General features: G+C 66.2%; 109 protein-coding genes and 1 tRNA gene (1 of these 110 only partly in view). 79 read left to right on the top strand and 31 right to left on the bottom strand.

What is annotated here, in order from left to right; translation table 11 throughout:
* From nuoG to VH88_RS10510, 18 genes are all read left to right on the top strand, one after another.
* Positions 1–1,048, top strand: partial view of an NADH-quinone oxidoreductase subunit NuoG gene (gene nuoG, locus VH88_RS10595; protein ID WP_045811224.1) — the 3' portion only. Its footprint begins 998 nt before the window's first position; only the last 1,048 of its 2,046 coding nucleotides appear in the window; the start codon falls outside the window, past its left edge; the stop codon is at positions 1,046–1,048.
* Positions 1,049–1,051: 3 nt separating this feature from the next.
* Complete coding sequence (gene nuoH, locus VH88_RS10590) at positions 1,052–2,125, top strand: NADH-quinone oxidoreductase subunit NuoH (protein ID WP_039247406.1); 1,074 nt, start codon at positions 1,052–1,054, stop codon at positions 2,123–2,125.
* On the top strand, positions 2,125–2,304 hold the full coding sequence (locus tag VH88_RS10585; protein WP_045811223.1) for a hypothetical protein: 180 nt from the start codon (positions 2,125–2,127) through the stop codon (positions 2,302–2,304). Before nuoH ends, VH88_RS10585 begins: the two co-directional genes overlap by 1 nt.
* Positions 2,304–2,795 carry an NADH-quinone oxidoreductase subunit NuoI gene (gene nuoI, locus VH88_RS10580; RefSeq protein WP_017503987.1) on the top strand — a complete coding sequence of 164 codons (492 nt, stop codon included), beginning with the start codon at positions 2,304–2,306 and terminating at the stop codon, positions 2,793–2,795. The genes VH88_RS10585 and nuoI overlap by 1 nt, the downstream gene beginning before the upstream one ends.
* A gap of 74 nt (positions 2,796–2,869) precedes the next feature.
* Positions 2,870–3,496 carry an NADH-quinone oxidoreductase subunit J gene (locus VH88_RS10575; protein ID WP_017503986.1) on the top strand — a complete coding sequence of 209 codons (627 nt, stop codon included), beginning with the start codon at positions 2,870–2,872 and terminating at the stop codon, positions 3,494–3,496.
* Positions 3,496–3,801 (top strand): NADH-quinone oxidoreductase subunit NuoK, encoded by a 306-nt coding sequence (nuoK, locus tag VH88_RS10570; protein ID WP_045811222.1) that lies wholly within the window; start codon positions 3,496–3,498, stop codon positions 3,799–3,801. Before VH88_RS10575 ends, nuoK begins: the two co-directional genes overlap by 1 nt.
* Positions 3,802–3,803: 2 nt before the next feature.
* Positions 3,804–5,915: an NADH-quinone oxidoreductase subunit L gene (nuoL, locus tag VH88_RS10565; protein WP_045811221.1), complete on the top strand. Its 2,112-nt coding sequence runs from the start codon at positions 3,804–3,806 to the stop codon at positions 5,913–5,915.
* Between the two features lie 4 nt (positions 5,916–5,919).
* Entirely contained in the window at positions 5,920–7,404 is a 1,485-nt protein-coding gene (locus VH88_RS10560) for an NADH-quinone oxidoreductase subunit M (RefSeq protein WP_045811220.1), read from the top strand.
* Positions 7,405–7,411: 7 nt separating this feature from the next.
* The gene (gene nuoN / locus VH88_RS10555; RefSeq protein ID WP_045811219.1) at positions 7,412–8,854 is read left to right on the top strand and encodes an NADH-quinone oxidoreductase subunit NuoN; all 1,443 of its coding nucleotides are present in this window, start codon (positions 7,412–7,414) and stop codon (positions 8,852–8,854) included.
* A gap of 4 nt (positions 8,855–8,858) precedes the next feature.
* Entirely contained in the window at positions 8,859–9,623 is a 765-nt protein-coding gene (locus VH88_RS10550; protein ID WP_045811218.1) for a biotin--[acetyl-CoA-carboxylase] ligase, read from the top strand.
* Positions 9,620–10,399: a type III pantothenate kinase gene (locus tag VH88_RS10545; protein ID WP_045811217.1), complete on the top strand. Its 780-nt coding sequence runs from the start codon at positions 9,620–9,622 to the stop codon at positions 10,397–10,399. The genes VH88_RS10550 and VH88_RS10545 overlap by 4 nt, the downstream gene beginning before the upstream one ends.
* On the top strand, positions 10,400–12,073 hold the full coding sequence (locus tag VH88_RS10540) for a ribonuclease J (protein ID WP_045811216.1): 1,674 nt from the start codon (positions 10,400–10,402) through the stop codon (positions 12,071–12,073). It begins immediately after the preceding gene.
* Positions 12,074–12,129: 56 nt separating this feature from the next.
* A complete protein-coding gene (locus VH88_RS10535; RefSeq protein WP_045811215.1) occupies positions 12,130–13,038 on the top strand; it encodes a hypothetical protein in 909 nt (302 codons plus the stop codon).
* Positions 13,039–13,078: 40 nt separating this feature from the next.
* A complete protein-coding gene (locus VH88_RS10530; protein WP_045811214.1) occupies positions 13,079–13,417 on the top strand; it encodes a DUF3088 family protein in 339 nt (112 codons plus the stop codon).
* A gap of 9 nt (positions 13,418–13,426) precedes the next feature.
* Positions 13,427–13,693: a DUF1467 family protein gene (locus tag VH88_RS10525; protein WP_017503976.1), complete on the top strand. Its 267-nt coding sequence runs from the start codon at positions 13,427–13,429 to the stop codon at positions 13,691–13,693.
* A gap of 77 nt (positions 13,694–13,770) precedes the next feature.
* The gene (gene proS / locus VH88_RS10520) at positions 13,771–15,087 is read left to right on the top strand and encodes a proline--tRNA ligase (protein WP_045811213.1); all 1,317 of its coding nucleotides are present in this window, start codon (positions 13,771–13,773) and stop codon (positions 15,085–15,087) included.
* Entirely contained in the window at positions 15,084–16,370 is a 1,287-nt protein-coding gene (locus tag VH88_RS10515) for a lipoprotein-releasing ABC transporter permease subunit (RefSeq protein WP_156146801.1), read from the top strand. The genes proS and VH88_RS10515 overlap by 4 nt, the downstream gene beginning before the upstream one ends.
* Positions 16,363–17,067 carry an ABC transporter ATP-binding protein gene (locus VH88_RS10510; protein ID WP_045811212.1) on the top strand — a complete coding sequence of 235 codons (705 nt, stop codon included), beginning with the start codon at positions 16,363–16,365 and terminating at the stop codon, positions 17,065–17,067. The genes VH88_RS10515 and VH88_RS10510 overlap by 8 nt, the downstream gene beginning before the upstream one ends.
* A gap of 14 nt (positions 17,068–17,081) precedes the next feature.
* On the opposite strand, the gene msrA is transcribed toward VH88_RS10510, so the two are convergent.
* Positions 17,082–17,705 carry a peptide-methionine (S)-S-oxide reductase MsrA gene (gene msrA / locus VH88_RS10505; protein WP_052689554.1) on the bottom strand — a complete coding sequence of 208 codons (624 nt, stop codon included), beginning with the start codon at positions 17,703–17,705 and terminating at the stop codon, positions 17,082–17,084.
* A 384-nt stretch (positions 17,706–18,089) separates the two neighbouring features.
* Between msrA and dnaE the strand changes: the two genes are divergently transcribed.
* The 18 genes from dnaE to VH88_RS15390 all read left to right on the top strand — a co-directional run bounded on the left by dnaE (position 18,090) and on the right by VH88_RS15390 (position 38,330).
* The gene (gene dnaE / locus VH88_RS10500) at positions 18,090–21,554 is read left to right on the top strand and encodes a DNA polymerase III subunit alpha (protein WP_082064459.1); all 3,465 of its coding nucleotides are present in this window, start codon (positions 18,090–18,092) and stop codon (positions 21,552–21,554) included.
* A gap of 87 nt (positions 21,555–21,641) precedes the next feature.
* A complete protein-coding gene (locus VH88_RS10495) occupies positions 21,642–22,238 on the top strand; it encodes a DUF4142 domain-containing protein (protein WP_045811211.1) in 597 nt (198 codons plus the stop codon).
* 226 nt (positions 22,239–22,464) lie between these two features.
* Complete coding sequence (rpsB, locus tag VH88_RS10490; protein WP_045811210.1) at positions 22,465–23,328, top strand: 30S ribosomal protein S2; 864 nt, start codon at positions 22,465–22,467, stop codon at positions 23,326–23,328.
* 111 nt (positions 23,329–23,439) lie between these two features.
* Positions 23,440–24,381: a translation elongation factor Ts gene (tsf, locus tag VH88_RS10485; RefSeq protein ID WP_039247421.1), complete on the top strand. Its 942-nt coding sequence runs from the start codon at positions 23,440–23,442 to the stop codon at positions 24,379–24,381.
* 127 nt (positions 24,382–24,508) lie between these two features.
* On the top strand, positions 24,509–25,243 hold the full coding sequence (gene pyrH, locus VH88_RS10480; RefSeq protein WP_045811327.1) for a UMP kinase: 735 nt from the start codon (positions 24,509–24,511) through the stop codon (positions 25,241–25,243).
* A 38-nt stretch (positions 25,244–25,281) separates the two neighbouring features.
* Complete coding sequence (gene frr, locus VH88_RS10475; protein ID WP_017503964.1) at positions 25,282–25,839, top strand: ribosome recycling factor; 558 nt, start codon at positions 25,282–25,284, stop codon at positions 25,837–25,839.
* Between the two features lie 37 nt (positions 25,840–25,876).
* Positions 25,877–26,650, top strand: a complete 774-nt coding sequence (uppS, locus tag VH88_RS10470; protein ID WP_045811209.1) for a polyprenyl diphosphate synthase — start codon at positions 25,877–25,879, stop codon at positions 26,648–26,650.
* Entirely contained in the window at positions 26,650–27,468 is an 819-nt protein-coding gene (locus VH88_RS10465; protein WP_045811208.1) for a CDP-archaeol synthase, read from the top strand. Before uppS ends, VH88_RS10465 begins: the two co-directional genes overlap by 1 nt.
* A complete protein-coding gene (dxr, locus tag VH88_RS10460; RefSeq protein ID WP_045811207.1) occupies positions 27,465–28,661 on the top strand; it encodes a 1-deoxy-D-xylulose-5-phosphate reductoisomerase in 1,197 nt (398 codons plus the stop codon). Before VH88_RS10465 ends, dxr begins: the two co-directional genes overlap by 4 nt.
* 27 nt (positions 28,662–28,688) lie before the next feature.
* Positions 28,689–29,906 carry an RIP metalloprotease gene (locus tag VH88_RS10455; protein WP_045811206.1) on the top strand — a complete coding sequence of 406 codons (1,218 nt, stop codon included), beginning with the start codon at positions 28,689–28,691 and terminating at the stop codon, positions 29,904–29,906.
* 29 nt (positions 29,907–29,935) lie between these two features.
* The gene (bamA, locus tag VH88_RS10450; RefSeq protein WP_082064458.1) at positions 29,936–32,395 is read left to right on the top strand and encodes an outer membrane protein assembly factor BamA; all 2,460 of its coding nucleotides are present in this window, start codon (positions 29,936–29,938) and stop codon (positions 32,393–32,395) included.
* Positions 32,396–32,427: 32 nt separating this feature from the next.
* Entirely contained in the window at positions 32,428–33,033 is a 606-nt protein-coding gene (locus VH88_RS10445; RefSeq protein WP_045811205.1) for an OmpH family outer membrane protein, read from the top strand.
* Positions 33,034–33,040: 7 nt separating this feature from the next.
* Positions 33,041–34,054 (top strand): UDP-3-O-(3-hydroxymyristoyl)glucosamine N-acyltransferase, encoded by a 1,014-nt coding sequence (gene lpxD, locus VH88_RS10440; RefSeq protein ID WP_045811204.1) that lies wholly within the window; start codon positions 33,041–33,043, stop codon positions 34,052–34,054.
* The gene (fabZ, locus tag VH88_RS10435) at positions 34,051–34,545 is read left to right on the top strand and encodes a 3-hydroxyacyl-ACP dehydratase FabZ (RefSeq protein ID WP_045811203.1); all 495 of its coding nucleotides are present in this window, start codon (positions 34,051–34,053) and stop codon (positions 34,543–34,545) included. The genes lpxD and fabZ overlap by 4 nt, the downstream gene beginning before the upstream one ends.
* Entirely contained in the window at positions 34,545–35,333 is a 789-nt protein-coding gene (lpxA, locus tag VH88_RS10430; RefSeq protein ID WP_045811202.1) for an acyl-ACP--UDP-N-acetylglucosamine O-acyltransferase, read from the top strand. The genes fabZ and lpxA overlap by 1 nt, the downstream gene beginning before the upstream one ends.
* Positions 35,330–36,169 carry an LpxI family protein gene (locus tag VH88_RS10425; RefSeq protein ID WP_045811201.1) on the top strand — a complete coding sequence of 280 codons (840 nt, stop codon included), beginning with the start codon at positions 35,330–35,332 and terminating at the stop codon, positions 36,167–36,169. The genes lpxA and VH88_RS10425 overlap by 4 nt, the downstream gene beginning before the upstream one ends.
* Positions 36,166–37,335, top strand: a complete 1,170-nt coding sequence (gene lpxB / locus VH88_RS10420) for a lipid-A-disaccharide synthase (protein ID WP_045811200.1) — start codon at positions 36,166–36,168, stop codon at positions 37,333–37,335. Before VH88_RS10425 ends, lpxB begins: the two co-directional genes overlap by 4 nt.
* Before the next feature lie 2 nt (positions 37,336–37,337).
* Positions 37,338–38,330, top strand: coding sequence for an FUSC family protein (locus VH88_RS15390; protein WP_052689552.1), 993 nt, complete (start codon positions 37,338–37,340; stop codon positions 38,328–38,330).
* 56 nt (positions 38,331–38,386) lie between these two features.
* Here the strand turns inward: VH88_RS15390 and gltA are convergent, their stop codons facing one another.
* Positions 38,387–39,688: a citrate synthase gene (gene gltA, locus VH88_RS10410; protein ID WP_045811199.1), complete on the bottom strand. Its 1,302-nt coding sequence runs from the start codon at positions 39,686–39,688 to the stop codon at positions 38,387–38,389.
* 66 nt (positions 39,689–39,754) lie between these two features.
* Complete coding sequence (gene gltX, locus VH88_RS10405; protein WP_045811198.1) at positions 39,755–41,170, bottom strand: glutamate--tRNA ligase; 1,416 nt, start codon at positions 41,168–41,170, stop codon at positions 39,755–39,757.
* Here gltX and VH88_RS10400 point away from each other — a divergent pair.
* Complete coding sequence (locus VH88_RS10400; RefSeq protein ID WP_045811197.1) at positions 41,169–43,355, top strand: ComEC/Rec2 family competence protein; 2,187 nt, start codon at positions 41,169–41,171, stop codon at positions 43,353–43,355. The genes gltX and VH88_RS10400 overlap by 2 nt on opposite strands.
* On the opposite strand, the gene lexA is transcribed toward VH88_RS10400, so the two are convergent.
* The 4 genes from lexA to VH88_RS10380 form a co-directional block, all read right to left on the bottom strand.
* Positions 43,336–44,034 (bottom strand): transcriptional repressor LexA, encoded by a 699-nt coding sequence (gene lexA, locus VH88_RS10395; RefSeq protein ID WP_039247444.1) that lies wholly within the window; start codon positions 44,032–44,034, stop codon positions 43,336–43,338. The genes VH88_RS10400 and lexA overlap by 20 nt on opposite strands.
* Before the next feature lie 118 nt (positions 44,035–44,152).
* Entirely contained in the window at positions 44,153–44,947 is a 795-nt protein-coding gene (trpC, locus tag VH88_RS10390; RefSeq protein ID WP_045811196.1) for an indole-3-glycerol phosphate synthase TrpC, read from the bottom strand.
* The gene (trpD, locus tag VH88_RS10385; RefSeq protein ID WP_045811195.1) at positions 44,944–45,981 is read right to left on the bottom strand and encodes an anthranilate phosphoribosyltransferase; all 1,038 of its coding nucleotides are present in this window, start codon (positions 45,979–45,981) and stop codon (positions 44,944–44,946) included. Before trpD ends, trpC begins: the two co-directional genes overlap by 4 nt.
* 2 nt (positions 45,982–45,983) lie before the next feature.
* Positions 45,984–46,574, bottom strand: a complete 591-nt coding sequence (locus tag VH88_RS10380) for an aminodeoxychorismate/anthranilate synthase component II (protein WP_045811194.1) — start codon at positions 46,572–46,574, stop codon at positions 45,984–45,986.
* A gap of 88 nt (positions 46,575–46,662) precedes the next feature.
* On the opposite strand from VH88_RS10380, the gene VH88_RS10375 reads away from it, so the two are divergent.
* The gene (locus VH88_RS10375) at positions 46,663–46,866 is read left to right on the top strand and encodes a hypothetical protein (RefSeq protein WP_045811193.1); all 204 of its coding nucleotides are present in this window, start codon (positions 46,663–46,665) and stop codon (positions 46,864–46,866) included.
* Here the strand turns inward: VH88_RS10375 and trpE are convergent.
* Together trpE and VH88_RS10365 are read right to left on the bottom strand one after the other, a co-directional pair.
* Positions 46,863–48,380, bottom strand: coding sequence for an anthranilate synthase component I (gene trpE / locus VH88_RS10370; RefSeq protein WP_045811192.1), 1,518 nt, complete (start codon positions 48,378–48,380; stop codon positions 46,863–46,865). The genes VH88_RS10375 and trpE overlap by 4 nt on opposite strands.
* On the bottom strand, positions 48,377–50,284 hold the full coding sequence (locus VH88_RS10365; RefSeq protein ID WP_045811191.1) for a peptidylprolyl isomerase: 1,908 nt from the start codon (positions 50,282–50,284) through the stop codon (positions 48,377–48,379). The genes trpE and VH88_RS10365 overlap by 4 nt, the downstream gene beginning before the upstream one ends.
* A gap of 140 nt (positions 50,285–50,424) precedes the next feature.
* On the opposite strand from VH88_RS10365, the gene tpiA reads away from it, so the two are divergent.
* The 4 genes from tpiA (at position 50,425) to VH88_RS16275 (ending at position 53,711) form a co-directional block, all read left to right on the top strand.
* Positions 50,425–51,177 (top strand): triose-phosphate isomerase, encoded by a 753-nt coding sequence (tpiA, locus tag VH88_RS10360; RefSeq protein WP_045811190.1) that lies wholly within the window; start codon positions 50,425–50,427, stop codon positions 51,175–51,177.
* Positions 51,178–51,241: 64 nt separating this feature from the next.
* The gene (gene secG, locus VH88_RS10355; protein WP_045811189.1) at positions 51,242–51,673 is read left to right on the top strand and encodes a preprotein translocase subunit SecG; all 432 of its coding nucleotides are present in this window, start codon (positions 51,242–51,244) and stop codon (positions 51,671–51,673) included.
* 122 nt (positions 51,674–51,795) lie between these two features.
* Positions 51,796–53,448 carry a CTP synthase gene (locus VH88_RS10350; RefSeq protein WP_045811188.1) on the top strand — a complete coding sequence of 551 codons (1,653 nt, stop codon included), beginning with the start codon at positions 51,796–51,798 and terminating at the stop codon, positions 53,446–53,448.
* Positions 53,449–53,546: 98 nt separating this feature from the next.
* Positions 53,547–53,711 carry a hypothetical protein gene (locus VH88_RS16275; protein WP_165116665.1) on the top strand — a complete coding sequence of 55 codons (165 nt, stop codon included), beginning with the start codon at positions 53,547–53,549 and terminating at the stop codon, positions 53,709–53,711.
* Between the two features lies 1 nt (position 53,712).
* Here the strand turns inward: VH88_RS16275 and VH88_RS10345 are convergent, their stop codons facing one another.
* The 5 genes from VH88_RS10345 to VH88_RS10325 all read right to left on the bottom strand — a co-directional run bounded on the left by VH88_RS10345 (position 53,713) and on the right by VH88_RS10325 (position 60,135).
* Positions 53,713–55,065, bottom strand: coding sequence for a hypothetical protein (locus tag VH88_RS10345; protein WP_045811187.1), 1,353 nt, complete (start codon positions 55,063–55,065; stop codon positions 53,713–53,715).
* Between the two features lie 57 nt (positions 55,066–55,122).
* Complete coding sequence (locus tag VH88_RS10340; RefSeq protein WP_045811186.1) at positions 55,123–55,449, bottom strand: hypothetical protein; 327 nt, start codon at positions 55,447–55,449, stop codon at positions 55,123–55,125.
* Positions 55,450–55,488: 39 nt separating this feature from the next.
* Positions 55,489–56,046 (bottom strand): GNAT family N-acetyltransferase, encoded by a 558-nt coding sequence (locus tag VH88_RS10335; protein ID WP_235968866.1) that lies wholly within the window; start codon positions 56,044–56,046, stop codon positions 55,489–55,491.
* A 5-nt stretch (positions 56,047–56,051) separates the two neighbouring features.
* On the bottom strand, positions 56,052–58,271 hold the full coding sequence (locus VH88_RS10330; protein WP_045811184.1) for a S9 family peptidase: 2,220 nt from the start codon (positions 58,269–58,271) through the stop codon (positions 56,052–56,054).
* 79 nt (positions 58,272–58,350) lie between these two features.
* The gene (locus VH88_RS10325) at positions 58,351–60,135 is read right to left on the bottom strand and encodes an acyl-CoA dehydrogenase (protein ID WP_045811183.1); all 1,785 of its coding nucleotides are present in this window, start codon (positions 60,133–60,135) and stop codon (positions 58,351–58,353) included.
* Between the two features lie 134 nt (positions 60,136–60,269).
* Between VH88_RS10325 and VH88_RS10320 the strand changes: the two genes are divergently transcribed.
* Together VH88_RS10320 and VH88_RS10315 are read left to right on the top strand one after the other, a co-directional pair.
* A complete protein-coding gene (locus VH88_RS10320) occupies positions 60,270–60,821 on the top strand; it encodes a cytochrome b (RefSeq protein WP_045811182.1) in 552 nt (183 codons plus the stop codon).
* Positions 60,818–61,735 (top strand): L-threonylcarbamoyladenylate synthase, encoded by a 918-nt coding sequence (locus VH88_RS10315; RefSeq protein ID WP_045811181.1) that lies wholly within the window; start codon positions 60,818–60,820, stop codon positions 61,733–61,735. The genes VH88_RS10320 and VH88_RS10315 overlap by 4 nt, the downstream gene beginning before the upstream one ends.
* Here VH88_RS10315 and VH88_RS10310 read toward each other — a convergent pair.
* The 5 genes from VH88_RS10310 to VH88_RS10290 form a co-directional block, all read right to left on the bottom strand.
* Positions 61,732–62,799 (bottom strand): patatin-like phospholipase family protein, encoded by a 1,068-nt coding sequence (locus VH88_RS10310; RefSeq protein ID WP_082064456.1) that lies wholly within the window; start codon positions 62,797–62,799, stop codon positions 61,732–61,734. The genes VH88_RS10315 and VH88_RS10310 overlap by 4 nt on opposite strands.
* 18 nt (positions 62,800–62,817) lie before the next feature.
* Complete coding sequence (locus VH88_RS10305) at positions 62,818–63,657, bottom strand: 3-hydroxybutyrate dehydrogenase (RefSeq protein WP_045811180.1); 840 nt, start codon at positions 63,655–63,657, stop codon at positions 62,818–62,820.
* A gap of 53 nt (positions 63,658–63,710) precedes the next feature.
* Positions 63,711–64,481, bottom strand: coding sequence for a peroxide stress protein YaaA (gene yaaA, locus VH88_RS10300; protein WP_045811179.1), 771 nt, complete (start codon positions 64,479–64,481; stop codon positions 63,711–63,713).
* A 76-nt stretch (positions 64,482–64,557) separates the two neighbouring features.
* Positions 64,558–65,295, bottom strand: coding sequence for an arginyltransferase (locus tag VH88_RS10295; protein WP_045811178.1), 738 nt, complete (start codon positions 65,293–65,295; stop codon positions 64,558–64,560).
* Between the two features lie 114 nt (positions 65,296–65,409).
* Positions 65,410–66,300 carry a flagellar motor protein MotB gene (locus VH88_RS10290; protein ID WP_045811177.1) on the bottom strand — a complete coding sequence of 297 codons (891 nt, stop codon included), beginning with the start codon at positions 66,298–66,300 and terminating at the stop codon, positions 65,410–65,412.
* A gap of 116 nt (positions 66,301–66,416) precedes the next feature.
* On the opposite strand from VH88_RS10290, the gene VH88_RS10285 reads away from it, so the two are divergent.
* Entirely contained in the window at positions 66,417–67,277 is an 861-nt protein-coding gene (locus VH88_RS10285; protein WP_045811176.1) for an NAD(P)-dependent oxidoreductase, read from the top strand.
* A 3-nt stretch (positions 67,278–67,280) separates the two neighbouring features.
* Here the strand turns inward: VH88_RS10285 and VH88_RS10280 are convergent, their stop codons facing one another.
* Positions 67,281–67,772 (bottom strand): GNAT family N-acetyltransferase, encoded by a 492-nt coding sequence (locus tag VH88_RS10280; protein WP_045811175.1) that lies wholly within the window; start codon positions 67,770–67,772, stop codon positions 67,281–67,283.
* Positions 67,772–68,770 (bottom strand): porphobilinogen synthase, encoded by a 999-nt coding sequence (gene hemB / locus VH88_RS10275; protein ID WP_045811174.1) that lies wholly within the window; start codon positions 68,768–68,770, stop codon positions 67,772–67,774. Before hemB ends, VH88_RS10280 begins: the two co-directional genes overlap by 1 nt.
* Before the next feature lie 112 nt (positions 68,771–68,882).
* Between hemB and VH88_RS10270 the strand changes: the two genes are divergently transcribed.
* The 12 genes from VH88_RS10270 (at position 68,883) to VH88_RS10210 (ending at position 80,807) form a co-directional block, all read left to right on the top strand.
* A complete protein-coding gene (locus VH88_RS10270) occupies positions 68,883–69,752 on the top strand; it encodes a class I SAM-dependent methyltransferase (RefSeq protein ID WP_045811173.1) in 870 nt (289 codons plus the stop codon).
* 131 nt (positions 69,753–69,883) lie between these two features.
* A complete protein-coding gene (hemA, locus tag VH88_RS10265) occupies positions 69,884–71,110 on the top strand; it encodes a 5-aminolevulinate synthase (RefSeq protein WP_045811172.1) in 1,227 nt (408 codons plus the stop codon).
* 744 nt (positions 71,111–71,854) lie between these two features.
* Positions 71,855–73,138 (top strand): serine hydroxymethyltransferase, encoded by a 1,284-nt coding sequence (gene glyA / locus VH88_RS10255; RefSeq protein WP_045811170.1) that lies wholly within the window; start codon positions 71,855–71,857, stop codon positions 73,136–73,138.
* Positions 73,139–73,145: 7 nt separating this feature from the next.
* Positions 73,146–73,616, top strand: a complete 471-nt coding sequence (nrdR, locus tag VH88_RS10250) for a transcriptional regulator NrdR (protein WP_039245113.1) — start codon at positions 73,146–73,148, stop codon at positions 73,614–73,616.
* Positions 73,616–74,236 carry a RibD family protein gene (locus VH88_RS10245; protein WP_045811169.1) on the top strand — a complete coding sequence of 207 codons (621 nt, stop codon included), beginning with the start codon at positions 73,616–73,618 and terminating at the stop codon, positions 74,234–74,236. Before nrdR ends, VH88_RS10245 begins: the two co-directional genes overlap by 1 nt.
* Positions 74,237–74,301: 65 nt before the next feature.
* Positions 74,302–74,904, top strand: a complete 603-nt coding sequence (locus VH88_RS10240) for a riboflavin synthase (RefSeq protein ID WP_045811168.1) — start codon at positions 74,302–74,304, stop codon at positions 74,902–74,904.
* Complete coding sequence (ribB, locus tag VH88_RS10235; protein ID WP_045811167.1) at positions 74,904–76,040, top strand: 3,4-dihydroxy-2-butanone-4-phosphate synthase; 1,137 nt, start codon at positions 74,904–74,906, stop codon at positions 76,038–76,040. Before VH88_RS10240 ends, ribB begins: the two co-directional genes overlap by 1 nt.
* Complete coding sequence (ribH, locus tag VH88_RS10230; protein ID WP_017503913.1) at positions 76,037–76,498, top strand: 6,7-dimethyl-8-ribityllumazine synthase; 462 nt, start codon at positions 76,037–76,039, stop codon at positions 76,496–76,498. The genes ribB and ribH overlap by 4 nt, the downstream gene beginning before the upstream one ends.
* Positions 76,495–77,019 carry a transcription antitermination factor NusB gene (gene nusB / locus VH88_RS10225; protein WP_039245120.1) on the top strand — a complete coding sequence of 175 codons (525 nt, stop codon included), beginning with the start codon at positions 76,495–76,497 and terminating at the stop codon, positions 77,017–77,019. The genes ribH and nusB overlap by 4 nt, the downstream gene beginning before the upstream one ends.
* On the top strand, positions 77,019–78,008 hold the full coding sequence (gene thiL / locus VH88_RS10220) for a thiamine-phosphate kinase (RefSeq protein WP_045811166.1): 990 nt from the start codon (positions 77,019–77,021) through the stop codon (positions 78,006–78,008). Before nusB ends, thiL begins: the two co-directional genes overlap by 1 nt.
* A 204-nt stretch (positions 78,009–78,212) precedes the next feature.
* The gene (locus VH88_RS16505; protein ID WP_231576646.1) at positions 78,213–78,482 is read left to right on the top strand and encodes a hypothetical protein; all 270 of its coding nucleotides are present in this window, start codon (positions 78,213–78,215) and stop codon (positions 78,480–78,482) included.
* Between the two features lie 177 nt (positions 78,483–78,659).
* A complete protein-coding gene (locus VH88_RS10210) occupies positions 78,660–80,807 on the top strand; it encodes a sodium-translocating pyrophosphatase (RefSeq protein ID WP_045811164.1) in 2,148 nt (715 codons plus the stop codon).
* A gap of 79 nt (positions 80,808–80,886) precedes the next feature.
* Here the strand turns inward: VH88_RS10210 and VH88_RS10205 are convergent, their stop codons facing one another.
* Positions 80,887–81,366 (bottom strand): outer membrane protein assembly factor BamE, encoded by a 480-nt coding sequence (locus VH88_RS10205; RefSeq protein WP_045811163.1) that lies wholly within the window; start codon positions 81,364–81,366, stop codon positions 80,887–80,889.
* 91 nt (positions 81,367–81,457) lie between these two features.
* Between VH88_RS10205 and VH88_RS10200 the strand changes: the two genes are divergently transcribed.
* From VH88_RS10200 to VH88_RS10165, 8 genes are all read left to right on the top strand, one after another.
* Positions 81,458–81,982 carry a ubiquinol-cytochrome C chaperone family protein gene (locus VH88_RS10200; RefSeq protein ID WP_045811162.1) on the top strand — a complete coding sequence of 175 codons (525 nt, stop codon included), beginning with the start codon at positions 81,458–81,460 and terminating at the stop codon, positions 81,980–81,982.
* Positions 81,983–81,987: 5 nt separating this feature from the next.
* A complete protein-coding gene (locus tag VH88_RS10195) occupies positions 81,988–82,506 on the top strand; it encodes a DUF177 domain-containing protein (protein ID WP_045811161.1) in 519 nt (172 codons plus the stop codon).
* A gap of 139 nt (positions 82,507–82,645) precedes the next feature.
* Positions 82,646–83,689 carry a phosphate acyltransferase PlsX gene (plsX, locus tag VH88_RS10190; protein WP_045811160.1) on the top strand — a complete coding sequence of 348 codons (1,044 nt, stop codon included), beginning with the start codon at positions 82,646–82,648 and terminating at the stop codon, positions 83,687–83,689.
* Complete coding sequence (locus tag VH88_RS10185; protein WP_045811159.1) at positions 83,686–84,663, top strand: beta-ketoacyl-ACP synthase III; 978 nt, start codon at positions 83,686–83,688, stop codon at positions 84,661–84,663. The genes plsX and VH88_RS10185 overlap by 4 nt, the downstream gene beginning before the upstream one ends.
* A gap of 77 nt (positions 84,664–84,740) precedes the next feature.
* Positions 84,741–85,049, top strand: a complete 309-nt coding sequence (locus tag VH88_RS10180; RefSeq protein ID WP_026108237.1) for an integration host factor subunit alpha — start codon at positions 84,741–84,743, stop codon at positions 85,047–85,049.
* Positions 85,050–85,054: 5 nt separating this feature from the next.
* Complete coding sequence (locus tag VH88_RS10175) at positions 85,055–85,462, top strand: MerR family transcriptional regulator (protein ID WP_045811158.1); 408 nt, start codon at positions 85,055–85,057, stop codon at positions 85,460–85,462.
* 59 nt (positions 85,463–85,521) lie between these two features.
* Positions 85,522–85,598: transfer RNA gene (locus VH88_RS10170), tRNA-Pro, on the top strand.
* Between the two features lie 327 nt (positions 85,599–85,925).
* Positions 85,926–86,573 (top strand): hypothetical protein, encoded by a 648-nt coding sequence (locus VH88_RS10165; protein ID WP_045811157.1) that lies wholly within the window; start codon positions 85,926–85,928, stop codon positions 86,571–86,573.
* A 184-nt stretch (positions 86,574–86,757) separates the two neighbouring features.
* Here the strand turns inward: VH88_RS10165 and VH88_RS10160 are convergent, their stop codons facing one another.
* The 3 genes from VH88_RS10160 to VH88_RS10145 form a co-directional block, all read right to left on the bottom strand.
* Complete coding sequence (locus VH88_RS10160; RefSeq protein WP_052689551.1) at positions 86,758–88,914, bottom strand: nuclease-related domain-containing protein; 2,157 nt, start codon at positions 88,912–88,914, stop codon at positions 86,758–86,760.
* A gap of 114 nt (positions 88,915–89,028) precedes the next feature.
* Positions 89,029–92,283, bottom strand: coding sequence for an error-prone DNA polymerase (locus VH88_RS10150; protein WP_045811154.1), 3,255 nt, complete (start codon positions 92,281–92,283; stop codon positions 89,029–89,031).
* 36 nt (positions 92,284–92,319) lie between these two features.
* Positions 92,320–92,892 (bottom strand): alpha-ketoglutarate-dependent dioxygenase AlkB, encoded by a 573-nt coding sequence (locus tag VH88_RS10145; protein WP_045811153.1) that lies wholly within the window; start codon positions 92,890–92,892, stop codon positions 92,320–92,322.
* Positions 92,893–93,149: 257 nt separating this feature from the next.
* On the opposite strand from VH88_RS10145, the gene VH88_RS10140 reads away from it, so the two are divergent.
* Both VH88_RS10140 and VH88_RS16030 read left to right on the top strand, forming a co-directional pair.
* Positions 93,150–93,401: a hypothetical protein gene (locus VH88_RS10140; RefSeq protein WP_045811152.1), complete on the top strand. Its 252-nt coding sequence runs from the start codon at positions 93,150–93,152 to the stop codon at positions 93,399–93,401.
* Between the two features lie 26 nt (positions 93,402–93,427).
* A complete protein-coding gene (locus VH88_RS16030; RefSeq protein ID WP_156146800.1) occupies positions 93,428–93,637 on the top strand; it encodes a hypothetical protein in 210 nt (69 codons plus the stop codon).
* 5 nt (positions 93,638–93,642) lie between these two features.
* Here the strand turns inward: VH88_RS16030 and VH88_RS10135 are convergent, their stop codons facing one another.
* Positions 93,643–95,163, bottom strand: coding sequence for a DNA polymerase Y family protein (locus tag VH88_RS10135; protein ID WP_045811151.1), 1,521 nt, complete (start codon positions 95,161–95,163; stop codon positions 93,643–93,645).
* Entirely contained in the window at positions 95,078–95,836 is a 759-nt protein-coding gene (locus VH88_RS10130; protein WP_045811150.1) for an ImuA family protein, read from the bottom strand. Before VH88_RS10130 ends, VH88_RS10135 begins: the two co-directional genes overlap by 86 nt.
* A gap of 150 nt (positions 95,837–95,986) precedes the next feature.
* Between VH88_RS10130 and VH88_RS10125 the strand changes: the two genes are divergently transcribed.
* From VH88_RS10125 to VH88_RS10090, 8 genes are all read left to right on the top strand, one after another.
* Positions 95,987–96,565: an SOS response-associated peptidase gene (locus VH88_RS10125; RefSeq protein WP_045811149.1), complete on the top strand. Its 579-nt coding sequence runs from the start codon at positions 95,987–95,989 to the stop codon at positions 96,563–96,565.
* Between the two features lie 202 nt (positions 96,566–96,767).
* On the top strand, positions 96,768–97,442 hold the full coding sequence (locus tag VH88_RS10120) for a RadC family protein (protein ID WP_082064454.1): 675 nt from the start codon (positions 96,768–96,770) through the stop codon (positions 97,440–97,442).
* The gene (locus VH88_RS10115) at positions 97,439–98,368 is read left to right on the top strand and encodes a toprim domain-containing protein (protein ID WP_045811148.1); all 930 of its coding nucleotides are present in this window, start codon (positions 97,439–97,441) and stop codon (positions 98,366–98,368) included. The genes VH88_RS10120 and VH88_RS10115 overlap by 4 nt, the downstream gene beginning before the upstream one ends.
* Positions 98,369–98,394: 26 nt before the next feature.
* Entirely contained in the window at positions 98,395–100,494 is a 2,100-nt protein-coding gene (locus VH88_RS10110) for a hypothetical protein (protein WP_052689550.1), read from the top strand.
* 152 nt (positions 100,495–100,646) lie between these two features.
* Entirely contained in the window at positions 100,647–102,371 is a 1,725-nt protein-coding gene (locus tag VH88_RS16725) for an SLOG family protein (protein ID WP_052689549.1), read from the top strand.
* Between the two features lie 282 nt (positions 102,372–102,653).
* Complete coding sequence (locus VH88_RS10100) at positions 102,654–103,895, top strand: DUF3363 domain-containing protein (RefSeq protein ID WP_045811147.1); 1,242 nt, start codon at positions 102,654–102,656, stop codon at positions 103,893–103,895.
* Positions 103,896–104,160: 265 nt separating this feature from the next.
* Positions 104,161–104,664 (top strand): type 1 glutamine amidotransferase domain-containing protein, encoded by a 504-nt coding sequence (locus tag VH88_RS10095; RefSeq protein WP_369796285.1) that lies wholly within the window; start codon positions 104,161–104,163, stop codon positions 104,662–104,664.
* A gap of 185 nt (positions 104,665–104,849) precedes the next feature.
* Positions 104,850–105,167: a helix-turn-helix transcriptional regulator gene (locus VH88_RS10090; RefSeq protein WP_052689548.1), complete on the top strand. Its 318-nt coding sequence runs from the start codon at positions 104,850–104,852 to the stop codon at positions 105,165–105,167.
* Positions 105,168–105,309: 142 nt separating this feature from the next.
* Here VH88_RS10090 and VH88_RS15680 read toward each other — a convergent pair whose 3' ends face one another.
* From VH88_RS15680 to VH88_RS10080, 3 genes are all read right to left on the bottom strand, one after another.
* A complete protein-coding gene (locus VH88_RS15680; protein ID WP_082064453.1) occupies positions 105,310–105,519 on the bottom strand; it encodes a helix-turn-helix domain-containing protein in 210 nt (69 codons plus the stop codon).
* A gap of 7 nt (positions 105,520–105,526) precedes the next feature.
* The gene (locus VH88_RS10085; protein ID WP_045811146.1) at positions 105,527–105,736 is read right to left on the bottom strand and encodes a helix-turn-helix domain-containing protein; all 210 of its coding nucleotides are present in this window, start codon (positions 105,734–105,736) and stop codon (positions 105,527–105,529) included.
* A gap of 107 nt (positions 105,737–105,843) precedes the next feature.
* Positions 105,844–106,059, bottom strand: coding sequence for a helix-turn-helix domain-containing protein (locus tag VH88_RS10080; RefSeq protein ID WP_045811145.1), 216 nt, complete (start codon positions 106,057–106,059; stop codon positions 105,844–105,846).
* Between the two features lie 114 nt (positions 106,060–106,173).
* Here VH88_RS10080 and VH88_RS15675 point away from each other — a divergent pair, with 114 nt between their 5' ends.
* The 4 genes from VH88_RS15675 to VH88_RS10060 all read left to right on the top strand — a co-directional run bounded on the left by VH88_RS15675 (position 106,174) and on the right by VH88_RS10060 (position 113,163).
* Positions 106,174–106,668 carry an RNA polymerase sigma factor gene (locus VH88_RS15675; protein ID WP_197071059.1) on the top strand — a complete coding sequence of 165 codons (495 nt, stop codon included), beginning with the start codon at positions 106,174–106,176 and terminating at the stop codon, positions 106,666–106,668.
* A 13-nt stretch (positions 106,669–106,681) separates the two neighbouring features.
* Entirely contained in the window at positions 106,682–107,656 is a 975-nt protein-coding gene (locus VH88_RS10070) for a FecR family protein (RefSeq protein ID WP_045811144.1), read from the top strand.
* 82 nt (positions 107,657–107,738) lie between these two features.
* A complete protein-coding gene (locus VH88_RS10065) occupies positions 107,739–110,672 on the top strand; it encodes a TonB-dependent receptor (protein WP_045811143.1) in 2,934 nt (977 codons plus the stop codon).
* 1,000 nt (positions 110,673–111,672) lie between these two features.
* Positions 111,673–113,163 carry a S9 family peptidase gene (locus VH88_RS10060; RefSeq protein WP_197071058.1) on the top strand — a complete coding sequence of 497 codons (1,491 nt, stop codon included), beginning with the start codon at positions 111,673–111,675 and terminating at the stop codon, positions 113,161–113,163.
* Here VH88_RS10060 and VH88_RS10055 read toward each other — a convergent pair.
* Positions 113,108–114,420: asparagine synthase-related protein (locus tag VH88_RS10055; RefSeq protein WP_045811141.1), on the bottom strand; the 1,313-nt coding region annotated here is incomplete at its 5' end. The genes VH88_RS10060 and VH88_RS10055 overlap by 56 nt on opposite strands.

Below are 114,420 nucleotides of genomic sequence, written 5' to 3'. Positions count from 1 at the left end.
GAACAACACCGACTGCCGCCAGGACGGGGCCGCCGTGGGTTATGGCCCGCGTGAAGGATGGCTGTTCAACTCCGGCCTGGAAGGCATTGAAAAGGCTGACGCCGTTCTGATCGTCGGCGCCAATCCGCGCACCGAGGCGCCGCTGCTGAACGCCCGCCTGCGCAAGACCTGGCTGAAGGGCGATGTGGAGATCGGTCTGATCGGCGAACAGGCCGACCTGACGTTCGACTACGCCTATCTGGGCGCAGGCACGCAGACCCTGGCCAAGCTTCCGAAATCGGCGCTAGACTTCCTGACCAAGGCCGAGCGTCCGGCGATCATCGTCGGCTCCGGCGCGCTGGGCGGGGAGGGCGGTCCGGCCGTCCTGAACGCGCTCGGCGCCCTGGCCAAGAAGGTCGGGGTCGTCGCTGACGGCTGGAACGGCTTCAACGTCCTACACCACGCCGCGTCGCGCGTCGCCGGTCTGGACATGGGCTTCGTGCCGGCTGAGGGCGGCCTGACCGTCGCCGAGATGCTGAAGCCGGATGCGCTTGACGTTCTGTTCCTGCTGGGCGCCGACGAGGTCGATCCGACCGGTTCGAACGCCTTCCGCGTCTATCTGGGCAGCCACGGCGACCGCGGCGCGCACGGCGCCGACGTGATCCTGCCGGGCGCGGCCTATACCGAGAAGGCCGGCCTGTACGTCAACACCGAGGGCCGGGTGCAGATGGCCGAACGCGTCGTCTTCCCCAAGGGCGAGGCCAAGGAAGACTGGGCCATCATCCGCGCCCTGTCGGCGCGCGTCGATCAGACCCTGCCTTACGACACGCTGGAGCAACTGCGCGCCAAGCTGATGGGCGATCATCCGACCTTCGGCCGGATCGACTATCTGCCCGCGCCGGCGACGTTCGACGTGGCGGCCCTGGGCGCCAAGGGCGATCTGGGCGACCGCGCCTTCGTCTCGGTCGTGACCGACCCGTATCTTTCGAATCCGATAGCGCGCGCCAGCGCGACGATGGCCGAGCTGTCCGCCCTGCGGACCCAGCCGGTCGCAATGGCGGCGGAGTAAGCCATGGACCCCGTTTCCTTCTGGGCCACGCCTCTGGGCTGGACGCTGATCACGGTCGGCCAGGTCCTGCTGATCACGGTCGGCGTGCTGATCGCCGTCGCTTTCCTGCTGCTGGCCGACCGCAAGGTCTGGGCCGGGGTGCAGATGCGCAAGGGTCCGAACGTCGTCGGTCCCTTCGGCCTGCTTCAATCCTTCGCCGACATGATCAAGTTCGTGCTGAAGGAGGTCGTGATCCCGGCCGGCGCGGACAAGGCGGTCTTCATCATCGCCCCGATCATCACCGTGATCCTGGCCTTCATGGCCTGGGCGGTCATTCCGTTCGCGCCCGGTTGGGTCGTGTCGGACCTGAATGTCGGCATCCTGTACATCTTCGCCGTGTCGTCGCTGGGCGTTTACGGCATCATCATGGGCGGCTGGGCTTCGAACTCGAAGTATCCGTTCCTAGGTTCGCTGCGTTCCGCGGCGCAGATGGTGTCGTATGAAGTCTCGCTCGGCCTGATCATCATCAATGTGATCCTGCTGGCCGGCACCATGAACCTGTCGGCGATCGTCGACAGCCAGAAGGGCATGTTCTGGAACTGGTACGGCTTCGGCGGCGGCGCCGACACCTGGCCGCTGGTGGTGATCCTGTTCCCGATGTCGATCATCTTCTTCATCTCGGCCCTGGCCGAAACCAACCGCCCGCCGTTCGACCTGCCCGAGGCCGAGTCCGAACTGGTCGCCGGTTATCAGGTCGAATACAGCTCGACGCCGTATCTGCTGTTCATGATGGGCGAGTACGTCAACATCGTCTTCATGTCCGCGATGATCAGCCTGCTGTTCTTCGGCGGCTGGAACCCCGGCGTGCCGCAGGCGTGGATGGATGGGCTGCCGGCCTGGATCGCCTATACGATCTATCTGCTGACATTCATGGCCAAGACGGTCTTCTGGTTCATCATGATCTCGATGGTGAAGGCCTTCGTGCCGCGCTATCGCTATGACCAACTGATGCGTCTGGGCTGGAAGATTTTCCTGCCGACGTCGCTGGTCGCGGTCGTGATCGTTTCCGCTTGGCGCGTCTTCGTGGTGGGGTCGTGATGCGCGGCCCTATCATCGGCCTCGGTCTTGTGGCGATGACCGCCGCCTGCGCGCCCGACCCGTCGCGCATGCCCGAGTCGAGCTATCAATGGCAGCAGCGCCAGGATCGCATTGAACAGGACTGGCGCGCCAGCCAGACCGCCCCCAAGACGACGCCCGCCCCCAAGGATAAGCCCTGATGTTCACCCGTATCGTCCAAGCGACCAAGGGCGCGATGATGCTGGACGTCATCGGCGCCATCGGTCTGTCGCTGAAATATATGGCCCGTCCCAAGATGACGGTGAACTATCCCTTCGAGCGCAATCCGCAGTCGCCGCGCTTCCGTGGCGAGCACGCGTTGCGTCGCTATGCGAACGGCGAGGAACGCTGCATCGCCTGCAAGCTGTGCGAAGCCATCTGCCCCGCCCAGGCCATCACCATCGAGGCCGAGCCGCGCGCCGATGGCAGCCGCCGCACGACCCGCTACGACATCGACATGGTCAAGTGCATCTATTGTGGCCTGTGCCAGGAGGCCTGCCCGGTGGACGCCATCGTGGAAGGGCCGAACTCGGAGTTCGCCGTCGAGACGCGCGAAGAGCTGCTCTACGACAAGCAACGCCTGCTCGATAACGGCGACCGCTGGGAACGGCAGATCGCCAAGAATCTGGAACTCGACGCGCCTTACCGCTAAGGCGCATCTCGCTAAACGGGTCGGCGATTCCTGAATGGGGGTCGCGGCCGATACGAAAGGGGCTTCGTCCCGACATGCTGCAAGGCATAGCCTTCTATCTGCTGGCGGCGGTCGCCACGGTTTCCGGCCTTCTAGTCGTGACCGCGCGCAACCCGGTGCACAGCGTGCTGTGGTTGATCCTGGCCTTCTTCTCGTCGGCGGGTCTGTTCGTCCTGCTGGGCGCCGAGTTCCTGGCGATGCTGCTGGTCGTCGTCTATGTGGGCGCGGTCGCGGTGCTGTTCCTGTTCGTCGTCATGATGCTGGACGTGGACTTCCTGAAGCTGCGCGAAGGCTACGCACGCTATCTGCCGCTGGGCGCCATCATCGCCGCCGTGCTGCTGGTCGAGATGATCATCGTCTCGGTCGCCGTGGTTCAGGGCGGCGCCGCTGCGGGCCTGCCGGCGCCGGGCGCGCCGGACGCCAGCGTGACGAATGTCGAGGCCATCGGCCGCGTGCTCTACACGGACTATGTCTATTTCTTCCAGGCGGCCGGGATCGTGCTGCTGATCGCGATGATCGGCGCCATCACCCTGACCCTGCGCCACAAGCCGCACATCAAACGCCAGAACCCCGGCGACCAGGTGAACCGCGACCGTCGCAAGTCGGTCGAGATCAAGTCCGCCGCCACGGGCGAAGGCGTCAGCGCCGAGGAGCTTCTCTGATGATCGGTCTGACCCACTATCTGACGGTCGCTGCAATCCTGTTCACCATCGGGGTGTTCGGCATCTTCGTGAACCGCAAGAACGTCATCATCATCTTGATGTCGATCGAGCTGATCCTGCTGGCGGTGAACATCAACTTCGTCGCCTTCTCGGCCTATCTGAACGAGATCAGCGGGCAGATCATGGCTATGTTCGTCCTGACCGTCGCCGCAGCCGAGGCCGCCGTCGGCCTGGCGATCCTGGTGACCTTCTTCCGTAACCGCGGCAACATCGCCGTGGACGACGCCTCCGTGATGAAGGGCTGAGCGTGACCTTCCATACCCTCGTCATTCTCGGGATCTTTGCCCCGCTGCTGGGCGCGGCCATCGCCGGCTTCTTCGGACGCCGGATCGGCAACATCCCGTCGCAGGCCGTTACGACCGGCCTGCTGTTCTTCTCGTGCGCCGTCGCCTGGACGGTGTTCGGCCAATGGACCTGGGGCCATATGGAGCCCTTCACCATCCGCCTGGCGCCCTTCATCAACGTCGGCGACTTCCAGTCGGCCTGGTCGATCCGCATCGACGCCCTGTCGGCGACCATGCTGATCGTGGTCACCAGCGTGTCGTCGCTGGTTCACCTGTATTCCTGGGGCTATATGGCCGAGGACGACAGCCGGCCGCGCTTCTTCGCCTATCTGTCGCTGTTCACCTTTATGATGCTGGCGCTGGTGACGGCGGCGGACTTCATGCAGATCTTCTTCGGCTGGGAAGGCGTCGGCCTGGCGTCCTATCTGCTGATCGGCTTCTGGTTCAAGAAGCCGACGGCCAGCGCCGCCGCCATCAAGGCCTTCGTCGTCAACCGCGTCGGCGACTTCGGTTTCGTGCTGGGGATCATGACGGTCTTCTGGATGTACGGCACCATCAACTTCGCCGAGCTGTTCCCGCTGATCGCCACAAAGGCCGGCACGACGTGGGAGTTCCTGGGCGTCCAGTGGTCCGCGCTGGATCTGGCCGGCTTCCTGCTGTTCATCGGCGCCATGGGCAAGTCGGCCCAGTTCTTCCTGCACACCTGGTTGCCGGACGCGATGGAAGGCCCGACCCCGGTGTCGGCGCTGATCCACGCCGCGACCATGGTCACCGCCGGCGTCTATATGGTCTGCCTGCTGAGCCCGATCTATGAGTATGCGCCGGGCGCGTCGCAGATCATCGCCATCATCGGCGCGATCACGGCCCTGTTCGCCGCCACGGTCGGCCTGACCCAGAACGACATCAAGCGGGTCATCGCCTATTCGACCTGTTCGCAGCTGGGCTATATGTTCTTCGCGGCGGGCGTCGGCGCCTATCAGGCGGCCATGTTCCACCTGTTCACGCACGCCTTCTTCAAGGCGCTGCTGTTCCTGGGCGCTGGCTCGGTGATCCACGGCATGCACCACGAGCAGGACATGCGGAAGATGGGCGGCCTGTGGAAGCTGCTGCCGGTCACCTATGCGGTGATGACCATCGGCACCATCGCCATCACCGGCCTGGGCATCCCTGGCGTCGGCGGCTTCGCCGGCTTCTACTCCAAGGACTCGATCATCGAGAGCGCCTATGCCTCGGCGGCCTCGGGTCACTCGGCCATCGGCCTGTTCGCCTTCTTCGTCGGCATCATCGCCGCCGGTCTGACGGCCTACTATTCGTGGCGCCTGGTCTTCATGACCTTCCACAACAAGCCGGTGTGGAAGGAAGAGGGCGCGCATCATGGGGACGATCACGCCTCGGCCGCTCAACTGGAGACGCACTCCGAGCCGCTACCGGACGATCACGGCCACGCCGTTGCGCACGCCGCGCATGACGACCACGCTCACGACGACCACGGTCATCATGGCCCGCTGAAGCCGCACGAGAGCCCGCTGGTCATGCTGGTTCCGCTGATCCTGCTGTCGGTCGGCGCCGTCGCGGCCGGCTTCGTCTTCGCGCCGCACTTCATCGGCCACCACGAGGGCGAGTTCTGGCGCGGCGCGATCTTCACCGGCGCGAACAACCACGTCCTGCACGAAAGCCACGACGTTCCGACCTGGGTGAAATGGTCGCCGCTGATCCTGACGCTGATCGGCACCGCCTTCGCCTATTGGATCTACGTCGCTCGCGAGGGCATGGGCCGTCGCATGGCCGAGCGGAACGGCGTCATCTACCGCTTCCTCTACAACAAGTGGTATTTTGACGAGCTGTACGACTTCGTGTTCGTGCGCGGCTTCCGCGCCATCGGGAACTTCTTCTGGAAGATCTGCGACGTGAAGATCATCGACGGCCTGGGCCCGAACGGCGCCGCCTGGGTGTCGCTGAAATCCGCCGCTCGACTGGGCAAGATCCAGTCCGGCTATGTCTATCACTACGCCTTCGTGATGTTGCTCGGGGTGGCTGGTCTGCTCACCTTCGCCATCCTCGCGTGGGGAGCCTGATCTCGTGCCCTACATCCTGAGCCTCGTTACATTCCTGCCCCTGGTCGGGGCCTTGGCGATCTTCGTCGCCCGGATGACGTCAAAGTCGGCCGATGCGACCGCGCCGGCCGCGCGCTGGATCGCCTTGATCACCACCCTGGTGACCCTGGCGGTGTCGGTCGTGCTGGTCGCCGGCTTCGATCCGGCTAACACCGGCTATCAGTTCGTGGAGATGGTCCCGTGGTTCGCGGGCGCCAGCTATCACCTGGGCGTCGACGGGATCTCGATCCTGTTCGTGCTGCTGACGGCCTTCCTGATGCCGATCTGCATTCTGGCCAGCTGGAAGTCTGTCGAGACGCGCGTCGTTGAATATATGATCGCCTTCCTGGTGCTGGAGACGCTGGTCATCGGGGTGTTCACCTCGCTGGACCTGTTCCTCTTCTACATCTTCTTCGAAGGCACCCTGGTCCCGATGTTCCTGATCATCGGCATCTGGGGCGGTCAGAACCGCATTTACGCGGCCTACAAGTTCTTCCTCTACACCCTGCTGGGGTCCGTTCTGATGCTGCTGGCCATGCTGTGGATGGCGCATGAGGCGGGCACCACCAGCATTCCCGAGCTGAAGCGTTTCGCCTTCGATCCGGCCGTTCAGCCGATCCTGTGGCTGGCCTTCTTCGCCTCGTTCGCGGTCAAGATGCCGATGTGGCCGGTCCACACCTGGCTGCCCGACGCCCACGTTCAGGCGCCGACGGCCGGTTCGGTCATCCTGGCGGGCATTCTGCTGAAGCTGGGCGGATACGGCTTCATCCTGTTCAACGTGCCGATGTTCCCGATGGCGTCGGAGATGTTCCGGCCGCTGGTCTTCACCCTGTCGGTGATCGCCATCGTCTATACGTCGCTGGTCGCCTGGCGTCAGACGGACATCAAGAAGCTGATCGCCTATTCGTCGGTCGCCCACATGGGGTTCGTCACCTTGGGCATCTTCTCGGGCAACGACATCGGCATGCAGGGCGCCATCTTCCAGATGATCAGCCACGGCCTGATTTCAGGCGCGCTGTTCCTGTGTGTCGGCGTCGTCTACGACCGGATGCACACCCGCGAGATCGCCTTCTACGGCGGACTGACGTCCAAGATGCCGTGGTACGCGGCCATCTTCCTGATGTTCACCATGGCCAACGTCGGCCTGCCGGGCACCTCGGGCTTCATCGGCGAAGTATTGACCATGACGGGCGCCTATCAGGCCTCGACCTGGGCGGCGCTGGTCGCGGCCTCGGGCGTGATCTTCTCGGCGGTCTATGCCCTGACCCTGTACCGCGCGGTCATGTTCGGCGAGATCACCAATCCGAAGCTGGAGACCATCACCGACATCGACAAGCGCGAACTGCTGCTGTTCGTGCCGCTGATCGTCGGCACGCTCTGGCTGGGGGTCCATCCGGCCTCCGTCCTCGATTACACCGGGCCCGCCGTCGAGGCCCTGACCAGCGCCTATCGCGCCGCGATCGGCGGGTGAGACCATAATGCCTGATCTGTCCTCCGCCCTGCATCTCGCCGCCTCGGAAGTCACCCTTGCGGTCGGCGCCCTGGTCCTGCTGATGGTCGGCGCCTTCGTCGGCGACAAGAGCGCCCGGCTGGTGTCGATCCTGTCGGTCCTGCTGCTGATCGCCGCCTCGGTCATCGCCATCGTCGGCCCGTGGGGCGTCGCCTTCAACGGGGCCTATGTAGCCGATCCGCTGGCCATCTACGCCAAGAGCCTGATCTATCTGTCGGCCGCCGTGGCGGTCGTGCTGGGTGACGGCTGGATGAAGCGTACGCGCATCGCCAAGTTCGAATATCCGGTCCTGATCGTGCTGGCCTCCGCCGGCATGGGGATGATGGCGTCGTCGGGCGACCTGATCTCCATGTATGTCGGGATCGAGCTGCACTCGCTGGCCCTGTATGTTCTGGCGGCCTTCCACCGCAACGACGTCAAGGCGTCGGAAGCGGGCCTGAAGTATTTCGTCCTTGGCGCCCTGTCGTCGGGCCTGCTGCTTTACGGCTCGAGCCTGATCTACGGTTTCGCCGGTTCGATGCGGTTCGAGGACATCGCCGCCTTCGCCGCCGACAACCCCGGCCCCGGCCTGATCTTCGGTCTGGTCTTCCTGATCTGCGGTCTGGCGTTCAAGGTTTCGGCCGCGCCGTTCCACATGTGGACGCCCGACGTCTATGAGGGCGCGCCGACGCCGGTCGTGGCCCTGTTCGCCACGGTGCCCAAGGTGGCGGCCATGGTCCTGATCGCCCGCGCGCTGGAGCATGGCTTCGGCGACGCCCACGCCCAGTGGTCGCAGGTCCTGATCGCCATTTCGCTGATCAGCTTCGTCGTCGGCGCCTTCGGCGGTCTGGCCCAGAAGGACATCCAGCGCCTGCTGGCCTATTCGTCGATCGCCAACATCGGTTACGCCCTGCTGGGCGTCGCGGCGGGCACGGCCGAGGGCCTGCAGGCCATGCTGATGTTCATGACCCTTTACGTCATTGATCAGCTGGGCTTCTTCGCCATTCTGCTGTCGCTGTCCAAGTCGGGCCGTCCGATCCGCCGCATTGCGGATCTGGCCGGTCTGAAGAAGGACCGCCCGCTGACCGCCGTCGCCCTGACGGTGCTGTCGCTGTCGGTGCTGGGGATGCCGCCGTTCTCGGGCTTCTGGGGCAAGTACTATGTGTTCGGCGCCGCCGCCGATGCGGGCCTGTGGCCGGTCGCGGCCGCGGGTCTGGTGGCTTCGGTCGTCGCCGCCTTCTACTATCTGCGCATCATCAAGCTGATGTGGTTCGATGCCCCCGTGGATGACATCGCCACCGACGCCGCGCCGGTCGAGGCCAAGTGGATCGGCTGGGCCTGCGCGGCCTTCGCCTTCCCTCTGGTCATCGTGGGTCTGACCTGGCTGGAGCCGCTGACCAAGGCCGCGAGCGCCGGCTTCGGGAACGGGTAGGGCGTTGACGCCCGCCCCCTTGGTCATCCTCGACGAGATCGACTCGACGCTCTCGGAGGCCCGACGGCTGGCGGAGGCCGGCGAGGTCGGTCCGAAGTGGATCATCGCGCGCCGTCAGACCGCGGGGCGTGGCCGCCGGGGCCGGGCCTGGGTGGACAAGCCGGGCAATCTGGCCGCGACACTGTTGATCAGGGTTCATGCGACACCGCGAGAAGCGGCGCAGGCGACGTTCATCGCCGCGTTGGCGGTTGCGGATCTGCTGGATGTTTTCGTGTCGCCCGCGCTGGTGTCCATCAAATGGCCGAACGACGTCCTGCTGGACGGACGCAAGGTGTCCGGCATCCTGGTGGAGAGCGGGGTCCATGCGTCGGGCGGGCTCTGGCTGGGCATCGGCATCGGCGTGAACCTGACCCACGCTCCCGAAGGCACTGAAACCGCCGCGGCGGCGATGTCCGAAAAGCTGCGGGAAGATCATGCGTTCGCGCCGCCCATCGAGGCCGCCGCCGAGATTTTGGCCGAAACTTTCGCGGTCTGGTGGGGACGCTGGCAGACGCTGGGCTTCGAGCCGGTGCTGGACGCCTGGACCAGTCGCCTGACCGGGTTGAACGGCCCGTGCGTCGCGCGTTTGGACAACGAAACCGTTGAGGGTCTGGCCGAGGGCGTGGAGCCGGACGGCGCCTTGCGCCTGCGTCTCGCCGATGGTTCGGCGCGCCTGATTTCCGCTGGCGACGTCTTCTTCGGTTCGGCGCCCAACGTCGGTGCCGTCTGATGCTTTTGGCCATCGAGCAGGGCAACACCAATACGTTGTTCGCCGTTCACGACGGATCGGAATGGATCGCCCAATGGCGCGCCGCCACCGAGGCCAGCCGCACGGCGGACGAATACGCCGTCTGGCTGAACCAGTTGATGGTCATGAAGGGGTTGGCGGTCGCCGACCTGACCGGCTGCATTATCTCCAGCGTCGTGCCGCAGTCGATCTTCAATCTGCGCAACCTGGCGCGCCGTTATCTAAACATCGAGCCGCTGGTGATCGGTGAGAATGTCGACCTGGGCATCGACGTGCGGATCGCCAAGCCCAGCGAGGCCGGCGCCGACCGTCTGGTCAACGCCATTGGAGCCAAGCTGCTGTATTCGGGCGACCTGATCGTGATCGACAGCGGCACGGCGACGACCTTCGACATCGTGGCGCACGACGGCGCCTTCGAGGGCGGGCTGATCGCGCCGGGCATCAATCTGTCGCTGCAAGCCCTGCACGAGGCGGCGGCCAAACTGCCGCGCATCGCCATCCAGCGGCCTGAAAACGTCATCGGGCGCGGCACGGTCGAGGCCATGCAGTCGGGCGTTTTCTGGGGCTATATTTCGTTGATCGAGGGCCTGGTCGCGCGCATCAAGGCCGAGTGGGGTCGACCCATGACGGTCATCGGCACCGGCGGCGTCGCCAGCCTGTTCGAAGGCGCGACCGACAGCATCGACCACTTCGATTCCGACCTGACCATTCGCGGCCTCCTCGCAATCTGGCGTCGTAACGCCCATTTGACTGACTGAATGAAAAAGCAAAACCAAGACGAACTCGTTTTCCTGCCGCTGGGCGGCTCGGACGAGGTCGGTATGAACCTGAACGCCTATGGCTTCGGCCCGGAGGCGAACCGTGAATGGCTGATCGTCGATGTCGGCGTCACCTTCGGAGATCTGTCCACGCCGGGCGTGGACGTGATCGTGCCCGATCCGACCTATCTGCAGGGCGAGACGATCAAGGGCATCGTCCTGACCCACGCGCATGAGGACCATATCGGCGCCCTGGGCTGGCTGTGGCCGCGCATCAAGGCGCCGATCTACGCCACGCCCTTCACGGCCTATCTGATCCGCGACAAGCTGCGCGAGCGCGGCATCCTGGATCAGGTCGAACTGATCGAGGTTCCGCTGGGCGGCACGGTCGACATCGGTTCGTTCGGCGTCACCTTCGTCAACATGACCCACTCGATCGCCGAACCAAGCGGCCTGGCCATCGACACCCCGCTGGGGATGGTGTTCCACACCGGCGACTGGAAGATCGACGACCAACCGGTGATCGGGACCAAGACCGACGCCCCCGCCATTCGCGCCCTGGGCGACGAGGGCGTGCTGGCCATGGTGTGCGATTCCACCAACGTCTTCGTGCCGGGCGTCGCCGGGTCCGAGGGCGATGTCGCCGTCGCCATCTCCAAGCTGATCGCCAGCCTGAAGGGCCGCGTCGCCGTGGGCTGTTTCGCCTCCAACGTCGCCCGGATGGACAGCGTGATCCGCGCGGCCGAGGCCTGTGGGCGTCGTGTCGCCCTGGCCGGCCGGTCGATGCACCGGATCACGGCGGCGGCCAAGCACGTCGGCATGCTGCAGGACGTCAAACCCTTCCTGTCGGACGAAGAGGCCCGCGTCTGGCCCGCCGATCAGATCCTTTATCTGTGCACCGGCAGCCAGGGCGAGGCGAGGGCGGCCCTGTCGCGCGTCGCCGATGGGACACACCCGACGGTCAAGCTGGGCCTGGGCGATCACTGCATCTTCTCGTCGCGCCAGATCCCGGGCAACGAACTGGCCATCGGCAATCTGCAGGACCGGCTCGCGGATCGCGGCGTGCGCCTCTACACCGAGAAGGATCACCCCGGCATCCACGTCTCGGGCCACCCGTGCCGTGACGAGCTAAAGCAGATGTACGAATGGGCCCGGCCGCAGATCGCGGTGCCGACCCACGGCGTGCGTCGGTTCCTGTTGGAACACGCCAACCTGGCCAAGGACATGGGCGTTCCTGAAACGGTGACGCCACGCAACGGCGACATGGTCCGCCTGGCCCCTGGGCCGGCCAAGATCATCGACGAGGTGCCGAACGGTCGCCTGTACGTCGACGGCGGCATGCTGGTGACCGAGCAGGGCGAGGCCCTGAAGGAACGTCGTCACGCCTCGACCAACGGCGTGCTGATCGTCAGCTTCGCCCTGGACAAGCGCGGCCGCATCGCCAGCGACATCGACATCCGCAGCGTCGGCCTGCCCGGCGACACCGCCACGCCGCTCGGCGATGCGCTGGACAAGCTGGCCGAGCGCGTCGAGCAGGTGGTCAAAGGCCTGAAAGGCGATGCGCTGGACGACGAAATGGTTATCGAACAGGCTGTCGCCCGCGTGCTGAAAAAGGCCAGCCAACAGATCTGGGATCGTCGTCCCATCGTCGAGACGGTCGTCCTGCGCGTCTGATGCAACCTTGACCGTTCGGGCGCATTGGTCGTGCGCCTGAACGCTCGGGGAAACGCATGTCGAAAAAGCCCGCCCGAGCGCGCCGCCTGCTGGAGCGGATCCGGCACGCCCGCCATCCGCTGCGCGGTTGGCGACAATGGGCGGTGATTGCGGGGCAGGGGCTGGTCGGCTTCGTCGCCCTGTTCGCCGTCGTCAATCTGGTGCTCAGCCTGTCGACGTTCCGGGGCGAAGATCCCCTGGCGCGGACGGTTCACGAACTGCGCGTGCTGTGGTTCAGCCCGCCTGACGGCCAGCCGATGTCGCCGACCGCCTTTCCGACCGTCTATGGTCGCGACCTGGGGCCGGCGCCCGACACCGTCGCCATCCACGCCTATCTGGAGCGCGAGGCGGAGGACGGTGTCTTTCTGCTCGACCACGTCATGGTCGATCGCATCCTGAAGCTGAACGGCCGGATCGATGCGCGCAGCGTGCCGTCGGGCGTCTATGTCGGCGCCCATGCCCTGGGACCGGACGGGATGCCGCTGGTGCCAGTGACCAAGTTCATGGCGCAATATCTGCTGTTTCCGCGCCACGCATATATTCTGGTCGTTCCCGAAAGCGGGCCGGCCATCGCCTTCTCCGCCAGCCAGAACGCCAAGTTCGGCATCGACATTCATCCCGAGCGGCTGTCGGCCGAGATCGCGCCGTTCGATCCGAACGCCTATGACTTTCCCAGTTCGGGCGAGGCGCTGCACGAGATGACCCGCATCACCAACGACCCGGCGCGCGTCGCGACGGCGGTTGAGACGTTGAAGGGGGCCCAGGCGCGGCTCGCGCAGGAAGGTCTGACCTACGGCCTTCTGGCGCCCAACTCCAACACCGCCGTTGGCTGTGTGCTGCAAGGCGCCGGGGCGATCACGCAGCAGGCGCGCTCTTCGATCCTTCTGGCGCTAAGAGCGCCGGGGTTTGGCGCATCGTGCGAATAGCGGTCGCGCCGACGGCCTCAACTCGGATATATCCACGCCGATGACCGAGCGACTCTTCCTGCTGAACTCCGACTGGCACGACGATCAGGGCGGTCCGTGGTTCTGCCCGCCCGGCGCCTATATCGAGGGCGTGCTGGCGCTCTATCCCCAGCTTCGCGATGCGCTCGACGTCGTCTATCTGGATCATCCGCGCCCGCGCCAGCCGGTCATCGACCAGGTCGGCGAGGCGCATCAGAGCTGCCCCATCCTGATCCTGGACGGCGCGCTGGATTGGCCCGAGGCCGAGGTCAGTGAAACGACCGGCCGGCGGTTTCTTCAGGATCATGCCATCGCTCCCTATCTGGCGGCCCGCTACGGCGTCGGCCGGCCGCATCCCTAGAGGTTCGTCATGCCCATCGGCGTCTTCACCATGGTCGGCATCTACATCATCGCCTGGTGGACGGTGCTGTTCGCCGTGTTGCCGCTGGGCACGGCGAGCGAGACGCACGAGCCGCCGACCGACGGCTCACAATGGGGCGCGCCCAAGACGCCCAATCTGAAGAAGAAGTTCCTGACGACCACCTGGGTCTCGGCCCTGGTCTGGGCGTTTGTCATGGTGCTGATCTTCACGGGCTGGCTGCCCCTGCCGAACTTCGCCAGCGGCCCGGCCGTCTAAACGACGCATCGGCCTAGCTTTCGCCCCGTCCGAGCGGCTAAAGCCTTGTTCCGTCTCTACGCCTAGGATTCCCGACCATGCGCCTGTCGCGCTTTTTCCTGCCCACGTTGAAGGAAGCTCCTTCGGACGCCCAGATCGTCTCGCACCAGCTGATGCTGCGCGCCGGAATGATCAAGCAGGAGGCCGCCGGCATCTACGCCTGGCTGCCGCTGGGTCTGAAGGTGCTGCGCAAGATCGAGCAGATCGTGCGCGAGGAGCAGATGCGGGCCGGGGCCGTCGAACTGCTGATGCCGACGCTGCAACTGGCCGATCTGTGGCGCGAGAGCGGCCGCTATGACGCCTACGGCCCCGAGATGCTGCGCATCACCGACCGCCATGAGCGCGAACTGCTGTACGGACCAACCAACGAGGAGATGATCACCGACATCTTCCGGGCCTATGTGAAGTCCTACAAGTCGCTGCCGCTGAACCTGTTTCACATCCAGTGGAAGTTCCGTGACGAGCGCCGTCCGCGCTTTGGCGTGATGCGCGGGCGCGAGTTTCTGATGAAGGACGCCTATTCCTTCGACGTGGACGAGGCCGCAGCCCGGGTCGCCTACAACCGCATGTTCGTCGCCTATCTGAACACCTTCGCCCGCATGGGCCTGAAGGCGGTGCCGATGCGTGCCGACACCGGCCCCATCGGCGGCGATCTGAGCCACGAGTTCATCGTCCTGGCCGAAACCGGAGAGAGCGAGGTCTTCTGCGATCGCAAACTGGTCGAGATGCCCGCGCCCGGCGACGACTTCAGCCCCGAAGCCGTCCAGGCCGTCTTCGACGAGCGCACCGCCCTCTACGCCGCCACCGAAGAGATGCACGATCCGGCGCAGTTCGAGGCCAAGACCGCCGAGGGCGACCGCCTGTCGGCGCGCGGCATCGAGGTCGGCCACATCTTCTACTTCGGCACCAAATACTCCGCCCCGATGAAGGCCAAGGTCGCCGGGCCCGACGGTCAGGACGCCGAGGTGCACATGGGCAGCTATGGCGTCGGCGTGTCGCGCCTGCTGGGCGCCATCATCGAAGCGAGCCACGACGCCGGCGGCATCATCTGGCCCGACGCGGTCGCGCCGTTCGACGTGGTCGTGATCAATCTGCGCGCCAATGACGAGGCCGTCTCGGCCGCCTGCGAGGACGCGGTGGCCCAGCTTGAAAAACGCGGCAAGGATGTCCTTTACGACGATACCGACGAACGTCCCGGCGGCAAGTTCGCCACCGCCGATCTGATCGGCGTGCCGTGGCAGCTGACCATCGGTCCCAAGGGTCTGGCGGACGGCGTGGTGGAACTGAAACGTCGCGCCACCGGCGAGAAGGTCTCCGTGCCGCTGGCCGAAGCTATCGAAAGGCTGACCGCTTGAGCCTGCCGTCTCGTCCGTCCGGCGCCTTCTCCTCGTGGGAGATCGGCCTGGCCCTGCGCTACCTGCGCGCCAAGCGCAAGGAAGGCGGCGTCGCCACCATCGCCGTCATCAGCTTCATCGGCATCATGCTGGCCGTCGCCGTGCTGATCAGCGTGATGAGCATCATGTCCGGCTTCCGCAGCGAATTGCTGGGCCGCATGCTGGCCTTCAACGGCCATATGTATGTGCAGGGCCCGGTTTTGACGTCGCCTGATCGAGACGCCGCGCTGAAGCGCATCCAGGCCGTGCCGGGCGTCGCCAGCGCCAGCCCGCTGAACGAGGCGCAGAGCCTGATCCGCGTCGGCAGCTATACGACCGGCGCCATCGCCAAGGGCATCCGCCCTGAGGATCTGGCCAAGACCCAGTACGTCTTCGACAGTCTGAGCCCGCAGGAACGCGCCAGCTTCGGCAAGGGCCCCTATGGCGGCGATCGCATTCTGGTGGGCGCGGCCCTGGCCAACTCCATGGGGCTGCGCGTCGGCGATCCGGTGACCCTGTATTCGCCGACCGGAGCCGACAGCGCCTTCGGCAACCTCGGCGGACTTGAGAAGACCTATTTCGTCGGCGGCCTGTTCCGCTCGGGCGCCGCCGACTACGACCGCGCCTTCATCTTCATGCCGCTGGAGCAGCAGCAGCTCTTCTTCGGCAAGGAAGGGGTCTGGGACGCGATCGAGATCAAGGTGGACGATCCCGATCAGGTCGGCGCCCTGACCGCGGCCATCCGCGACGCCGCCGGTCCCGGCTCGGTCGTCAGCGACTGGCGCGAGCGTCTCGCCGCCTTCTACGGCGCGCTGAAGGTCGAACGTGTGGCCATGAGCATCATCCTGGGCCTCGTCGTCGCCATCGCCGCGATGAACATCATCTCCGGCATCGTCATGCTGGTGAAGAACAAGGGGCGCGACATCGCCATCCTGCGTACCATCGGCGCCAGCCCCTCGGCGATCCTGCGCGTCTTCTTCATGGCCGGCGCCATGATCGGGGTCGCGGGCACCATCGCGGGCCTGATCCTGGGTCTGCTGTTCTGCTGGAACATCGGCTCGATCCAGCACTTCCTGGAGTTCGTGCTGCAGACCAAGCTGTTCGATTCCGACGTCTATATGCTGGACGCCATCCCGGCCCTGGTCGATCCGGTGGACGTGACCTGGGTGGCCTTCTGGTCTCTGCTGATGAGCTGTATCGCCAGCCTGCCGCCGTCCTGGAACGCGTCTCGCATCGATCCCGTGGAGGCGCTGCGCTATGAGTAAGGCTCCCATCCTTTCGGTGCGCGGCCTGACCCGCACCTATGACACCGCCCAAGGCGGCCTGACCGTGTTGAAGGGCGTCGATCTGGACGTTTATCCCGGCGAACTGGTCGGGCTGATCGGACCGTCGGGCTCGGGCAAGTCGTCGCTGCTGCACGCCGCCGGCCTGTTGGAGAAACCCACCAGCGGCACGGTCGCCATCGACGGTGAACAGGTCGGTGATCTGGACGAGCGCGCCCGCACGCGACTGCGCCTGGGCCGGATCGGCTTCGTCTATCAGTTCCATCACCTGCTGCCCGAGTTCGATGCGCGCGACAATGTCGCCCTGCCGATGCGGATCGCCGGCGTGTCTCAGGACGAGGCGCGCAAACGCGCCGAGGTCACGCTGACGGCCCTGGGGCTAGGCGAACGCCTGACGCACCAGCCGGCCCAGCTGTCCGGCGGTGAACAGCAGCGCGTCGCGATCGCACGGGCCCTCGCCAATGGCCCACGCCTGCTGCTGGCCGACGAGCCGACCGGCAATCTGGATCCGACCACCAGCCAGTCCGTGTTCGAATCCCTGCGCAACCTGGCCAAAACCACGGGCGTCGCCGCCCTGATCGCCACCCACAATATGGAGTTGGCCGGCCATATGGACCGCGTCTTCGCCCTGAAGGACGGTCATCTGGAACAGCGCGAGGCTCAGAGCCACGCCTACTGAGCCACGCCCGTCGATCAGCTGACGGCGGCGTCGCCCCAGATCGCTCGCAGGCGTTCGGGGCGGCGGCATCCGATCCGGTAGGCCTGATAGCTGGCGGCGTGGCGCTTGGCGTAGTTCTGGTGCTCCTCGCCGGCCGGCCAGAACCGCTGGGCGCCGACGACCGGCGTGGTGAAGCTTTTCCTCAACACACGCATCGCCGCATCGCGCGAGGCGACGGCGTCCGCGCGCTGGGCTGCTGTCGCAAAGACGGCGGATCGATAGGACGGCCCCTGGTCGCAGAACTGACCGTTCGGATCGGTCGGGTCGATTGTGCGCCAATAGCGATCGACCAGGGTGCGATAGCTGACCACGCGCGGATCGAAGGTGACCTGCACCGCCTCCATATGGCCGGTGCCGCCGCGCACCACCTGCTCATAGGTCGGGTTGGCGGTATGGCCGCCGACAAAGCCGGACACGGCCGAGCGCACCCCGGGCACGTCATCAAAGGCCTTCTCCTCCGACCAGAAGCAGCCGCCGGCGAAGATTGCGGTCTGGAGCGCCGTCTGCGCCTCGGCCTGACGGGCCAGGGGCGCGCCGATCGCCAGCGCGACGACAGTCAAGGATGCAACGGCGGCGAGGGCGGTCGTGCGAAGGGACATGGTCTCATCTCCTTTTGCATTGACTACGACGGCGACGCGCAAACGGTTCTAACAGAACGGCTTGACCGGAACAAAACGCCAACATAGAACATTAGCAGAACATATCGGATGTCTCGGAGCCAAGGTCATGCCGCGTTTGATGAGGGATATGCTGTCGCTGGCGTCGTGCGGCGGTTTCGTCTGGATGGTCTGGACCGTGGCGATCAGCGTCACCGCCTGAGATCAGACGAATTAGACACTTTAGACGGTGTTTTTTCGAGGACTGTCTGAAGCCAGCGATCCACAGCCGATCTGTCGCGTGACCGCTTTGCGATGGCCGTGCGACGCACGATATGAGACTCAGGACAGGGTAGGGCTCGGCAGCGGGTCAGGGTCGAAGAAGGCGTGAACGAGCCGGTGAACAGTCAGGGTTTTGTCCATCTGCGGGTCCGCTCGGCCTATTCGCTGCTGGAAGGCGCGATCAAGGCGGCCAAGGTCGGCAAGCTGGCGGCCGACGCCGGAATGCCGGCGGTCGGGGTGGCGGACCGGGCCAATCTGTTCGGCGCGCTGGAGTTCAGCCAGACGGCGAAGGATGCAGGCGTTCAGCCGCTCGTGGCCTGCGCCCTGCCGGTCTTCGGCATCGGCGGCCAGATCAACGCCCGCTGGGCCAAGGTTCCGACCGTGGTGCTGCTGGCTCAGGATACGGCCGGGTGGCTGAACCTTTGCGCCCTGTCGTCATCCGCCTATCTGGACGCCGGAGAAATGGCCGAGCCGGGCGTGGCCTGGGAGCAGGTGGTCGCCCGCTCCGAAGGGTTGATCCTGCTGTCTGGCGGCCCGGATGGCCCGGTCGATCCGCTGTTCGCCCAAGGCAAGAAGGCCGAAGCCGCCGCCGCCCTGTCGGCGATGAAGGCGGCGTTCGGCGACCGCTTCTACGTCGAACTGCAACGCCACGGGCTTGAGGACGAAAAGCGCGCCGAGCCGGGGCTGGTCGAATGGGCCTACGCCAACGACGTGCCGCTGGTCGCCACCAACGACGTCTATTACGCCAAGGCGGCGCAGGCCAAATCGCACGACGCCCTGTTGTGCATCGCCGACGGCGCCTTCACCGGCCAGGAGGATCGCCGCCGCATCACCGGCGAACACTGGTTCAAGCCCGCCGCCGTCATGCGCGAGCTGTTCGCCGACCTGCCCGAAGCGTGCGACAACACCATCGACATCGCGCGACGTTGCGCCTTCCTGGTCAACACCCACGCGCCCATCCTGCCGCGCTTCGACACCGGGGCCGGGCGTTCCGAGGCCGACGAACTGGCCCACCAAGCGCGCGAGGGGCTGAAGGTCCGTCTGACCGAGGTCACGCCGGCCGTGCCGGAAGAAGAATACTGGACCCGCCTGGAATGGGAGGTCGGGATCATCCAGCAGATGGGCTTCCCCGGCTACTTCCTGATCGTGTCGGACTTCATCAAATGGGCCAAGACTCACGGCATCCCCGTGGGGCCGGGGCGGGGCTCGGGCGCCGGCTCTCTGGTCGCCTGGTCTCTGACCATCACCGATCTGGACCCGCTGCGGTTCGGCCTGCTGTTCGAACGGTTCCTGAACCCCGAACGCGTCTCCATGCCCGACTTCGACATCGACTTCTGCCAGGAGCGACGCGAAGAGGTGATCGACTATGTTCAGGACCGCTACGGCAAGGACCGGGTGGCCCAGATCATCACCTTCGGCACGCTTCAGGCGCGGGCCGTGCTGCGCGACGTGGGCCGGGTTCTGCAGATGCCGCTGGGTCAGGTGGACCGTCTCTGCAAGATGGTGCCGAACAACCCGGCTGCGCCCGTCACCCTGGCCCAGGCCATCGACATCGAGCCGCGTCTGAAGGAGGCGAGGGACGCCGAGCCGGCGGTGAAGACCCTGCTGGAAACCGCGCTGGAGCTGGAGGGGCTGTATCGCAACGCCTCGACCCACGCCGCCGGCATCGTCATCGGCGATCGGCCGCTGACGGAGCTGGTGCCGCTGTATCAGGATCCGCGCTCCACCATTCCGGCGTCCCAGTTCAACATGAAATGGGTCGAGCCGGCGGGGCTGGTGAAGTTCGACTTCCTGGGCCTGAAGACCTTGACCGTGCTGGACCGGGCGCGGGGCTATCTAGAACGGCGCGGGGCGGCGCGTGACTGGAACAGCCTGCCGCTGGACGATGCGCGCACCTATGAGCTGATGGCCTCGGGCCAGACGGTCGGGGTGTTCCAGTTGGAATCCCAGGGCATGCGCGACACCCTGCGCAAGATGCGCTGCGGTTCGATCGAAGAGATCACCGCCCTGATCTCGCTGTATCGGCCGGGGCCGATGGAGATGATCGACACCTATATCGACCGCAAGTTCGGGCGCGCTGAAGTCGACTATCTGCACCCCAGCCTGAAAGAGGTGCTGACCGAGACCTACGGCGTCATCATCTACCAGGAACAGGTGATGAAGATCGCCCAGATCCTGGCGGGCTACAGCCTGGGCGAGGCCGACCTGCTGCGCCGCGCCATGGGCAAGAAAAAGAAGGAGGAGATGGATTTCCAGCGCCTTCGCTTCGTCAAGGGCGCCGCCGAAAAGGCCGTTCCGGAGGCCCAGTCCGGCTCCATCTTCGATCTAGTGGCCAAGTTCGCGGGATACGGCTTCAACAAGTCCCACGCCGCCGCCTATGCGCTGATCTCGTTCCAGACGGGGTGGCTGAAGGCCAACCAGCCGGTCGAGTTCTTCGCCGCGTCCATGAGCCTGGACTTGTCGAACACCGACAAGCTGGCGGTCTTTTATCAAGACGCCAAACGGTTCGACGTGCCGGTGCTGGCGCCGGACATCAATCGCTCCTCGGCCGACTTCGACGTGGCTTGGGACGACGACAAGGGGGCGGTGCTCTACGCCCTGGGCGCGATCCGAAACGTGGGTCTCGAGGCGATGAAACACGTCATCGAGGTACGCGAGACGGGCGGGCGGTTCGCCGACATCTTCGACTTCCTTGAGCGCGTCGATCCGCGCAGCGTCAACAAGCGCGCGCTGGAAGGCCTGGCCAAGGCCGGCGCCTTCGACAGCATCCACCCCAACCGGCGTCAGTTGCTGGAACAGGCCGACGTTCTGATGGCCTATTGCCAGAGCGTGGCGGCCGAACGCGCCTCGTCGCAGGTGTCGCTGTTCGGCGGTGACCAGGCCCATGCCGCGCGCCCGCGTCTGAAGAGCGTCGAACCCTGGGTTGGGCCAGAGCGGCTGGATCATGAACTGTCGGCGGTCGGCTTCTATCTGTCGGGCCACCCGCTGGACGAGATGACCTCAGCCCTGAAGCGCAAGCGCGTCACCTTCGTCGCCGAAGCGATCCCGCTGGCGGAGTCCGGCCATGAAGCGTTTCAGATGGCCGGTGTCGTGCGTCGCAAACAGGAGCGGGCCAGCGCGCGGACGGGCGAGAAGTTCGCCTTCGTGACCTTCTCGGATCCGACCGGCGAGTTCGAATGCCTGTTTCCGCCCGAACAACTGCGCAAATGCCGTGAGGTGCTGGAGCCCGGCGCCTCGGTCATGGTGCGGGTGCGCGCCAAGTCATCGGAAGGGGAGGTGCGCTTCTTCGGCGACGACGCCTCCCAGATGGACAATCTGCTGGACGACGCCAACATCGGCCTTCGCATCCACGTCTCGGCCCGCAGCGCGGACGCCGAAGCCCTGAAGGCGCGGCTTGAGCGCGCACGATCAGGCGCGATCGGCAAGGGGGGCGAGGTGTCGCTGATGATCGCGGGCCTCGAGCAGGGGCGCGAGGTGGAGGTCAAGATTCCGGGCCGCTATCGCCTGGACGGCGCCTTGCGCGGCGCGCTGAAGTCGGCGCCGGGCGTCGTCATGTTGGAGGACGCCTGAGCCCTGTTGGATATGGCCAAGCTTTTGATTTTTCGGAACCTCACGGACGCGTGATGGGTTTGGTCAGTCCATAGGGAGACTGTTCCAATGAAATATCTCGCCATCGCCAGCGTCGCCTCGCTGGCCCTTCTCGCCGCCTGCAACCAGGGTGGCGACAGCGCCGCCCAGAACACCAGCGAAGCGGTCAACGCCACCCAGGACGCCACGTCCGGCGTCGTCGGCCAGACCTCGGCCATGACCATGGGCGCCAACACCGTCGACGGTTTCGTCACCGGTCTGGGCACCGGCAACATGTATGAGCTGGAAGCCGCCAAGATCGCCGCCGCCAAGTCCAAGAATGCGGACGTGAAGGCCTTGGCCGCCATGATCACCAAGGATCACACCGCCGCCGGCGAGAAGCTGGCCGCCGCCCAAGCGACCGCCGCGCCGAACGTCGCCATCCCCACGACGCTGGACGAACGCCGCAAGGGCCTTATCGACAATCTGAATGCTGCGACGCCGGACGACTTCGACAAGGTCTATCTGGACCAGCAGGTCGCCGCCCACAATGAGACGCTGACGCTGCTGAACGGCTTTGCCGACAACACCGAAGCGCCCGCCCTCGCTACCCTGGCGCGCGAGCTGGTGACGCCCGTCACTACACACCGTGACCGCGCCCGCACCCTGCTGGACGCAATGAAGTAGAAGCAGCCGTCGCGTTGGTGACCAAAGGCGGTCCCGAAAGGGGCCGCCTTTTCCGCATTTGCAGGGCTGCGCTTGCTATTGCGGCCCATCCGGCCTACATGGCCCCCGCATTTCGCAACGCGGGAGAGGCGCGCTTCGGGGAGACATCCCGATCCGCACCATTCCGAGGGTCTTTAGACCTTTAATCCCCCGCGCCACGTTTGATCGGAAAAAGGACTGAACGATCATGGCTCTGCCTGAATTCTCGATGCGCACCCTGCTTGAAGCAGGCGCTCACTTCGGCCACCAGACGCACCGCTGGAACCCGAAGATGGACCGCTACATCTTCGGCTCGCGCTCGAACATCCACATCATCGACCTGTCGCAGACGATGCCGCTGTTCCACCAGGCTCTGGTGGCCGTGCGCGAAGTCGCCGCCAAGGGCGGTCGCGTTCTGTTCGTCGGCACCAAGCGCCAGGCCGCAGAGCCGGTCGCGGAAGCCGCCAAGCGCTGCGCCCAGTACTACATGAACAACCGTTGGCTCGGCGGCACGCTGACCAACTGGCGCACCGTGTCGGGCTCGATCGCTCGTCTGCGTGAGCTGGAAGGCATTCTGGAAAACGGCGGCGAAGGCCGCGTCAAGAAAGAGCTGCTGAACCTGCAGCGCGAGAAGGACAAGCTGGAACTGTCGCTGGGCGGCATCAAGGACATGGGTTCGATCCCGGACATCATGTTCGTGATCGACACCAACAAGGAAGCGATCGCGATCCAGGAAGCCCGCAAGCTGAACATCCCGATCATCGCCATCCTGGACACCAACTCGGACCCGGACGGCATCACCTATCCGGTCCCCGGCAACGACGACGCCGCCCGCGCCATCCAGACCTACTGCGATCTGATCGCCGACGCCGTCCTGGACGGCCTGGCCGCCGGCGCTTCGGCCTCGGGTATCGACCTGGGCGCTTCGGAAGCTCCGGGCGAGCCGATGCTGCGTGAAGCCTCGGCCCCCAAGGCTGAAGCCGAAGCCGCGCCGGCCGGCACGGAAGGCGCCGCCGCCGAACTGGAAGCCGCTGCTGAGCCGGCTGCCGAAACCGAGAAGGCCGAGGGCTGATCGCCCGCCGGGCGGCGTTCGCGTTCTTGAGCGCCGCCTGACGAACTGACACACGGCCGGGCTAAATCAGTCCGGCCGTTCCCACATACGAAATCCCCCAAGGAGAAGAACATGGCCGAGATCACTGCCGCCCTCGTGAAGGAGCTTCGCGAGCGTTCGGGCGTCGGCATGATGGACTGCAAGAAGGCGCTGGTCGAAAACGACGGCAACATCGAAGCAGCAATCGACTGGCTGCGCGCCAAGGGCCTGTCCAAGGCCGCCAAGAAGGCCGACCGCGTCGCCGCCGAAGGTCTGGTCGCCGTCGCGTCGAAGGAAGACGGCAAGGGCGAAGTCGCCGCCGCCATCGAGTTCAACGCCGAAACCGACTTCGTCGCCCGTAACGAGCTGTTCCAGAACGCCGCCAAGTCGTTCGCCCAACTGGGTCTGGAGCACCACTCGGTCGAGGCCCTGCACGGCGCCGAACTGGAAGCCGGCAAGACGGTCCAGGACGAAGTGACCAACATGATCGCCACCATCGGCGAGAACATGCAACTGCGCCGCGCCGCCCGCCTGTCGGTGTCGGAAGGCGTCGTCTCGACCTACGTCCACAACGCGGTTTCGCCGGGCGTCGGCCGCATCGGCGTGCTGGTGGCTCTGGAAGGCGAGGGCGACAAGACCGCGCTTCGCGAACTGGGCCGCAAGATCGCCATGCACGTCGCCGCCACCGCGCCGCTGTCGCTGAACACCGACGACCTGGACCCCGCCGCCATCGAGAAGGAACGCGCCGTTCTGATCGAAAAGGCCAAGGAAGAAGGCCGCCCGGAAGCCATGATCGAAAAGATCGTGGAAGGTCAGATCAACAAGTTCCAGAAGGACGTGGTGCTGTCCAAGCAGCCGTTCGTCATGGATCCGGACGTAACCATCGAACAACTGGTCGCCAATTCGGCCAAGGAACTGGGCTCCTCCAACCTGCACCTGGCCGGCTTCGTCCGCCTGGCGCTGGGTGAAGGCGTCGAGAAGGTCGAAGGCCCCGACTTCGCGTCGGAAGTCGCCTCCATGATGGGCGGCAACTAAAAAACATTCCCCTCATTCGTGAGGGTTTTGTATCAGAAGGGCGCGTTCGGCTTTGATGGCCGGCGCGCCTTTCGTCTATAAGAAGCCGCCTGATTCAATGGCGCCGCAGTCAAACGGACCTTCCCGCATGCCCGACGCCCCCTCGACCTTCCGCTACAAACGCGTCCTGCTGAAGGTTTCGGGCGAGGTGCTGATGGGCGACCAGTCGTTCGGCGTCGATATGAAAACGGTCGATGCGGTGGCCAAGGCCGTCGCGGATGTCGCGGCCGAGGGCGTGGAAATCTGCCTGGTCATCGGCGGCGGCAACATCTTCCGCGGTCTGTCCAAGGCGGCGGCCGGCATGGAGCGCGCCCAGGCCGACTATATGGGCATGCTGGCGACCATCATGAACGCGCTCGCCATGCAATCGGCGCTGGAGAAGATCGGCGTCTCGACCCGCGTGCAGAGCGCCATTCCGATGGCCGCCATCGCCGAACCCTACATCCGTCGTCGCGCTCTGCGGCACTTGGAGAAAGGCCGGGTCGTGATCTTCGCCGCCGGCGTGGGCGCACCGTTCTTCACCACGGACTCGGGCGCGGCGCTGCGTGCGGCCGAAATGGGCTGCGACGCCCTGCTGAAGGGCACCAGCGTGGACGGGGTCTACACCGCCGACCCGAAGAAGGATCCTGACGCGACGCGGTACGAGACGCTGTCCTATCAGGACGTGCTGGCCAAGGATCTGCGGGTCATGGACGCCTCGGCCATCGCCATGATGCGCGACACGGGCATACCGATCGTGGTCTTCTCCATTCGGGAAGACAATTCGCTGCGCCGGACCCTGACCGGCGAAGGCACGTTCACGGTCATTCAGGACGTCGCCTGACGTTCGCCTGACCTGGAAAGACAAGAGAGACCAAGACCATGGCAAAGCCTGACCTCAAGACCTATCGCGACCGCATGGATCGCTCCGTCGCCGCCCTGAAGGAAGAGTTCAGCGGTCTGCGCACTGGCCGGGCCAACGCCGGCCTGCTGGAGCCCGTGCGGGTCGAAGCCTACGGCTCGGCCTCGCCCCTGACCGCCGTCGCCGCCATCAGCGTGCCTGAGCCCCGGATGCTGAGCGTCAACGTTTGGGACAAGGGCATGGTGGTCGCCGTCGAAAAGGCGATCCGCAACGCCAACCTGGGCCTGAACCCGATCGTGGACGGCCAGACGCTGCGCATTCCGGTGCCGCCTCTGACCGAGGAACGCCGCAAGGACCTGGTCAAGTTGGCCGGCAAATACGCCGAGCAGCAGAAGATCTCGGTTCGCAACGTCCGCCGCGACGCCAACGACGACCTGAAGAAGGCCGAGAAGGCCGGCGAGATCAGCCAGGACGAGCAGAAGAAGATGGAGACCGAGGTCCAGAAGGACACCGACGCGGCCATCAAGCGCATCGACGAGACCTTGAAGACCAAGGAACAAGAGATCATGCAGGTCTGAGGCGAAACGGCTGGGTCCGGAAGGGATCGCACGACAGATGACGGCAGACCGCGCCGCGCCTTCAGGCCAAAGCCCAGACAAGCAGGGTCAGGACGGCCCGCGCCACGTCGCCATCATCATGGACGGCAATGGACGCTGGGCGAAGGCGCGCGGCCTGCCGCGGGCCTTGGGGCACCGCGAAGGCGTTCAAGCGCTGAAGCGCACCATCCAGGCGGCGCCGGATCTGGGCATCGATTGCCTGACGGTGTTCGGCTTCTCGACCGAAAACTGGAGCCGTCCCGAGGACGAGGTGTCGGACCTGATGGGCTTGGTGCGGTCTTACGTCGCCAGCGATCTGGCCCGGCTAACCAAGGCCGGCGTGCGGCTGAAGATTCTGGGGCGACGCCAGGGACTGCCGGCCGATATCGCCGCCATCATCGAACGGGCCGAGGTCCAGACCGCCCATAACGATCGCTTCCTGTTGCAGGTCGCCTTCAACTACGGCGGTCGCGCGGATCTGGTGGACGCGGCGCGTCGCCATATGGAGCGGGTGCTGGCGGGCGAGACGGTCGAGCCTTTCAACGAAGCGATCCTGACAGCCGGGCTGGCCACGGCGGGCTCGCCGCCGCTGGACCTGATCGTGCGCACATCGGGCGAGCAGCGGCTGTCGAACTTCCTGTTGTGGGAGGCCGCCTACGCCGAGCTCGTGTTCCAGGACATTCTGTGGCCCGACTATGGCCCCAAGGCCCTGGCCGAGGCGATTTCGGCCTTTGGTCAGCGCGATCGCCGTTTCGGCGGACGCGTGATCGCGCCTGAGCGCGCGACGGCTTGATGGCGGTCAAGGGTCGGGATATCGCCCTCAGGGCTGCGTCCGCCGTCGTGCTGGCGCCCGCAGCCGTCGCTGCGACGTGGGGCGGCGGCGTGTGGTTCCTGGCGCTGATGATCGTCGCCAGCGTCGTCCTGGCGTTTGAATGGGCGGCGATGAGTGCGCCGCATGCACGCCGCGTCATGGGCGGCGCGGTCAGCTTCGGCGTCGTGGCGGCGGTAATCAGCGCCCATTTCGGCGCCATGTCCGTCGCCTTCATCATGCTGGTGTTCGGCGCGGTCGCGGCCGGGGTCTATGCCCGTAGTCGAGGGCAGGAGGCGCTGGATGCCGCCTATGGCGTCCTCTATCTCGGCTGGCCTTCGGTTCTGCTGATCTGGCTGCGCGATGTCGACAGTTTGATCGGGCTGCACTGGACCGTGCTGGTGTTCGCCGTCGCCTGGTCGGCCGACATCGTGGCCTATCTGGCGGGATCCACCTTTGGCGGACCCAAGCTGTGGCCGCGCTTTTCACCGAACAAGACCTGGTCCGGGTTCATCGGCGGCGTTGCGGCCGGCGCGGTTGCGGGGGCCGTCATGACGGCCTGGGTCAATATGGGCGCTTTGAGCGTCGTTTGGGGGGCGGTGCTGGGCTTGGCGGCGGCCTTGGCGACCATGGCGGGGGACCTGTGGGAATCGGCGCTAAAGCGACGGTTCGGGGTCAAGGATGCGGGCAACACCATTCCGGGCCACGGCGGCCTGCTGGACCGTGTCGATGGTTTGATGTTCGCGGTCGTGGTCGTCGCGGCGGGCCGACTGCTCGTCCTGATGCTGGAGCGAGGGGCGTGATCCGGCGTCGCGTCACCGTACTTGGCGCGACCGGATCGGTCGGCGCCTCCACACTGGACCTGATGGCTCAAGCCGAGGCGACGGGCACGGGCGCGTTCGAGGTCGAGGCCCTGACAGGCGGCGCCAATATCGCCAAACTGGCCGAGCAAGCCAGGCGCTGGCGGCCCAAGCTGGCCGTGACCGCCGATCCGGCTCGGTTGGGAGAGCTGCGCGACGCCTTGTCCGGCACGGACGTTGCTGTCGCCGCCGGCGACGCCGCCATCGTCGAGGCGGCGACGCGACCTGTCGATTGGATCATGGCGTCCATCGTCGGGGCGGCGGGTCTGAAGTCCGCCTGGGCGGCGGCGGGAACGGGCGCGACCTTGGCGTTGGCCAACAAGGAAAGCCTGGTCTGCTGCGGCCCCGCCTTGATCGAACGGGTCAAGCGGGCAGGGGGGCGCTTGATCCCCGTCGATTCCGAACACTCCGCCATCTTCCAGGTGTTTCCGGCCGAAGCGCCTGAGCGGGTGGCCAAGCTGATCCTGACCGCATCAGGCGGACCGTTCCGCCAGACTTCGCGCGAGCAGATGGTCGGCATCACGCCCGAACAGGCCGTCGCCCACCCCAACTGGAGCATGGGGGCCAAGATTTCGGTCGACAGCGCCACCATGGCCAACAAGGGCCTAGAGATGATTGAGGCGGCCTATCTGTTCGATATGCCGCAGCATCGGATCGACGTCGTCGTGCACCCCGAATCGATCATCCACAGCCTTGTGGAATATGTGGATGGTTCGACCCTGGCCCAGATGGGACCGCCGGATATGCGCACGCCGATCGCCTGCGCCCTGGCCTGGCCGGACCGGATCGCGTGGCCGGCGCCCAAGCTGGATCTGGCTGAGCTAGGTCGGCTGACGTTCCAAGCGCCGGATCTGACGCGCTTTCCCGCCCTCGATCTGGCGCGTCAGGCCCTGAAGGCGGGCGGCGCGACGCCAGCCGTGTTCAACGCCGCCAACGAGGTCGCCGCCTTCGCCTTCCTTGACCGCAAGCTGGCGTTTCTCAATATTGCCGCAGTCGTCGCCGAAACCCTTGAGCGTGCGACGAAAGCGGGGATGGCTTTCGGTTCTGGAGACGCTTGCGGCGCGGCCCTCTCGGTCGACGCCGAGACGCGTCGAATGGCCGAGACCGTCATCGCCGGCCTTGCGAATGCGGCTTGACAGCAGGCCAGGGGAGACGATTTTCGAATGCTGGGCGTCCTGGGTCAGGTCCTGATCTCCATCGCCTCGTTCCTGCTGGTGCTGACCTTCATCGTCACCATCCACGAACTGGGTCACTTCCTTGTCGCGCGCGCCTTTGGCGTGAAGGTGGACCGGTTTGCGGTCGGCTTCGGCAAGGCCGTGGCCAGCCGCACGGACCGTCACGGCATCGAATGGCGTCTCGGCTGGCTGCCGCTGGGCGGCTATGTGAAGTTCTCGGGCGATCTGGATGCGTCCAGCGTGCCTGATCGGGCCGGGCTGGACGAACTGCGTCGCCGTGTGGTCGCCGAGCGTGGACCGGGCGCCGAGCGCGATTATTTCCACTTCAAGCCGGTGTGGCAGCGCGCCCTGATCGTCGCGGCCGGACCCATGGCCAACTTCATCCTGGCCATCACCATATTCGCCGTCGTCTTCATGGCCGTCGGCGTGTCCTTGCGCCCCGCGCGCGTCGCGCAGGTCCAGGCGGGATCGCCCGCCGCCGCCGCCGGATTCCAGGTCGGGGACCTGATCACCGAGGTAAACGGCAAGGCTATCAAGGACGGCAGCGCGGTCACCCGCACCGTCATGCTCTCGACCGGTGATCCCGTGCGTTTCACGGTCGAGCGCGCCGGGCGTCCGGTCGAACTGGTCGCCACGCCTGAACGCCGTGAGGAAAACGATCCCATCGCCGGACGGGTCAAGGTCGGCCGTATCGGCCTGGGGCTGGGCTCGTCGGCCGGGGATGTCCGCCACGTGCGTTACGGCCCTGTCGACGCCGTGGTGGAGGGTGCGCGCCAGACGGCCGACGTCATCGGCTCGACCCTGACTTACCTCGGACGCCTGGCGACCGGCCGCGAGTCGGGCGATCAGTTCAGCGGTCCGCTGGGCATGGCCAAGGCGACGGGCTCGCTGACCACGGCCGCGGTCGAAGCCAATCCAGCGCCTGGCGCCATGGCGATCAACCTGATCCTGACGCTGACAACCTTGGCCGCCATACTTTCGATCGGAATCGGCTTTCTAAATCTGCTTCCCATTCCGGTCCTCGACGGCGGGCATCTGCTTTTCTACGGCTATGAGGCTGTGGCGAAACAGCCTGTGTCGGCGCGGTTCCAGGAGATGGGCTATCGTGCAGGCCTTGCGCTTTTGGCGGGATTTATGTTGTTCGCAACGTGGAACGACCTACAGAAGCTCAATATCTTCCAATTCCTCGGCGGGCTCGTCTCGTGAGCCGACGCCAGCCCCCGACGGTTTCCCGAATGAATGACATGACCTCTCGCGCCGCCGTTCGACTGAGCGCCCGCTCCAGCCTGCTGGCTCTGGCGGTCGCTGCTGGGCTGGGCGCGCCCGCGCTGGCGCAGACTGCGCCGGCCCAGACCGCGCCGGCGACGACGACGCCCGCTGCGCCGGCTCAAACGCCAGCCCAGACGGCCCCGGCGAGCGCTGCCGAACCGCGTGTCGAGATCGCTGCGCCGCAGACGATCACGATCAATCGCATCATCGTGCAGGGCGCGCAGCGGATCGACCAGACGACGGTCCTCTCCTATCTGCCGATCCGCCCCGGTGACGCGGTGGACGCCTCGGTGCTGGACGTCGCGGTTCGCACCCTGTCGCGCACGGGCCTGTTCGCCGATGTGCAACTTGGTATCCAGAACGGCGACCTGATCGTCCAGATCGTCGAGAACCCGATCATCAACCAGGTGGTGTTCGAGGGAAACAAGGCGCTGTCGAAGGACAAGTTGACCAAGGAAGTCACCTTGGCGCCGCGCGGCATCTATACCCGCGCCAAGGTTCAGGAGGACGTCGGCGCGATCGTCGAACTGTATCGCCTGCAGGGCCGCATCTCTGCGACCGTCACGCCCAAACTGGTCCAGTTGGAACAGAACCGCGTCGATGTAATCTTCGAAATCAACGAAGGCCCGCAGACCGGCATCAGCGCCATCAACGTGCTGGGTAACGAGGCGTTTTCGGATCGCGACGTGCGCGGCGTGATGGTCACCGAGAAATCGACCTGGTGGAAGTTCTTCTCAAACAACGACAACTACGACCCCAATCGCCTGGAATACGATCAGGAACAGCTGCGGAAGTTCTACACCAACCGCGGCTATTACGACTTCCGCGTGGTGTCCTCGGTCGCCGAACTGCAGCCAGACGATCAGGCGTTCCAGCTGACTTTGACGCTGAACGAAGGCGACAAGTACAACTTCGGTGAGATCAAGGTCGTCACCCAGAACGACCGCCTGAACGCCGACTTCCTCAAGGCTCTGGTGCCGATCCGGGAAGGCCAGCTGTACGAGAGCGACAAGATCGAACAGGCGGTCGACGCCCTGACGTTCGCGGCCGGTTCGGCCGGTTACGCCTTCGTCGAGATCAATCCGACCTACAAGGCCAATCCCGAGACGGACACGGTCGATGTGACCTTCAACGTGTCCGAGGGCCAGCGCGTCTATATCGATCGCATCAATGTGGTCGGCAACACCCGCACGATCGACCCGGTCATTCGCCGCGAACTGCTGCTGACCGAGGGCGACGCCTTCAACCGCGCCCTGATGGAGCGCTCGCGCAACAACCTGCGCGCTCTGGGCTTCTTCAAGGACGTGACGGTCGAGGAAACGCGCGGCAGCGCACCGGACCGTTCGGTCATCAACGTCAACGTTCAGGAGCAGCCCACCGGCGAACTGTCTGTCGGCGCGGGCTTCAGCTCCGTTGATTCCTTCACAGTCAACCTGGGGATTTCAGAGCGGAACTTCCGTGGGCGCGGTCAGAACGTGGTCGCCCGTTTGGAGTGGGGCTCGCTGCGTCAACAGGTCGACTTCCGCTTCACCGAGCCGAAGTTCCTCGGCCGTGATCTGCGCGCCGGCTTCGACCTGTTCCACTCGCGTTATGACCTGAGCCAATATTCGTCATACGACTATCGTTCGACAGGCGGCGGGCTGCGTCTGTCCTATCCATTGAACGGCAATATGCTGCTCAGCACCCGCTACTTCCTGAAGTCCGATGAGATCATCGTGCCGGACGGCTATTGCACCGGCGTGGGTCAGGGCTCCTCCGCCCTGTGCGATCAAGTGGGCAGCTTCATCAACTCGTCGGCCGGCTATACGCTGCAGGTCAACTACACCAACGATCCGATCCGTCCGACACGCGGTTGGGCCGGCTCGCTGCGTCAGGACCTCGCGGGCCTGGGCGGCGACGTGAACTATGTGAAGACCGAGGCCGATGCGAGCTGGTACTACGGCTTCACGCCCAACTGGATCGTCAGCGTTCAGGGTTCGACCGGCTACGTCAGCGGCTGGAACGGCGATCCGATCCGCATCAACGACCGCTTCTTCAAGGGCGGCAACAGCTTCCGCGGCTTCGAGACAGCCGGTATGGGGCCGCGCGATCTGACTACGACCGATGCGCTGGGCGGCAACTTCTACGCCATCGGCACGGTGGAGTTGACCCTGCCGAACTATCTGCCCGAGCAATACGGCATCAAGACCTCGCTGTTCGCCGATGTCGGCACGCTGGGCGTCCTGGACGATCGCTACAAGCTGACGTCCACCGGCACGGTGAACACCAACATCGCCGATGAGCTGTCGTTGCGCGCGTCGGCGGGTGTCAGCATTCACTGGAAGTCGCCGATGGGTCCGATCCGCTTCGACATCTCCAAGGTTCTGTCCAAAGAAGATTACGACAAGACGGAATCCTTCCGCTTCTCGACCTCCACTCAGTTCTAATCGCGGCTTTTTCGACCGCACGAGGAAACACCATGAAAGCTCTGATCATCGCGGCGACCGCCGCTGCTTCGCTCATCGCCACCGCCGCCTCGGCGCAACAGGCCGGCGCGCCCGCCAACCCCGGCCCGGTCATTCCCGGCGTCTGCGTCTATTACAATGCGCGTCTTCTGGCCCAGTCGTCGGCCGGCCAGGCCGTCGAAGCCCGCATGCAGCAGCTGGCCCAAGAAGTTCAGGGCGAGCTGCAACCTTATGCAACTCAGATCCAAACCGAAGCCCAGCAGCTGCAATCGGCGGGCTCCAGCCTGCCGGCCGACCAACTGCAACAGCGCCGTCAGGCCCTGCAGCAGCGCGCTCAAGAAGCCCAGCAGCTGGAAGCCACCCGTGAAAACGAGCTGCGCTACACCCTGGGCATGCAGCGTCAGGCCATCACCGAGGCCGTCTCGCCGATCCTGACCGCCCTGTATCAGGAGAAGGGCTGCGGCCTGCTGCTGGACCGCGAGAGCGTCTTCATGATGAACCCGGCCATGGACGTCACCGATCTGGCGATCCAGCGCCTGAACACGGCCCTGCCGACGCTGAGCTTCAACCGTATGGCCGTGCCGGCGCAGACGCAGGCTCAACCGGCCGCCGCCAACTAAGTCGTCGATGCCCGATTCCCGCTTTTTCGAAACCCTGTCACCCCTCAGCGTCGCCGATCTGGCGGCGCAGATCGGCGGCGAGGTCGAGCGGGGCGGGGATCGCATGATCGCCTCCGTCGCGCCCTTGTCCTCTGCGGACGGGGGCGCGATCGCGTTTTTGGGCGACCGCAAGTTCGCCGCCGCGCTGGCGACGACCCAGGCCGGCTGCGTTATCGTGCCGGCTGAGGCCAAGGACGCCGCGCCGTCGTCCGCCGCCGTCATCGCCTCGCGCACGCCTCAAGCCGCCTGGGCCAAGGCGTCGTTGGCGCTGCATCGGCCCATACTCCTGGATAAAGCGATCAGCCGCGACGAGGCGGCCGAGGACGACAGCGTCGTGGTCGAACCCGGCGCGATCCTGGGGCAGGGCGTCCGCATCGGTCGCGGGTCTCGCATCGGCGCCAACAGCGTCATCGCGCCCGGCGTGCAGATCGGCCGCGATTGCGTGATCGGGGCCAACGTCAGCGTGGCCTTTGCGCTGATCGGCGACCGGGTGAAGCTGTATGCCGGCGCCCGGATCGGCGAAGCGGGCTTCGGCGCCACGGGAACGGCGGCGGGGGTCATGGATATTCCCCAACTGGGCCGCGTCATCCTTCAGGACGGCGTGACGGTGGGCGCCAACTCGTGCATCGACCGCGGGGCCTATGACGACACGGTCATCGGCGAGAACACCAAGATCGATAATCTGGTCATGGTCGGCCACAACTGCGTCATTGGTCGCAACTGCCTGCTGGTCGCCAATACCGGCATCTCGGGCTCTGTGACCGTGGGCGACAATGTCATCTTCGGCGGCAAGGCGGGGATCGGAGACCACATCACGATCGGCGACGGCGCGCGCGTCGCGGCCGGCGCCGGCGTGCTGGCCGATGTTCCTGCCGGCGAGACCTGGTCGGGTTATCCGGCGCGTCCGATCCGACAGTTCTTGCGCGAGACGGTCTGGCTCGCCAAACAGGCCTCATCGAAGAAGGCTCCGAAGGAATCATAGGGATGAGCGACACGACTGCCGTCGAAGGCAAGATCGATTACGCCGAGGTGATGCGGCGGCTGCCGCACCGTTATCCCTTCCTGCTGGTGGACAAGGCCGAAGACTTCGTGCCCGCGACGTCGATCGTCGGCATCAAGAACGTTACCCACAACGAGCCCTTCTTCCCCGGTCACTTCCCGATCGATCCCGTCATGCCCGGCGTGCTGATCGTCGAGGCCATGGCCCAGACCGGCGCCCTGCTGATGTCCAAGACGCTGGATGTCGCCGTGGCCGACAAGGTCATCATGTTCATGTCGATCGACGGAGTTCGCTTCAGAAAGCCCGCGCGGCCAGGCGACCAGCTCCGTATGGAGGTCAAGGTGATCCGCGCGCGGGGTGACGCCTACAAGTTCCGGGGCGAGACCTTCATCGACGGCAAGCTGGCGGCCGAAGCCGAGTTCATGGCGATGGTCGTGACTGTGCCTGCTCCGGCACCTGGGCCGGCGGCCTGATGACCGTTCATCCCACGGCTCTGATCGACGCGACGGCGACCCTGGCCGAGGGAGTCGAGGTCGGCCCCTGGTGCACGGTCGGGCCGAATGTTGTGCTGGGCGACAATGTGCGTCTGGTCAGCCATGTCGTGGTCCAGCAGGACACGACGGTCGGGGCCGGGACGGTCATCCACCCGTTCGCCGTCATCGGCGGCGACCCGCAGCACAATGGCTACAAGGGCGAAACGGTTCTGCTGGAGATCGGCGAGAACAACCTGATCCGCGAGCACTGCACGTTCAATCGGGGCACGCCGCAAGGGACGGGGGTGACGGTCGTGGGGTCGAACAATCTGTTCATGACCGGCGCCCACGTCGGCCACGACTGCGTCGTCGGCGACAATGTGGTCATGGCCAACAACGCGACCCTGGGCGGTCACGCCCAGGTCGGGGACAAGGTGTTCCTGGGCGGACTGTGCGCGGTGCACCAGAACGGCCGCGTCGGGCAGGGCGCGATCATCGGCGGCCTGGCGGCGGTGACGCGCGACGTCATCCCCTATGGCTCGGCCTGGGGCAATCATGCGCGGCTGCGTGGGCTGAATCTGATCGGCCTTAAGCGCAAGGGCTACGGCAAGGATCAGGTGCGGCGTCTGCTTGCAGCCTATCGCGATCTGTTCGAGAGCGACGGCGAGTTCGCCGGTCGGATCGATGGCGTAGCGGAACGCTATGCCGACCTGCCCGAGATCATGGAGATCATCGCCTTCATCCGCGACGGCGGGCGGCGTCCGCTGTGCCTGCCCAACGCGGAATGAGCGCGGCTGGAAAGCTGGGTCTGATCGCCGGCGGCGGCGATCTGCCGGCGGCTGTCGCGGCGCGTTGCGATACGCTCGGGCGGCCGGTTTTCGTGATCCGTCTGGCGGGGTTCGCCGATGAACATCTGGCGCGCTGGCCCGGCGCCGAGTTCGGCATGGCGCAGATCGGCGCGATCCTGAAGACGTTGAAGTCAGAGCGCTGCACGACCGTGTGTCTGGCGGGCATCGTCAATCGGCCGGATTTCAAAGCGTTGAAACCCGACTTTAAAGGAGCGACCCTGTTGCCGGGCATCGTCGCCGCCGCCTCCAAAGGCGATGACGCCCTGCTGCGCAAGATCCTGTCGGTGTTCGAGGCCGAAGGCTTCGCCGTCGAGGGCGCCGACGACATACTGGGCGGCGAAACGCTTGGCGCGGGCGCCTTGGGCGCGGTCTCGCCGACCGACGAGCAGCTAGCCGATCTGAAGAAGGCGCTGCATGTCGCCGAAAGATCAGGTGAACTGGATATCGGACAGGGCGCCGTGGTCTGTGACGGCCTGGTCCTTGCGGTCGAGGCGCAGGAAGGCACGGACGCCATGCTGACCCGCGTCGCCGATCTGCCCGCCGACTTGCGTGGAGCGGTTGATAGCCCCAGAGGCGCGCTCGGCAAGGCGCCCAAGCCGATCCAGGATCTGCGCGTCGATATGCCCGTGATCGGGCCGCGCACTGTCGAAATGGCGGCGGCGGCGGGTCTGGCGGGCATCGGCGGTGTGGCCGGACGTTTGATTCTGATCGACCGTCCGGCCATCGTTGAGACGGCCGATCGGTTGGGTCTGTTCGTCTGGGGCGAGGATCGGTGAGCCGTCCGCTGAAGATCATGCTGGTGGCGGCTGAGGCTTCGGGCGATGCGCTGGGCGCCGGTCTGGCCAAGGCGTTGAAGGCGCGGTTGGGGGACGATGTGGCCTTTGTCGGCGTCGGCGGGCCCAAGATGACGGCTGAAGGCGTCGCCAGCCCGTTCGATATCGCCGAACTGTCGATCCTGGGCTGGATCGAGGGCTTGCGCGCCTATGGCAAGGTCAAGCGGCGCGTCGAGCAGACGGCGGCTCTGGCCGAGCGGGAAAAGCCTGACGCCGTGGTGCTGATCGACAGTTGGGGCTTCACGATCCGTGTGGCCAAGGCGATTCGGGCCGCGCGCCCGGACCTGCCGCTGATCAAATACGTCGGGCCTCAGGTCTGGGCCTCGCGGCCGGGCCGGGCCAAGACCTTGGCGGGCGCCGTCGATCATCTTCTGGCCCTTTATGGCTTTGATGCGCCCTGGTTCGAGCGCGAGGGCCTGCCGACGACTGTGGTCGGTTCGTCGGCGCTTCATGTGAATGTCGATGCTGCGGACGGTGCAGCGTTTCGTGCGCGTCGTGGGATCGCCGCCGATGCGCAGCTTCTCCTAGTGCTGCCCGGCAGCCGGCCCAGCGAGATCACGCGGATGGCCCCCGTTTATGAGGCGACGGTCAGAAAACTGAAGACCACGAACCCGGGCCTGGAAGTCGCCGTAGTCGCCGCGGGGACGGTCGCTCAGGATGTTGCGGCCCGCGTCGCCGCCTGGCCCTTCCGCGTTCACCTGGTCGACGAAGCCGAAAAATATGACGCCATGCGCGCCGCGACCATCGCCCTGGCCACCAGCGGCACCGTGTCGACCGAACTGGCGCTGGCGGGCGCGCCGATGGTCATCGCCTACAAGATCGACGGGCTGAGCTATCAGCTGATGAAGCGGTTCGTGACCGCCAAGCACATCACACTGTTCAATGTCGCGGCTGACGACCGGATCGCGCCCGAGTTCATTCAGCACGAGGCGACCCCGGCCATCCTGACGGCGGCGGTTGGGCGGCTGTTGGCCGACCCGGCCCTGGCGACCGAACAGGCGCGTCGCCAGACGGCGGCCTTGGATCTGATGGGGCGCGGAGGCCCGGATCCGTCCGAACTGGCTGCCGACGCCGTGCTCAGGGTCATCGCCGCCAAATCGGCGAACTGACGATGGCGCGGGCGCTCAGTCCGCGACGTGCGGCCGAGGTCCGCGCCGCGCTGCAGATGGCGGTGGGCGCGATGGCCGCGCTCTATCTCGCGACCTGGCTGAACCTGCCGCACCCGTACTGGAGCGTGATTTCCGCCATCGTCGTCATTCAGGCGAGCGTCGGCGGCGGCGTCCTGACCGTTGCGCGCGACCGGGCCATCGGTACGGCGACCGGAGCGCTGGCGGGGGCGGTCTTCGCCTTCCTTCGTCCGCCGGGCCTGGAAAGCATGGCGCTGAGCATCGCCGTCTCCGCCGGGCTGCTGGCCTTCCTGGCAGGCGGGCGGCCTTGGCTGAAGGTCGCGCCCGTGACGGCGACCATCGTCATCGCCGGCGGGACGGGCGCGGAAGGGCCGGCGTCCCTCGCGCTGGATCGGGTGATGGAAATCTTGGTCGGCAGCGGCGTGGGCGTGCTGGCGATCCTGGCCCTGTTCCCGCGCCATGCCAGGCAGTCCTTCAAACTTCAGGCGCGCGAGGCGGCGGGCGAGGCGGCGGCGCTGCTGGCTCTGGTGTCTAAGGCCGACCCGGAGGATGCGTCCGAGATTTCGCGCCGTCATGCCGATCTGAAGCGGCGGCTGGATGCGTTGGGTCAGGCCGCCAAGAACGTCATCGATCTCCCCGGTCCGCAACGTGAGACCGCCGACCGGGCTGCGCTCGTGCGCGCCTTCTGGCGCGTGCGCAGCGACATCGTCATCCTGGGGCGCGGTTTCCAGGCCGAGGGTGCGGGCGCCCGGCTGGATCCCTGGTCACAGGATGCGGAGCGCGCGGTGGAGCAACTCAAGGCTCTGTCTCAGGGCAGGGCCGCCCAGCCCATGGGCGCGATCGACCAAAGCCTGGCCCTCTCCATGGCTGTCGAGGGCGACGACGTGGCTCTGGGGGCTGCTGCGATCGGCGTGGCCCATATGCACCGTGATCTGGACGACCTGGCCGCCCGGTTCGCGGATTTGAAGCTGGTCTGACGACAAAGAAAAACGCCGGGGATGTCTCCCCGGCGTTTCGCATTCTAGCCTTCGTCTCAGCCGCGCTGTTCGATCGGCACGTAATCGCGCTGGGTCGGGCCCGTGTAGAGCTGACGCGGGCGACCGATCTTCTGCGACGGATCGGCCATCATTTCCTGCCACTGCGAGATCCAGCCCACGGTGCGGGCCAGGGCGAACAGGACGGTGAACATGGTGGTCGGGAAGCCCATCGCCGACAGCGTGATGCCCGAATAGAAGTCGACGTTCGGGAACAGCTTGCGCGAGGTGAAGTATTCGTCCGACAGGGCGACCTTCTCCAACTCCTTGGCGACCAGGAACAGCGGATCGTTTTCGCGGCCCGTGGCGGCCAGCACTTCATAGGCCGACTGCTGCATGACCTTCGCACGCGGGTCGTAGTTCTTGTACACGCGGTGGCCGAAGCCCATCAGCTTGTACTTGCGGTCCTTCACGCCCTGAATGAACTCCGGGATCTTGTCCGGGGTGCCGATTTCCTTGAGCATCGTCAGCGCTTCTTCGTTGGCGCCGCCGTGCGACGGGCCCCACAGGCAGGCGATGCCGGCGGCGATACAGGCGAACGGATTGGCGCCCGACGAACCGGCCAGACGCACGGTCGAGGTCGAGGCGTTCTGCTCGTGGTCGGCATGCAGGGTGAAGATGCGGTCCATGGCGCGGACCAGGGCCGGATCGACGTGATAGTCCTCGGCCGGCACGGCGAAGCACATGCGCAGGAAGTTCTCGGCGTAGGACAGGTCGTTGCGCGGCGAAACGAACGGCTGGCCAATATGGTATTTGTAGGCGCGGGCCGCGATCGTGGGCATCTTGGCGATCAGGCGAATGGCCGAGATGTCACGCTGGATCGGATCGTGGATGTCCAGGCTGTCGTGATAGAAGGCCGACAGGGCGCCGACGGTGCCGACCATGATCGCCATCGGGTGGGCGTCGCGGCGGAAGCCTTCGAAGAAGCGATCGAACTGGCTGTGCAGCATCGTGTGGGTGGTGATGCTGTTTTCGAACTTCTCATACTGAGCGGCGGTCGGCAGTTCGCCGTGCAGCAGCAGGTGGCAGACCTCCACGAAGTTCGACTTCGACGCCAGCTGGTCGATCGGATAGCCGCGGTGCAGCAGCACGCCGGCGTCGCCGTCGATATAGGTCAGAGCCGATTCACAGGCCGCCGTCGAGGTGAAGCCGGGATCGAAGGTGAAGGCGCCCGTTCCCGCATAGAGTTTGCGGATGTCGATGACGTCCGGGCCGGTGGAGCCCGAAAGGACCGGCAACTCGATCGTCTTGTCCTCGAAGGACAGGGTCGCCGAGCCGGCGGGTTTGGCTTGTTCAGTCATGAATGCCCCTTTGCATCACACGTCCAGGCGCGGGGAGGCGTCGGCCGCTTTTTGGTTTGTGGGTGATCACTTAGTCTGTTGCAGCGCATCATCCAAGCGCCCGAGACTTTCGTCGCGCCCAAGAGCCGACAAAGTTCGTGCAATATCAGGTGATGTTGACCCTGCGGTAAGCGCCGCGCGCATCGGCGGGCCGATTTTTCCGAACCCGACGCCCTCGGATTCCGCAAAGGCCTTGAGCTCGGCTTCCAGTGCGAAGACATCCCAGGATTGGAACAGGGACAGCCGTTCGCGCAAGCGGGCGAGGCGATCCAGCGTCTCACCGGACAGCAGCGCCTGCGCCTTGTCGTCCAGGGTCAGCGGGCGCGATTTCAGCACGAAGGCGGTTTGGTCGGTTAGATCGAGGATCGTCTTGGCGCGGTCCTTGACGAAAGGCATGGCGCGCTGGAGGCGGGCTTCGTCCGCCTCCGCCAGGGCGTGGCCCTTCAGCAGATGCGCATCCAGCGTCAGCTTGGCGAGCCGTTCATCGTCGGCGAGGCGCAGCCAGTGCGAATTGACGTGGGCCAGTTTATCGAAGTCCAGACGGGCCGGCGCCTTGCCGATGCCGGCGAGATCGAACCATGCGATGGCCTGGGCGTCGCTGAACAGTTCGTCGTCGCCGTGCGCCCAGCCCAGGCGGGCCAGATAGTTGCGCATGGCCTCGGGCAAATAGCCCATCTCGGCATATTCATGCACCGCCTGGGCGCCGTGACGCTTCGACAACTTCGCGCCGTCCGGTCCGTGGATCAGGGGGATGTGGGCGAAGGTCGGGCGCGTCCAGCCCAGCGCATCGTAGATCAGGCTCTGGCGCGCGGCGTTGTTCAGATGATCGTCGCCGCGAATGACGTGGGTCACGCCCATGTCGTGGTCGTCCACGACGACGGCGAGGTTATAGGTCGGCGCGCCGTCCGAACGCAGCAGCACCAGATCGTCCAAGTCGTCGGTCGACCAGTTCACGTCGCCCTGGACCTCATCGGCCACCGTGACCGTCGTCGCCTTTGGCCGACGGAAGCGCACGACGTGCGGCAGCGCCAGGTCGTCCACGGTCGGCTCACGGTCGCGCCAGGGCGATTCGAAAGTGCGCTTTTCAGCCTTGGCCTCGTCACGCAGACGACCGGTCTCCTCGGCCGAGGCGAAGTCGCGATAGGCATGGCCGGTTTCGAGCAGTTGATCGACCACCTCGCGGTGGCGGTCGGCCCGGCTGAACTGAAACACTGGCTCGTCGTCGGAGAACAGCTCCAGCCAGCTCAGACCATCGAAGATGGCCTTCACCGCCTCATCGGTCGAACGTTCGCGGTCGGTATCCTCGACACGGATCAGGAAACGTCCAGCGTGTCGCTTGGCGTACAGCCAGTTGAACAAAGCGGTTCTCGCCCCGCCGATATGCAGATAGCCTGTCGGCGAGGGGGCGAAGCGGGTGACGACAGTCGAGGAAGGTGAGGTCATGGGGGAGGGGTCCGTAAGCGAGGCCCTTATACGCCCCGATGCGGCAAAACCTACCCCCGCTGCGCGATTGCGCGCCTGGCTGGACGCCGAGGTCGCCGCCCAGACCCTGAGATGGCGGCTATGGGCGCCGGTCGCATTCGGCGCGGGCAGCGGCGTCTATTTCGCCCTGCGAGCCGAACCGGTCTTGTGGCCCTTGTTGCTGGGCGCCGCCTTGGCCTTTGGGCTGTGGGTCGTGGCGCGCCGGCGTGGCGGGTCGCGGCGCCTGACCTGGCTGCTCTTGATGCTGGCCTGCGTTTCAGGCGGGCTGGCGGTAGCCAAGGTGCGCACCGAAGCCGTCGCCGCGCCGATCGCGCCCGTCCTCAGCGAACCGACCGTGATCGAAGCCTGGGTCGCCGATGTCGACAGCCCGGGTCAGCGCGGCGCGCGGGTCGTGATCGCGCCGGTCTGGATTCGCGGACTGACGCCCGAGCAGACGCCGGTGCGCTTGCGGGCGACGGTGCGGGGCGATCCGCCGCGGCCCGGCGAAGCGATCCGACTGTTCGGCATTTTGAATCCGCCGCCGGCGCCGGCCAGCCCCGGCGCCTACGATTTCGGGCGCAATGCCTTCTTTCAGGGGATGGGCGGCGTGGCGTTCGCCTTGGGTGACACGCGGACGGCCGATCTGGCCCCGCCGCCGTGGCGGCTTCGACTTGAAATGGCGATCAACGGCGCCCGCTTCGCACTGGCCGAGCGGATTGTCGCACGCCTCGGCGAACGAACCGGCGGGATCGCGGCGGCAATGACCACCAGCCATGAAACCTGGATTAGTCAGGAGGACATGGATGTGATGCGCGATTCCGGCCTGGCGCACATCCTGTCGGTATCAGGGCTGCATATGGCCATCGTCGGCGGTTTCGTCTTCTTCGCCGTGCGGCTGGGCGTCGCGACCTGGCCCTGGTTGGCCCTGAGAGTTCACGGCAAGAAAGTCGCGGCCTTGGCGGGCCTCACGGCGGTCGGGGTCTATCTGGTCGTGTCTGGCGCGCCGCCCCCGGCCGAGCGGGCGGCCATCACCGCCTCCATCGCCTTTCTCGCCATCCTGCTGGATCGGCAAGCTGTGACGATGCACGGCCTGGCGGTCGCGGCCTTTATCGTTCTGGCGATACAGCCTGAAGCCATCGTCACGCCGGGCTTTCAGATGTCTTTCGCGGCGACGGCGGCCTTGGTCGCCCTGGTAGAGGCCTGGCCGAAGCGCCCGCGCGAGATATCCGCGCCCTGGCCGATCCTGGCAGTCCAACGGCTGGGCGGTTGGTTGACGGCGGCTGTGGCAGCCAGCGTCGTCGCAGGATTGGCGACGGGACCGTTCGCCATGCAGCATTTCAACCGCACCGCCATGTACGGACTGCTCGCCAATCTCGGCACGTCGCCCGTGGCGGACTTCATCCTGATGCCGGCGCTGGCCTTAGGCGCAGCGCTTGAGCCCTTGGGCCTGGGGGGACCGTTCCTTGCGGTTGCGGGATGGGGCGTCGATCTGATGCTGGCGATCGGCGCCTGGACAGCGGGATTGCCCGGCGCGGTCAGAACCGTCGCCAGCGCTCCGAACTATGTCCTGCCGATCGCCTTTCTGGGCGTGCTGTTCGTTTGTCTGTGGCAGGGCCGCCTGCGCTGGTTGGGACTGCCGTTCGCAGCGGCTGTCTTGATCTGGCCGCGTGCGCCGACGCCGGACCTTTGGATTGGCGATGGCGGGACAAACGCCGCCTTTCATCGTGACCAGGCGGCGGTCGTCGTGCGGCCTGGCGTGCGCGAATTTGCAGTCGATCTCTGGTCACGGAGACGGGGGCTGACCATGACGGATCGCTCAGACACAGGCTGGGTCTGCGACCGCTTTTCCTGTCGGCCGGACACCGATGAGGCCGGTCCCGTGGCGATCTGGTGGGGGCGAAAGTCGCCGAGTTCCGATCAGATGGAGATGTTATGTCGCGCGGCGCCCGTCGTCAGCGTCCGCGCCGTCGTCATCTCAATCCCGAGCGCGTGTCAGGATCGCCTCGTCCTGGACGGCGTGGACTTTGCGCGGGGTGGGGCGGTGGAGTTGTGGCGCGACAGTTCGGGCGAGCCGAACCGGTGGCGCGCGGTGTGGACGGCCGACGTTCGCGGCGACCGCCCCTGGACGCGTCAGTCCGATCCGGAGGTCAGTGATACCGGCGCATGAGGCCGACCAGCTTGCCCTGGACGGCAACCTGATCCGAACCATAAATCTTGGTCTCGTAGTTGCGGTTGGCGGGTTCCAGCGCGATCGACGCCCCCTTCTTGCGGAGGCGTTTCAGCGTCGCCTGCTCGCCCTCCACCAGAGCCACCACGATCTCGCCGGAGGCGGCGTTGTCGGTCGATTTGATCACCACCATGTCGCCGTTCAGGATACCGGCTTCGATCATGGAGTCGCCTTCGATCTCCAGCAGGTAGTGCTCGCCAGAACCCAGCATCGATTCCGGAACCGGATAGCGCGCGGTTTCATGCTCGATCGCGTCGATCGGCGTGCCGGCGGCGATCTTGCCCATCAGCGGCAATTCGCGGGTGTCGTTGGCCGCCATCGGCGCCGCAGGTCTGACACCGCCGCCGCCCTCGATGACGTCGGGCTTGAACCCGGCGCGACCGCGCGGCGCGCCGGCCGTCGCCTGTTCAGGCAGTTTCGTGACTTCCAGGGCGCGGGCGCGGTGAGCAAGACGGCGGATGAAGCCGCGTTCCTCCAGCGCCGTGATCAGCCGGTGAATGCCGGACTTGGAGGCCAGATCGAGCGCCTCCTTCATCTCGTCGAACGAAGGGGAGACGCCGGTCTCCTGGATGCGTTCATGGATGAACATCAGCAGTTCGTGCTGTTTGCGCGTGAGCATCGCCAGGCCCTCATGCGCCCGCCGACGAATCGGAACGGGCCGTGAACATTTGTCGATGTTCTGTAAGTGTTCCTTGCTAATGTCAACTTAACGGCGAGGCTTGCCGCCGCGCCTCGGCTCAGACCGCCAGCAGCTGACGGGTGGCGGCCTCGACATCGGCCTGCCGCATCAGGCTCTCGCCGACCAGGATCGCCTGGGCATGGGCAGCCGAGACGCGCGCCACGTCGTCGGGCGTGAAGATGCCGCTCTCCGCGACAAGCAGAGCGCGCACGGGGCTAAGCATCGACAGCCGCTCCGTGGTTTCCAGATCGACCTCGAACGTGCGCAGCGAGCGATTATTGACCCCCACCAGATCGCCGCCGAGCGCACAGGCGCGCGCCATTTCTTCCTCGTCGTGGGTCTCGATGAGCGCGTCCATGCCAAAGCGTTCGGCTTCCGACAGCAGTTCAGCGGCCAGGTTGTCGTCGATCATGGCGAGGATGATCAGGATGCAGTCGGCGCCAAGGGCGCGGCTTTCGGCGACCTGCCAGGGATCGACGAGGAAATCCTTGCGCAGGCAGGGCAGGGCGACGGCCTCGCGGGCCTGGGCCAGATAGGCGTCGTCGCCCTGGAAGCTGGGGCCATCGGTCAGCACCGACAGACAGGCCGCGCCGCCGGCCTCATAGGCGCGGGCCAGAGCCGGCGGATGGAAATCGGGCCGGATCAGGCCCTTGGAGGGGCTGGCCTTCTTGATCTCGGCGATCAGGGCGGGACGACCAGTTTCCTCGCCTACACGTTCCAAGGCGGCGCGAAAGCCGCGCGGAGCCGATGCGGCGCGGGCCAAGGCTTCGATCGCGTCCTGTGAAGTCGCTGCCTTGCGGGCGGCGACGTCCTCGCGCTTGTAGGCGGCGATGCGGTCCAGAACGTCGGTCATGCGGGCTCTTCGCTTTCCAGCGGCGTGGAGGTGATGCGGGCCAGGCGATCCAGCGCCTCGGCGGCTCGACCGTCGTCAATGGCGGCAGCCGCGAGCGCGACGCCTTCGGCCAGATCGCCCGCGCGATCGGACACAACGAGGGCGGCGGCGGCGTTCAGCAGGACGATGTCGCGGTAGGGTCCGGCCGCGCCGGCCAGAAGCGCGCGCAGGGCGACGGCGTTCTCCTCGGCGTCGCCGCCACGGATGTCTGCGATAGAGGCGCGCGGCAGGCCGGCATCCTCGGGCGTGATCTGGAAGCGACGAACCGCGCCGTCCTTCCATTCGGCGACGTCCGTGGGGCCGGAAGTCGCCAGTTCGTCCAGGCCTTGGCCATGAACGGTCCAGGCGCGTGTGGCGCCGAGCCGGCCCAGCACCTCGGCCAGCGGCTCCAGCAGGCGCGGATCATAGACGCCCATGACCTGTCTCCTTGCAGACGCCGGGTTCGAAAGCGGTCCCAACAGGTTGAAGACGGTGCGAAAACCGATCTCGGCCCGTACCGGTCCGACATGACGCATCGCCCCGTGATAGGCAGGTGCGAACAGGAAGCAGATACCGGCTTCGTCCAGCGCCTTCTTCTGCTGCGCCTGCGACGCCATCAGGTTCACGCCCAGGATCGACAGGACGTCGGAAGAGCCTGATTTCGATGACATTGCGCGGTTGCCATGCTTGGCGACCTTCAGACCGGCGCCGGCCAGAACCAGGGCCGCGGCGGTCGAGATATTGTAGGTGTGGTGACCGTCGCCCCCGGTGCCGCAGGTGTCGATCACCTCATAGGGGTGATCCAGCGTCAGGGCGGCCTCGCGCATGGCGCCCGCGAAGGCGGCGATCTCGTCCACGGTCTCGCCGCGCATCCGCATGGCGGTGACGGCGGCGGCGACCTGCGACGGGGTCGGCTCGCCGCGCAGGCAGGCGGCGAAAAAGTCGTGCGCCTGCTGGGACGTCAGGGGATGGCCCTCGACCAGTCGGGCGAGGATCGGCTTGAACCCGTCGCCCACGATCAGGCGGCCGCGAGGCGCTTTACGCCGGCGATCTCAAGGAAGTTGGCCAGCATGTCGTGACCGTGTTCGGTGGCGATGGATTCCGGGTGGAACTGAACGCCATGGATCGGGCGGCTGCGATGCTGCAAACCCATGATCTCGCCGTCGGCCGTCCAGGCGGTGACCTCCAGGTCGTCGGGCAGGGTTTCGCGCTTGACCGCCAGCGAGTGATAGCGTGTGGCGGTGAAGGGCGAGGGCAGGCCGGCGAAGACGCTCTGGCCCTCGTGCAGGATCGGCGAGGTCTTGCCGTGCATCAGGGTCTTGGCGCGAATGACGTCGCCGCCGAACGCTTGGCCGATGGCCTGATGACCCAGGCACACGCCCAGGATCGGCATCGATTCTGGCGCGGTCGTGATCAACGGCAGGCAGATGCCCGCCTGATCGGGCGCGCACGGGCCGGGCGACAGCAGAACGGCGGCGGGGTTCAGCGCCCACGCCTCGTCCACCGTCAGGTCGTCGTTGCGCACCACATGCGTCGGCGCGCCCAACTCCGCGAGGTAGTGGACGAGGTTGTAGGTGAAGCTGTCGTAGTTATCGACGACGAGGATCATGGCTTGGCTTCTAGGCGTGACGCGCGTCCGCGCCAAGCGGGCGCGGCCTTAAAGCGCATTTTAACTCGGCAGCACTAGGACTGAGCGCGTGAAACTTGCCGCTGAAAAAGACATCGCCGCCAAGATCGCCGCCGCCAAGGCGAAGCTGGTCGTGGTCGAAACCAGGCCCAACCCCGTCGCCGCGCTTGGCGCAGCCGCGCTCGCAGCGACTGCGGCGGTTTTGATGGCCGGGGTCGTCATCATCGGGCCGAGCGTGCAGTTCAACGATCCGGCGATGACGATTTCACGCTAGCGATTGCCGGTCCGAAACCGCCAGGCGTCTTCCGCCGCCCGCATCGGCGCCCGCGCCTTGTGCTGGGTCTCGGCATATTCGGCCGCAGGATCGCTGTCGGCGACGACGCCGGCTCCGGCCTGAACGAAGATTCGGTCGTCTGCGAACAGGGCGGTGCGCAGGGTGATGCAGATGTCTGCTTCGCCGCCGGCTGAAATATAGCCGACGCCGCCGCCGTAACCGACGCCGCGCTTTTCGCTCTCCAGTTCGTCGATGATCTCCATCGCGCGGACCTTGGGCGCGCCCGACAGGGTGCCGGCGGGCAGGGCGGCCAGCAGCGTGTCCACCGCATCCAGCCTGGGGTCAGCCTTCCCCCGCACGTTTGAGACGATGTGCATGACCTGGCTATAGCGTTCAACGACGAAGCTCTCGGTGACCTCGACCGTGCCGGGCGACGCGACGCGGCCCACATCGTTGCGGCCGAGGTCCAGCAGCATCAGATGCTCGGCCAGCTCCTTCGGATCGGCCAGCAATTCGACTTCCAGCGCCTTGTCCGCCTCGGGCGTCGCGCCGCGCATGCGGGTGCCGGCCAGCGGCCGGATCGTCACTTCGCCGTCCTTCAGCCGAACCAGGATCTCGGGGCTGGAGCCGGCAAGCTGGAAGCCTTCGAAGTTCAGATAGAACAGATAGGGCGAGGGGTTCTGGCGACGCAGCGAGCGATAGAAGGCGAAGGGATCGTCCGTCCACGGGGCCGAAAAGCGGTGGCTGAGGACGACCTGGAAGATATCGCCGGCGCCGATATAGTCCTTGGCCCTGGCGACCATCCCGCCGAAGGCCGGCTCGTCAACCGGCGAAGTGAAGACGGGAGGCGGCGTTTGCTGCGGAGCGGCGCGGACGGGCAAGGGTTCGCGCAAGGCCGTCTCGAACGCGTCCAGCCGCGCCGTCGCGGCGTCGAAAGCGTCATGCGCTGACATGCCGGCGTCGGGATAGGCGGCCGACACCAGAACGATCTCGTGGCGGACCGAATCGAAGATGGCCACCAGCGACGGCCGCGTCAGCACGGCGTCGGGCAGATCGAGCGGATCGGGGTTGGGCGCACCCAGCGGTTCCAGCAGGCGCACCATGTCGTAGCCGAAGACGCCGAACAGGCCGGCTGCCATCGGCGGCAGTCCCTCCGGCAGATCGAACTTCGACGCCGCGATCAGCGCGCGCAGGGATTGCAGCGCAGGGAGCGTTTCGGCCGCGAATCGACCTTTGCCTATGGCGGACCCGCGCGACAGTTCCGCCACGTTGGATCGACAACGCCAGACCACATCGGGATCCAGCGTCAGGATGGAGTAGCGTCCCTTGACCGCGCCGCCCTCGACCGATTCCAGCAGGCAGGCGTACGGCCGATCGCGTCCCAGCTTCAGATAGGCCGAGACCGGGGTTTCCAGGTCGTCGATGACCCGGCGAACCAGGACCTGCGGCCGACCGGCCAAAAGGCCGGCGGCGAAGGCGTCGAACGTGACGTCGCGTGAAACGTCGTCGGTCATTGCGCCGGTGCGGCGGGCGTTGCGCCACCCGACAGACCCAGGGCCGACAGCGCCTGGGCCGGATCGTTCTTGGCCTTGGAGCGCTGGGCGCCCGCCGAGACGGACGACTCGACCATGGCCTGCACCAACTCCTGGGTCAGGCGCGGGCGGACCTGCTCGGCCAGCGGTCCGGCTACGGCCGGATTGGCGGCGCGGACGTTGTCGACGCGGCCGACCACATAGGCGGTCTGCGACGCCGGCTGCGAGAAGGCCTGGCCCTTGGACTGGCCGAACAGACCCTGAAGCACGCCCTGACCCAAGGCTTCCTGGGTCTGCTGATTGCGGATGACGCCGGTGCGCACGGTCAGCGGCGCATTGACCGAGCGGGCGACCGCGGCGATGTCCTCGCCATTGCGCACGCGGGTCGTCAGCTCTTCGGCCTTGGCCGAGAGGCGACGCATGGTTTCCCGCTGGATCCATTGGGCGGCCAGGGGCTCGCGAACCTCGGCCAGGGTCGGCAGGGCCGACGGGCGGATGTCGTTGACGCGCACGGCGAAATACTGGCCCTGACCGGCGTCGATGACGTCGCTCTCGCCGCCTTTGGTCAGGCTCCAGGCCGTCTCGAAGATTTGCGGCGGGGCGTTCAGCGCCTGACCGTTCGGCAGTTTGCCGTCCTTGGTGAAGGGCGGCAGATCGACGATGCGACCGCCGGCCTCACGCGCGGCGTCAGCCAGGTTCTTGCCGGCCGTGCGGGCGGCTTCGTACTTCTCGACCTTGGCGTAGGTCTGGGTCTTCACGTCCTCGGCGCGCAGTTCCTGGATCATCTCCTCGCGAGCGCTGTCGAGCGTGGCGGGCGCGGCTGGCTGAACGGCCGTAACCTTGGCGACGGCGAAGCCGACACCGGCCTGGACCGGGTTGGACACCTGATTGGCTTGCAGGCCGAAGACGGCGGCTGCGGTCGCGGCGTCGCCGATGGCCGAGCGGGGGGTCTCGTTGAAGGCGGCAGGGGTGATGTTGTTGGCGCGGCCGACGTCGGCGGGCGATTGGCCCGCGCGCAGGGCGGCGGCGATCTTCTGGGCCGTCTCGCGGTTCGGCGCGGTCAGGGTGACGAACGAGCGCGTCTCGGGCTTGCTCAGCGTATCCTTCTTGAACTCGAAACGCTCGCGGATGCGGTCTTCCGAGATCGGCGCATTGGCCGAAGCCTCAGGCGTGAACAGAACTACCGACACCATGCGGAACTCGGGCGCGCGCAGGCGGTCGGCGTTCTCCTGGATGAAGGCGTTCAACTGGGCGTCAGTCGGGGCGGGGATCTGACCGGCCATCGCCGGGGTCACCTCGAACCAGCGCCCATCGCGGCTTTCGAAGGCGGAACCGGCCAGCAGCGCGCCATAGATGCGAGGCACGCGGGCGCCGGCGAAGACGGCGGCGCCGAAATGCTCGGTCGCATATTGGTCGCGCAGGTCTTGCTCCAGCATGGCGGGCGTCAGGTTCTGCTGCGCAAGAGCCGCCTCATAGGCCTGCTGGTCGAACTGGCCGGTGACCGAGTTGAAGAAGGCCGGGATCTGGCGGATCTGCTTGACGATCAGCTCCTTGCCCGGGCGGATGCCGGCCTTGTAGGCCCAGTTCAGGAAGCCCAGCTGCTGCGTCTGCTCGGTCAGAAAGCGGACGTGGATGTTTTCCGCCACCAGCTCCTGGTTCGTCAGGGGGCGGCCGACCTGCTGCTGCAGCCGCTCACGCACCTGATCGAAGGCGGTGCGGAACTCGGCTTCGTTCATCGAACGGTCGCCCGCATCGATGACGTGCTTCGGTCCCAGGTTGGAGAAGACATCCATCCGCGCGCCGACGATCACGAAGCTGATCGCGATCAGGACAAGCAGGGCGGCCGCCCATTTGGATCGAGAGAAGGCGCGGAAGGCGGTGAGCATTCGAAAACCCGGGACTGGCCGATATTGGCGTCAATCGTCGCGTATAGTCGGGGCGAGGCCGCCGCTGCAAGGATGGCTTCGTGTCCGGATTGCGGCGGCGCCTCTTGGCTTGGCGGTTTTCGCCTTCTAGACAGGCGCCCATGAAACAATCCGTGAAGATGATCGTCGGCAATTGGAAGATGAACGGCGTCTCGGCCGCCTTGGCGCAGGCTGAGGCTATCAGGGACGCCGTCGGAACGACGGGCCAGGGATGCCGTGTTGTGTTGTGCCCGCCGGCGACGTTGATCGACCGCATGCAGTCCGCCCTGGCGGGCAGCGGCGTGGCCGTGGGCGGTCAGGACTGCCATGACAAGCCCGCCGGCGCCTTCACCGGCTCGGTGTCGGCCGAAATGCTGGTCGATGCTGGCGCGACCGTGGTGATTCTGGGGCATTCCGAACGCCGCTCCGCGTTCGGCGAGGCCGATGCGGACGTCGCCGCCAAGGTCGAGGCCGCCATCGCCGCCGGGCTGGAGCCCATCGTGTGCGTCGGTGAAACCTTGCAGCAGCGGGAGGCGGGCGACGCCATCGCCGTGGTGTCGGGCCAGGTCTCGGGCTCGCTGCCATCCATCCTGGCCGAGCGCGACTTCGCGGTGGCATATGAACCCGTATGGGCCATCGGGACGGGCCTGACCCCGACGCTGGATCAGATCGCCGAGGTCCATGCCGCCGTGCGCGCCGCCATCGTCGCAAAGCTGGGAGACGGCGCGCGCACCGCGCCCATTTTGTATGGCGGTTCGGTCAAACCGGAGAATGCGCGCGACATTCTGGCTACGCCGGAAGTCGGCGGCGCCCTGGTCGGCGGCGCGTCCTTGAAGGCCGAGGACTTCATGCCGATCGTCAACGCCGCCGCGTGACGTTTGCCCCTGGCGCGCTTCGATGATAGAGGCCGCCGCTTGATCGGCGCAGATCCGCGCCCACATGAATGACGCCATGCTCCAGACCATCCTGCTCGTCGCCATCATCATCGTCGCCATCGCGCTGACGGGCATCGTCCTGCTTCAGAAGTCCGAGGGCGGCGCCTTGGGCATGGGCGGCGGTCCGTCGGGCTTCATGACCGCGCGCGGCGCCGGCAATCTGCTGACCGTCACCACCTGGTGGCTGGCTGCCGCGCTGTTCATCCTGACGATCATTCTGACGGTTGTCGGCAATATGGACCGCGCATCGGTGTCCGGCATCGACGCCGACGCTGTGGGTTCGCTGGCCACGACGCCGCAGACCCAGACGCAGCAGCCCGCCCTGCAACAGCCTGCTGCGCCGGCCAAACCGGCGACGCCTTCGCTGGATGATCTGGAAGCCAGCCTGCCGTCGGCCTCCACTGCTCCGGCGCCGGCCCAACAGCCCGCCCAGTAAGGCTCCGACAGAGACCCGAGTTTTCGAAAGCGCGCCGCAGGGCGCGCTTTCTTCTTTTGATCAACAGTTCGATTCGACGGCGGCATGACCGAGCCGCGAATCATGGAGTAAGGTGTCCCCCCATGGCTCGCTATGTGTTCATCACCGGCGGCGTGGTTTCCTCGCTAGGAAAAGGCCTCGCCTCCGCCGCTCTCGGCGCTCTTTTGCAGGCGCGCGGCTACAAGGTCCGCCTGCGCAAGCTTGACCCCTATCTGAACGTCGATCCGGGCACGATGAGCCCGTATCAGCACGGCGAGGTCTTCGTGACCGACGACGGCGCCGAGACCGACCTGGACCTGGGCCACTACGAGCGGTTCACCGGCGTGTCGGCGGCAAAGTCCGACAACATCACGACCGGCCGCATCTATTCGACCATTCTGGAGAAGGAGCGTCGCGGCGACTATCTGGGCGCGACGGTGCAGGTCATTCCGCACGTCACCGACCAGATCAAATCCTTCTGCCTGACGCCCGCCCTGACCGACGCGGGCGAAGACGTCGACTTCGTGCTGGTCGAGATCGGCGGCACGGTCGGCGACATCGAGGGACTGCCCTTCTTCGAGGCCATCCGCCAGTTGGGGCAGGACCTCCCGCGCGGGCAGAGTTGCTTCGTCCACTTAACGCTGCTGCCGTTCATCAAGACGGCCGGCGAGATGAAGACCAAGCCGACCCAGCACTCGGTCAAGGAACTGCGCTCCATCGGCATTCAGCCGGACATCCTGCTGTGCCGCTGCGAGCAGCCGATCCCGGCTGAGGAAAAGCGCAAGATCGGCCAGTTCTGCAACGTGCGCGAAAGCGGCGTCATTCAAGCAATGGACTCCGCCGACATCTATGCCGTGCCGCTGGACTATCACCGCGAGGGTCTGGACCGCGAAGTGCTGGCGCATTTCGGCATAAACGACGCGCCCGAGCCGGATCTGACCGGCTGGCAGGAGATCGCGCGTCGCCGCCTGCAGCCCGACGGCGAAGTCACCATCGCCGTGGTCGGGAAGTACACCGTCCTGAAGGACGCCTATAAGTCGCTGATCGAGGCCCTGCATCACGGCGGCGTGGCCAACAACGTCAAGGTCAACATCGACTGGGTCGAGGCCGACACCTTCGAAGGCGATCCCGAGGCCTGTGAGGAGCGTCTTCAGGGCGCGCACGCCGTTCTGGTGCCGGGCGGCTTCGGCGAGCGCGGCTCGGAAGGCAAGATCGAGGCGGCCCGCTTCGCCCGTGAGCGCAACATCCCTTACTTCGGCATCTGTTTCGGCATGCAGATGGCGGTGATCGAGGCGGCGCGGAACCTGGCCGGCTATCCCAAGGCCTCGTCCACCGAATTCGGCCCGACCGCCGAGCCGGTCGTCGGCCTGATGACCGAATGGACCCAGGGCAATCAACGCGTCCTGCGTCAGCAGGGCGGCGACCTGGGCGGCACGATGCGGCTGGGCGCCTATGATTCGACTCTGGCTGCCGGTTCCAAGATCGCCGAGATCTACGGCTCGACCGCGATCAGTGAGCGTCACCGCCACCGCTACGAGGTCAACATCAACTATCGCGAGGCGATCGAGCAGAAGGGCGGACTGGTCTTCGCCGGCCTGTCGCCCGACGGTGTGCTGCCCGAAACGGTCGAACGCCCCGACCACCCCTGGTTCATCGGCGTTCAGTATCACCCCGAGCTGAAGAGCCGTCCGTTCGCGCCGCATCCGCTGTTCGCCAGCTTCATCGGCGCGGCCGTGGTGCAAAGCCGCCTCGTCTGACGGAACGCGGTTCTCACAGACTCCATCGGGTCCGCGTTTTGCAGTAGACTGTCCGGAACGGATCGAATTGGCACGATCCGAATGCGGCGGGACCGTCGATGATCGGCGAGTTGCTTTATCACCTGCACAGGCACGTTCGGCTGGTGCTGATCGCCGGAGCGCTGATGCTCGTGCTCGGCGTGGTCCTGGTCGGCTATGAAGCGCTGCGCCTTCTGGACCAGCCGCCGGCCCGCCCGGCCGAAGCCGGACAGGCCTTGAGCTAGATCAGTCGATCTTCAGCCGCGCGAACAGCATCGCCCCGTCGGGATCGCCGCCGTACAGCGGCTCCAACGCCGTCGGCACGCGATTCATGGCATAGAGACCGCCGAGACCGAAACGGACGTGTTCGGCGATCCGCCAGTCGCGGACCATGCCGACCGACGCCTTGCCCACCGTGTAGAGCGGGCCGTGACCGCCGCCGACGCCGGGAACCAGTTCATCGGTCTCGATCCGTTCGGCGCGGGCGAAGACGGTCCAGCGGTCGTTGGGATGGACCGCCGTCTCCAGCAACCAGCCGTCCTTCGATTCGCCGTGGTCGTTGGTCTTTCGGCCCCAAGCCAGGGTCGAGGACCACCAGCCGTCATCGCCCAGACGGCGGGTGTGGATGGCGCTGGCCGACCATTTCGTCTCGTCCTCGTCGGGCTCCAGCTGTTCCGGCGCGGAGACATCGGCGTAGGAGGCCTGCAGCGACCATTGATCGCTCGGATTCCAGGCAGCCCGCACCGACCAACTGTCGAGCCGTGGCGAATCGATGCCCCAACGCTCCTCGTCCGGCTCGCGTCCCTTGAAGGCCGAGGTCTCGATCTTGAACCGGTCGTGCGCCCAGCCCAAGGTGGTCACGCCGAAGACGATGTGGGTCGAATCCAGCCAGTGGTGGGTGATCGGCGCCTCCGGACTGTCCATCGCGCTCATGCGGTGCATGAAGGCGGGCGGCCCGAAGGCAGGCTCTCCAGGCAGGCCGATGTAGCCATAGACGCTGTCCTTGTCCGACAGACGCTTCGAGTAGCTGGCTGACAGCTCCATGAAGAGGTCGTGGGGGTGCTGACGATCGACCAGCGGATTGACGCCGTCCGCCGTCTCGCCCGCCGCCAGCAGCAGCGGATAGCCGGACTTGCCCATCAGCGGATCGGGGCTGAGCATCGCGCGCAGGTTCAGTTTCGAACCGTCGTCGAAATCGCGCCGCGCCGAGGTCATCAACATGCCGGCGACGAAGGTCTTGTCGCCGCCGCGAGGCCCGGACTGGGTGTCATAGACCAGGTTCAGCATGGCGTGCGTCATCACCATCCAGTCGCCACGGACGCTGTGGATGCCGCCGTGTTCGCTGGCGTCGGGTTGCCAGCCTGTGCCGGAGGCGTCGCGGCTCATGGGCCAGGGGCCGTAGGGGCTGGTCATCGTGTGACCCATGCTGGCGTGATCCGCCATGGGTTCGTCAGATGAGATGGGCATGTCGTGACCTGCGTGCGGATCGGCAGCGGGCTTGGTCGACGCGTGGTGGGAGTGATCCTGCGCCGCCGCGGCCTGAGCCAGGGCGAGCAGGGAAGCGCCGGCGCAGACGCCGACGAGAGTACGGATAGCCATTCAAGGCCTCCTCTGATGATCGTGACGGAGTGCGCCCTGCGAGGGGCGCGAGGTGTGTCAGACGATCAGGAGGCGGGGTGGTCCGGGTTCGGGCGACAGCAAGCGACCGGCCGGCAGAGCGACCGAAACGGCGACCACGCGCAACGGCGACAGGGTCGGACGAGAAACCGGCGCGGGGTCCAGCGTGGGCGTCGCCACGCAGGCGACGCAGCAGATCATCGCCTTCATGGCCTTGGGCGCTTGGTTCGGGGTCTGGTCGGGCGAAGACTGACCCGTCTGATGGCAGAGCGCGGCGGTCGCCGGCGACGCCGAGGCGCCGACCGCGCCGAGCGCCAGCACCGACAGGGCGCCGATCAGCAGCAACAGGGATTGAACGATCTTCACGGCGTCAGGATAGGCGTCGGGTCACGGCGCCGCAATGCGTCAGCGCAGCGGCTTCTTGTCGACAAGGGGCAGACCCGGGGCGTCGGGCGCTGTCGCGCCGCCGTCGCCTAGCGCCCGCTGCATGAACACCACGTCGCGCCAGTCGTCGTGCTTCCAGCCGGCCGCCTTGAACACGCCGGCGTCGGTGAAGCCGCGCGTTCGGTGCAGGGCGATTGAGCCGACGTTCTCCGCATCACCGATGACCGCGACCATCTGACGAAGACCCATCACTTCGCACCGAAGGATCAACGCATCGAGCAGGACGCCGGCGACGCCGCGCCCCCGGGCCCAAGGCGCGACGTAGATGGAGTCCTCGACCATGTAGCGATAGGCCTGACGCGTGCGGAACGGCCCGGCGTAGGCATAGCCCGCGATCGCGCCCTCGATCTCGACCACAAGCCGCGGCAGGCCGAGAGCTTCGACCCCGGCCAGCCGGAACGCCATTTCGATCTCGTCGGGCGCTTCCAGCTCGAAGGTGCCGCGCCCATTGGCGACGCTTTCTGCATAGATGGCCGTGATCGCCGCAATGTCGTCGGGACGGGCGTCGCGAACCGTCAGTCCGCTCACGCCTGCTCCCATCCCTTGTCGATAGCCCAGACGGCGAAGGCGTAGTCGTGGGCGACTTCCTTCAGATAGTCGAACCGTCCGGCCGCGCCGCCGTGACCGGCCTCCATATTGATCTTCAGCAGCACAGGCTTACCAGAGGTGGTGGCGGGTCGCAGTTTGGCGACCCACTTCTCCGGCTCCCAGTAGGTGACGCGCGGATCGGACAGGCCACCCGTCGCCAGCACCGCCGGATAGGCTTTCGGCTCGACCTGATCGTAGGGGCTGTAGCTCATCATGTAGTCGTAGGCGGCCGGGTCCTCGATCGGATTGCCCCACTCGGGCCATTCCGGCGGCGTCAGCGGCAGGGAGGTGTCAGACATGGTGTTGATCACGTCCACGAACGGCACCTGACCGATGATCCCGGCCCAAAGGTCGGGCCGCATATTGTTGACCGCGCCCATCAGCAGACCGCCCGCCGATCCGCCCTGAGCGACGATGTTTCCGGCCGCGGCGTACTTCTTGTCGATCAGGTGTTCCGCAGAAGCGATGAAGTCGGTGAAGGTGTTCTTCTTCGTCATCTTCCGGGCGTCGAGGAACCAGCCCCAGCCCTTGTCCGATCCGCCGCGAATATGGGCGATGGCGTAGATCCAGCCGCGATCCACCAGCGACAACCGGTTTGTCGAGAAGCTGGCCGGCATGGGGATGCCGTAGGAGCCGTAGCCATAGAGCAGCAGGGGCGCCGAACCGTCGACCGGCGTCGATTTGCGACGCAGCACCGTGACTGGCACCAACTGACCGTCCGAGGCGGGCGCGTTCAGCCGCTCGACGACATAGTCTTCGATATTGTGACCAGACGGAATCTGCTGCGTCTTGCGCAGGGTCCGCTCGCGCGACGCCATGTCGTAGTCGAACGTCTGCGTCGGCGTGGACGGCGAGTTGTAGGTGTAGCGGGTGGTCGTCGTCTCGTATTCGGAGGCGCCGGCCAGCGACAGGGCGAAGGCCGGTTCGTCCACCGCGATCTCATGCTCGGCGCCTTCGCGGTCGCGGATGATGATGCGAGTGTTGGCGTCTGCACGTTCCTGACGCGCCAGATGGGCATTGGTCAGGTCCAGGCCTTCGATGAAGCGGCCCGGCGTGTGCGGCACCAGATCGGTCCAGTTCGCCTTGGCCGGCGTCGCGGTCGGGGCCTGGACGATCTTGAAATCGATGGCGTCGTCCGCATTGGTGCGGATTACCCAGCGGTCGCCCCAGTGATCGACGTCATAGCGGGTCGCCACCACGCGCGGCTCCAGCACGACGGGTTCGGCCGTCGGCGTGGCGGCGGGAATGTAGCGCGCCTCCGACGTTTCCTGGTTCTGAATGCCGATCACGATGAACTGGTCGTCGGCGGTGCGGCCCACGCCGATGAACATGCCGTCGTCGGCTTCCTCATAGACCAGGGTGGTCGCGCCGCCGCGCGCCGGGCGACGGAAGATCTTGTCCGGACGGCCGTTGTCGTCGCGGTTAGTCCAGAAGATCCACTGGCTGTCCGGCGAGAAGACGAAGTCGCCGGTGGCGCTGTCGATCACTTCAGGCAGCACCTCGCCTGTCGCCAGATCCTTGACGTAGATCTTGTGAACCTCGGAACCCTGGGCGTCCTCGGCATAGGCGAACAGCGTGTGATCCGGGCTGTGGCTTGCGGCGGACACTTCCGAATAGGCCTTGCCTTTGGCTAGCTCGTTGGCGTCCAGCAGCAGCTGGGGCGTCGGGGCCATGACAAAGTTTTTCGTCACCGGCTGACCATTGACCATCCACGTGCCCTGACGCTCGACGCGCATGTAGCGGGGGTGCTGATCGCCGGTCTGGTATTCGACGTAGTAGTTCCAGCCGCCATCCGGCGCCGGAACCGAGCTATCGTCTTCCTTGATGCGGCCGCGCATCTCGCTGAACATCGTCTCCTGCAAGGGCAGGGTGGAGGCCATCATGGCCTCGCGGTAGGCGTTCTCGGCGGTCAGGTGTTCCTTGACCTCGGCCTTGATCAGGGTCGGATCGCGCAGGACCGCCTGCCAATTGTCGTCCTTCATCCATTGATAGTCGTCGGTCCGGGTGCGGCCCAACTGTTCGATGACGACAGGGATTTTTTTGGCAACGGGCGGTTGAGGCATCGTGGATCCGGGGGACTGACGGGCGAGCGCGGGGGAGGCCGAAACGGCGAGGGCGGTCGCCGCCGTGGACATGATCAGTTGCCGACGATTCATCGGACGCTCCCTGCTTGTTTGAAGGGCGGACCTTGAAGGTCCGGCCCCATCGACGTCAAACGAAGAAACGACAAGCCGATCATCCGGCCAGCGCGTCCACCGTCATGCGCCGCAGCAGGTCGCCGCCCTGACCCACGGCCGCCAGACGGCTGGAGACGTGGCCCAGCACATTGGCGGCATAGACTTCGTAGAGGTCCAGTTTGCCCTGCAGCCAATCCGGATCACCGTCATTGGCGTCCAGCTTCGCCTTGGCCGCCAGCGCGCCCTTGGCCAGCATCCATCCGCCGGCCACATCGCCCAGCAGTTTCAGATAGGCGTCGGCGGCCGCCAGCACGTCGGCCGCCGCATTCGGATCAGCCTTCTGATCCAGCAGCCACAGGGTCGCGTCCTCGACCGCCTCGATGGCGGTGGCGAAGCGTTCGACCGGCTTGCCGCTGTAGAGCTTTCCGAGATCGACCAGGGTCGTCTTCATGTCTGCGATCAGCGCCTTGGCCGAATCGCCGCCGTCCATCGACAGTTTGCGACCCACCAGATCCATGGCCTGGATGCCGTTGGTGCCTTCGTAGATCGGGGCGATGCGGGCGTCGCGATAGTATTGCGCCGCGCCGGTCTCCTCGATGAAGCCCATGCCGCCGTGGATCTGGACGCCCATCGAGGCGACCTCGCAGCCGATATCGGTGGACCAGGCCTTGGCGATCGGCGTGAACAGGTCCTCGCGTCCCTTCCAGCGACGGCGTTCCTCCTCGGTCCCGGCGTGGCGGGCCAGATCGGCGGCCACGCCGGTCGACAGGCAAATGGCGCGCGCCGCCGAAATCTTGGCCTTCATGACGCTGAGCATGCGGCGCACGTCGGGGTGGTCGAAGATCGGGGCGTTGGCCTCGCCGGTCCAGACCGAGCGCCCCTGACGACGGTCCAAGGCATAGGCGAGGGCATGCTGATAGGCGCGTTCGGCGATGCCGACGCCCTCGACGCCGACCGCCAGGCGCGCCGCGTTCATCATCACGAACATATGGGCCAGGCCCTGGTTCGGCTGACCGACCAGTTCGGCGGTCGCCCCCTCATAGCTCATGACGCAGGTTGGCGAGGCGTGGATGCCCAGTTTGTGCTCGACACCGACCGGGCGGAAGGCGTTGCGGTCGCCGAGCGTGCCGTCTTCCATCACTGCAAACTTCGACGCCAGGAACAGGCTGATGCCCTTGGGGCCCTTGGGCGCGTCCGGCAGGCGGGCCAGCACCAGATGGACGATATTGTCGGTCGCGTCGTGGTCGCCCCAGGTGATGTAGATCTTCTGCCCGTTCAGCGCATAGGTCCCGTCGCCGTTCGGCGTCGCCGTGGTGATCAGCGAACCCAGGTCCGATCCGGCGCCCGGCTCGGTTAGCACCATGGCGCCGGTCCATTCGCCGCTGACCAACTTGGTCAGATATTTGGCTTTTTGCTCTTCCGTACCGACCTGCTCCAGCGCCTCGATCGAGGCCAGCGACAGCATGGGGCACAGGCCGAACGCCATGTTGGCGGCATGGACGGTCTCATAGGCCGCCAGTTCCAGCGCCTTGGGCAGGGCCTGTCCGCCGGCTTCGGTCGAGGCCGAAAGCCCGGTCCAGCCGCCGGCCGCGAACTGGCGATAGGCGTCGGCGAAGCCGGGAGCGGCGGTGACGGCGCCGTTAGCGTAGGTCGAGCCCTTCTGATCCCCAATCCGGTTTAGCGGCGCCAGCACCTCTTCGGAGAATTGTCCCGCCGCCTCCAGAACGGCGCCGGCGACGTCGGCGTCATAGTCGGGAAAGGCGCCGGTTGCGGCTACGTCGGCCATGCCGGCGACGGATTCCAGAGTGAAGGCCAGGTCTCGAACGGGCGCGCGATAGGTCATGGGTTTCCTCAATCGTCTTTGCGGCCTAAGTGCCGCGTCGGGGCTTGTCGCTGCAAGCGTCTTGGCGACGCGCCCCGTCTCAGTGCAAAGTGGTTGAATGCATGGTGACGCCGTGCCGTCGCGGAAGGGAAGACATGGGCGAGCCCCGCAATCGATATTCGCTCGTTTCCCTGCTGATGCACTGGGGCATCGCCGCCGCCGTTCTGGTGCAGGTGCTGCTGATCACCGCGCATGAGAATACGGAAGGCCCGCTTTCGGGCCAGTTCGTCATGCTGCACAAGTCGCTGGGTCTGACGATCCTGGTGCTGACCCTTGCGCGGATCGGATGGCGCCTGGCGCATCCGGCGATTCCTCTGCCATCCGCCTTGCCGCGCTGGCAGAAGGTGGCGGCGCGCGCGACGCACGTCCTGTTCTATCTGGCCCTGATCGTCATTCCGATGACCGGTTGGCTCGCATCATCGGCGGGCGGGCGCGCAATCGAGTGGTTCGGCCTCTTCTCCTGGCCCCTGCTGCCCGTCGGCGGCGGGCGTGAAACGGCGCGCAGCCTGATGGGGCTGCACGAACTGGCGGTGAAGGGTCTCTACGTCTTGATCGCTCTGCATGTGATCGCGGCGCTGAAGCATCAGTTCATCGATCGTGACAATGTGCTGCACCGGATGATCCCGATCATCCCGCGCCGACCGTGAGTCAAACGCCGCTGCAAGCCGGACAGGCGCTGGCGAACGGCGATCTGATCCTGCTGCCGACCGAGACTGTCTATGGACTGGGCGCCGACGCCAGCAATGCCGAAGCGGTCGCCGCCATCTTCGCCGCGAAAGGGCGGCCGAAGTTCAATCCGCTGATTTCGCATGTCGTGGATGTCGATGCGGCCGCCAAGATTGGGGAGTTGGGCCCGCTCGGACGCGCCTTGGCGGAGGCCTTCTGGCCCGGACCCTTCACCCTGATCACGCCAATCCTCGATACGCGCAAGGTCTGCGACTTGGCGCGCGCGGGGCTGGACAGCGTCGCGATCCGCGTTCCGGCGCATTCCGTGGCCAGAGAAGTGTTAGCGGCGTTCGGCGGCCCGGTTGTGGCCCCCTCAGCCAATCGTTCCGGCCGCCCAAGCCCGACGACCTTCCCCGATGCTGTCGAGGAGACGGGCTTTGCCGTCTCGGCGGCTGTCGATGGCGGGCCTTGCCAGATCGGTCTGGAAAGCACGGTTGTCTCGGTGCTGGGGGAACGGGTCGCTCTGTTGCGTCCCGGCGCCATCACCCGATCCGAGATCGAGGCGGTCGTTGGTCCCATTGGAGAGGGCGGGGAGGGGCACCGTTCGCCCGGGCGACTGACCCTGCACTATGCGCCGGATGCGCCGGTTCGGATCGAGGCGGACGTAGCGCGTGACGGCGAGATCCTGCTTGGCTTTGGCCCCGAAGCCGGCGAGCCGCGCTGGAGTCTGAGCCCTTCGGGCGACCTGCGCGAAGCCGCCGCCAATCTGTTCCGACTGCTGCGCGAGGCCGACCGCACACGGCCGACAGGTATCGCCGTGTCGCCGATCCCGACGACGGGACTGGGTGAAGCCATCAACGACCGTCTGCGCCGCGCCGCAGGCTTCATCGGCTAGCCGAAGCGAGCCTGAAGATCGACGCTGGACTGGCGCCCGACGCTGTTCAGGCACGCGTTCAACCAATCGTCGGCGGCCGCACGGCCCCGCGCCTTCAGATCGTTGATGAAGCTCCACTCGGTGTTGAACTTGGATCGCAGCGACAGGTCCGAAAGCCAGCCGTCCGCCTCGATCGCGTGCAGCCGGACGTGTCTATAAGGTCCCGCGCCACCGCCTTTCAACTGCCCGTGTTCGATCAGTTCACCCGCCAAGGCGATGGCGCGCAGTTCGGCGACCAGCGGGGCGTTGAAGACGATCTCGTTCAGCCGATCCACGATGTCGCCTGCGGTTTTCGGCGTCTCGTCGCGCATCATCGGATTGAGCGTAATCAGCAGCACGTCGTCCGGCGTGTCGTCTCCGGTCAAAGGCCACAGCGGCGGATTGGTCAGATAGCCGCCGTCCCAATAGGGCTCGCCGTCGATCTCCACGGCTTGAAACAGATGGGGCAGGCAGGCCGACGCCATCAGGACATCGGCATTGATCTCATTCGTCTGGAAGATGCGCGCCTTCGCCTGACGTACGGCCGTGGCGGCGACGAAAAGCCGGATGTCCGAGGCCTGGACGGCGCCGAAATCGACCGAGGCCTGCAAAACCCGTTTCAGAGGATTATGGTTCAGCGGATTGAATTCATACGGACTCATCGACATCGCCAGCGTTTCGCCCGCGCGCCAGAATGGATTGTCCTTGATCCAGTCGGGCGTTCGGGCCGCATTCCAGATCGCGCTGTCGCCGAAGACGTTGCGACCGCCGGACTGGTTCACCTCTCGCCAGAGCTTATCCAGTGCGGCGCGGCCATCGCCCGATGCAAGCCCAGACACCAGGGCCGCGCCGTTCATCGCTCCCGCTGAGACTCCGGACACCGCGCGAATATCAAGCCGATCGTCTTCCAATAGACGATCCAGCACGCCCCATTGGAAGGCGCCGTGTGCGCCGCCGCCCTGAAGCGCAAGGCAGATGGGCCGTCGGGTGGGAGCGGCGGGAATGTTGTCCGCTGCCTCGGCGGTCTTGCGCTTGAAAATCGCCATGACCGCCGCCTTCCTTTGCTACTGAGCGGTCCAGCCGCCGTCGATCGAGAAACTGGCTCCATTGGCCGAGGCGCCGAGGTCGCTGACCAGGTAGAGGAACAGGCCGGTCAGCTCCTCCGTCGTGACGAACCGCTTTGTCGGCTGGGCCGCCAGAATCACGTCCGTCAGCACCCGCTCCTCGGTCATGTTTCGCGTCCGCGCCTGATCCGCGATCTGTTTGGTCACGATCGGCGTCTCGACGAAGCCGGGGCAGATGGCGTTGCAGGTGATGTTGTCCCGCGCCAGTTCCAGCGCTGCGGTCTTGGTGAAGCCGATGACGCCATGCTTCGCCGCCACATAGGCGGACTTGAACGGACTGGCCACCAGACCGTGCGCCGAGGCCATGTTGATGATCCGGCCGCATCCCTGCGCCTTCATGATCGGGATCGCCGCGCGTGTGGCGTAAAAGGCCGAGGACAGGTTGATGGCGATGATCTTCTCCCACTGGTCGGTGGGGAAGTTCTCGACGGATTCGACGTGCTGGATGCCGGCGTTGTTGACCAAGATGTCCAGGCGGCCCAGTTCGCGTTCAGCGAAGGCGATCATGTCGGCGATCTCGTCACCGCGTGTCATGTCGGCTGGATGATAGAGGACGCGAACGCCGGATGAGGCCTCCAGATCGGCGCGGGTGCGCTCGATCTCCGCCGGGTCGCCCAGGCCGTTCAGCACCACGTCGCCGCCGCCCGCCGCCACGGCCCGCGCGAGAGCCAGCCCGATGCCGGAGGTCGAGCCCGTGATGACCGCGACCTGCCCTTTCAGATCGCCGATACCGCGTGCCGCCCGACTGTCAGCGCCCGTGGAGTTAGGCTCTTGCGACATGAATCCGCCCCTTCGTTTGTTTTGGCGAGATTAGCGGGAGGTCGATGTCGGGATCAAGAATTTCCCGATCTGATGAATATCCACTCGGCGTCGGTCGAGGCGGCCTTGTCGAACGCATAACCGTCGCGGTCGAAAGCCTTCAGGTCCGAGACCCGTTCCACGCGCTCGTCGATCGCGAAACGCGCCATGGCCCCCCGCGCCTTCTTGGCAAAGAACGAGATGATGCGGCTCTCGCCATTCTTCTCTTCCCGGAACTGGGGCGTGACGACAGGCAGTTTCAGCGCCTTTGCATCGACGGCTCCGAAATATTCCTGGCTGGCCAGGTTCACCAGCGTCGGATCCGACTGACCCTCGGCGTCCTCGTTCAGTTGTTTGGAAATCCGGTCGCCCCAGAAGTCGTACAAGCTGGCCCCGCGACGCGTCTTCAGCCGCGTGCCCATCTCCAGGCGATAGGGCTGGATCCGGTCCAATGGACGCAGCAGGCCATAAAAGCCGGACAGAATGCGCAAGTGATCCTGGGCGAACGCCAAGGCCTCGGCGTCCAGTTCGCGCGCTTTCAAACCCTCATAGACATCGCCGGCAAAGGCGAAGGCGGCCTGAACGCCCTCGGTCGATTCAGGATCGAAAGCCTCGAAACGCGCGGCGTTCAGCGTCGCCAAATCGTCGGAAATCCCCATCAGCCGACGCAGGTCTGCCTTGGTCTGGCGCTTGGCGGTCTTGGACAGGCTGGCGGTGTCTTCGAGGAACCGCCGGTCCGTCGCCGGACTGGCCGCATCGGCTTCGGTGAAATCGAGGCGCTTGGCCGGGGAAAGAACAATCAGCAAGACGCGGCTCCGTAATGTCGCCGCCCACATAGGATGCTTCGATGACGATTTGAACCGGCTGCGACGAAGGGGCGCCTCAGGCGTCGCGCCGTGACCAGCCGAGCTTGCCGAGGGTTTCCATCGGGCGGAAGTCGGCCTTGTAATGCATCTTGGCCGAGCCCTGGACCCAATAGCCGAGGTAGACGAACGGGAGGCCGACGATGGCGGCCTGGCGCACATGATCTAGGATGGCGAACCGGCCCAGGCTGCGCCGCTCCATCGTCGGGTCATAGAAGCTGTAGACCATCGACAGGCCGTCTTTCAGCAGGTCCGTCAGGGTTACGGCGACCAGGTCGCCCGGTCCGCCGTCGGTGGAGGGCAGGCGGTATTCGATCAGATGGGTGCGCACGGCCGTATCCTCGACCATGGCGACGTAATCCAGCCAGCCCATGTCGCTCATGCCGCCGGTCGGATGGCGCGCGGTCAGATAGCGGCGCAGAAGCTGGAACTGTTCGGTCGTAGCCTCCGCTTCGACCAGGTCGCGCGACAGGTCGGCGTTGCGGGCCAGCACCTTGCGCTGCGAGCGGCTGAACGTGAACTCCGGCACCGGCAGCCGCACGGAGACACAGGCGTCACACGCTTCGCAGGCCGGGCGATAGGCGATGTTCTGGCTGCGGCGAAAGCCGGCCAGCGTCAGTTCGTCATTGACGTGCGCGCCGTCCGAGAAGCGCAGGTTGGCGAAGACCTTCCGCTCCGTCTTGCCCGGAAGATACGGGCAGGGCGCGACAGAAGTCATGAAGAAGCGAAGCTGTCGGGTCGGTACGTGCTGGGTCACGGCCTCAGGTCCACATCCGATCTTGCCAATATTGCGACGACACAACGCTCATCGCGCGATTTGGCGTCATCCGCCTTCCGGCTGCAAGCCTGTTCGCGTTGCAGCCGACTAGGGTCACAGCGAGGTGTCCGACGGCAGGACCGGCGCCTCGCGCAACAGGACGATGGCGATGCGACGGTTGCCGGCCAGGGTTGGATCGTCCGGATAGAGCGGGTCGGACCCCGCCTTGCCCGCCACCGAATAGACCCGGTCGGGATCGACGCCCGAACCTTGCAGCACCAGACGCGAGCCGTTCGCGCGCTCGGACGACAGGCTCCAGTCGGCAGGGGCGCTGGCGCGGCTGGAGCCGGGCGCTGCGCTGGTATGTCCGGTGATGGAGATACGGTTCGGCAACTGATTGATCACCTTGGCCACGGCGCGCAGCAGCACCTGGGCGCGGGCGTTGGGCCGCGCAGAGTTGTTGTCGAACATCGACCGACCTTCCTGATCGACCAGCTGGATGCGCAGCCCCTCGGGCGTCTGGTCCACGATCAGCTGTTTCGACAGTTCGGCCAGTTCCGGCATCGACTGCATGGCTTGGCGCAGCGATTCGGCGGCGCTGGCGAACTCGGCGGCCTCGCGCTTCTGGATCTCGGCCTGAAGGGCGGCGTCGCTGGCGGACGACAGGCTGGAGCCGGTCTGATCGGTCGCGGGCGCCTCGGGCGCCAGTTCTTCCAAAACCGACTGCGAGCCGGCGCTCTTGACGCCGTCGTCGCCCAGCGATGTGCCGCCCAGAATGCCGCCCGAACCCGACGTCGTTTCGGACACGCTGGCGGGTGCGAAATATTCGGCGATGCCGCGCTTCTGCTCCGGGTCGGTCGTGTTGATCAGCCACATCAGCAGGAAGAAGGCCATCATGGCGGTCACGAAGTCCGCGTAGGCCACTTTCCACGCACCGCCGTGGTGGCCTCCGCCGGAGACCTTCTTGACCTTCTTGATGAGGATCGGACGATCGCTCACGGACATGGACGCGCACCCCGACGAATGGTGTCCCATTCTGGGCTGGCCAAGGTTAACCGGGCGTTGACCTTGAACCCCGGCGCGGCGCGGCCTAGTCCGGCGGCAGGATCAAGGAGCCTGTCATGAAGATCGCATTCGCCGGCCTGGGCGTCATGGGCGCCCCGATGGCCCGTCATCTGGTCGAAACGGGCCACGACGTGACCGGCTTCAATCGGACTGCGTCAAAGGCCGAGGCCTGGGCGGCGGCGACGGGCGGCAAGGCGGCGGCGACGGTGGCTGAGGCGGCGCAGGGCGTCGACCTGCTCATCCTGTGCGTCGGCAATGACGACGACGTGCGCGCCGTCGTGACCGAGGCCATGCCGCATCTGTCGGAGGCCGCCGTGATCGTCGATCACACCACGACCTCGGCCAAGGTTGCGCGCGAAATGGCCGAACTGGCGAACGGGCAGGGACGGTCGTTCATCGACGCGCCGGTGTCGGGCGGCCAGGCGGGCGCCGAGAACGGACAGCTCAGCGTCATGGCCGGCGGGGATGCCGCCGCCCTGGCGAGGGTCGAGCCCGTGCTGAAGGCCTATTCCAAGGCCATCAAACATATGGGACCGGCCGGGTCAGGTCAGTTGACCAAGATGGTCAACCAGATCGCCATCGCCGGCGTCGTCCAGGGTCTGGCCGAAGCGGTCCATTTCGCTCAGGTCGCGGGACTGGACACCGACGCCGCCTATGAGGCCGTGTCCAAGGGCGCCGCGCAAAGCTGGCAGATGGACAATCGCTGGAAGACGGCGGCCAGGGGCGAGTTCGACTTCGGCTTCGCCGTCGACTGGATGCGCAAGGACCTGGGTCTGGTGCTGGACGAGGCGCGCACGAACGGCGCCCGCCTGTCTCTGACGGCCTTGGTCGATCAGTTCTACGCCGAGGTTCAGGCCCTGGGCGGAAACCGCTGGGACACGTCCAGCCTGGCCGCGCGACTGCAACCCCGCGACTGACGCCTAGAGCCGGCGGTGCATGATGTGCAGGCCCACCAGCCCGTGCGTCGGGTGATCGAACGCTTCGGGAACCGTGCCCACGATCTCGAAACCCAGCTTCTTCCACAGCGCCACGGCGACAGTATTGGTCTCGACCACGGCGTTGAACTGCATGGATCGAAAGCCGGCATCCCGCGCGAAAGCCAGCGCGGCCTCGCCCAGCGCCCGGGCCACGCCGCGCCCGCGCACTTCGGGCGCCACCATGAAGCTGCCGTTGGCGACGTGGGCCCCGTTTCCCGGCTGGTTCGGAATGATCTTGGCGGCGCCCAGCACCTGACCGTCCTCGACCGCCACTAGAGTTCCTCCCGGCGCCGGCGGCGTCCACAGAGCGCGCGCCTGATCCTCGGTCATGTCCAACGGATAGGTATAGGTCTCGCCTGAGCGGGTGACGGTCTCGATGATCGGCCAAAGACCCGTCCAGTCGGCCTCCGTGATCGGCCGGGTCTTCACGCCCATCAGCCCAGCAGCCGTGCGGCCTGCGGTGCGAAATAGGTCAGCACGCCCGCGCATCCCGCGCGCTTGAACCCGTGCAGGGTCTCAAGGATCGCACGGTCCCGGTCCAGCCAGCCATTGGCGATGGAGGCCTGCATCATCGAATATTCGCCCGACACCTGATAGGCGAAGGTGGGCACGCGGAAGGTCTCGGACACGCGACGGACGATATCCAGATAGGGCATGCCCGGCTTGACCATCACCGCATCGGCGCCTTCCGACAGGTCCATCGCCACCTCCTTAAGCGCCTCGTCGGAGTTGGCGTAATCCATCTGATAGGTCTTCTTGTCGCCCTTCAGCATCGCCGAGGAGCCCACGGCGTCGCGATAGGGGCCGTAGAAGGCCGAGGCGAACTTGGCGGCGTAGGACAGGATCAGCGTGTCCTGAAACCCGTTGGCCTCCAGCGCCTCCCGCAACGCCTGGATGCGGCCATCCATCATGTCCGACGGGGCCACGACATCGGCGCCGGCATGGGCGTGGATGAAGGCCTGTTCGGCCAGACGGTCCAGCGAGGCGTCGTTGGCGATCCGGTCGCCCTCCATCACCCCGTCGTGGCCATGATCGGTGTAGCAGTCCAGGGCGACGTCGGTCATGACGCCGATCTCGGGCGCGGCGTCCTTGATCGCCTTGATGCAGTCGGGGATCAGGCCGTCGGGGTCGGTCGCGCCGGTGCCGACGGCATCCTTGATCGCGCCATCGACATTGGGGAACAGGGCCACCATCGGAATGCCGAGGTCGCGCGCCTCGACCGCCGCCGCCGCCGCCGCCTTGGGGGAAAGCCGAAACACGCCGGGCATGGAGGCGACCGGGACGCGATCCTCGGCGCCATCATGAACGATCAGCGGCCAGATCAGATCGGCCGGCGTCAGGGTCGTTTCCGCCACCAGCCGCCGCACCCACGGGCTGGACCGCAGGCGGCGCGGACGGGCGAGCGGGAAGGGGGCGGGCTGATAGGGAAGCATGGCGAGACCTTGGGAAATCCAGCGTCGGACTAGCGCCGCAATGACCGGTGCGCAAATCGCGTGATGCGTCGGATCGTTTCGTGCGTGATGACGGCTTGCGCGGATCGGCGAAATGCGAGCCTATCGCGACAAATCGATGGAGACGATGATGATCGGCAAATTGACGGCGGGTGCAACGGCCCTGGTTTTGGCGGCAGGTCTGTCCGGCTGCATCATCATCGACTCGGATGGCGGCGAGCGGACCGTCGTCACACCCGCGTCGGACTATGCCTTGATGGTCGATCAAGCAGCGGCTGACGCAGAAGCAGCGCGCTATTCTAGTCTCTATGCCGATGCGGTCGCCGATTCCAAGCGTCCGGCCGAAGAGGTCGCGCGTGATCCGCTGCGTCACCCGGCCGAGATTCTCGCCTTCGCTCAACTGGAGCCGGGCGACAAGGTCGCCGACATTCGCCCCGGCGCCGGCTATTTCACGCGGCTGTTTTCCGACGTGGTCGGCCCGACCGGTCGGGTCTACGCCTTCGTGCCCGAGCGGACGATGGCGCGCGAGAACGCCGGGGCCGATGCGCTTGTCGCGGCCTATTCGAACGTGACGCGCGTCAACGGCCTGCTGGACTCCATGACCTTCGCCGAGCCGCTGGACATGATCTTCATGAGCCAGGAGTACCACGACTTCCACATCCCCGGCTTCAACACCGACGTGGCCAGGATGAACGCGGCGTTGTTCGCGGCGCTGAAGCCCGGCGGCCGCTACATCCTGATCGACCATGAAGCCGCGCCCGGCACGGGCATCTCGGCGGTTCAGACCCTGCACCGCATCGAAGGCGACTATCTGAAGCGCGAGGTCGAGGCGGCGGGCTTCGTCTTCGAGGGCGAGAGCCAGGCCGTCGCCAATCCCGCAGACGACCACAGCCTGAACGTCTTCGACGAGAAGATCCGCGGCAAGACGGACCAGTTCGTCTATCGCTTCCGCAAGCCGGGCTGATCGATCTCAATACTGAGAACTGTTATCAATTAAGGGTTTGGGGCGTTTTGTCCATGCGGCGGACATGGACAAGCCCGCTTCGGGAGAGCAAACAACGCAAAGACATCGCCATAAGCGAAAGAACGCGTAGTTTGTTCGACTATAAGGCCGCCTTTAATAGCTCCGTGGAGCAGGTTCGCAGCGAAGGGCGCTATCGCGTCTTCGCCGATCTGAAGCGCGTGCGCGGTCAGTTTCCGCAGGCCGTGCGTCGCCGCGAGGATGGCTCCGAACAGGACGTCGTCATCTGGTGCTCGAACGACTATCTCGGCATGGGCCAGCACCCCGTCGTGCTGGACGCCATGCATAACGAGATCGATGCGGTAGGCGCCGGCGCCGGCGGCACGCGCAACATCTCCGGCACGACCCGTTCCGCCGTCGATCTGGAAGCCGAACTGGCCCACTGGCACCAGAAAGAAGCAGCCCTGCTGTTCACCTCGGGCTATGTCGGCAACGAGGCGACGCTGTCGACCCTGCAGAAGATCCTGCCGGGCCTGATCACCTTCTCCGATTCGCTGAACCACGCCTCGATGATCGCCGGCATCCGCCACGGCGGCGGCGAGCGTCACGTCTTCATGCACAACGATCTGGCGCATCTGGAGGCCCTGCTGGCGGCGGCGCCGGCCGATGCGCCCAAGCTGATCGCGTTTGAGAGCGTCTATTCGATGGACGGCGACATCGCCGATCTGGCCGGCACGATTGCGCTCGCCAAGAAATACGGCGCCCTGACCTATCTGGACGAGGTCCATGCGGTCGGCCTGTATGGCGAGACCGGCGCCGGCGTCGCCGAGCGCGACGGCGTGCTGGATCAGATCGACATCATCGAATGCACTCTGGGCAAGGCGATCGGCGTGATGGGCGGCTATATCGCCGCCGACGCCATGATCATCGATGCGGTGCGCAGCTGGGCCTCGGGCTTCATCTTCACCACCTCGCTGCCACCCGCATTGACGGCGGGCGCGCTGGCCTCGGTGCGTCACCTGAAGGCCCATCCCGAACTGCGCGTCCAGCACCAGGAACGCGCAGCGACCCTGAAGGCCCGCTTCGCCGCCGCCGGCATCCCTGTGATGGAAAGCGAGAGCCATATCGTGCCTGTGCACGTCGGCGATCCGGTCCACTGCAAGATGATCTCGGACATGCTGCTGGACGAGTACGGCGTCTATGTTCAGCCGATCAACTATCCGACCGTCCCCAAGGGGACCGAGCGCCTGCGCTTCACGCCGTCGCCGAACCACACCGACGCCATGATGGATCATCTGGTTCAGGCGATGGACAAGCTGTTCGCCCACTGCAACGTGGCGCGCCGACCCGCCGCCGCATGACGACGGACGACGACCCCCGCTTGGACTTGGGGGAGGTCATCGTCGAGTTCACCCGCAACGGCCCCTACCTCAAATGCTCGGCCATCCATGTCGCGACAGGCCGAGAGGTTAGCGCGATGGGGCCAGTCAATGAGCCCAAGTCCGTCGAACGTGTGGCGATCGCCAAGCTAAGGCGGGCATTGTTCAGCGGGCTTTAACACAGCGCGATTGAATCGACTCTGACGTTGAACGATGGTTCCCTTCGCACTTGGGAGGATACCATGTTGCAACCGGGCAGCCCGCCGATTTTAGGGTTTGGCGCGTTCTCGATTTTTGCAGCTCTAGCAGGTCTTGTCTTGCTGGTTGGTGCGGACCATTCCGCGCCAGGATGCACAGGTCCGAGGGTTGAGCGTTGCGACTATCTTGATACGGCCAAGACTGCCGTATCGACGCGGAGCTGGCGTAAATTTAGGCCAGATTACGGTTACGAGATCATCGATCTAGGATCGTCGGTTCGTGTTCAGCAATATCTTCCCAACGGCTTCTTGGCCTTGTTTGAGGGACCGGCCGTTGTGATTGACAAGGCAAGTTGCAGGGTCTGCTTTTTCCAAGTTCGAGAATCCACGGATTACGATAAGAACATAAGGTTCTCGCGCTTCCCTGGCCCTACGCCGTAAGCGGCTTATCGAAGGCTGACCACAAGATGTTGTGGTCGCGCGCGGCTGGGGATAGATAGGCCAGCTTCTGATTTCCGGGGATTCCAGCGTGACGGCCTTCACCCACGACGCCTATTTCACCAAGACGCTCACTGACGCCGACCCGGATGTCTTCAAGGGCATTCAGGGCGAGCTGGGCCGTCAGCGCGAACAGATCGAGCTGATCGCTTCCGAGAATATCGTATCTCAGGCGGTGCTGGACGCGCAGGGTTCGGTCCTGACCAACAAATACGCCGAAGGCTATCCCGGTCGTCGCTATTACGGCGGCTGCGAGTTCGTCGACGTGACCGAGGACCTGGCGCGTGAGCGGGCCAAGCAACTGTTCGGCGCCGCCTTCGCCAACGTCCAGCCCCACTCGGGCGCGCAGGCGAACCAGGCGGTCTTCTTCACCCTGCTGCAGCCCGGCGACACCTTCCTGGGCATGGATCTGGCCTGCGGCGGACACCTGACGCACGGTTCGCCGGCGAACCAATCGGGCAAGTGGTTCCGCCCCGTGACCTACAAGGTGCGCGAAGACACCCACCTGATCGACTACGATCACGTCGCCGAAATGGCCGAGCGTGAGAAGCCCAAGCTGATCCTGGCCGGCGCCTCGGCCTACAGCCGCCACATCGACTTCCAGCGCTTCCGCGAGATCGCCGACAGCGTCGGCGCCTATCTGATGGTGGATATGGCCCACTATGCGGGTCTGATCGCCGGCGGCGCCTATCCGGACCCGATCCCGCACGCCCACGTCGTCACCACGACGACGCACAAAACCTTGCGCGGCCCGCGCGGCGGCATGATCCTGTCCAACGACGTTGATCTGGGCAAAAAGATCAACTCCGCCGTCTTCCCCGGCCTGCAAGGCGGCCCGCTGGAACACGTCATCGCGGCCAAGGCCGTGGCCTTCGGCGAGGCGCTGAAGCCCGAGTTCAAGGGCTATGCCCAACAGGTGGTCAAGAACGCCCAGGCCCTGTCCGGCGTCCTGATCGAGCGCGGCCTGGCCATCGTCTCGGGCGGCACCGACAGCCACCTGGCCCTGGTCGACCTGCGGCCCAAGGGCGTGACCGGCAAGGCGACCGAGCATGAGCTCGAAAAGGCGCTGATGACCTGCAACAAGAACGGCGTGCCGTTCGACACCGCTCCCTTCACCGTCACCTCGGGCGTCCGCCTGGGGACCCCGGCTGGCACCACGCGCGGCTTCGGCGAGGAAGAGTTCAAGCAGATCGGTCACTGGATCGCCGACGTCGTCTCGTCGATGAACGGCGGCGACGAAGCCGATCCGGCCGTGGTCGCAGGCGTCGCGGCCCAGGTGCGAGAGTTGACGCACCGCTTCCCGATCTACGGATAAGCGCCTGATGAAGTGCCCTTTTTGCGGTCATCAGGACACCCAGGTGAAGGACAGCCGGCCGTCGGACGACGGCTCGGCCATCCGACGTCGCCGGTCCTGCCCGAACTGCAACGGGCGCTTCACGACGTTCGAACGCGTGCAATTGCGTGAACTGGTCATCCTGAAACGCAACGGGCGACGCACGCCCTTCGACCGCGACAAGCTGGAACGTTCGCTGGGCGTGGCTCTGCGTAAGCGCCCGGTTCAGGCCGATCAGGTCGAGCAGATGGTCAACCGGATCGTCCGCCAGCTGGAAAGCCTCGGCGAGACCGAAATCCCGTCCAGCACGGTCGGCGATTTCATCATGAAGGCGCTGAAGGGCGTGGATGAGGTGGCCTATGTCCGCTACGCCTCGGTTTATAAGGATTTCCGCCACACCGGCGACTTCGCCAAATTCCTGGGCGACGAAGGGTTCGACGAACCGTCCGGCAAGGCCTGATGCGGGTCACGTTGAAACTGGCGACCTCCCTGGACGGACGGATCGCCACGGCCTCGGGCGAGAGCCAGTGGATCACCGGCGAAGCCGCGCGGCTTGAAGGGCACCGCCTGCGCGCCGCACACGACGCAATCCTGGTCGGTGTCGAGACGGTTCTGCATGACGATCCCGAACTGACCGCCCGCCTTCCGGGGCGCAGCTTGGATCAGCCCTTGCGCGTCGTGCTGGACAGCCGGTTGCGCACGCCGCAGGCGGCGAAGGTCGCGGGCGAAAACACTCTGATCCTGACCGCCGCGGAACCGCGCACGATCGGCGCCGCCAAGGTCGTGCAGGTCGCCGACGAGGATGGTCGTCCGACCATCCCGGCCGTGCTGAAAGCTCTGGAAATCGCTGGTGCAACCTCGCTTCTGATCGAAGGCGGCGGCCAGGTCGCGGCCGCCTTCCTGCGCGCAAACGCCGTCGATGCGCTGGAATGGTTTCGGGCGCCGATCCTGCTGGGCGGAGAGGGACGGCCCTGCGTCGCCGCCCTGGCTCTTGCAAAGCTGGCCGACGCCCCCAAGTTCCGTCGCCTGGGCGTCGAGCCCGTCGGGGACGATCTGTGGGAACGTTACGCCCGTCTCTGACGCCGTCCAATTAGACGATTAGACGAATTAGACGGTATTTTTCTCCCAAGGGGTCCAGAGTCCAAATGTTCACCGGCATCGTCACCGACATCGGCCGCGTCCGCGAGGTCCGCGAGACCGACCGCGATCGTCGTTACGAGATCGAGACCGCCTGGAACACCGACGGCATCGACCTGGGCGCCTCCATCAGCCACGCGGGCTGCTGCCTGACGGTGACCGAAAAGGGCCACGATGCTCGGGGGGGCTGGTTCGCCGTCGAGGTGTCGAACGAGACCCTGTCCAAGACCACCCTGGGCGCCTGGAAGACCGGCGACGGCGTCAATCTGGAGCGGGCCGCCAGGCTGGGCGACGAGATGGGCGGCCACGTCGTGTCCGGCCACGTGGACGGTCTTGGGCGGGTGATTTCGATCACGCCCGAAGGCGGATCGCATCGGATTGAGGTCGAGGCCCCGGCGCCCCTACACCGCTATATCGCCGCCAAGGGGTCGATCACGGTCGACGGCGTGTCTCTGACCGTCAACGCCGTCGAGGGTCAGGTCTTCTCGCTGAACATCATCCCGCACACCTGGGACGTGACGACCCTGGGCCGCTTGAAAGTGGGTGATCCGGTCAATCTGGAGATCGACATGCTGGCGCGATACCTCGCGCGGTGGCAGGAGACCGCGTGATGCAAGCCCAGGCCGCGAACATGAACGACAGCCCGATCAGTCCCATCGAGGACATTCTGGAGGACGCCCGCAACGGCCGTCCCTACATCCTGGTGGACGCCGAGGATCGCGAGAACGAAGGGGACATCATCATCCCCGCCCAGTTTGCTACGCCGGACCAGATCAACTTCATGATCCGCCAGGCGCGCGGCCTGGTGTGCCTGGCTCTGACCGCCGAACGCGCACAGCAACTGCGCCTGCCGCCGATGGCCGCCGACAACCGCGAGAGCATGAAGACTGCCTTCACCGTCTCGATCGAGGCCAAGGACGGCGTGACGACCGGCATCTCGGCCGCCGACCGCTCGCGCACCATTCATGTGGCGACCGATGCGTCCAAGGGCATGGACGACATCGTCTCGCCCGGCCACATCTTCCCCCTGGTGGCCCGCGACGGCGGCGTTCTGGTCCGCGCCGGCCACACCGAGGCGGCTGTGGATATCAGTCGCATGGCCGGCCTGACCCCCGCCGGGGTGATCTGCGAGATCATCAAGGACGACGGCGACATGGCGCGGATGCCCGATCTGGTCGCCTTCGCCCAGCTGCACGGGCTGAAGATCGGCACCATCGCCGACCTGATCGCCTATCGCCGTCGCACCGAACGCTTCGTCGAGCGGATCATGGATACGCCGTTCGAGAGCGTTCACGGCGGACCGTTCCGCCTGATGCTGTACAAGAACACCATCGAGGGCGCCGAGCATGTGGCCCTGGTCAAGGGGCGCATCGATCCGGCCAAGCCGACGCTGGTGCGGATGCACCAGGTGGACTTCGCCTGCGACCTGCTGGGCCATGTCGAGGCGCGCCAAGACTATGTGCCCAGCGCCCTGAAACAGATCACCGACCATGACGGTCCCGGCGTCGTCGTCTTCCTTCGCGACCCGTCGCTGAACTCGCTGGCCGAACGGCTGGCGGGCGCGGACAAGCCGGCGGCGATGGATCGATCGCTGCGCGCCTATGGCGTGGGGGCCCAGATCCTGCTGGATCTGGGCGTCAGGGATATGATCGTTATGAGTTCGACGCGACCCGAACCGACGGCGCTGGAAGGCTATGGCCTGCGCATCGTCGGCTGGCGCGACATGGATGGAGAAACCAAGGCGTGACCGAAGCCCCCCGTATTCTGATCGTTGAGGCGCGCTTCTACGACGACCTGGCCGACGCCCTGCTGGAAGGGGCCAAGGAGACGCTGAAGGCGCGCGGCGCCGATTTCGACGTCATCACCGTGCCCGGCGCGCTTGAGGTGCCGCCGGCCATCGCCTTGGCCGAGGAGGCCGGCCGCTTCCCGACCGCACCCCGCTATGACGGCTATGTGGCTCTGGGCACGGTCATCCGTGGCGAGACTTACCATTTCGAGATCGTCTCCGATCAGTCGGCGGCCGGCATCATGGCTCTCGGCGTCAAGGGCGTCATCATCGGCAACGGCATCCTGACGACCGAAGACGAAGACCAGGCCTGGTATCGGGCCCGTCTTTCGGAAGGGGATAAGGGCGGCGGGGCGGCCAAGGCGTGCCTAGACCTCATTGCATTGAAGAAGCGGTTGCGTCATGGCGTCGGCGCATGACTGAACCGAACAGCGTCAAAGCCGTCCTCGAACAACTCGCCGAAGCCGAAAAGCAGCGCGCCGAGCCCAATCTGAGCTCCAAACAGCGTCGCGCCCGCACCGTGTCGCGTCTCGCCGCCGTCCAGGCCCTGTATCAAATGGAACTGGCGGGCGAGGGTGTGGAGACGGTGATCACCGAATTCTCCAACTTCCGCTTCGACGCCGACATTGAAGGCCAAGCCCTGGCCGAGGCCGATGAGGCCTATTTCGCCGACATCGTGCGCGGCGTGATCGAAAGCCAGCGCGACATCGACACGGCCATCAAGGCCCGCTTGGCCTCCAACTGGAAGCTGGAGCGGATCGACGCCACCCTGCGCGCCCTGCTGCGTTCGGGCGCCTGGGAGCTGATCAAGCATCCCGAGACCCCGCGCGAGGTCGTGATCGACGAATATGTCGAACTGGCCAAGGCCTTCTTCGACGACGCCGAGGCGCGCTTCGTCAACGCGGCGCTGGACGGCGTGGCCAAAGACACCCGCAAATAATGCCTGCGCTCGACGTCGCGGGCGAGTTCGAGACGATTGAGCGGCTGTTCAAGCCCCTTGCCCATCCCGAGTGGGGAAGGGGACTGGCCGACGATGTGGCGGCGCTGCCGTCACGCCCCGGCTATGACCTCGTCTTGACCAAAGACGCCATCGTCGAGGGCGTGCATTTCCTGCCTGACGATCCGCTGGACACGGTCGCCAGGAAGCTGCTGCGGGTCAATCTGTCGGACCTGGCCGCCAAGGGCTCAGAGCCGTTCGGCTATCTGCTGTCCTGCTTCTGGTCCGAGCGCTGCGGCTGGCCCGAGCGCGAGGCCTTCGCCGCCGGACTGGCTGAAGATCAGGCGCGGTTCGGCGTTCATTTGCTCGGCGGCGACACGGTCAGGACGCCCGGCCCGCTGTCCTTCTCTCTGACGGCCCTGGGTTGGACGCCGACGGGCAAAGCCGTTTCTCGCGCCGGCGCGCAGGTCGGCGACCTCGTCTTCGTCACCGGCGTGATCGGGGACGGCCTTCTGGGCCTGAAGGCGGCGCAAGGACAGCTGGCTCTGGCGCCCGAGCGGATGCAAGCCTTGATCAGCCACTACCGGATGCCGACGCCACGCACCGACTTCGCCGACATCGTGCGCGAGTTCGCCACCGCATCCGTCGATGTGTCGGACGGCCTGGCCGCCGACCTGGCTCACATCGCGCAGGCCAGCAGGGTCGGTGTGGCGCTTACCCTGAACGTCCTGCCCCTGTCCGCGGCGGCGCAGGCCTGGTTCGACGACCGGGTCGATCCGCAGCTATCGCTGGAAGATCTGGCCAGCGGCGGTGACGACTATGAGATCGCCTTCACCGCCCAGCCGCGCCACGAAGACGCCCTGCGTCGCGAGGCCGAGCGCCGACTGATTCGCCTGACCCGCGTCGGCGAAGTCACCGCAACTCAGGGCCTGACGGTGCTTTACGACGGTCAGCCCGTGCCGATGGCCACAAACGGCTGGACCCACGGCTGACGTGGCAAGGGAATCCTAACGCCCGTCCGGCAGGATTTCGTCATAGACCGTAGAACCCTGATCGCCGCCGGAACCGCCGCCCTGACTGGCGCCGCCGCCAGTCGCGCCGCCGCCTCCGGCAGCGAAACCGAGTCTGCGCCTGCGGCCCTGAGCATCGCAGGCCTCGGCCTGCCCGTCATCGAGGGCGGGCGTTTGCGGAACTACGTGTTCGTCGCCCTCAGGCTCGAACTGGGCGCCGGCAAGACCGTCGAGCAGATGAAGCCCAAGGAGGCCTTCTTCCGCGATGCCGTCGTCCGCGCGGCCCACAAGACGCCCTTTACCGTGCCCGGCGACTGGACACGGCTGGACGAGCGGGCCCTGTCCGCCTCGTTGGTGGCCGCGTCTGCGGCGATCTCCGGTCGTGGCTCCGTGCGGCGCGTCGAGGTGGTCAGCCAGTCGCCGCGTCGCCGAACCGGCATGCAAACCGCCCGCTGAATGGGCTGACCGACCGCTGTTGCGTCACTCCGCCTGCCATGACAGGCTCCCTTTGCAAATCCCAAAGAACGCACTGACGCGTTCGCCGCGTGCGGGGGGACCGGAAGGCGGACAGAGGCGATAACGCCCGACCGCGCCAAGGCCTGCGCGCCTGTTTGCAAGGGCATGGAAACGCCAATGACGAACTCACTTACGCTGGTCTTCGCGGCCGGTGTGCTGGCGGTGCTGTATGGCGCCGTGCAGACCGCCGTGCTGATGAAGGCGAGCACTGGCAACGACAAGATGCGAGAGATCGCCGCCGCGATCCAGGAAGGCGCCTCGGCCTATCTGAAGCGGCAATATCTGACCATCGGCATCGTCGGGATCGTGATCCTGATCGCCGCCTACTTCTTGATCGGCTCTTACGCCGCCATCGGCTTCCTGATCGGCGCCGTCCTGTCCGGTGCGGCCGGTTACGCCGGGATGCTGATCTCGGTGCGAGCCAATGTGCGCACGGCTCAGGCGGCGTCCGAAAGCCTGTCCAAGGGATTGAACCTGGCGTTCCGCTCGGGCGCCATCACGGGCATGTTCGTGGCAGGCGGCGCTCTGATTGGGGTGTCAGGCTACTACATCGTGCTGACACAGCATCTGGGCTTGGCCTCGACGGGCCGCGAAGTGATCGATGGGCTGGTGGCGCTGGGCTTCGGGGCCTCGCTGATCTCGATCTTCGCGCGCCTGGGCGGCGGCATCTTCACCAAGGGCGCCGACGTGGGCGGCGACATGGTGGGCAAGGTCGAAGCGGGTATTCCCGAGGACGATCCTCGCAACGCCGCGACCATCGCCGACAATGTCGGCGACAACGTCGGCGACTGCGCCGGCATGGCGGCCGACCTGTTCGAGACCTATGCCGTGACCACCGTCGCGACCATGGTGCTGGCCGCGATCTTCTTCAGGGGGCAGCCCTACGTGGATCTCATGATGGTGCTGCCGCTGGCGATCTGCGCGGTGTGCATCGTCACCTCCATCATCGGCAGCTTCTTTGTGCGGTTGGGTAAGTCCAACAACATCATGGGCGCCCTCTATCAGGGACTGATCGTCACCGGCGCTCTGTCCATCGGCGCGGTCTGGTGGGTTATCGACCAGATGGTGACGGGGCCGATCGTGACGGCCAGCGGTCTGGAGATCCAGCCGATGGCGCTGTTCTGGTCCGGCATGGTCGGTCTGGCGGTGACGGCGGCGATCGTGGTCGTGACCGAATACTACACCGGGTCAGGCTTCCGTCCGGTGCGATCGGTGGCCAACGCGTCGGTGTCCGGGCACGGCACCAATGTCATTCAGGGCCTGGCCGTCTCGCTGGAGGCGACGGCGCTTCCGGCGCTGACGATCATCGTCGGCATCGTGGCCAGCTTCCAGCTGGCCGGCCTGTTCGGCATCGCCATTGCCACCACGACCATGCTGGGCGTGGCGGGAATGATCGTGGCGCTGGACGCCTTCGGACCCGTGACCGACAACGCCGGCGGCATCGCCGAGATGGCAGGGCTACCCAGCGATGTGCGGCATTCGACGGATGCCCTGGACGCCGTGGGCAACACGACCAAGGCCGTGACCAAGGGCTATGCCATCGGTTCGGCGGGCCTCGGCGCGCTGGTGCTGTTCGCCGCCTACACGTCGGACCTGCAGTATTTCTCGGCCAACCCGACGGACTATCCCTTCTTCGCCGGGATGGGCGAGATCGCCTTCGATCTGACCAACCCCTACGTCGTCGTCGGCCTGCTGTTCGGGGGACTGCTGCCCTTCCTGTTCGGCGGCATGTCGATGATGGCGGTGGGACGGGCGGCCGAATCGGTCGTTGCGGAGGTTCGACGTCAGTTCCGCGAGAACCCCGGCATCATGACCTATCAAGTGAAGCCGGAATACGGCCGGGCCGTCGATATCCTGACCAAGGCGGCGATCCGCGAGATGATCGTGCCGTCGCTGTTGCCGGTGCTGTCGCCGATCGTCCTGTTCGTCGCGGTGCTGGGCATTTCGGACAAGGCGAACGCCTTTGCCGCTCTCGGCGCCATGCTGATGGGGGTGATCGTCACCGGCCTGTTCGTCGCCATTTCCATGACCTCGGGCGGCGGCGCCTGGGACAACGCCAAGAAGGTGATCGAGGAAGGCTTCACCGACAAGAACGGCGTCGTCCACGGCAAGGGTTCGGAAGCCCACAAGGCGGCCGTGACCGGCGATACGGTCGGCGATCCCTATAAGGATACGTCCGGTCCGGCGGTGAACCCGATGATCAAGATCACCAACATCGTCGCCTTGCTGCTGCTGGCGGTGCTGGCGAGCGGGACCATCGGCTAGGCTGAAACATACAGCCCTTACGACAACGCCCCGGAGAGCGATCTCCGGGGCGTCTTTGCTTTTGGGGCGATGAGCCGCCTTAGTCGGGGCGGCGCTGGCCGGGGGTGTCGTCCTCGGTGCGGGGCAGTTGGCCACGGCCGACGTTGCCCAGCAGTTGTTCCAGAACGGTCAGCTCGCGACCGCGCGTCGGCGTCTCGTTGCTGTTCATGGCGATCTGCTCGCCGTCCGTCAGGCCGAGAGTCCGCACCGACGCCACCTGATCGCCCTGCGGGACGAAGGTGATCTCGGTCACCGTGCGGGTCGAAACCTTGGGCAGGTTGTATGTATATTTCTCAGTCGTCTGGCTGATGTAATACCAGACCTGATCAGGCTCGAACGTCGAGGTGGTCGAAGGCGAACCCAGCTTGGCGAGGACGGTTTCCTTGGTGTCCGTGCCGGCGACCACGTCTTGCGGCTTGGCGTCGATGGCCTGGAAGCCGTTGGAGCCGATGGTCGGGGCGCAGGCGGCGGACAGGCCGGCCAGCGAAACAGCGACGAAAAGCGGGACGAAACGGGACATGGTCGGGCGCCTGCGAGAGAACAAGGTCTTTGACCTAGACGGACCTGCGTCCTAGTTCAACGGCGCGGCGGAAAAGGGGCTGTTGGAACCCATGCTGAAAAACCTGTTCAAACCCCGATCCGGCGTCCGTCTCGGCGACGATCTCTACGCCAAGGCCGTCAGCCAGGCCCGCAATCCGGCCTTCTACACGCGCCTGGCGGTCGACGACCGCATCGACGCGCGATTCGAACTCTACACGCTGCATGTGCTGTTGCTGGTGCTGCGGCTACGCGATGAAAACACGGCTCAGGGCCAAGATGCGGCTCAGGCGGTCTTCGACGTCTATGTCTCGGCGCTGGATCACGTCTTGCGGGAGGAAGGCGTGGGCGACGTCGCCGTCGGCAAGAAGATGCGTAAACTGGGAGAGGCCCTGTATGGCCGGATGAACGCCTATGAGCAGCCGCTGCGCGCCGGCGATGCGACGGTTCTGGCCGAGGCGATGGCGAAGAATGTCTACGCGGATCCGCAAGCGCCCCATGCGGACACATTGGCGCGTTATGCGCTGACGACACGCGCAGCCCTGGCGGCGCAGGATTTCAACAAGGTGCTGGCGACGCCAGCATGGGCGGAAGTTTGAAAGAGATGAGCGCGACGCTCCCCTACAGCGAAACGGTGCGGGTCAATCAGATCGGCGCGGGCCTGAGCCGCCGGCTTGAACCGGATGCGGAGACCCGCAAGCGAATCGCCCGTAGCCTGGATCTTCAGGGGCTGGATGATTTCGCCGTCGATCTGGAGATCAAGCCGACGCCGTCGACCAGCGAATGGACGATGAAGGGCAGGGTGACCGCGCATGCGGTGCAGACTTGCGGCCTGACCCTGGAACCCTTGCCGGTCGATGTGGATCGGCGTTTTTCCATTCAGCTTGTCGAAGCCAAGCCCGAGGAAACCGACGAGATCGAGGTCACGCTGGATGAAGACGACGCCGACGTGATCGAGGACGGCAAGATCGACCTGGGCCAGTATGCGGTCGAACAGTTGGTGCTCTCGCTTGATCCGTTCCCGCGCAAGCCGGGCGCGGAGTTCGTGCAACCTGAGGAGCCGACGGAGATTTCGCCGTTCGCGGCCCTGAAGGCGCTCAAGCCCAAAGACGACCAAGGCTGAGGTTGACGTAGGGGCCGGGTGGTTGCATCCCCCGGCTTCGGCGCTATCGTCCAGCGCATCCTGCCAAGCGTCGCGCGACAAGACGACGCGGCCATAAGAGGTCCATTTGCCAGCCCCAGTTACGATCTCGCTTGACGCCATGGGCGGCGATCACGGGCCCTCCGTCGTCGTTCCCGGCATCCGCAGCTATATCCGCACCCACGATGGCGAGGGGGTGCGCTTCCTGCTGCATGGCGACGAGGCCAAGATCGCGCCGGAGTTGGCGCGTTGCGGCCTGGCGGCGGACGTCTGCGAAATCCATCACACTGACAAGGTCGTGGCCATGGACGAAAAGCCGGCCCAGGCCATGCGGCGCGGCAAGGGCTCCAGCCTTTGGAACGCCATCGAGGCGGTGAAGACGGGCCAGGCGGCCGGCGTCGTCTCGGCCGGCAACACCGGCGCCCTGATGGCGATCTCGAAACTGATTCTGCGGATGTCTGCGCCCGGGCTTGAGCGTCCGGCCATCGTCGCCAGCTGGCCCACCTTCAAGGGCCACACGGCGGTTCTGGACGTCGGCGCCAACATCGGCAGCGATGCGGAGCAGCTGGTCGAGTTCGCCATCATGGGCGAAGCTTTCCAGTCGGCCGTGCGCGGCGTCGCGCGCCCGACTATCGGCCTGTTGAACGTCGGTTCGGAAGACATGAAGGGCAACGAACAGGTCAAGGAGGCGCACGCCATCCTGCGCGATGGGCCGTTCGACCTGAACTATCATGGCTTCGTCGAGGGCGACGATATCGCCAAGGGCACGGTGGACGTGGTGGTGACCGACGGCTTCACCGGCAACATCGCGCTAAAGACCGCCGAAGGCACGGCGCGCTATATTTCCGCCCTGTTGAAAGAGGCCCTGACCTCCAACCTGCAATCCAAGCTGGGCGCCGTCATCGCCATGCCGGCGTTGAAGAAGATGCGCCAGAAGATCGACCCCAGCGCCATCAACGGCGGCCCTCTGTTGGGCCTAAACGGCATTGTCGTGAAGAGCCACGGCGGCGCCGACGCCAAGGGCTTCGGCAACGCCATCCGCATCGCTGTCGATCTGGCCCGCAGCGACTATATGAGCAAGGTGGGGGACAACCTGGGCAAGCTGGACGCGGTGTTCGATCATGCCGCCAAGCCCGCCGCAGCCGTGGGAGAACCCCTCCAGTGACCGTCACCCGCAGCGCCGTGACCGGCGTCGGCTCCTATCTGCCGGAGGAGATCGTCACCAACGCCGACCTGGCCAAGTTCGTCGACACATCCGACGAATGGATTCAGGAGCGCACCGGCATCAAGCAACGTCATAAGGCGCGCGACGACCAGCCGACCAGCGATCTGGCGGTCGAGGCCGCCAGGAAGGCGCTCGCCGACGCGGGCAAGGCGGCGTCCGACGTCGATCTGATTATCGTGGCCACCACAACGCCCGACATGACCTTCCCGGCGGTCGCGTCGATCGTCCAGGCCAAGCTGGGCGCGGGCGTCGGCATCGCCTTTGATGTTCAGGCCGTCTGCTCCGGTTTCGTCTATGCGCTCAGCGTCGCCGACGGATTCGTGGCGCGCGGCCTGTCGAAATGCGCCCTCGTTATTGGGGCCGAAGAGATGACGCGGCTGATGGACTGGACCGACCGGACCACCTGCGTCCTGTTCGGCGACGGGGCCGGCGCCGTGGTGCTGGAACCGCGCGAAGGGCAGGGGACATCGGACGACCAGGGCATGCTGGGCTTCGCCTTACGGGCCGACGGGTCCAAGACCGACCTGCTCTATGTCGATGGCGGCCCCGCGACGACCGGCACCGTTGGCCACCTCCGCATGGCCGGAAACCAGGTCTTCCGTCATGCCGTCGTGAATATTGCCGAAGGCATAACCGCCGCCTGCGCCGCCGCAAACATCCAGATCGCGGACGTCGACTGGTTCGTGCCGCACCAGGCCAACCAGCGAATCATCAAGGGCGTCGGCGACCGGCTAGGTCTGGACGAGAACAAGGTGATCTCGACCGTCGCGACCCACGCCAACACCTCGGCCGCCTCGATCCCGCTGGCGCTGGACGCTGCGATCCAAGACGGGCGGATCAAGAAGGGCGATATGGTGCTGCTTGAGGCCATGGGCGGCGGCCTGACCTGGGGTGCCTGCGCGCTTCGGCTGTAATCGACATCGAGGCATTGATTTTTCGGGGGCTTTGCGCCCCTATGGATGCGAGCGGATCGCATGACAGCGGGGATACGATGGCAGGCCAACAGACCGTGACGCGCGCCGACTTGTGCGAAGCCGTGCATGAAGAGGTCGGCCTGTCGCGTCAGGAATGCTCCAGCCTGGTCGAGCGCACCCTGGAACTGATCGTCGAATCGCTTGAGCGCGGCGAGACGGTGAAACTGTCCGGCTTCGGCGTCTTTCAGGTGCGTGAGAAGCGCGCACGGATGGGCCGCAATCCCAAGACGGGCGAACCGGCGGCGATCAACCCGCGCCGGGTCATCAGCTTCCGCGCCTCACAGATCATGAAAAGCCGGGTTCACGACGCCGTCGTCGAGGCCTGATCGCGGTGGCCAAGAGCGCCGACGCCTTCCGAACCATTTCTGAAGCGGCCGAAGAGGTCGGCGCGCCGCAGCATGTCCTGAGGTTCTGGGAAACGAAGTTCGATTTCGTCACGCCTGTGAAACGGGCTGGCGGGCGTCGCTTCTATCGGCCCCAGGACATCGCGGTGCTGAAGGCGGTCAAACGCCTGCTGCACGACGATGGGCTGACGATTCGCGGCGTCCAGCGTCTGCACAAGGAACAGGGGCTGAAAAAGCTGATCGGGGCGGAGGCCGCTGCACTGATCGACGACGGCGATGTCACGTTCGCTACGGCGACTTCCGATGTCGCGCGGGCCGAAACCTCGAAATTGCATCAGGTTCTGGCCGATCTGGAGCAGGCCAAAGCGCGTCTGGACGCCGTTCTTTCACGGTAGGTGGAAAAGTCGTTTTAGCGTTTGCGGACAGCGGTCCCCCCGTCTATAGGGAGCGCCTTCGGAGCGTGGCGCAGCCTGGTAGCGCACTTGACTGGGGGTCAAGGGGTCGCAGGTTCGAATCCTGTCGCTCCGACCATCTAAATCATTGATTTGGAATGGTTTTGAGGGGGCTGCCTTGTGGCGGCCCCTTCGCAATTCCGATTTGGGGCACATATGGGGCACAGGCCTGATTCGGGGCTTCATCGCTGTGCGTGGCTGCGCAGCGTGTTTTCCATTCGAGACCGAACTGCTGATAAGGCCTCATTCCCGCGGATGAGGATCTAGCCACCGTCGCACACGAAAGAGAGCGGGCGGGCTGCGGCGCGAGCATCACCGGGCTGGGCGGGTCCCCAACCCCTGTGCGATTCTATGCGAAAGGTACGAACTGCCCCGAGATTGGGCGAATCGGCAGGAGCGGCGTGCGATGAAGGAGGTTGAGGAAGTCATTATCGAGGGCGAGGAGTTTTGCGTCGTACCGGAAGAGGCGTTTCAGTTTCTGCCTGAGGAATGGCGAGAGCATTTTCAATCCACCGCCGCGAACGGCCGGGCCGTCCTCAAGTCGGTAGACCCCGAGCTTTCCCGGCTCAGTCGGCTATCGAACTCGTTCGCCACCTTGGTGACTCTGAAGCATATCCGGGATCGGCTGGCTGCGTATCAGTTCTCGCCCGACCTAGAGTCGGTCCTGGAACTTGAGATGATGACGACGGCCTTCGCCGTGACCTACGCCCGGCTTTTCAACGGCGGCAGAGCCAGCGGCTTCTCACGTTCAGACTTGCCAGCCAAACTTCGATCCGCTCACGACGAAATTCTCGATCTGCGAAACAAGCGGTTCGCTCATAACGACGACCACCCGTCGATCGAGAACGCCATGCACATCGACTTCGATCAGGCCCGCTTCTCCGTACGGTTCGCGCTACAGCTGGGATTCTACGTTGGCGGTGCAAAGCCTTGGCACGAGCTTGTCGATTACCTCGACGAAGCCGTGGTCACCCGATTGGAAAAGCTGATGGCCCGCTTGAAGACAAGGACGGGTCACAACTGGGTCTTCGCGACTTCGCCCGAGACCGCATGAGCGAGGGTTTTCGGGATTCGGACTTTCGGATTGCGAAGACCATCTGATTGCACTGGACGCTCGTCGACACGACAGAAGCTTCCCCCCCGGCTGCGTCCGCCGCGGCCCCGCCGACGCCTACCATCAGGGCGTCTAAGCTAAGCAGAACGTCACCGGCAGCTGTGTGAGCCAACGGCGTCCGGTATCAAGCCGACGGCGGAATGCCGCCCTGTCGCAGCTTGCGGGACCGCCGGGCGGTCTGACGCAGCTCGCGCTCAAGCTTTCGCCGGGTGATCGCTCGCGCATCCCGCTCGGCCCGCGCGATGCTTGCCTGGAGCGCTCGTTCAAACCGTGGCGTCGCCGCTGATCGCGGGTTTCCCGCCACAACCTCGGTGGTTCGTGCGCCCCGGTGGTCGCAGAGGTAGAAATCGCCGGGCGTGATCTCCAGCGCCTCAGCCTTCAACGTGACCTGGCTGGGCGCCCGAAGGTGAGCGATGAAGTCATCGACCGTCGGGGTATCGCCCCGCCAAAGCCTCGTGGTTTCGTGGCGGCGGAGGAGCGCCTCGCCCTCTCCGACCCTGTGGCGGGTGGTGAAGCCGAGCGTTGGACCGCGGAAAAAGCGCGTGACGCCGGACCAGTCGGCGATCGCAACTTCGTGGTCTTCGGACGGGCGGGCGTAGGGGAAGGCGTAGAGAACGACGGGAATAATCGTCGATGTGCGGGGGTCGGGGCCGCCCGCCTTCAGGGCGAGCTCCGGGTGGGCCCTGAGGCCGTTAACCTGCCGCTGGATCTGGACGACATGGTCTTGCCGACCCCGCTCGAAATTATAAGCCGCGACCGGATCGCCGCCTGACAAGGCTTCGTTCTTGCACTCCAAGACGAAGAGGTGATCGCCCCAAGGGACCAAGACGTCGAGTTGATAGGGCTCGCCGGCGATCAGGGTCGTCTTGATCGTGAAGGCGGAAAAGCCGTGGCTCTTGAAGAAGGCCAGCACCTCGGCTTCGAACCAATCGCCCTTGTTCTCGAAGCGCTCTCCGAGGGCCGCCAGGTTGGAGAGGACCACACGCGCGATGACGGCCGTGGTGACAGCCGGCGTGAACAACAGGTTGCCGCCGTCGGCCATGCGCAACAGCGGGCAGTCGAAGATGTCGTCCGAATGATCGGACAACGTCGCGAAGGCGATGAACCGGGCCGCCGTCGACGTCTTCAGCCCTGCGGCGACGAGCGTCGCGTCCAGCTGGCCGGGCGGGAAAGGCGCGAGGCTGCGACCATAGGCGGTCGTCTCCCTCTCGATCGCGCGCTCGCCGAGCGCTTGCAGAACCGCATAGCCGCGGACCCATTCCCGCAGCGTCAGGCCCTGAAACTGCTGGTCCGCTTCGAAAGCCGGGGCGAACAGCAGCCCCGAGAACGCCTGCAAGGCGGCGGCCTCTCCCAGGGAGAACAGCTCGTCGGCCCCCAGTCCTGTCGGCCGATCCAGACCGCCATAATCGTAGTCGGCGAGTTTGAGCGCCACGTCGTCGGTCTGCCGTTGAAAGACATCCTTCTGGCGTTCGTTGGCGATGATGTCCCAAAGGTCATCGACCGGCCGACGATGCTCGCGGATGACCTCGAACGTCGGGGCGACGTCAGCAGGGAGATCTGGCGGACGGTGGACGATGAGTTCGCCACCCCAGAACCGGCGCCGTTCCTCGAGGCGGCGCCAGCGGCGAATGGCCGTCGCCAGCAAGCCGCTGGTCCCCGCCTTGAACCGCTCGTCTTCCGTTGTTTCCCCGAGCGGGGGAAGGACGACGGGACCGCGAGCGCGATCCTCGTCCAGACGCCCGACGAGGAGCTTCAGGCACAAGCCGAGGTTCGAGACGTGGAACTGCAGGCCGGCGTTGGCCTCGTAGACGACGCCGTCCTCGGTCATGACGTGCAGCGGCTGACCGGGGACGATCGACTCCGCCTTCGCCAGCGCGACGTCGACGTGCCGCCGGATGTCGTCGACCTCCAGCGCCGTCCGGTGAAGGACCGCGAGGATTTGGCGGTCGAGGGGCAGAGCCGAGACGGCGGCGGTCGCGAGACCGTGCGCGACGTCTCGGTAGCCCGCTTCCAGCTCCCGCATCAAATCGCCGACGGCGGCGATCCGATCCCCGGCCGCCGTCCCGAGGCGGGCGGCGACCGCCGCCGTCAGGGTATCGATGAAGGCGTTCCGTGCCCCTTCGCGCTCCGCATTGGCCATCCGGAACACCAAGCGACCGGCGCGTTGGAGAAGTCCCGCCATCTCCTCGACGTCGAGCGCCTCATCCGCCGGCCCTAGGGCGGCGATGGCAGCCGTGGGCGAGAGGCGATCGACGGCGCGGGCGAAGGCTTTGCGATCCATTGCGGGCTGGCGGCTCTGTTGACACGGACACGCTGACGCAGCCGGGCGGTAGCGCAGGGAGAAACGCGAGACCTTAGCGGATCTCGATCACGGTGTGCTCGAGTTCGTTGAGCTTTATCGGAAATCCCATGTCCTGACCCGGATGGCGTCGAGCGACAGATCGGGGATGTAAATGTCGCGGGCCTTGTGGCGTCGGTGCGATCCGCGCGGATCCGGCAGGCTGCCGTGATAGACCTCGTCACCGCGGCCGTGGGGTAGGGGAAAGGCCTCGCGATCGCCGACCGAGGCCAGCAGATCCGAGCCGTCATGGAGCCTGGTCGCCACGACATGGACCACCTCGCCCTCGCGCTGGACCTTGCCGTCGACGATCAGCAGGCTTGCGCTGAGCACGATCTGGCGCTGCTGCTCGTAGAGACTCGGCCAGATCACGAGGTTGGCGACGCCGGTTTCGTCCTCGATGGTGATGAACATCACCCCCTTGGCCGATCCGGGCTTCTGCCGGACGAGCACCAGACCGGCGACGCGCGTCAGGCGTCGATCGCGCATCGCGGAGGCGTCGGCGCACGTCATGACGTGGCGGGACCGAAGGGTGTCCCGCAGGAAGGTCATCGGATGGTCCCGCAGGGTGAGCCCGACATGGCTGTAGTCCTCGACCACCTCCTGGCCGGCCGGCATGGCGGGGAGCATCGACTGCGGTTCGGAGACCTCCGACGTGGTCGCGCCGTCTTCCTGGGTGACCGCGAAGAGCGGCAGAGGGTCGTCGCGAAGCGCTTTGATGGCCCACAGCGCCTCGCGTCGTTGCAGGCCGAGACCCGGCAGGAACGCATCCGCCTCGGCGAGGCGGGTCAGGGCTCCGACCGGCGTCGAAGACCGTCGCCATACGTCCTCCATACAGGTGAACGCCCCGGTCTGCCGGTGACCGAGAAGACGACCGGCATCGGCGTTCGCCAGTCCGCGCACCATGCGCAGGCCGAGACGGACGGCGAACCGGTCCTCCCGGTCGGTCGGCTCCAGGGTGCAGTCCCATCGGCTGGCGTTGACGCAGACCGGCCGGATATCGATTCCGTGCTCACATGCGTCCCGCACGATCTGGGCCGGGGCGTAGAAGCCCATCGGCTGGGCATTCAGAAGCGCTGCGCAGAAGACATCGGGATGGTGGCATTTGAGCCAGGAGGAGGCGTAGGCGATCAGGGCGAAGGAGGCCGCGTGGCTCTCGGGAAAGCCGTAGGACCCGAAGCCCTCCAGTTGGCTGAAGGTCTTTTCGGCGAACTCCGCGGTGTAGCCGCGCTCGACCATGCCGGAGACGAGCTTGTTCTTGAAATGGCTGACGCCGCCGGTGAACTTGAAGGTGGCCATGGCGCGGCGGAGCTGGTCGGCTTCGGAGGCCGTGAACCCGGCGCATTCGATGGCGACGCGCATGGCCTGTTCCTGGAACAGCGGCACCCCCAAGGTTTTGCCGAGCACCTTTTCCAGTTCGGGCTTGGGATAGACGATCGGCTCCCGGCCTTCCCGCCGGCGCAGATAGGGGTGCACCATGTCGCCCTGGATCGGGCCGGGCCGGACGATGGCGACCTCGATGACCAGATCGTAGAAGGTGCGCGGCTTGATGCGGGGCAGCATGGCCATCTGCGCCCGGCTTTCGATCTGGAACACCCCCAAAGTGTCCGCCTTGCGGATCATGGCGTAGGTCTTGGGATCCTCCGCCGGGATGGAGGCCAGGTCCAGATCGATCCCCTTGTGTTCGGACAGCAGGTCCAGACCGCGCCGCATGCAACTGAGCATGCCGAGCGCCAGGACATCGACCTTCATGAACTTCAGGGCGTCGATGTCGTCCTTGTCCCATTCGATCACCTGGCGATCCTTCATCGCCGCAGGCTCGATGGGGACGAGATCGTCGAGCCGGTCCTGGGTCAGGACGAAGCCGCCGGGGTGCTGGCTGAGATGGCGCGGGAAGCCGATCAGCTGGCGCGACAGGTCTAGGGCGAGCCGCAGACGGCGGTCCTGAAGGTTGAGGTTCAGTTCCTCGACGTGTCGGTCCTCGACGCCCTCGCTGGAGTAGCTCCAGACCTGGGACGACAGGGACTTGAGCAGGTCCTCGGACAAACCCAGGGCCTTACCGACATCCCGCAGGGCCCCGCGCGAGCGGTAGCGGATGACGGTCGCGCACAGGGCGGCGCGGCTGCGGCCGTAGGTGTCATAGACCCACTGGATGACCTCCTCGCGCCGTTCGTGCTCGAAATCGACATCGATGTCCGGTGGCTCCTTGCGCTCCTGGCTGACGAAGCGCTCGAACAGAAGGTCGTTACGGCCGGGGTCGATCGAGGTGATGCCGAGGACGTAACAGACCGCCGAGTTGGCGGCCGAGCCCCGGCCCTGACAGAGGATGCTCCGGCTGCGAGCGAAGCGGACGATGGCGTTGACCGTCAGAAAATAGGGGGCATAGCCGAGGCTCTCGATCAGTCCGAGTTCGTGATCGAGCGTCGCGCGCACCGCGTCCGGAAGGCCTTCCGGGTAGCGCTCGGCGGCGCCGGCCCAGGTCAGCCGCGTCAACTCCTGCTGCGGGGTCGCGCCCGGCGTGGCCTCCTCGGGATACTGATAGGCCAGTTCGTCCAGATTGAATCGGCAGCGGTCGGCGATCTCCAGAGTCCGCGCCAGCGCTTCGGGGTGACGGGCGAAGAGGCGGTGCATCTCTTCGACCCGCTTCAGATGCCGGTCGGCGGACCGCTCGCGGCGGAAGCCGACATCGTCGATGCTGCATCCGTTGCGGATGCAGGTGACGACGTCCTGCAGGATACGCCGATCCGGATGATGGAAGAGGACGTCGTTGGTGACCACGGGGCGGACGCCGGCGGCCGCAGCCATCTCGCAGAGAACGTGCAGCCGCAGCTGATCGCGCGGCCGCCGACGCAGGGTCAGCGCGACGAAGGCGTCGCGGCCAAAGAGTTGGGCCAGCCGATCCAGACGACGCGCGCACGCAGCATCGGCCCGATCGGGGGCCAGGACGGCGATCAGGCCTTCGCTCCAGAGGGCGAGGTCGTCCCAGGACAGATCGCAGCCGCCCTTGCCGGCGCGGCTCTTGCCGAGCGTCAGCACACGGCAGAGCCGGGCATAGGCCGCCCGATCGGTTGGATAGACGAGAAGCTCGGCGCCGTCGGTCAGGACCAAGCGACAGCCGACGATGAGCCTCACGCCCGTGACCTTGGCCGCCTCGTGAGCGCGGACGATCCCCGCCACGCTGTTGCGATCGGTGACCGCCAAGGCCTCGACGCCGCAGACCGCCGCCTGGCTGAAGAGTTCCTCGCAGGAGCTCGCCCCCCTCAGGAAGGAGAAATGGGAAGCGCATTCCAGCTCGACATATCGCGCAGACATGTTCGCGCTTTGTTCTTTCTGGCGGCGTTCGTCAACTCAGGTCTCGCGCAAGGTGCGGAAGGTCACCGAATATCGCAGCGCGGCCATGGGGGCGATACTGTGCTCCCAGTCCCAACGCGCCGACCCGTCCAGCAGATAGGCGGACCCCGATGGCAGGTCGAGCGCCCGCCGCTCCCAACCCGACGCGGTCCGGCGGCGGAACCGTATCCGCGCCGGTGCGCCGAAGGAGATCCCGATGATCTGGCCGTACTGCGGTCGGTCCCGATGCCAGCCGATGCCGGCGCCCGGCTGATATTCGGTGACCAGCGCCTGGGCGAGGGCGTCCCGCTTGAGGCCGGCGAAGCCGGCGGCGCGGTCCGCCAGCGGATGGAGAAACGGCGGGATGGGCTCGGCGGCCTCGAGACGCCCGCGCGTGAAGTCATAGAGGGAGCCGTAGGAGACGACGCGACGGGCGCCCTGCCAGCCATGAAATTCAAAGGGTGCGAACGGCAGTTCGGCGAAGACGGCGACCAGTGCAGACTGCTCGTCGGCGTCGATCAGGGCCGGATCGAGCCGGAGGCCTGCCGGCTCCTGCGCCGGCGCGCCGAACAGATCGGTCTGAGACGTCATCCGGCGTTAACGCGTGGGCGCCGCGAACGGTGGCCGGGGCTGTGCGGACGGTCGTGCCTTCGATCGAAGCGCGGCTCATTCCGCCGCTTCCGCGATCGCGGTCCTCGCACGATAATCAGCTAATCAGGCCACGCAGCGACGCGGTCCGCGTCCGAGTCGCCACCGGGCTTGGCCAACAGCGAATGGGCCGGCTCGTCGCGACGACGTGGCTGACCGCCGATCTTCAACGCCGCGCCGCTTCATGGCAGAATAGGCCTATGGGGACGCGCAAGACCTTGGTGCGGTCGGAAGCCGGCGTAACGCTCGAACGGATCGAGCGCCTGAGCGCGCGCGGTGCCGCGCACCTCAGCGGCTTCGAGCTGTCCAGCCGGCGGTTCGTTCAGGCGCAGCGGATCGCCGAGGAGCGCCAGGCGCTCGACGCGTTCGACCTCGAGGTCATCGCCGTCCTGTCGGATCCTGAACTGCAGCGCGATGATCCTTTACGAAAGGAACCTCGCGCGGAGCGCTGAGGTTCACGGGACAAAGGAGAATCCTCATGAGCCCCGCTCCAGACCCGCGTTCCCGTCCTGCCTCCCGCCCCGACGACGTGGAGCGCAATTCGGACGCCGACCGGTCCCCCGGCGTCGAGGGTCCTGACGCCGTCGGACCCGGTGAGAGCGACCAGAGATCCCAGGACGATGTCGAACACGACGTCGAGCGCGAGGGCGCCGTGGGCGGGGAGGGGCGCGGCGACGCCCAACCCTGACGGTCCTAGCCGAACTGGCCGTGGATGAACCAGGCCTGGGATCCTGTTGCGGCGTCTTCGCCGTCGCCGGCCCGGAACAGCCAGAACCGCTCGCCCGCCTCGTCCTCGACCTGGAAATAGTCCCTGACCGCCCACATCTCGGCATCGCGGCGGCCCCATTCGCCGAAGATCCGTTCCGGGCCGTCGGCCCGGCGAATACGGCGCCGGACCCCGCGCCAGGTGAAGTGGGTCGGCGGGTTGTCGGGGAGGAGCGCGAGGGTTTCGATCGGCTCCGGTCGGCGGAACAGCCTGGCAGGGCGGGGCCAGTCCGGCGACCAGGCCTTACCGGTGGGCGCGGCCAACGGCGCGAGCTTGCGCATCGACCGCTCGGGAACATCGCTCTCGACGGGCGCCAGGCGATAGAGCCGCTCGGCGCCGATCCGGTTCGAGAGCGTATCGATCAGCCCGGAGACATCGGGCATCGCCGGCTCGCCGAGGCGGCCTGCGGCCGGACGCCAATCCAGCGGTTCGGCCGCGCTGGCCGCGAGCGTCATGCGCTCGATGCCGAACCCGGGCTCGATGGTCTCGATCCGGTCGGTCAACAGGCGCGTCAGGCGACGCGTATCCCGTACCGGCCCGGCCAGCCCGACGCGGACCGCTTCGATCCGGTTGTCGACGCGGTGGCAGAGCCAGTCGAGGCGGCGGACGCCAAGACCGCGCGCTTCCAGAAGGCCGCACAGGGCGGCGGCAAGAACGCCCGCATAGCGGGCCAGCGTCTCGGGGGCGCCGATCGGTTCGGCGAAGACCTGTTCGACGCGTGGTGTCTCCGGCGCCTCGACAGGGATCAGAGGCTCGGCCGCCCGCCCGTAGGCCTGATCCAACCGTCGCCCCAGTTCCGCGCCGAACCGTAGCTGCAGCGGCGCGCGGGGCCGGTGGGCGAGGTCGCCGATCCGCTCGAAGCCCATTCGGCGCAGGGCGGCGGGCAGTTCCGCCGCGAGGCGCAAGGCCTCGAGCGGGAGCGGGGCCAGGGCCGCGTCGATCGCGAACTCGCCGACGACGTCCAGGTCGCGGCGGAAGCGGGCGACCGCATGGGCGGCTCCATAGGTCGGAGCCACGGCTGCGCGGGCGCGGACGCCGACCCGCTCGAGGCGCGCCGTCAGATCGCCCAGAAGCGCCGTTTCGCCGCCCTTGAGATGCGCGGCCCCGGTGATGTCGATGGCCAGCCCGTCAGGCGGATCAGCCTGGCAGACGGGCGCGTAGCGGCGCATCGCCCATACGGCGAGACGATCCAGCGCGTCGGCGTCTCCGCGCGGATCGGCGTCTCTCACGTCCAGATCAGGGATCAGGACCTGCGCCTGGGTCGTCGCCATGCCCACGCGCGCGCCGCCGGCGGCGGCGGCGGCGCTGCAGGCGGTCACGACGCGCCTGCGGCCCACCCGGCCGGTGAGCACGAGAGGCCGATCAGGCGGCGGCGCGTCCGCGCCGAGCCGTCGGCGAAGCCGATCGACGGGCCAGTTCGGCAGGAAGAGCGAGACGACCCGTCTCATCGCAAGCGTCCAGAATGAAGTCCGCCGCGTCGGCGCCGCGGCAGCGCATGAGTTCGATCCGCCATCGCGCTCGCCCGATGCCTGGAACCGGCAAGGGCGCCGACGGCTCGGCGCTGACGCGCCAGCGGGTCGCGGCCGCGGTCGGTTGACCGAAGTCTGCAGCCTCGGCCGCGCGACGCCATCGGCGGACCGCCAGACCGATCACACCCGAGGCTTCGGTGGCGAGTTGAAGCCGGCGCGAGGCGGTCATGCTGAGGCGGGACGTCTCGCACACGACACCGGCGAGACCGCGATGACGCAAGCCTTCCTCGAAACAGGCCATCAACGCCTTCTCGTCTCCGGCCTCGACATAGATGACCCGATCCGGCTCCAGTCCGGCCTGGCTGAGCGCGGGGGCGAACAGGTCCGGTCGCGTGATGCACCAGAGCACGGGACCGGGGAGGCGGGCGACCACCCCGGCAGCGAACAGCGCGGCCGCCGCGCCGCCGACGGCGTCGTCACCACCCCCGGCCACCTCGTGGAGCGCGCCCAGCGTCAGCCCCCCGCCCGGCAGGGCGGCATCCACCGGCTCCACGCCGAATGGCAACACACCGACCGGTCTTCGGTCGGCCTGCTCCAGGGCAAGGACCTGAGCACGCAGATCTTCAAGTTTGGCCGAGCGGGCGGCCGGCATCGACGAACTCCTCTTCGTCACGATAAATGTTCTCGAAACGTTCTGGTTTGGCGCCGGGGGGGAGTCAATCCGGTGGTGCGCTTATCCCCGCCGATTTGCGGCGAGGCCGGAGCCGTGAAATCCTGCGCCGGACGGCCCCCGGAAGGTCCTATGTGCAACGAATATCAGCTCATCCTGCCGTTTGATGACATCATCGCGGCGTTCAACCAGACGGGCGACCGGCTGGTCTTTCCAGGAGGCATGCCGAATTTCGGACCGATGGCGTCGATCCGCATCGGGGAACGCGCGCCTGTCATTCACATGGGAGCGTCGGGGCCCGAGGTGCTCATGACGCCATGGGCCTGGAAGGGGCCGGGGGGACGGCCGGTGTTCAACTTCCGCTCCGATGGCCGGTCGTTCCAGGGATCGCACCGGTGCCTCATTCCGGCGGATGGCTTTTTCGAGTTCACCGACGCGGAACCGGGCCAGAAGCGGAAGACGAAGTGGCGTTTCACCCTCGCCGGCCAGCGGCTCTTCTGGGTGGCGGGTCTGATCAAGGACGGCGCCTTCGCCATGTTGACCACCGAGCCGGGGGTGGACATCGCCCCCTATCACGACCGCCAGATCGTAGTCTTGCGCCCCCAAGACGGTGCGGCCTGGCTCAATCTGCAGACACCGCACGACGACCTGTTGCGGGCATTGCCCGCCGGGAGCCTCGATGCCGAGAAGGTCTTTCCGGTCGCGGCCTGAGCCTGAATCCGAGAAGGCGTCTGAACGAATGTGGCGCCGGGTCATGCGCCGCGAGGCCAACGCGCGTCTGAGGGGAGCGGCCAAGTCGTCGCGGAACTCCTGCGGCCGCTGAACAGGTCTCAAGACCGTCCCCCGGGCCAGGACCGGAGGGAAGGGAAGGGCGGGGAGGGGCGCTCCGCTTCGGAGCGGTACGGAGCTCATCATGTCTCTCGCCCTCATTGCGCCGCCCGACCCGGGGCGGCTGTCCACTTCCGGTCGCGCTGTCACCACCGCCGACGGCGGCTGCGCCTGGCTTCACCGTCTCCTCATCGATCTCGACCTCGCGGCCGACGGAGCCCTGGTCGGCGCGCTCCAGCGCCGGTTCGACACAGTCGGCGCCTTCGTTCACGCCGACACTGCGGAGTTGAAGCGCCACGGTCTCGACCAGAAGACGGTAGACCGCGTCAAACGCTTGGCGGGACTGACCGAACATCTCGCCCGCGAAACCGCCAGCCGCCGGCCTGTGATCACCTCATGGTCGAGCCTCGTCGCCTACGCCCGTGTGTCCGTCGGTCATCGGCCAAGGGAACAGTTCCGCGTCCTGTATCTCGACAAGAAGAACCGCCTGCTCTGCGACGAAGCGGCGGCGGATGGCACGGTGGATCATGCTCCGGTTTATCCGCGCGAAGTGGTGCGGCGGGCGCTCGAGGCTGGCGCATCCGCCCTTATCCTCATCCACAACCACCCGTCCGGCGATCCCCAGCCGTCGCAGGCCGACATCGCCATGACGCGCAAGGTGGTCGAGGCGGCGCGGGTGTTCGACATCCCGGTGCACGACCATCTCGTGGTGGGTCGGGAGGGCACGGCGAGCTTTCGGCAGATGGGGTTGCTCCCATGAGCCTGCGCGGCATTGTCGCCGCCCTCGGCGGCGATCTCTATCACAACGGCGCGCGCGCCAACGTGCCTGGGCCCGGCCATTCCGGCGAAGACCGCTCTGTGTCCCTGTGGCTGACGGAGGGGCGCGTCGTGGCCCATTCGTTCGGAGGGTCGGACTGGCGCGCCGTGATGGCGGATCTGCGCCGTCGCGGCCTCGTGGACGCGGCGGGCCGGCCGACGGGCGCGCCGCTGTCCGGCGCCGCATCGGTCGCACGTCCGGATACGCGCGTTCGTCGGCAGACGGCCGAGCGGCTCTGGTCGCAGGGCGTGAGGATCGGCCCGTCCGGCCTGGCCGCCCGTCATCTGCAGCGTCGCGCCGTTCCTTGGTCCATTGGCGTTCGCGACCTTCTCGAACATCCCGCCGCGCCGGTCTCGGTCTATCGGACCGGCGGGCCGACCCTGCGGGCTCTGATGGCCCGCATCAGCGATCCCGACGGGCGCACGACCGGGGTGGAACTGACCTATCTGGACGCTGCGGCGCGTCAGGCGGTCCGATTGGCGGTGTCACGCAAGACCGTGGGCTGTGTTCCGCCCGGCGCCGCCGTCCGTTTGTCCGTCGTCGGCCGCAGGATGCTGGTGGCCGAAGGGGTCGTCACGACCCTTTCGGCCGTGCGCGGGTTCGACCTGCCCGGCTGGGCGCTGCTCTCCGCCGGCAATCTGGCGGCCTGGACGCCGCCGCCCGATGTCCGCAGCGTTGTGATCGCCGCTGACCGCGGTCTCGCCGGCGAGGCCGCCGCCCGCCGTTTGAAGCATCGCCTTGCGGCGCTCGGCCTTGCGGTGGAGATGCGTCTGCCGCCGCCCGGCTGTGGCGATTGGAACGACGCCATCCGCACGACCGCCGAAAGGGAAAAGGAAGGGCGCGGTGGGGCGCCGGAAAGGCGGGGATAGGCCCCGTCGCCGGCAGGAGTTCCGCCATGCCCAGATCCGCCTCCGCCGCCCTCACGGTCGTCGAGACGCCGTTCGACATCGCCGCAGCCCGTGCCCGGCTGCGGGTTCCCCTCCGCGATGTGGATATCGCCCCTGAGAACCTGCGCTTCGGCGAACCGCCGGACGACGACATTCCGCTGCTGGCGGAAACCCTGTTCGCGGCGGGCCAGCTGGAGCCGCTGACCGTGCGCCCGGGACGGCGAAAGGAGCGGGCGAACATGGCCCTGGACGGCCGTCGTCGCCTCCTCGCCTTGCGCTATCTGCTGGAAGGCGGCCGCATCGACGACGGCTTCCTCGTGGACGTGGTGGTGGAGACGGATCCCGCGCGCCAGGCGGCCGCTGTCCTGCTCACCAACACAGCCGCCCCGGTTCACGTCGCCGACGTCATCGCCGCGATCGGCCGGATGCTCAAGGGCAAACTCGCCGTGCCCGGGATCGCGAAGGCCTTGGGGTACGCCGAGATCGACGTGAAGCGGCTCGCCGCCCTGTCGGCCCTGCCACCCGTGGCCCTCGAAGCCTTGCGGCGCGGTCGGCTCAATCTGCGGCAGGCCCGGCTGCTCGCCCGGCTGCCGGACAAGGCCGAGCAGGCCGAATATGCGCAAATGACGCTCGACGGGCACGGCTTCCAGGACTGGCGCATCACCGAGAAGCTGGACGAAGACCAGGTCACAGAGGGCGACGCGCGCTGCGCCCTGGTCGGCGCGGAGCGCTATGCGGCGGCCGGCGGCCGCACCGTCGTCGATCTGTTCGGAGAGCGCGCGCCGGTGCTTCTCGACCCGGCGATCCTGACCGACGTCTGGACGCGGCGCGCGCGAGAGATCGCCCTGGTCTTCGAGGCGGAAGGCCTTGCCGTCCATGTGTCGGCGGGCGACGCTCTCGAGCTGCCCGACGATCTGGAACCGGCACGCTACGCCTATGGCGGCATGCTGCCCGCCGCCGAGCTGGACGCCTATCGCGAGGCGCGCGAGGTCTTCAACGCCGCCGCCGAGGCGGTCGGGGAACGGCTTGCCGAAACCACGGACCCGGCCGTCGTCGATCCCCTGCTGATCGCGATGGCGAAGGCGCGCCTCGCGATGGACCAGATCAGCTGGGGCGGTCGCGTCGCCACGACACTGGTCTTCTTCCCGTCCGTCCGGGCGGGCCTCGACATCCGCTGCTTCACCCCGGTCGAGCCGGAGATCCAGGACAACGAGGAGCTCAGCGACGCTCGCGATGAGGTCGACGACGACGGCGATCTGTCGCCGGCGAACGGGCGATTCTATCGGGCGCCGGAGGTCGAGGCGCCGGAGCCCGAGACTGAGGGGATCAATCACGCCCTGCACGCGGTGCGCACCGATGTCGCAACACGCGGCCTGATCCGGGCGCTGGCCGACGATCCGGGCGCGGCGCTCACGGCGCTGATCGCGCGCCTGTTCGTCCAGGTCGCGGTCCGCGGGTCCGGCGCACGATCCGAATCCGCCTTCGCCCTGACCGCGACGGCCTTCAATCCCGCCGGCGGACGGATCATCGAGCCTCTGGACGGCGACGTTCGCCAACGGCTCGATGAACGGCGCGCGGCTTGGGAGGGGTCGGACCAGACGGTGATCGCCTGGGTTCACGCGCTCGCGCATGGCGACAAGATGAGCCTGCTCGCCGAGCTGACGGCCCTGACGCTCGATCTGCGCGAAGAGCGGACCAGCCTGATCCGGCGGGCCGCGCGCGCCGAGGCGGCGGAACTGGCTGCTCTCTGCGGCGCGGACATCACCTTGCACTGGACGCCGGACGCCGACTTCCTCAAGCCGCATTCCAAGGCGCTCCTGCTCGGCATGCTGGAGGCGATGGGAGAGCCGAGCGATCCCCGCGTCGGCGTGCTTAAGAAGACGGACCTGGTCGACTGGGTGGCGGAACGGGCGGCCGAACGCACCTGGGCGCCGGCCAGTCTGTCGTGGACGACCGACATGCCGGACGGCGATCCGGAGGCGGCGGTGATGGACGGGCCCGACCCGTCGGACGCCGCGGCCGAAGGGGCCGCCTCGCCCGAGGCGGACGGCGCCGGCGCCTTCGTCGTCACCGAGGCGGGGGAGGCGGCCCTCCAGCAGACCGCCTGAGACCCCTGCCGCCCAAGAACCCGCTCCGCCGTCCGGCGGGGCGGGTTTTGTGCGCGCCGTTCCTGTTGAAAGGGAAGAAGAGGGCTAGGCGCGGCGAGCCTGGAGGACCGTGGGGGATGCGCCCTCCGCTCCCGGCGAGCGGAGCCGCGACCATGTCCTCGACCTCGACCCTGTCCCTCTTTCCTCCCGCGACCGACACGCCCCACGCCGCCAATGTGCTGGCGGCCGCCCGGGCGCTGGCAGGCCATCTCGCGCGATCGCGCCCGCTGGATCGCCGTCTGGTCTCGGAGGTGATGACGACCCTCTTCGGCGGCGCCGACACAGAAAGCAAATGGCTCTGGCGCGACGCCTACGAGGCGATCGAGGCCGCCACGGTGCTTCAGATCCGGCGCCTAGCCCCCCAGGTCGCCCGCCTCGAGGACGCGCCAGCGGAGATCGCCGCCCTGCTGGCTGCGGTCTCCGCGCTCGGCCTGACGCACAGCCGGCGCAGCGAGGACCAGGTCGCCCTGGATCAGTTCTCCACACCACCGGAGCTGGCGGCGATCGCGGTGCTCGCGGCCCAGGTGCGCCCCGGCGACCGGGTGCTGGAACCCTCGGCCGGCACGGGTCTGATCGCGGCTGTGGCGGAGGCCTGCGGCGGCGTCCTGTGGCTCAACGAGCCGGCGGACGGCCGCGCCGCCCTGCTCGACGGCCTGTTTCCGGCGGCGCGGCGCTCGCGCCTCGACGGCCGCCACATCCACGACCTGCTGGACGCCGCGGGCCGGTTCGACGTCGCGGTTTGCAATCCTCCGTTCACGGACCTTGACCGCCATCTGAAGGCGGCGCTGGGCGCGCTCGCCGACGGCGGACGTCTCGCGGCGGTCGCGCCGGCTTCGGCCCTGTCGGACGAGGGCGGCCTGCGCCGGCTGTCGGATGGGGGCCGCATCGTCGCCCGGATACTCTTTCCGCCGCGCGCTTTCGCCCGGCACGGCACGTCGGTGGAGACCGGTCTGCTGGTGCTGGAGCGGGACGAGACCGGTGCGGAGGTCGCACCGCTCGCCGTGGCGGACGACCTGGCGACCGCCGCGATCCTGGCCGCCGCCGTGCCGGGGCGCGCGGGCGCCCGGCCGCGCGCCCGGCTCGAAGCGTCTCCCGCTTCGCTTCTGGCACCCGGAGGCCGCGCCGGCGCGCGCGCGTCCGCGCGCCTCGCCTTCCTAGCGGGCGCGTCCGCCGTGGACTACGAGACGCGCGCCTGGACGGGCGAGGGACGCGACATCGGCCTCTATCAGGCCCACGGGCTGGCGCGCATCGTCCTGCCGGACCCTCGGCCGCACCCGTCGCCGCTGGTGGAGTCCGGGCCGATGGCCTCCGTGGCCCCGCCCGCGCCGACCTACCGGCCGGTGTTGCCGCGGGCGCTGCGCGACGAAGGGCGGATCTCCGACGCCCAGGCGATCCGCAGTCTCCGCGCTAGGACGTCCGGCGAGGCGGATCCGGGCGGACCGGTGATCGCCTTCCGGGGGGCGCCCTCGGCTGATACGGCCGAAGACGCCGGGCGGATTTTCGACGCCCTGAACTGGGCGCTGGCGGAATGGCCGGACATGGCGCTCGCCACAACCGGGGCGAAGGGCTCCGAGAAGCTGGCGATCAAATGGTCCCAGCAGAAGGGCGTGAAGCTGATCCTGGCGCGGGCGGACTTCGACACACATGGCAAGGCGGCTCCCTTCCGGGCGAACGATGACCTGATCGCGCTCGAGCCGACCTGCTGCCTGACCCTGGCGCACTCCCTGGGCGAGGGCAGGGGCTCGGGCGATCGTCCGTTCGGCCCGGCGATGAACCTCGGCCAGAAGGCGATGGAGCACGGCGTCCGGCACGTCGCCATCCGCGCCCGCGCCGCCTGAGACCCGCCTGAACACTGGACCCGCTCGGCTTCGGCCGGGCGGGATTTTTTCTGTCGTCCGGCCGGCCTGCCGATCTGTGGCGACTGTTGATCGGGTTGGATCAAGTATGATGCTGCTGTCCGGAAATCTTCGAATTTCGGCTGAGGGCAAGATAAAAGGGAGTGTTGGGCCTGGCCGGCTTTCTTTATGCTTTCAGCATCTTGGAGGAGAGGTCGACCCGGATCGACGACTTGCTTTGAGTTGTCGTTCTTCGGCGGATCTTCCGGGGCCGGAGCGCGGATCATGTCTGTTCACCAGGCTATTCAAACCAGGCTGTCGATACGCGGCGGCGTCGAGGACGCCCCGGGCGGCGTGAGGCTTCCGACGCGACTGAAGACCGACCGCGATCCGGTTCGTCTTGGCATGATGAAGCGCCTCGCCAGTTCCCGAATGTTTGCTCTCGGCAATCGGTCGGGCGTTCTCCGGGCGGCGCAGAACCGGTCGGGACGGGCCTTCCGCCTGGACGTGCGACAGCGCGTCATCGTCAAGGCTCTGGTGTCTCGCCACGCCGGCAAGGGCGCAGAGCGTGGCGCGGCGTTGGCGGCGCACGTCGCCTACCTCGGTCGCTCCGGCGCTGGCGTGGAAGGCGCCCGGCCCGAGTTCTTCGATCGGCATCAGGACGGCGTTCAAGCGGCCGTCGAGACGAGAGGCTGGACCGACGACCGGCACCATTTCCGCTTCATCATCTCGCCCGAGCACGGCGACCGGATCGACGACCTGCGCGGCTATGTCCGCGAGGTTATGGCGCGGGTCTCGGCGGATCTGGGCGAGCCGCAGCTGACCTGGATCGCGACCTGTCATTACGACACGGACCAGCCGCACGCGCATGTGCTCGTGCGCGGTCGCCGTGGTGACGGGCGGGACCTTGTGATCCCGCGCGACTATATCGCCTACGGTTTCCGCGCCCGCGCCCAGGAGGTCGCACAGGAGAGGCTCGGCGACCTGGCCCGGGTCGACGCCGAGAAGCGTGTTTGGCGCGAGACGTCGGCGGATCGCTTCACCGGACTTGATCGCCGGCTCCTGGCGGCGGCGGAGCCGGGCGGGATGGTTGAAGACGGCGTGGGACGGAGCGACGCCTGGAACGCCCTGAGTCGAGGCCGCCTCCGTCATCTGGAAGGCTTGGGTCTCGCGGTCCGCGCCGGCCGGCGTTATCGGCTCGATCCCGAGATGGAGACGAAGCTTCGGACGCTCCAGGCGCGCCGCGACATCATCCGCACCCTGAACCAGCGGCGGCTTGAGGTCGGGCGGGACGTGAGACCCATGGGGGCGTCGCCGCTGAAGGGACGCGTGGTCAAGACCGGGTTTCACGACGAGCTAGGCGCGCATCCGTTCGTGATCGTGCGGGACGGCGACGGCGCCGAACACTACGCGCGGCTGCGCGCGGGTGAGCCCAGGCTTGAGATCGGCAAGACCGTGGCGCTCGCCCCGACCGGCGCCGGCTTGGCGCAGGTCCTGAGAGGGCGCGGGAGCGGGTTGGAACGGTGACCGTTCCGGTTGTATTATCCAGCATAGTGAGTTGTATTGCCGAGCGCAGCCAACTGACGACCGAAGGGCTCCGACCATGGACAAGCGCGTTGTTCACGTCGTCACCAATGTCGATCGCTATGAGGACGGCAGGCCCACCTGACTGTGGCTGTCCGAACTGACCCATGCCTGGGATCATTTCGCAAAGCGCGGCTTCGAACAGCGCATCATCAGTCCCGTCGGGGGCCGGTCGCCGCTGGAACCGCGCGCGCTCAAATGGCCTCTGTTGGACGGTTCGGCGAAGGCCTGGCTGCGCGATCCTCGACAGATGGCGCGACTGGAGACGACGCAGCGGCCCGAAGACATCGATCCGCTGGACTGCGACGTGCTTTTCTTCACCGGCGGTCACGGGGTGATGTGGGACTTTCCGGACAGTCCGGGCCTGCAGACCCTGACGCGCGCCGTGTGGGAACGCGGCGGTATCGTCGCCGCCGTCTGTCATGGCTATTGCGCGCTGCTCAACACGCGCCTGACGACCGGCAGACTGCTGGTCATGGATCGCATGCTCACCGGCTTCTCGTGGGCGGAGGAGGTGTTGGCCGGCGTCGCGGGCCGGATGCCCTACAATGCTGAAGCGGAGATGAGACGGCGCGGCGCGGTCTACCTCAAGGGACTGCTGCCCTTCGGACCTTACGTCGTCGCGGACGGCTTGCTGGTCACGGGTCAGAATCCGGGATCGGCCAAGGCGACCGCGCGCAAGGTGACGGCGTTGCTGGACAAGGTCGCCTGAGCGCTGCGGTTGGCGGCCCTTTCGGTTCGGACGGCTATGACTGCGATGCCCTGCCTGGGGCCAATGGCTTGCGCAGCCCTCGAACGCTGACATGATGATCCCGAACGCTGCGGCTCTGGCGGCTTCGTCGGTCGATCCGGAGCGGCTGCAGCTTTCAGTGTCGAGCGCGAACGCCGGGGAGTCTGATGTTCGACCGGGAACCAGTGGAGAAGGGCGACGGCGATCGCCGGGCCAATCCCGTGGATGTTCACGTCGGCGGCCGGATCGCTCATCGCCGGCGCAGTCTGGGACTCAGCCAGAGCGACCTCGGTCAGGCGCTCGGGCTCACGTTCCAGCAGATCCAGAAATACGAGCGCGGCGCCAATCGCGTCTCCGCGTCCAGGCTCTGGAAAGCGGCGGGTTTCCTCGGCGTGTCCGTCAGCTACTTCTTTGAAAAGGCCTGGCGCAGACCGGTGGAGCGACAGCGGAGACGATGGGGCCTCCGCCCACGAGGCTTACCCTAACGATCGAACGCTCGGCCGCGCGCTTGGGTCCGGATCAGCAGCGGCTGATCCGGGACTTGTTGCGTTGCCTGCTGCCGACTTCTTCATCGCAGATCCGGGACGAGGAGGCTGACTGACCAGCTGAGCCGCGTCCCGCGCGATCTCACTCGAGGAGCCGCGCTGGCGGCACGTCTAGACCCTCGGCCAAACGGCCCAACAGACGGACGGATGGATTACGGACGCCGCGTTCCAAGTCGCTGAGGTAGCTCCGCTTTGTCCCCGCACGGAATGCTAACTCTTCCTGCGACAGCCCGGCGGCGCGTCGGAGGGTTTGGAGGTTTCTCGCTAGCAGGGTAACCGCGTCTGTCGGCATTTAGCGGTCAACGTTCGCGGAAGAGCTCAATGGCTTTAACGCCCAACGCTTTGGCAATCCGCTCCACGACATCCAAGGTGGGATTTCGCTCGCCGCGCTGGAGTTGGCCCATATAGCTATATGAGAGTCCTACGTCGGTCGCGAGCCCCTCGATCGTGAGCTTCTTCTCAAGCCGAATCCGGCGGACGTTGCGCCCAAAAGTCTCCGTCAAACTCATTCATACAGGCACACGCAAAGCGCGTCGAGCAGCCAGTCATCATAGTAACCATTGCGACTTGTGGCTCTGTGAGTTGAGCCGCTGGTGCATGCCGCGTTGTCAGGGAATCAGGAGTGAGATTCGGCCAAAAGGGCCGTTGGCGGCGTTTCAAGGACGACGGCGAGATTTTCCACGACGCGCAGCGTTGGATTTCTCTTCCCCCGTTCAAGCTCTCCCATGTAGCTGTAGGACAGGCCCACGGCGTCTGCCAAGCCCTCGATTGTCATGCCTTTTTTCTGTCTTGCACGACGTACGTTCCGCCCAAAGATTCTCGTAAGCGCCATAGACGCAGGCGGCGCCCAACGTACATTTTGGGCCAGTCACTATAGTGACCATTCCGATGGTGGTTTACGCTCTGACATCCCTTGATTTGGAGGGCGAAGTCCTCGGAGCGACGCGTGGATGACCGAGTCGATAGTGTTGAAGGCCGGTTCGAGGATCGGCTCACGGCTCTGGAACGTCGTTACGGCGCTTGGTTGCGGCGTGCCCTTCGGAGACGGTTTGGGCAGGACGAATGCGACGACCTGTCCCAAGAAACCTGGCTTCGCGTGGCCTCAAGCAAATCTGTTGACGGTCTCCGATACCCGAAAGCATTCCTGTTACGGATCGCCGTGAACCTGGCCTGCAACGCAAGGCGCCGACGTGAACTGGCTTGCCGGGCGGAAGCCATCCGGTCGGTTCATGATCGGGTCGATGCTGACCAAACCGAACGATTGATGTTGCTGGAGACCGTCCTGAGCTTGCCAGAATCCGTGAGAGATGTCTTTTTATTGTCCCGGATCGACGGTCTGACGAACGCCCAGATCGCCGACAGACTGGGGATCTCCCCCAAGACTGTGGAAGGGCGCATGACCCGGGCCTTGGCCCACTGCGCCGCCCAGCTCCGGCGCTAGGATGGGGCGCGACATGGCCAACCCGACGATGCGGGTTGAAGCGGCGGAGAGGGAGGCGGCGGCGTGGCACGTCCGCCTCGGCACGACTTCGATCGAGACTCGCACCATCGAGGAATTCTTCGAGTGGCGGGCCAGGCCCGGCAACGCCGAGGCGTACAGCCGGGTCGACCGCGTCTGGCGCGAGAGCCAGGGTCTTGGACCCGACCCCGCGCTCGCCGACGCCCTGGAGGGAGCCCGTCGCCGAAGCCGGGTGAGCCCGGCGTCCGGTCGGCGGTCCGTTCTGTTTGGCGGTCTGGCCGTGGCCACGGCGGTGGCCTTGATGGTGGGCGGGTCCTGGTTCTGGAGCGATAGGAACGCGTTCGCCACACGGGTCGGCGAGCAGCGGGTGATCCCGCTCGCCGACGGATCGAGTCTGAGCCTCGATACGGATTCACGAGTGCGCGTCAGATTTACGGACCGCCAGCGGCGGATCGACCTCGTGGAAGGTCAGGCGCTCTTCAATGTAGCGCATGACGCTGGGCGTCCCTTCGTGGTCTACGCCGGCGAGACCCGGGTCACGGCCGTGGGAACGGTTTTCGACGTGCGCAGGGCAGGGGAGGGGGTTCGCGTCACGCTCGTGTCTGGCGCTATCGACGTCCAGTCCGACCAGGCGCCGTCGCCGCCCCGTCGCATCGCCGCCGGCCAACAGGTGCGAGTCTCTGGCGCGAGGATCGATACGCGCGCGGTCGACGTCGAGGCGGAGACCAGCTGGGCCACGGGCCAACTCGTCTTCACCGATATCCCGCTGGCGCAGGCGGTGGCGGAGATGAACCGTTACCTGACCGAAAAGATCGAGATCGACGACCCCGCCATCCGGTCGGTGGCGGTCAATGGCGTCTTCCGCACCGGCGACCGCGACGCCTTCGTGGCCGCGTCTTCGGATGTCATGGGATTGCGGGCTGTTCCGAAGGCGGACGGATCGGTCGGGCTCTCCCGGCGCAGAAATTAATTCGGGACGCCGAGAGGGTTAGCCCCGGTCTCGATGGTCTCTCTCTTCAGCGCCACTGGGGGCGTCGAGGGGAAACCAGTCTATGAGCCGTTCCTATCTGCTGTCAGGCGCCGCCGCGGTCGCCTGCATCGTCGCCGCCAGCTCGCCCGCGTGCGCTCAGTCCGTGCGGGAGTTTCGGATTCCGCACGGACCGATGAGCGAGGCGTTGACGGCCTTCGGGCGGCAGTCCGGTCACCAGATCTTCTTTACCTCCGACACCGTGGCGGGCCTGCGGTCGCCCGGCGTCAGCGGTCGGCTGGAGCCGGGGGCGGCCTTGGACCGGCTTCTGTCCGGTTCCGGCCTGACCTGGTCGCAGAGCCGGCCTGGGGTCTTCGCGGTGCAGCGGGCCGGCATGGCGAGTGTCGACGAGGCGGTCGAGATCGATGAAGTCATCGTAACGGGAACGCTGCTGCGGTCGTCGGGAGATTTGGCATCGCCCGTGGTTCAACTGGACCGAGATGCGCTGGATGGAACCGGTCGTGGCACTGTCGCCGACATTCTCGTTTCCTTACCTCAGAATTACGCCGGCACGTCCACGCCGGTGAGCCAAGCCACGCTCGCTGATGCCGGCACCTCGAACGATGTCTACGCCACCGGGGTGAACCTTCGCGGTCTCGGGGCGGCGTCCACGCTGGTTCTCGTGAATGGTCGTCGGCTCGCAGGAACCGGGTCTCGTGCGGAGTTCGCCGACGTCTCGGCCCTTCCGTCGGCGGCCGTCGACAGGGTCGATGTACTTCTGGACGGCGCATCTGCGCTTTACGGGTCCGATGCGGTCGCGGGCGTTGTGAACGTGATCATGCGGCGATCCGTGGACGGACAGGAGACGCGAGCACGCGTCTCCGCCGCGGAAGGCGGTGCAGAGGACGTCCAAGTCTCGCACCTCATAGGTCGTAACTGGGGATCGGGCGCAGCCTACCTGGCCTATGAATATCAATCCGCCAACGCGTTGAGCGGTTCGGACCGAAGCGTCACGGCGGATGGAGATCTGCGACCCTTCGGTGGGAGTGACCGCCGTGGTTTCTACAGCGCGCCCGGCAATATTCTCGCGCTCAACCCCGCGACATCTGCGTTCGAAGTCCAGTTCGCGATCCGCCCACCGACCGGTGGAACGGCGCAGACCCCCGGCGACTTCGCGGCAGGCCAGAGCAATCTTCAATCCCCGCTCGCCGGTATCGATCTTCTGCCTGCACTCGAACGCCACAGCGCGTATGCGCGCATCCGGCAATCGATAGGCGAACGGCTCGAGTTGACCGGGGACATCCGTTACAGCCTTCGAACGACGGAGTCGGCAACGGCGGCCGCCGCGGGGATCTTCAATGTCACACAAGCCAATCCGTGGTTCGTGTCGCCGAACGGCGCTTCATCGCATACCGTGGCGTATTCTTTCCTTCGGGATATAGGGCCAGCGCGGAGCTCGACCGAATCCGAGAGCTTGGGCTTGACTATCGGTGCGCGTTACGACGTTTCGCCGACTTGGTCGGTCGAGGCCTACGTGGCCGACGCTTGGGAACTGGCGGACTTCGGCGTAAGCAACCGCGTCAACACTCGGTTCCTGTCGGAAGCCTTGGGGAACATCCCAGACGACCCGGCAACGCCCTTCCGTGCTGCAGTAGATGGTTACTTCAACCTCTTCGGAGACGGCAGCGCCAACGCCCAGGCTGTGTCGGACTTCATCGGCAGCGGCTACGGTGTTGTCCGGAATCGTAGCCGCGCAAGTTCGGCGAACCTGCTTGTGCAGGGACCTCTTTGGCGTCTTCCGGGAGGTGATATCTCGTTGGCTGTCGGAGGCCAGGCGAGACGAGAGGCCTTTGAGACCGAGGGCGAGACCTTCCTGACGGCAGCCGCGCCCCGTTTTATCTCCAGCCCCGACCGATCTCGAGCCATCTCCGCAGTGTTCGCCGAGGCGCGCATTCCGATTGTGGGACCGGACAATGAAAGAGCCGGGATCCGGCGCCTGGAGCTTTCTGTCGCGACCCGGTTCGAGGACTACGATGATTTCGGTTCGACAACCAATCCGAAGCTTGGCTTGATCTGGTCGCCGGACGAGCAGATCACCATGCGGACATCTTGGGGGACGTCCTTCCGCGCCGCAGCGCTCACGCAGCTGTTCGACCAGTTCGGCGTGTCCCCGGCCTTTTTGGATCGGGCCGATGGGTCGGAGGCGTTGATCCTCATGCTGTACGGTGGCAACCCCGATCTGCAGCCTGAGACCTCAGAAACCTTTACACTCGGCTTCGACTATCGCCCGACCAGAGGGCCGAGGCTCGGGGTCAACTTTTTCACGACCAGTTTCGATGACCGCATCGCGCAGCCCGTGAACGCCAACTTCGACGGGGCGCTCATCGACCCCACGCTCCGTCCCTTCGTGACCTTCGTCGATCCGGTCAACAGCTCCGCCGACCGCGCACTCATCGAGAGCTTCTCGGACGCTCCCGGATTTTCCAGCCTCTTCCCGGTCACAGCGTACGGCGCTGTGGTGGATACACGCTGGGTCAACACTGGCGCGGTGCGTGTCAGCGGTCTGGACGTACAGGCAGGTCACGGTTGGGAGATCAGCAACGGTCGTCTCGCGCTCGACCTGACAGCGTCCTGGATTTTGGACTACGAAAGCCAGACGACGCCGACAGCGCCCATTGAGGAGGTCGCCGGCCTCGTAGGTTACCCGACGGACCTGAGAGCGCGGACCGGTGCGACTTGGTCGCGTGACGGCGTCGCGGTCGGGCTTCATTGGAACCATGTGGCCGGCAGCAAAGATCGGGCCGGCAACCGCCTCTCGGCCTGGAATACGATTGACGCAACGGCCGGGTGGACTTCGGACCTGGCCGGCGCGCCCGGCGTCCAGGTTCAGCTTGCCGTCCAAAATCTGCTCAACGAAGCGCCGCCGTTCTACGACGCCCCGACTGGTTTGGGGTTCGATCCCGGTCAAGCCAGCATCTTGGGACGCGTGATCTCCCTGCAACTGACGCGACGCTGGTGAGTATCCGAAATGTGGACGCTCATCTGTCGCGTCGTCGGAACGGCGATCGCAGCGGCTTGCTTGGCGGGGGCCGCGCACGGCCAAGGTATCGAGGCGGATCGATCGCTTACGGTTGATGATTTGCTGGGGTTGGAGGCGTTCGGAAGAGCGGCCATCTCTCCGGACGGCCGATGGGCGATTTACGAGAGGCGCGGTCCTTACGACACCATGCCCCGCATCGAAGCGAATGGCCGTTCCACCTGGCAAATCATGGAGCTCTGGATTGTTGATCTCAGCGATCCAACCTCTCCAGAGGAAAGGTTGCTTCCCCACGAAGGCTTGGGGCTGCAGTTCGCCGCTTGGTCGCCGTCCTCGGATCATCTCCTTATCACGAGGCTTCAAGGCGACGGATTCGAATACGGGATCGTGTCCCTAGTCGACCGATCCGTCCGATGGACCGGCCTGACGCCCGATCTTCCCCTGGGCGGGGCGACTGCGACATGGGCGTCTGCAAACACGCTGCTGCTGCCAGTGCGCCCCGACCACAGTCTTCCGCTGGCTCTCGGGTATGATCGTACAAGCACGAGACGTCGCGCCGAGGCGTGGGAGCGGACCGCCGAAGGGCGCGAACCCTCCAGGACCGTCATCGACGCGCGGGGGGGGCGTGGTCGTTCCGGAGCGCCCCGAGCCCCGCCAGGCCTTGGTTCGGCTGGAACGGGACACGCTGCAGATCACGACCTTGCAAGAGGGATGGCTTGCCGACTTCACCGTCTCGCCTGACGGCGGAAGCGTCGCCGTGGTCATGAGGGAGGAGCCGATCCCATTGGGAGATCCGCAGCTTCTCCACATGGAGGATGATCGAAGGCGCCGGCTTGTTCTGATCGATCTCAGGACAGGGCGCGTGCCACTGCGAGTCGATGGGCTGGACATCGCGCCCCACCTTCTTCGATGGTCACCCGACTCGACGGCCGTCCTCGTTTGGGCCCGCCCAGACGGCGCTCGGTGGGACGAGGGAACGCTGATGAGCGCCAGTTTTGAGTCGACCGACCCATTCAACCGCGGCGGGTTGCGTGCCGGCGCGTCAGCCAGCGTTGTTGTCGCTGGCGTGCAAGCCGACTGGCTGGGTCTCACCCCGGTCATGTACGCACGACCGACGGAGGGTGAGCGCGGGGACTGGTATCTGCTGTCTCAGGACGGTGTCCCAGAATCCCTGACGGGCGATTTGGTTGTGGCTCCGACGCGCATCGCTGCATCCGGGCCGGAGGGCCTGCTCGCCTTCGCGGACGGCCGCTACTGGGAAATCACAGCGCACGGAGCCCATGCGCTCTCGCCACCCAACCTTAACCTCCGGGAGGCCATGATCTTCGACCTCACCATGGGGCGTCGCCCGAAAAGCAACGAGGCGCCGCGCAGAGATTGGTCGATCGCGATTGATGGCGAAGGCCAGGTGAGGTTGGTGAGGGACGGCGCAGCGCCGACGTTGGGGGGCGGCGGCGCTGACCTCGACAAGACACTTGCCGTTTCTCCGGAGGCCGTGCTGACACTCCGTCCGCGCGGGCTCGCAGATGCCCTTTTGCATCATAGACCGGGATCGACTGAAGCGATAGCCGAGGTTAACTCGACCCTTGCGAACATGTTCGTCACCGAGCCCAGGCCGATCCGCCACTTGGGTTTCGACGGTCGCGAAACGGAAAGCTGGCTGTTTCTGCCGAACGGCGAACCCCGAGGCGTCATCGTGAACCCCTACCCGGGCTGGGCTGACAATCTGGCGCGGCTGGACCCGCTCACTATGACGTACAGTTTTCGGCCGGAGGTCTTCGTTGGGGCCGGCTATGCCGTCCTGAGCCCATCTGTCCCTGGGGATCTACCCGTCAGGGAGCGTGGCGATGCTTATGCCCGCAGCGTCGATCTCGCCGTCGATGCGGCGTTGGCCGCCTTTCCGGAGCTTCCTTCAGACAGGATGGTCCTTTGGGGACACAGCTTTGGCGGCTATTCAGCCCTCGAGATCGCGACGCGCTCGGGCCGGTTCAGATCCTACATCGCTTCGTCCGCCTACAGTGACATGCTTGGTGTCTGGGGAGAGTTCGACGCCTTAGGGCGCATACAGCCGGAAAACGGCATGTTCTTCAGGTTCAACCAGGGTTGGACCGAGACCGGTCAGGGGGCGCTCCAAGATCCGCCGTGGCGTGCGCCGGAAGATTACGCCGCCTCCAGTCCATTTCTTCGGGCCGATCACATAACGAGGCCGATCCTGTTCCTGACGGCTGATCTCGACTTCACGCCGGCCACACAAGCCGAGAGAATGTTTAGCGCCATTCTTCGCAACCACGGACACGCCCGCATCGTGACCTATTGGGGCGAGAAGCATCTGACATGGAGCCCGGCCAACATCCGCGATCGCTACCAGCAGATTTTCGATTGGTTGGCGCTCACACTCGATGATGCTGGTTCTGAGACTACGTCAGCCGACGCTCCCAAAGGCGAACCCATCCTTCAAACGCCGCCGCCGTGAGGACAGCCGCGTGCTGCCCGCGCCAGATCAAGACTTCCGGAGACAGTTCGGTCAACACCCTCTCCCGATCGATAATCCCGCATGACGCCAACCGGCCGTCGGCCAGCCACGGTCGGAGGGTGTCCAGATTTTCCGACACCATTCGTCCGTAAATCCGGGTCATCTCGCCCTTCGTCCGGCGATCGACGATCGCGGTCGGCAATCGGTTGCGAAACGCCCTTCGCGCCAGCCCCCGGTCTCTGCCGCCGACCGAGAGCTGAGCGGTGGGAAGGGCGAGGCAGGCCTCGACGACGGGCTGCGCGCACAGGGGATGGCGAACGTCGACCGCCTGCGTGAGCGACGAGGGGTTGTGATGGGAAATGCTGTCCGCGACCCCTGCGATATGAAAGCATTTGGCGGGTCCGAAGCCCTCAAGGTCTCTGAGCCAAGGATGTGGCGGAGGCTGTCGATCAAGCGGCGCGAGAATGGGGTGATCGCGGAGGAGGGGATCGGGTTTCCCCGGTTCATATCGGCGGGCCGTCCGAACCATTGACCAGACCGAGAGCTCATTGGCGGCGGCGAGCTCGGTGAGATCGGGCCAAGCCAGTGCTCGCCATCCATGCGCCAGCCATTGATCCGTGAAGACGTCCGTCGTGGCGGCTTGAAACAGGATGCTGTCACCCCCTTTTCCCGTCATCACCGCCTTAGCTCCGTGGTCGTGTAGAAGGCTGGCCCAGCGCAGGTTTTGAGGATGATCGAGGGCGTTCAACCCCGGGCGGAACCCACCCGCGAGCGCGGTGAGCCAATCCGATGTCAGCGGACCGACGGCATGGGGGGTGCAGTAAGGCTTGAAGCCGAGAGCATCGCCAAGGATTTCAACATAGGACCGCTCATCGGACTCTGGCGTGGCGCCGTAAGCATTGATCCACAAGCTGACAGGTTCCAACGCGACCTTCGCGAGAGCGGCGGCGACGATGCTGGAATCCAGACCGCCCGACACCTCGGCCGCGAGCGGCCCGGCGAGGTTTGAAAGGCGGGACACGGCCTCGTCCACCGCCGAGCGAATGCTGACTTCCGCCTGGGCTGCGGGGGGCGGGTCAAGGCTCTGCATCGCGATCTGGCGCGGGGTCCACACAGCTATCGGGGGGACCGTCAGCGGCGTCGGCTGCACCGTGCCGGGCTCAAGGGCGTGCGGGCCGTCAAGGAGCAACGCGCCGGTTCCCGCAACCAGACTATGCAACGCCTCGGCGACGCGGTGACGTGCCCCTGAGTTTTCAT

It is taken from the genome of Brevundimonas sp. KM4, assembly GCF_000964075.1.
In the GTDB taxonomy this organism is placed as follows: domain Bacteria; phylum Pseudomonadota; class Alphaproteobacteria; order Caulobacterales; family Caulobacteraceae; genus Brevundimonas; species Brevundimonas huaxiensis.
This window is presented reverse-complemented; position numbering and strand designations above follow the sequence as displayed.

Excerpts from the sequence above, each read along its gene's own strand:
- VH88_RS10270 (WP_045811173.1), top strand. The coding sequence starts at position 68,883 with ATGCGAGCCTATCGCGACAAATCGATGGAGACGATGATGATCGGCAAA.
- VH88_RS10240 (WP_045811168.1), top strand. The coding sequence starts at position 74,302 with ATGTTCACCGGCATCGTCACCGACATCGGCCGCGTCCGCGAGGTCCGC.
- VH88_RS10210 (WP_045811164.1), top strand. The coding sequence starts at position 78,660 with ATGACGAACTCACTTACGCTGGTCTTCGCGGCCGGTGTGCTGGCGGTG.
- VH88_RS16725 (WP_052689549.1), top strand. The coding sequence starts at position 100,647 with ATGTCCTCGACCTCGACCCTGTCCCTCTTTCCTCCCGCGACCGACACG.
- VH88_RS10330 (WP_045811184.1), bottom strand. The coding sequence starts at position 58,271 with ATGAATCGTCGGCAACTGATCATGTCCACGGCGGCGACCGCCCTCGCC.
- VH88_RS10140 (WP_045811152.1), top strand. The coding sequence starts at position 93,150 with ATGGGGACGCGCAAGACCTTGGTGCGGTCGGAAGCCGGCGTAACGCTC.
- VH88_RS15390 (WP_052689552.1), top strand. The coding sequence starts at position 37,338 with ATGGCGCGGGCGCTCAGTCCGCGACGTGCGGCCGAGGTCCGCGCCGCG.
- VH88_RS10195 (WP_045811161.1), top strand. The coding sequence starts at position 81,988 with ATGAGCGCGACGCTCCCCTACAGCGAAACGGTGCGGGTCAATCAGATC.
- gltA (WP_045811199.1), bottom strand. The coding sequence starts at position 39,688 with ATGACTGAACAAGCCAAACCCGCCGGCTCGGCGACCCTGTCCTTCGAG.
- rpsB (WP_045811210.1), top strand. The coding sequence starts at position 22,465 with ATGGCTCTGCCTGAATTCTCGATGCGCACCCTGCTTGAAGCAGGCGCT.
- VH88_RS10205 (WP_045811163.1), bottom strand. The coding sequence starts at position 81,366 with ATGTCCCGTTTCGTCCCGCTTTTCGTCGCTGTTTCGCTGGCCGGCCTG.
- nuoN (WP_045811219.1), top strand. The coding sequence starts at position 7,412 with ATGCCTGATCTGTCCTCCGCCCTGCATCTCGCCGCCTCGGAAGTCACC.
- VH88_RS10160 (WP_052689551.1), bottom strand. The coding sequence starts at position 88,914 with ATGGATCGCAAAGCCTTCGCCCGCGCCGTCGATCGCCTCTCGCCCACG.
- VH88_RS10350 (WP_045811188.1), top strand. The coding sequence starts at position 51,796 with ATGGCTCGCTATGTGTTCATCACCGGCGGCGTGGTTTCCTCGCTAGGA.
- nuoI (WP_017503987.1), top strand. The coding sequence starts at position 2,304 with ATGTTCACCCGTATCGTCCAAGCGACCAAGGGCGCGATGATGCTGGAC.
- VH88_RS10465 (WP_045811208.1), top strand. The coding sequence starts at position 26,650 with ATGGCGGTCAAGGGTCGGGATATCGCCCTCAGGGCTGCGTCCGCCGTC.
- VH88_RS10060 (WP_197071058.1), top strand. The coding sequence starts at position 111,673 with ATGAGCGCCAGTTTTGAGTCGACCGACCCATTCAACCGCGGCGGGTTG.
- VH88_RS10530 (WP_045811214.1), top strand. The coding sequence starts at position 13,079 with ATGACCGAGCGACTCTTCCTGCTGAACTCCGACTGGCACGACGATCAG.
- VH88_RS10305 (WP_045811180.1), bottom strand. The coding sequence starts at position 63,657 with ATGTCGCAAGAGCCTAACTCCACGGGCGCTGACAGTCGGGCGGCACGC.
- plsX (WP_045811160.1), top strand. The coding sequence starts at position 82,646 with ATGGGCGGCGATCACGGGCCCTCCGTCGTCGTTCCCGGCATCCGCAGC.
- VH88_RS10090 (WP_052689548.1), top strand. The coding sequence starts at position 104,850 with ATGTTCGACCGGGAACCAGTGGAGAAGGGCGACGGCGATCGCCGGGCC.
- nuoK (WP_045811222.1), top strand. The coding sequence starts at position 3,496 with ATGATCGGTCTGACCCACTATCTGACGGTCGCTGCAATCCTGTTCACC.
- lpxD (WP_045811204.1), top strand. The coding sequence starts at position 33,041 with ATGCCCGATTCCCGCTTTTTCGAAACCCTGTCACCCCTCAGCGTCGCC.
- VH88_RS16275 (WP_165116665.1), top strand. The coding sequence starts at position 53,547 with ATGATCGGCGAGTTGCTTTATCACCTGCACAGGCACGTTCGGCTGGTG.
- VH88_RS10510 (WP_045811212.1), top strand. The coding sequence starts at position 16,363 with ATGAGTAAGGCTCCCATCCTTTCGGTGCGCGGCCTGACCCGCACCTAT.
- VH88_RS16030 (WP_156146800.1), top strand. The coding sequence starts at position 93,428 with ATGAGCCCCGCTCCAGACCCGCGTTCCCGTCCTGCCTCCCGCCCCGAC.
- VH88_RS10535 (WP_045811215.1), top strand. The coding sequence starts at position 12,130 with ATGTCGAAAAAGCCCGCCCGAGCGCGCCGCCTGCTGGAGCGGATCCGG.
- VH88_RS10200 (WP_045811162.1), top strand. The coding sequence starts at position 81,458 with ATGCTGAAAAACCTGTTCAAACCCCGATCCGGCGTCCGTCTCGGCGAC.
- VH88_RS10080 (WP_045811145.1), bottom strand. The coding sequence starts at position 106,059 with ATGGCGCTTACGAGAATCTTTGGGCGGAACGTACGTCGTGCAAGACAG.
- VH88_RS10280 (WP_045811175.1), bottom strand. The coding sequence starts at position 67,772 with ATGGGCGTGAAGACCCGGCCGATCACGGAGGCCGACTGGACGGGTCTT.
- VH88_RS10245 (WP_045811169.1), top strand. The coding sequence starts at position 73,616 with ATGCGGGTCACGTTGAAACTGGCGACCTCCCTGGACGGACGGATCGCC.
- VH88_RS10425 (WP_045811201.1), top strand. The coding sequence starts at position 35,330 with ATGAGCGCGGCTGGAAAGCTGGGTCTGATCGCCGGCGGCGGCGATCTG.
- gltX (WP_045811198.1), bottom strand. The coding sequence starts at position 41,170 with ATGACCTCACCTTCCTCGACTGTCGTCACCCGCTTCGCCCCCTCGCCG.
- uppS (WP_045811209.1), top strand. The coding sequence starts at position 25,877 with ATGACGGCAGACCGCGCCGCGCCTTCAGGCCAAAGCCCAGACAAGCAG.
- VH88_RS10125 (WP_045811149.1), top strand. The coding sequence starts at position 95,987 with ATGTGCAACGAATATCAGCTCATCCTGCCGTTTGATGACATCATCGCG.
- VH88_RS10085 (WP_045811146.1), bottom strand. The coding sequence starts at position 105,736 with ATGAGTTTGACGGAGACTTTTGGGCGCAACGTCCGCCGGATTCGGCTT.
- tpiA (WP_045811190.1), top strand. The coding sequence starts at position 50,425 with ATGAAACAATCCGTGAAGATGATCGTCGGCAATTGGAAGATGAACGGC.
- nrdR (WP_039245113.1), top strand. The coding sequence starts at position 73,146 with ATGAAGTGCCCTTTTTGCGGTCATCAGGACACCCAGGTGAAGGACAGC.
- VH88_RS10585 (WP_045811223.1), top strand. The coding sequence starts at position 2,125 with ATGCGCGGCCCTATCATCGGCCTCGGTCTTGTGGCGATGACCGCCGCC.
- VH88_RS15680 (WP_082064453.1), bottom strand. The coding sequence starts at position 105,519 with ATGCCGACAGACGCGGTTACCCTGCTAGCGAGAAACCTCCAAACCCTC.
- VH88_RS10110 (WP_052689550.1), top strand. The coding sequence starts at position 98,395 with ATGCCCAGATCCGCCTCCGCCGCCCTCACGGTCGTCGAGACGCCGTTC.
- VH88_RS10380 (WP_045811194.1), bottom strand. The coding sequence starts at position 46,574 with ATGATCCTCGTCGTCGATAACTACGACAGCTTCACCTACAACCTCGTC.
- VH88_RS10310 (WP_082064456.1), bottom strand. The coding sequence starts at position 62,799 with ATGGCGATTTTCAAGCGCAAGACCGCCGAGGCAGCGGACAACATTCCC.
- nusB (WP_039245120.1), top strand. The coding sequence starts at position 76,495 with ATGACTGAACCGAACAGCGTCAAAGCCGTCCTCGAACAACTCGCCGAA.
- trpE (WP_045811192.1), bottom strand. The coding sequence starts at position 48,380 with ATGACCGACGACGTTTCACGCGACGTCACGTTCGACGCCTTCGCCGCC.
- VH88_RS10120 (WP_082064454.1), top strand. The coding sequence starts at position 96,768 with ATGTCTCTCGCCCTCATTGCGCCGCCCGACCCGGGGCGGCTGTCCACT.
- VH88_RS10400 (WP_045811197.1), top strand. The coding sequence starts at position 41,169 with ATGGGGGAGGGGTCCGTAAGCGAGGCCCTTATACGCCCCGATGCGGCA.
- VH88_RS10115 (WP_045811148.1), top strand. The coding sequence starts at position 97,439 with ATGAGCCTGCGCGGCATTGTCGCCGCCCTCGGCGGCGATCTCTATCAC.
- VH88_RS10165 (WP_045811157.1), top strand. The coding sequence starts at position 85,926 with ATGAAGGAGGTTGAGGAAGTCATTATCGAGGGCGAGGAGTTTTGCGTC.
- pyrH (WP_045811327.1), top strand. The coding sequence starts at position 24,509 with ATGCCCGACGCCCCCTCGACCTTCCGCTACAAACGCGTCCTGCTGAAG.
- VH88_RS10070 (WP_045811144.1), top strand. The coding sequence starts at position 106,682 with ATGGCCAACCCGACGATGCGGGTTGAAGCGGCGGAGAGGGAGGCGGCG.
- trpC (WP_045811196.1), bottom strand. The coding sequence starts at position 44,947 with ATGACCGACGTTCTGGACCGCATCGCCGCCTACAAGCGCGAGGACGTC.
- VH88_RS10290 (WP_045811177.1), bottom strand. The coding sequence starts at position 66,300 with ATGTCCGTGAGCGATCGTCCGATCCTCATCAAGAAGGTCAAGAAGGTC.
- VH88_RS10145 (WP_045811153.1), bottom strand. The coding sequence starts at position 92,892 with ATGACGTCTCAGACCGATCTGTTCGGCGCGCCGGCGCAGGAGCCGGCA.
- ribB (WP_045811167.1), top strand. The coding sequence starts at position 74,904 with ATGCAAGCCCAGGCCGCGAACATGAACGACAGCCCGATCAGTCCCATC.
- lpxA (WP_045811202.1), top strand. The coding sequence starts at position 34,545 with ATGACCGTTCATCCCACGGCTCTGATCGACGCGACGGCGACCCTGGCC.
- hemB (WP_045811174.1), bottom strand. The coding sequence starts at position 68,770 with ATGCTTCCCTATCAGCCCGCCCCCTTCCCGCTCGCCCGTCCGCGCCGC.
- msrA (WP_052689554.1), bottom strand. The coding sequence starts at position 17,705 with ATGTCCCTTCGCACGACCGCCCTCGCCGCCGTTGCATCCTTGACTGTC.
- VH88_RS10150 (WP_045811154.1), bottom strand. The coding sequence starts at position 92,283 with ATGTCTGCGCGATATGTCGAGCTGGAATGCGCTTCCCATTTCTCCTTC.
- VH88_RS10325 (WP_045811183.1), bottom strand. The coding sequence starts at position 60,135 with ATGACCTATCGCGCGCCCGTTCGAGACCTGGCCTTCACTCTGGAATCC.
- VH88_RS10320 (WP_045811182.1), top strand. The coding sequence starts at position 60,270 with ATGGGCGAGCCCCGCAATCGATATTCGCTCGTTTCCCTGCTGATGCAC.
- VH88_RS10285 (WP_045811176.1), top strand. The coding sequence starts at position 66,417 with ATGAAGATCGCATTCGCCGGCCTGGGCGTCATGGGCGCCCCGATGGCC.
- VH88_RS10345 (WP_045811187.1), bottom strand. The coding sequence starts at position 55,065 with ATGGCTATCCGTACTCTCGTCGGCGTCTGCGCCGGCGCTTCCCTGCTC.
- VH88_RS10365 (WP_045811191.1), bottom strand. The coding sequence starts at position 50,284 with ATGCTCACCGCCTTCCGCGCCTTCTCTCGATCCAAATGGGCGGCCGCC.
- VH88_RS10525 (WP_017503976.1), top strand. The coding sequence starts at position 13,427 with ATGCCCATCGGCGTCTTCACCATGGTCGGCATCTACATCATCGCCTGG.
- VH88_RS10135 (WP_045811151.1), bottom strand. The coding sequence starts at position 95,163 with ATGAGACGGGTCGTCTCGCTCTTCCTGCCGAACTGGCCCGTCGATCGG.
- VH88_RS10130 (WP_045811150.1), bottom strand. The coding sequence starts at position 95,836 with ATGCCGGCCGCCCGCTCGGCCAAACTTGAAGATCTGCGTGCTCAGGTC.
- VH88_RS10540 (WP_045811216.1), top strand. The coding sequence starts at position 10,400 with ATGAAAAAGCAAAACCAAGACGAACTCGTTTTCCTGCCGCTGGGCGGC.
- VH88_RS10100 (WP_045811147.1), top strand. The coding sequence starts at position 102,654 with ATGTCTGTTCACCAGGCTATTCAAACCAGGCTGTCGATACGCGGCGGC.
- secG (WP_045811189.1), top strand. The coding sequence starts at position 51,242 with ATGAATGACGCCATGCTCCAGACCATCCTGCTCGTCGCCATCATCATC.
- bamA (WP_082064458.1), top strand. The coding sequence starts at position 29,936 with ATGAATGACATGACCTCTCGCGCCGCCGTTCGACTGAGCGCCCGCTCC.
- VH88_RS10575 (WP_017503986.1), top strand. The coding sequence starts at position 2,870 with ATGCTGCAAGGCATAGCCTTCTATCTGCTGGCGGCGGTCGCCACGGTT.
- VH88_RS10180 (WP_026108237.1), top strand. The coding sequence starts at position 84,741 with ATGGCAGGCCAACAGACCGTGACGCGCGCCGACTTGTGCGAAGCCGTG.
- thiL (WP_045811166.1), top strand. The coding sequence starts at position 77,019 with ATGCCTGCGCTCGACGTCGCGGGCGAGTTCGAGACGATTGAGCGGCTG.
- VH88_RS10455 (WP_045811206.1), top strand. The coding sequence starts at position 28,689 with ATGCTGGGCGTCCTGGGTCAGGTCCTGATCTCCATCGCCTCGTTCCTG.
- VH88_RS10065 (WP_045811143.1), top strand. The coding sequence starts at position 107,739 with ATGAGCCGTTCCTATCTGCTGTCAGGCGCCGCCGCGGTCGCCTGCATC.
- tsf (WP_039247421.1), top strand. The coding sequence starts at position 23,440 with ATGGCCGAGATCACTGCCGCCCTCGTGAAGGAGCTTCGCGAGCGTTCG.
- frr (WP_017503964.1), top strand. The coding sequence starts at position 25,282 with ATGGCAAAGCCTGACCTCAAGACCTATCGCGACCGCATGGATCGCTCC.
- VH88_RS10495 (WP_045811211.1), top strand. The coding sequence starts at position 21,642 with ATGAAATATCTCGCCATCGCCAGCGTCGCCTCGCTGGCCCTTCTCGCC.
- lexA (WP_039247444.1), bottom strand. The coding sequence starts at position 44,034 with ATGCTCACGCGCAAACAGCACGAACTGCTGATGTTCATCCATGAACGC.
- nuoH (WP_039247406.1), top strand. The coding sequence starts at position 1,052 with ATGGACCCCGTTTCCTTCTGGGCCACGCCTCTGGGCTGGACGCTGATC.
- proS (WP_045811213.1), top strand. The coding sequence starts at position 13,771 with ATGCGCCTGTCGCGCTTTTTCCTGCCCACGTTGAAGGAAGCTCCTTCG.
- VH88_RS10445 (WP_045811205.1), top strand. The coding sequence starts at position 32,428 with ATGAAAGCTCTGATCATCGCGGCGACCGCCGCTGCTTCGCTCATCGCC.